Annotated in this window: 103 protein-coding genes and 1 tRNA gene (2 of these 104 cut by a window edge); 46 read left to right on the forward strand and 58 right to left on the reverse strand. The window is 62.8% G+C overall.

The window, feature by feature from the left end; all coding sequences use genetic code 11:
* Window positions 1-412: the end of a cation:proton antiporter gene (locus tag JL474_RS19805; protein ID WP_203143593.1), read on the forward strand. The gene continues 1,442 nt to the left of window position 1, outside the view; the window shows 412 of its 1,854 coding nt (coding positions 1,443-1,854); the start codon falls outside the window, past its left edge; it ends in the stop codon at window positions 410-412.
* A gap of 19 nt (window positions 413-431) precedes the next feature.
* Here JL474_RS19805 and JL474_RS19810 read toward each other — a convergent pair whose 3' ends face one another.
* The 5 genes from JL474_RS19810 to JL474_RS19830 all read right to left on the reverse strand — a co-directional run bounded on the left by JL474_RS19810 (window position 432) and on the right by JL474_RS19830 (window position 4,587).
* Window positions 432-1,385, reverse strand: a complete 954-nt coding sequence (locus JL474_RS19810) for an NADP-dependent oxidoreductase (protein ID WP_203143595.1) — start codon at window positions 1,383-1,385, stop codon at window positions 432-434.
* A 112-nt stretch (window positions 1,386-1,497) separates the two neighbouring features.
* Window positions 1,498-1,905: an acyl-CoA thioesterase gene (locus JL474_RS19815; protein ID WP_203143759.1), complete on the reverse strand. Its 408-nt coding sequence runs from the start codon at window positions 1,903-1,905 to the stop codon at window positions 1,498-1,500.
* A 47-nt stretch (window positions 1,906-1,952) separates the two neighbouring features.
* The gene (locus tag JL474_RS19820) at window positions 1,953-3,044 is read right to left on the reverse strand and encodes an SMP-30/gluconolactonase/LRE family protein (protein WP_203143597.1); all 1,092 of its coding nucleotides are present in this window, start codon (window positions 3,042-3,044) and stop codon (window positions 1,953-1,955) included.
* 66 nt (window positions 3,045-3,110) lie between these two features.
* Window positions 3,111-3,896, reverse strand: coding sequence for an alpha/beta fold hydrolase (locus JL474_RS19825; RefSeq protein ID WP_203143599.1), 786 nt, complete (start codon window positions 3,894-3,896; stop codon window positions 3,111-3,113).
* Between the two features lie 10 nt (window positions 3,897-3,906).
* A complete protein-coding gene (locus JL474_RS19830; protein ID WP_123636420.1) occupies window positions 3,907-4,587 on the reverse strand; it encodes a DUF1722 domain-containing protein in 681 nt (226 codons plus the stop codon).
* A 128-nt stretch (window positions 4,588-4,715) separates the two neighbouring features.
* Between JL474_RS19830 and JL474_RS19835 the strand changes: the two genes are divergently transcribed.
* Window positions 4,716-5,153: a hypothetical protein gene (locus JL474_RS19835; RefSeq protein WP_123636421.1), complete on the forward strand. Its 438-nt coding sequence runs from the start codon at window positions 4,716-4,718 to the stop codon at window positions 5,151-5,153.
* 13 nt (window positions 5,154-5,166) lie between these two features.
* On the opposite strand, the gene JL474_RS19840 is transcribed toward JL474_RS19835, so the two are convergent.
* From JL474_RS19840 to JL474_RS19865, 6 genes are read right to left on the reverse strand one after another with little or no spacing between them, the layout of a single operon-like run.
* The gene (locus tag JL474_RS19840) at window positions 5,167-5,595 is read right to left on the reverse strand and encodes a type IV pilin protein (RefSeq protein ID WP_203143761.1); all 429 of its coding nucleotides are present in this window, start codon (window positions 5,593-5,595) and stop codon (window positions 5,167-5,169) included.
* Window positions 5,592-8,951, reverse strand: a complete 3,360-nt coding sequence (locus JL474_RS19845; protein WP_203143602.1) for a pilus assembly protein — start codon at window positions 8,949-8,951, stop codon at window positions 5,592-5,594. The genes JL474_RS19840 and JL474_RS19845 overlap by 4 nt, the downstream gene beginning before the upstream one ends.
* Window positions 8,952-8,967: 16 nt before the next feature.
* Window positions 8,968-9,570 carry a pilus assembly PilX family protein gene (locus JL474_RS19850; RefSeq protein ID WP_203143603.1) on the reverse strand — a complete coding sequence of 201 codons (603 nt, stop codon included), beginning with the start codon at window positions 9,568-9,570 and terminating at the stop codon, window positions 8,968-8,970.
* Window positions 9,567-10,604 (reverse strand): prepilin-type N-terminal cleavage/methylation domain-containing protein, encoded by a 1,038-nt coding sequence (locus tag JL474_RS19855; protein ID WP_203143605.1) that lies wholly within the window; start codon window positions 10,602-10,604, stop codon window positions 9,567-9,569. The genes JL474_RS19850 and JL474_RS19855 overlap by 4 nt, the downstream gene beginning before the upstream one ends.
* Window positions 10,604-11,065, reverse strand: coding sequence for a type IV pilus modification protein PilV (pilV, locus tag JL474_RS19860; RefSeq protein ID WP_203143607.1), 462 nt, complete (start codon window positions 11,063-11,065; stop codon window positions 10,604-10,606). The genes JL474_RS19855 and pilV overlap by 1 nt, the downstream gene beginning before the upstream one ends.
* Complete coding sequence (locus JL474_RS19865) at window positions 11,062-11,556, reverse strand: GspH/FimT family protein (RefSeq protein WP_203143609.1); 495 nt, start codon at window positions 11,554-11,556, stop codon at window positions 11,062-11,064. The genes pilV and JL474_RS19865 overlap by 4 nt, the downstream gene beginning before the upstream one ends.
* Window positions 11,557-12,166: 610 nt before the next feature.
* Between JL474_RS19865 and JL474_RS19870 the strand changes: the two genes are divergently transcribed.
* From JL474_RS19870 to JL474_RS19885, 4 genes are all read left to right on the forward strand, one after another.
* Window positions 12,167-13,207: an AraC family transcriptional regulator gene (locus JL474_RS19870; protein ID WP_203143611.1), complete on the forward strand. Its 1,041-nt coding sequence runs from the start codon at window positions 12,167-12,169 to the stop codon at window positions 13,205-13,207.
* Between the two features lie 15 nt (window positions 13,208-13,222).
* The gene (gene cls / locus JL474_RS19875; RefSeq protein ID WP_203143613.1) at window positions 13,223-14,653 is read left to right on the forward strand and encodes a cardiolipin synthase; all 1,431 of its coding nucleotides are present in this window, start codon (window positions 13,223-13,225) and stop codon (window positions 14,651-14,653) included.
* A gap of 156 nt (window positions 14,654-14,809) precedes the next feature.
* The gene (locus JL474_RS19880) at window positions 14,810-15,496 is read left to right on the forward strand and encodes a GntR family transcriptional regulator (RefSeq protein ID WP_123636424.1); all 687 of its coding nucleotides are present in this window, start codon (window positions 14,810-14,812) and stop codon (window positions 15,494-15,496) included.
* Window positions 15,480-15,920, forward strand: coding sequence for a hypothetical protein (locus JL474_RS19885; RefSeq protein ID WP_203143615.1), 441 nt, complete (start codon window positions 15,480-15,482; stop codon window positions 15,918-15,920). The genes JL474_RS19880 and JL474_RS19885 overlap by 17 nt, the downstream gene beginning before the upstream one ends.
* On the opposite strand, the gene JL474_RS19890 is transcribed toward JL474_RS19885, so the two are convergent.
* Together JL474_RS19890 and JL474_RS19895 are read right to left on the reverse strand one after the other, a co-directional pair.
* A complete protein-coding gene (locus tag JL474_RS19890) occupies window positions 15,907-18,138 on the reverse strand; it encodes a patatin-like phospholipase family protein (protein ID WP_223808043.1) in 2,232 nt (743 codons plus the stop codon). The two genes, JL474_RS19885 and JL474_RS19890, sit on opposite strands and share 14 nt — an antisense overlap.
* A 102-nt stretch (window positions 18,139-18,240) precedes the next feature.
* Window positions 18,241-18,879 carry a hypothetical protein gene (locus JL474_RS19895; protein WP_203143617.1) on the reverse strand — a complete coding sequence of 213 codons (639 nt, stop codon included), beginning with the start codon at window positions 18,877-18,879 and terminating at the stop codon, window positions 18,241-18,243.
* Window positions 18,880-19,071: 192 nt separating this feature from the next.
* On the opposite strand from JL474_RS19895, the gene JL474_RS19900 reads away from it, so the two are divergent.
* Together JL474_RS19900 and JL474_RS19905 are read left to right on the forward strand one after the other, a co-directional pair.
* Window positions 19,072-19,839, forward strand: coding sequence for a hypothetical protein (locus tag JL474_RS19900; protein WP_123636427.1), 768 nt, complete (start codon window positions 19,072-19,074; stop codon window positions 19,837-19,839).
* 135 nt (window positions 19,840-19,974) lie between these two features.
* Window positions 19,975-20,367 carry a hypothetical protein gene (locus JL474_RS19905; RefSeq protein ID WP_236012396.1) on the forward strand — a complete coding sequence of 131 codons (393 nt, stop codon included), beginning with the start codon at window positions 19,975-19,977 and terminating at the stop codon, window positions 20,365-20,367.
* A 15-nt stretch (window positions 20,368-20,382) separates the two neighbouring features.
* Here the strand turns inward: JL474_RS19905 and JL474_RS19910 are convergent, their stop codons facing one another.
* Complete coding sequence (locus JL474_RS19910; protein ID WP_203143765.1) at window positions 20,383-23,583, reverse strand: transporter substrate-binding domain-containing protein; 3,201 nt, start codon at window positions 23,581-23,583, stop codon at window positions 20,383-20,385.
* 89 nt (window positions 23,584-23,672) lie between these two features.
* Between JL474_RS19910 and JL474_RS19915 the strand changes: the two genes are divergently transcribed.
* Complete coding sequence (locus JL474_RS19915; protein ID WP_123636428.1) at window positions 23,673-23,906, forward strand: DUF2789 domain-containing protein; 234 nt, start codon at window positions 23,673-23,675, stop codon at window positions 23,904-23,906.
* Window positions 23,907-23,930: 24 nt separating this feature from the next.
* Here the strand turns inward: JL474_RS19915 and JL474_RS19920 are convergent, their stop codons facing one another.
* The 7 genes from JL474_RS19920 to JL474_RS19950 all read right to left on the reverse strand — a co-directional run bounded on the left by JL474_RS19920 (window position 23,931) and on the right by JL474_RS19950 (window position 32,847).
* The gene (locus tag JL474_RS19920) at window positions 23,931-25,520 is read right to left on the reverse strand and encodes a sensor domain-containing diguanylate cyclase (protein WP_203143624.1); all 1,590 of its coding nucleotides are present in this window, start codon (window positions 25,518-25,520) and stop codon (window positions 23,931-23,933) included.
* 216 nt (window positions 25,521-25,736) lie between these two features.
* Entirely contained in the window at window positions 25,737-26,672 is a 936-nt protein-coding gene (xerC, locus tag JL474_RS19925; RefSeq protein WP_203143627.1) for a tyrosine recombinase XerC, read from the reverse strand.
* Between the two features lie 2 nt (window positions 26,673-26,674).
* On the reverse strand, window positions 26,675-27,427 hold the full coding sequence (locus tag JL474_RS19930) for a DUF484 family protein (RefSeq protein ID WP_123636430.1): 753 nt from the start codon (window positions 27,425-27,427) through the stop codon (window positions 26,675-26,677).
* 74 nt (window positions 27,428-27,501) lie between these two features.
* Window positions 27,502-28,428, reverse strand: a complete 927-nt coding sequence (gene dapF / locus JL474_RS19935) for a diaminopimelate epimerase (protein WP_203143629.1) — start codon at window positions 28,426-28,428, stop codon at window positions 27,502-27,504.
* Between the two features lie 4 nt (window positions 28,429-28,432).
* Window positions 28,433-29,683, reverse strand: coding sequence for a diaminopimelate decarboxylase (gene lysA / locus JL474_RS19940; RefSeq protein ID WP_123636432.1), 1,251 nt, complete (start codon window positions 29,681-29,683; stop codon window positions 28,433-28,435).
* Window positions 29,684-29,734: 51 nt separating this feature from the next.
* The gene (gene lptM, locus JL474_RS19945) at window positions 29,735-29,890 is read right to left on the reverse strand and encodes an LPS translocon maturation chaperone LptM (RefSeq protein ID WP_123636433.1); all 156 of its coding nucleotides are present in this window, start codon (window positions 29,888-29,890) and stop codon (window positions 29,735-29,737) included.
* A gap of 89 nt (window positions 29,891-29,979) precedes the next feature.
* Window positions 29,980-32,847, reverse strand: coding sequence for a class I adenylate cyclase (locus JL474_RS19950; protein ID WP_203143631.1), 2,868 nt, complete (start codon window positions 32,845-32,847; stop codon window positions 29,980-29,982).
* Between the two features lie 155 nt (window positions 32,848-33,002).
* Here JL474_RS19950 and JL474_RS19955 point away from each other — a divergent pair, with 155 nt between their 5' ends.
* The gene (locus tag JL474_RS19955; protein WP_203143633.1) at window positions 33,003-35,453 is read left to right on the forward strand and encodes an EAL domain-containing protein; all 2,451 of its coding nucleotides are present in this window, start codon (window positions 33,003-33,005) and stop codon (window positions 35,451-35,453) included.
* A gap of 25 nt (window positions 35,454-35,478) precedes the next feature.
* On the opposite strand, the gene argH is transcribed toward JL474_RS19955, so the two are convergent.
* Window positions 35,479-36,876 carry an argininosuccinate lyase gene (gene argH / locus JL474_RS19960; RefSeq protein WP_203143635.1) on the reverse strand — a complete coding sequence of 466 codons (1,398 nt, stop codon included), beginning with the start codon at window positions 36,874-36,876 and terminating at the stop codon, window positions 35,479-35,481.
* A gap of 160 nt (window positions 36,877-37,036) precedes the next feature.
* On the opposite strand from argH, the gene JL474_RS19965 reads away from it, so the two are divergent.
* The 6 genes from JL474_RS19965 (at window position 37,037) to JL474_RS19990 (ending at window position 43,112) form a co-directional block, all read left to right on the forward strand.
* Window positions 37,037-38,119 carry a sensor histidine kinase gene (locus tag JL474_RS19965; RefSeq protein WP_203143637.1) on the forward strand — a complete coding sequence of 361 codons (1,083 nt, stop codon included), beginning with the start codon at window positions 37,037-37,039 and terminating at the stop codon, window positions 38,117-38,119.
* Window positions 38,120-38,130: 11 nt separating this feature from the next.
* Window positions 38,131-38,874: a LytR/AlgR family response regulator transcription factor gene (locus JL474_RS19970; protein WP_123636437.1), complete on the forward strand. Its 744-nt coding sequence runs from the start codon at window positions 38,131-38,133 to the stop codon at window positions 38,872-38,874.
* Between the two features lie 113 nt (window positions 38,875-38,987).
* Window positions 38,988-39,929, forward strand: coding sequence for a hydroxymethylbilane synthase (gene hemC, locus JL474_RS19975; protein WP_123636438.1), 942 nt, complete (start codon window positions 38,988-38,990; stop codon window positions 39,927-39,929).
* Window positions 39,910-40,686, forward strand: coding sequence for a uroporphyrinogen-III synthase (locus tag JL474_RS19980; RefSeq protein WP_123636439.1), 777 nt, complete (start codon window positions 39,910-39,912; stop codon window positions 40,684-40,686). The genes hemC and JL474_RS19980 overlap by 20 nt, the downstream gene beginning before the upstream one ends.
* 51 nt (window positions 40,687-40,737) lie before the next feature.
* Window positions 40,738-41,880, forward strand: a complete 1,143-nt coding sequence (locus JL474_RS19985) for a uroporphyrinogen-III C-methyltransferase (RefSeq protein ID WP_203143639.1) — start codon at window positions 40,738-40,740, stop codon at window positions 41,878-41,880.
* The gene (locus tag JL474_RS19990; RefSeq protein ID WP_203143641.1) at window positions 41,877-43,112 is read left to right on the forward strand and encodes a heme biosynthesis HemY N-terminal domain-containing protein; all 1,236 of its coding nucleotides are present in this window, start codon (window positions 41,877-41,879) and stop codon (window positions 43,110-43,112) included. The genes JL474_RS19985 and JL474_RS19990 overlap by 4 nt, the downstream gene beginning before the upstream one ends.
* Window positions 43,113-43,564: 452 nt before the next feature.
* Here JL474_RS19990 and JL474_RS19995 read toward each other — a convergent pair whose 3' ends face one another.
* The 3 genes from JL474_RS19995 to rho all read right to left on the reverse strand — a co-directional run bounded on the left by JL474_RS19995 (window position 43,565) and on the right by rho (window position 47,412).
* Window positions 43,565-44,608, reverse strand: a complete 1,044-nt coding sequence (locus JL474_RS19995; protein ID WP_236012397.1) for a 2Fe-2S iron-sulfur cluster-binding protein — start codon at window positions 44,606-44,608, stop codon at window positions 43,565-43,567.
* On the reverse strand, window positions 44,565-46,043 hold the full coding sequence (ubiD, locus tag JL474_RS20000) for a 4-hydroxy-3-polyprenylbenzoate decarboxylase (protein WP_123636637.1): 1,479 nt from the start codon (window positions 46,041-46,043) through the stop codon (window positions 44,565-44,567). The genes JL474_RS19995 and ubiD overlap by 44 nt, the downstream gene beginning before the upstream one ends.
* 106 nt (window positions 46,044-46,149) lie before the next feature.
* On the reverse strand, window positions 46,150-47,412 hold the full coding sequence (rho, locus tag JL474_RS20005) for a transcription termination factor Rho (protein WP_123636636.1): 1,263 nt from the start codon (window positions 47,410-47,412) through the stop codon (window positions 46,150-46,152).
* 320 nt (window positions 47,413-47,732) lie between these two features.
* Between rho and moaB the strand changes: the two genes are divergently transcribed.
* Genes moaB through moaE form a run of 4 tightly spaced genes read left to right on the forward strand, consistent with a single transcriptional unit; the run spans window position 47,733 to window position 50,231 of the window.
* Window positions 47,733-48,308 carry a molybdenum cofactor biosynthesis protein B gene (moaB, locus tag JL474_RS20010; RefSeq protein ID WP_203143643.1) on the forward strand — a complete coding sequence of 192 codons (576 nt, stop codon included), beginning with the start codon at window positions 47,733-47,735 and terminating at the stop codon, window positions 48,306-48,308.
* Window positions 48,295-49,509, forward strand: a complete 1,215-nt coding sequence (locus JL474_RS20015) for a molybdopterin molybdotransferase MoeA (RefSeq protein ID WP_203143645.1) — start codon at window positions 48,295-48,297, stop codon at window positions 49,507-49,509. Before moaB ends, JL474_RS20015 begins: the two co-directional genes overlap by 14 nt.
* Window positions 49,510-49,511: 2 nt before the next feature.
* Window positions 49,512-49,769, forward strand: a complete 258-nt coding sequence (gene moaD / locus JL474_RS20020; RefSeq protein ID WP_203143647.1) for a molybdopterin converting factor subunit 1 — start codon at window positions 49,512-49,514, stop codon at window positions 49,767-49,769.
* Window positions 49,770-49,778: 9 nt separating this feature from the next.
* Window positions 49,779-50,231 carry a molybdopterin synthase catalytic subunit MoaE gene (gene moaE, locus JL474_RS20025; protein WP_123636632.1) on the forward strand — a complete coding sequence of 151 codons (453 nt, stop codon included), beginning with the start codon at window positions 49,779-49,781 and terminating at the stop codon, window positions 50,229-50,231.
* On the opposite strand, the gene mobA is transcribed toward moaE, so the two are convergent.
* Complete coding sequence (gene mobA / locus JL474_RS20030; protein WP_203143649.1) at window positions 50,228-50,827, reverse strand: molybdenum cofactor guanylyltransferase MobA; 600 nt, start codon at window positions 50,825-50,827, stop codon at window positions 50,228-50,230. The genes moaE and mobA overlap by 4 nt on opposite strands.
* Window positions 50,828-51,145: 318 nt before the next feature.
* A complete protein-coding gene (gene trxA, locus JL474_RS20035; protein ID WP_111493780.1) occupies window positions 51,146-51,472 on the reverse strand; it encodes a thioredoxin TrxA in 327 nt (108 codons plus the stop codon).
* Between the two features lie 278 nt (window positions 51,473-51,750).
* Between trxA and ppx the strand changes: the two genes are divergently transcribed.
* Complete coding sequence (gene ppx / locus JL474_RS20040; protein ID WP_328797850.1) at window positions 51,751-53,262, forward strand: exopolyphosphatase; 1,512 nt, start codon at window positions 51,751-51,753, stop codon at window positions 53,260-53,262.
* A 22-nt stretch (window positions 53,263-53,284) separates the two neighbouring features.
* On the opposite strand, the gene JL474_RS20045 is transcribed toward ppx, so the two are convergent.
* Window positions 53,285-55,216, reverse strand: a complete 1,932-nt coding sequence (locus tag JL474_RS20045) for an ATP-binding cassette domain-containing protein (protein WP_203143651.1) — start codon at window positions 55,214-55,216, stop codon at window positions 53,285-53,287.
* 84 nt (window positions 55,217-55,300) lie between these two features.
* Between JL474_RS20045 and JL474_RS20050 the strand changes: the two genes are divergently transcribed.
* From JL474_RS20050 to JL474_RS20060, 3 genes are all read left to right on the forward strand, one after another.
* Entirely contained in the window at window positions 55,301-55,837 is a 537-nt protein-coding gene (locus JL474_RS20050; protein WP_203143653.1) for a TIGR02444 family protein, read from the forward strand.
* Window positions 55,834-56,226 carry a DUF4124 domain-containing protein gene (locus JL474_RS20055; protein WP_317848736.1) on the forward strand — a complete coding sequence of 131 codons (393 nt, stop codon included), beginning with the start codon at window positions 55,834-55,836 and terminating at the stop codon, window positions 56,224-56,226. The genes JL474_RS20050 and JL474_RS20055 overlap by 4 nt, the downstream gene beginning before the upstream one ends.
* A 248-nt stretch (window positions 56,227-56,474) precedes the next feature.
* Complete coding sequence (locus tag JL474_RS20060; protein ID WP_203143655.1) at window positions 56,475-57,200, forward strand: FKBP-type peptidyl-prolyl cis-trans isomerase; 726 nt, start codon at window positions 56,475-56,477, stop codon at window positions 57,198-57,200.
* A 90-nt stretch (window positions 57,201-57,290) separates the two neighbouring features.
* On the opposite strand, the gene rsd is transcribed toward JL474_RS20060, so the two are convergent.
* Window positions 57,291-57,779, reverse strand: coding sequence for a sigma D regulator (gene rsd, locus JL474_RS20065; RefSeq protein ID WP_203143771.1), 489 nt, complete (start codon window positions 57,777-57,779; stop codon window positions 57,291-57,293).
* Between the two features lie 137 nt (window positions 57,780-57,916).
* A complete protein-coding gene (locus tag JL474_RS20070; protein WP_203143657.1) occupies window positions 57,917-58,423 on the reverse strand; it encodes a disulfide bond formation protein B in 507 nt (168 codons plus the stop codon).
* Between the two features lie 185 nt (window positions 58,424-58,608).
* Here JL474_RS20070 and JL474_RS20075 point away from each other — a divergent pair, with 185 nt between their 5' ends.
* Window positions 58,609-59,058, forward strand: coding sequence for a flagellar basal body-associated FliL family protein (locus JL474_RS20075; RefSeq protein WP_203143659.1), 450 nt, complete (start codon window positions 58,609-58,611; stop codon window positions 59,056-59,058).
* 39 nt (window positions 59,059-59,097) lie between these two features.
* Here the strand turns inward: JL474_RS20075 and rmf are convergent, their stop codons facing one another.
* The 4 genes from rmf to JL474_RS20095 form a co-directional block, all read right to left on the reverse strand.
* Complete coding sequence (gene rmf, locus JL474_RS20080; RefSeq protein WP_123636625.1) at window positions 59,098-59,304, reverse strand: ribosome modulation factor; 207 nt, start codon at window positions 59,302-59,304, stop codon at window positions 59,098-59,100.
* A 119-nt stretch (window positions 59,305-59,423) separates the two neighbouring features.
* Window positions 59,424-60,983, reverse strand: a complete 1,560-nt coding sequence (gshA, locus tag JL474_RS20085) for a glutamate--cysteine ligase (RefSeq protein WP_203143661.1) — start codon at window positions 60,981-60,983, stop codon at window positions 59,424-59,426.
* Window positions 60,984-61,036: 53 nt separating this feature from the next.
* Window positions 61,037-63,373 carry a Tex family protein gene (locus JL474_RS20090; RefSeq protein WP_203143663.1) on the reverse strand — a complete coding sequence of 779 codons (2,337 nt, stop codon included), beginning with the start codon at window positions 63,371-63,373 and terminating at the stop codon, window positions 61,037-61,039.
* 179 nt (window positions 63,374-63,552) lie between these two features.
* Entirely contained in the window at window positions 63,553-65,289 is a 1,737-nt protein-coding gene (locus JL474_RS20095; RefSeq protein ID WP_123636622.1) for a putative bifunctional diguanylate cyclase/phosphodiesterase, read from the reverse strand.
* A 393-nt stretch (window positions 65,290-65,682) separates the two neighbouring features.
* Between JL474_RS20095 and rep the strand changes: the two genes are divergently transcribed.
* Window positions 65,683-67,701, forward strand: coding sequence for a DNA helicase Rep (gene rep, locus JL474_RS20100; RefSeq protein WP_123636621.1), 2,019 nt, complete (start codon window positions 65,683-65,685; stop codon window positions 67,699-67,701).
* A 62-nt stretch (window positions 67,702-67,763) separates the two neighbouring features.
* On the opposite strand, the gene JL474_RS20105 is transcribed toward rep, so the two are convergent.
* Window positions 67,764-68,180, reverse strand: a complete 417-nt coding sequence (locus JL474_RS20105; RefSeq protein WP_203143773.1) for a c-type cytochrome — start codon at window positions 68,178-68,180, stop codon at window positions 67,764-67,766.
* Window positions 68,181-68,375: 195 nt separating this feature from the next.
* On the opposite strand from JL474_RS20105, the gene JL474_RS20110 reads away from it, so the two are divergent.
* Together JL474_RS20110 and JL474_RS20115 are read left to right on the forward strand one after the other, a co-directional pair.
* Window positions 68,376-68,702, forward strand: coding sequence for a hypothetical protein (locus JL474_RS20110; RefSeq protein ID WP_203143665.1), 327 nt, complete (start codon window positions 68,376-68,378; stop codon window positions 68,700-68,702).
* Between the two features lie 36 nt (window positions 68,703-68,738).
* The gene (locus JL474_RS20115) at window positions 68,739-69,839 is read left to right on the forward strand and encodes a phospholipase A (protein WP_203143667.1); all 1,101 of its coding nucleotides are present in this window, start codon (window positions 68,739-68,741) and stop codon (window positions 69,837-69,839) included.
* A 74-nt stretch (window positions 69,840-69,913) separates the two neighbouring features.
* Here JL474_RS20115 and JL474_RS20120 read toward each other — a convergent pair whose 3' ends face one another.
* The 4 genes from JL474_RS20120 to JL474_RS20135 form a co-directional block, all read right to left on the reverse strand.
* A complete protein-coding gene (locus JL474_RS20120) occupies window positions 69,914-71,278 on the reverse strand; it encodes a phosphohexomutase domain-containing protein (RefSeq protein WP_328797851.1) in 1,365 nt (454 codons plus the stop codon).
* A 47-nt stretch (window positions 71,279-71,325) separates the two neighbouring features.
* On the reverse strand, window positions 71,326-72,783 hold the full coding sequence (locus JL474_RS20125; protein ID WP_203143671.1) for a mannose-1-phosphate guanylyltransferase/mannose-6-phosphate isomerase: 1,458 nt from the start codon (window positions 72,781-72,783) through the stop codon (window positions 71,326-71,328).
* Window positions 72,784-73,213: 430 nt separating this feature from the next.
* A complete protein-coding gene (gene bfr / locus JL474_RS20130) occupies window positions 73,214-73,693 on the reverse strand; it encodes a bacterioferritin (protein WP_123636752.1) in 480 nt (159 codons plus the stop codon).
* A gap of 161 nt (window positions 73,694-73,854) precedes the next feature.
* A complete protein-coding gene (locus JL474_RS20135) occupies window positions 73,855-74,061 on the reverse strand; it encodes a bacterioferritin-associated ferredoxin (RefSeq protein ID WP_123636754.1) in 207 nt (68 codons plus the stop codon).
* Window positions 74,062-74,540: 479 nt separating this feature from the next.
* Between JL474_RS20135 and JL474_RS20140 the strand changes: the two genes are divergently transcribed.
* Window positions 74,541-74,617, forward strand: a tRNA-Arg gene (locus JL474_RS20140).
* A gap of 209 nt (window positions 74,618-74,826) precedes the next feature.
* On the opposite strand, the gene JL474_RS20145 is transcribed toward JL474_RS20140, so the two are convergent.
* Together JL474_RS20145 and JL474_RS20150 are read right to left on the reverse strand one after the other, a co-directional pair.
* Window positions 74,827-75,663, reverse strand: coding sequence for a DODA-type extradiol aromatic ring-opening family dioxygenase (locus JL474_RS20145; protein WP_203143674.1), 837 nt, complete (start codon window positions 75,661-75,663; stop codon window positions 74,827-74,829).
* A gap of 93 nt (window positions 75,664-75,756) precedes the next feature.
* Window positions 75,757-76,200, reverse strand: a complete 444-nt coding sequence (locus JL474_RS20150; RefSeq protein WP_203143676.1) for a DoxX family protein — start codon at window positions 76,198-76,200, stop codon at window positions 75,757-75,759.
* A gap of 162 nt (window positions 76,201-76,362) precedes the next feature.
* Here JL474_RS20150 and JL474_RS20155 point away from each other — a divergent pair, with 162 nt between their 5' ends.
* Window positions 76,363-77,268: a LysR family transcriptional regulator gene (locus JL474_RS20155; RefSeq protein WP_203143678.1), complete on the forward strand. Its 906-nt coding sequence runs from the start codon at window positions 76,363-76,365 to the stop codon at window positions 77,266-77,268.
* 376 nt (window positions 77,269-77,644) lie between these two features.
* Here JL474_RS20155 and JL474_RS20160 read toward each other — a convergent pair whose 3' ends face one another.
* The 8 genes from JL474_RS20160 to JL474_RS20195 form a co-directional block, all read right to left on the reverse strand.
* Window positions 77,645-78,871, reverse strand: coding sequence for an MFS transporter (locus tag JL474_RS20160; RefSeq protein WP_203143680.1), 1,227 nt, complete (start codon window positions 78,869-78,871; stop codon window positions 77,645-77,647).
* A gap of 418 nt (window positions 78,872-79,289) precedes the next feature.
* Window positions 79,290-80,072 (reverse strand): benzoate diol dehydrogenase BenD, encoded by a 783-nt coding sequence (gene benD, locus JL474_RS20165; RefSeq protein ID WP_203143682.1) that lies wholly within the window; start codon window positions 80,070-80,072, stop codon window positions 79,290-79,292.
* Window positions 80,069-81,106: a benzoate 1,2-dioxygenase electron transfer component BenC gene (benC, locus tag JL474_RS20170; RefSeq protein ID WP_203143683.1), complete on the reverse strand. Its 1,038-nt coding sequence runs from the start codon at window positions 81,104-81,106 to the stop codon at window positions 80,069-80,071. Before benC ends, benD begins: the two co-directional genes overlap by 4 nt.
* 39 nt (window positions 81,107-81,145) lie before the next feature.
* Window positions 81,146-81,637 (reverse strand): benzoate 1,2-dioxygenase small subunit, encoded by a 492-nt coding sequence (gene benB / locus JL474_RS20175; protein ID WP_203143685.1) that lies wholly within the window; start codon window positions 81,635-81,637, stop codon window positions 81,146-81,148.
* A complete protein-coding gene (locus tag JL474_RS20180) occupies window positions 81,634-83,025 on the reverse strand; it encodes a Rieske 2Fe-2S domain-containing protein (protein WP_203143687.1) in 1,392 nt (463 codons plus the stop codon). The genes benB and JL474_RS20180 overlap by 4 nt, the downstream gene beginning before the upstream one ends.
* A 118-nt stretch (window positions 83,026-83,143) precedes the next feature.
* Complete coding sequence (gene catA, locus JL474_RS20185) at window positions 83,144-84,085, reverse strand: catechol 1,2-dioxygenase (protein ID WP_203143689.1); 942 nt, start codon at window positions 84,083-84,085, stop codon at window positions 83,144-83,146.
* A 105-nt stretch (window positions 84,086-84,190) separates the two neighbouring features.
* Complete coding sequence (catC, locus tag JL474_RS20190; RefSeq protein WP_203143691.1) at window positions 84,191-84,481, reverse strand: muconolactone Delta-isomerase; 291 nt, start codon at window positions 84,479-84,481, stop codon at window positions 84,191-84,193.
* A 35-nt stretch (window positions 84,482-84,516) separates the two neighbouring features.
* Entirely contained in the window at window positions 84,517-85,635 is a 1,119-nt protein-coding gene (locus tag JL474_RS20195) for a muconate/chloromuconate family cycloisomerase (RefSeq protein WP_203143693.1), read from the reverse strand.
* 107 nt (window positions 85,636-85,742) lie between these two features.
* On the opposite strand from JL474_RS20195, the gene JL474_RS20200 reads away from it, so the two are divergent.
* Complete coding sequence (locus tag JL474_RS20200; RefSeq protein WP_203143695.1) at window positions 85,743-86,645, forward strand: LysR family transcriptional regulator; 903 nt, start codon at window positions 85,743-85,745, stop codon at window positions 86,643-86,645.
* A 10-nt stretch (window positions 86,646-86,655) separates the two neighbouring features.
* Here the strand turns inward: JL474_RS20200 and JL474_RS20205 are convergent, their stop codons facing one another.
* Entirely contained in the window at window positions 86,656-87,435 is a 780-nt protein-coding gene (locus JL474_RS20205; RefSeq protein WP_203143697.1) for an IclR family transcriptional regulator domain-containing protein, read from the reverse strand.
* 201 nt (window positions 87,436-87,636) lie between these two features.
* On the opposite strand from JL474_RS20205, the gene JL474_RS20210 reads away from it, so the two are divergent.
* The 5 genes from JL474_RS20210 to JL474_RS20230 all read left to right on the forward strand — a co-directional run bounded on the left by JL474_RS20210 (window position 87,637) and on the right by JL474_RS20230 (window position 92,203).
* Window positions 87,637-88,452 carry a CoA transferase subunit A gene (locus JL474_RS20210; RefSeq protein ID WP_131479512.1) on the forward strand — a complete coding sequence of 272 codons (816 nt, stop codon included), beginning with the start codon at window positions 87,637-87,639 and terminating at the stop codon, window positions 88,450-88,452.
* A gap of 7 nt (window positions 88,453-88,459) precedes the next feature.
* Complete coding sequence (locus JL474_RS20215) at window positions 88,460-89,230, forward strand: CoA-transferase subunit beta (protein ID WP_203143775.1); 771 nt, start codon at window positions 88,460-88,462, stop codon at window positions 89,228-89,230.
* 8 nt (window positions 89,231-89,238) lie between these two features.
* Complete coding sequence (gene pcaF, locus JL474_RS20220; protein WP_203143699.1) at window positions 89,239-90,444, forward strand: 3-oxoadipyl-CoA thiolase; 1,206 nt, start codon at window positions 89,239-89,241, stop codon at window positions 90,442-90,444.
* Window positions 90,445-90,459: 15 nt separating this feature from the next.
* On the forward strand, window positions 90,460-91,251 hold the full coding sequence (locus JL474_RS20225; RefSeq protein ID WP_203143700.1) for an alpha/beta fold hydrolase: 792 nt from the start codon (window positions 90,460-90,462) through the stop codon (window positions 91,249-91,251).
* Window positions 91,252-91,420: 169 nt separating this feature from the next.
* Window positions 91,421-92,203 carry a crotonase/enoyl-CoA hydratase family protein gene (locus JL474_RS20230; protein WP_203143702.1) on the forward strand — a complete coding sequence of 261 codons (783 nt, stop codon included), beginning with the start codon at window positions 91,421-91,423 and terminating at the stop codon, window positions 92,201-92,203.
* A gap of 8 nt (window positions 92,204-92,211) precedes the next feature.
* Here JL474_RS20230 and JL474_RS20235 read toward each other — a convergent pair whose 3' ends face one another.
* A complete protein-coding gene (locus JL474_RS20235; protein WP_203143704.1) occupies window positions 92,212-93,102 on the reverse strand; it encodes a LysR family transcriptional regulator in 891 nt (296 codons plus the stop codon).
* A 184-nt stretch (window positions 93,103-93,286) separates the two neighbouring features.
* On the opposite strand from JL474_RS20235, the gene JL474_RS20240 reads away from it, so the two are divergent.
* From JL474_RS20240 to JL474_RS20260, 5 genes are all read left to right on the forward strand, one after another.
* Entirely contained in the window at window positions 93,287-94,474 is a 1,188-nt protein-coding gene (locus JL474_RS20240; RefSeq protein WP_203143706.1) for an acyl-CoA dehydrogenase, read from the forward strand.
* 61 nt (window positions 94,475-94,535) lie between these two features.
* Window positions 94,536-95,786, forward strand: a complete 1,251-nt coding sequence (locus tag JL474_RS20245; RefSeq protein ID WP_203143708.1) for a CaiB/BaiF CoA transferase family protein — start codon at window positions 94,536-94,538, stop codon at window positions 95,784-95,786.
* Window positions 95,787-96,161: 375 nt separating this feature from the next.
* Complete coding sequence (locus tag JL474_RS20250; RefSeq protein WP_203143710.1) at window positions 96,162-97,478, forward strand: short-chain fatty acid transporter; 1,317 nt, start codon at window positions 96,162-96,164, stop codon at window positions 97,476-97,478.
* 223 nt (window positions 97,479-97,701) lie between these two features.
* Window positions 97,702-98,412, forward strand: a complete 711-nt coding sequence (locus tag JL474_RS21575) for a DUF2931 family protein (RefSeq protein ID WP_236012398.1) — start codon at window positions 97,702-97,704, stop codon at window positions 98,410-98,412.
* A gap of 378 nt (window positions 98,413-98,790) precedes the next feature.
* A complete protein-coding gene (locus JL474_RS20260) occupies window positions 98,791-100,452 on the forward strand; it encodes an OFA family MFS transporter (RefSeq protein WP_203143713.1) in 1,662 nt (553 codons plus the stop codon).
* Window positions 100,453-100,500: 48 nt separating this feature from the next.
* On the opposite strand, the gene JL474_RS20265 is transcribed toward JL474_RS20260, so the two are convergent.
* A complete protein-coding gene (locus tag JL474_RS20265) occupies window positions 100,501-101,580 on the reverse strand; it encodes a substrate-binding domain-containing protein (protein ID WP_203143715.1) in 1,080 nt (359 codons plus the stop codon).
* Between the two features lie 127 nt (window positions 101,581-101,707).
* On the opposite strand from JL474_RS20265, the gene JL474_RS20270 reads away from it, so the two are divergent.
* The 5 genes from JL474_RS20270 to JL474_RS20290 are packed head-to-tail and all read left to right on the forward strand — an operon-like array spanning window position 101,708 to window position 107,756.
* The gene (locus tag JL474_RS20270; protein ID WP_123636079.1) at window positions 101,708-102,214 is read left to right on the forward strand and encodes a formate dehydrogenase subunit gamma; all 507 of its coding nucleotides are present in this window, start codon (window positions 101,708-101,710) and stop codon (window positions 102,212-102,214) included.
* The gene (locus JL474_RS20275; protein ID WP_203143717.1) at window positions 102,214-103,758 is read left to right on the forward strand and encodes a formate dehydrogenase beta subunit; all 1,545 of its coding nucleotides are present in this window, start codon (window positions 102,214-102,216) and stop codon (window positions 103,756-103,758) included. The genes JL474_RS20270 and JL474_RS20275 overlap by 1 nt, the downstream gene beginning before the upstream one ends.
* 17 nt (window positions 103,759-103,775) lie before the next feature.
* Entirely contained in the window at window positions 103,776-106,664 is a 2,889-nt protein-coding gene (fdhF, locus tag JL474_RS20280) for a formate dehydrogenase subunit alpha (RefSeq protein ID WP_203143719.1), read from the forward strand.
* Window positions 106,651-107,520, forward strand: coding sequence for a formate dehydrogenase accessory sulfurtransferase FdhD (fdhD, locus tag JL474_RS20285; protein ID WP_236012399.1), 870 nt, complete (start codon window positions 106,651-106,653; stop codon window positions 107,518-107,520). Before fdhF ends, fdhD begins: the two co-directional genes overlap by 14 nt.
* On the forward strand, window positions 107,517-107,756 hold the full coding sequence (locus JL474_RS20290; RefSeq protein WP_203143723.1) for a formate dehydrogenase subunit delta: 240 nt from the start codon (window positions 107,517-107,519) through the stop codon (window positions 107,754-107,756). Before fdhD ends, JL474_RS20290 begins: the two co-directional genes overlap by 4 nt.
* A gap of 101 nt (window positions 107,757-107,857) precedes the next feature.
* On the opposite strand, the gene JL474_RS20295 is transcribed toward JL474_RS20290, so the two are convergent.
* The 6 genes from JL474_RS20295 to JL474_RS20320 all read right to left on the reverse strand — a co-directional run.
* Window positions 107,858-108,505, reverse strand: a complete 648-nt coding sequence (locus JL474_RS20295; RefSeq protein WP_236012400.1) for a condensin complex protein MksE — start codon at window positions 108,503-108,505, stop codon at window positions 107,858-107,860.
* A complete protein-coding gene (locus JL474_RS20300; RefSeq protein WP_203143725.1) occupies window positions 108,492-109,946 on the reverse strand; it encodes a hypothetical protein in 1,455 nt (484 codons plus the stop codon). The genes JL474_RS20295 and JL474_RS20300 overlap by 14 nt, the downstream gene beginning before the upstream one ends.
* Window positions 109,936-112,902, reverse strand: coding sequence for a coiled-coil domain-containing protein (locus JL474_RS20305; RefSeq protein WP_236012401.1), 2,967 nt, complete (start codon window positions 112,900-112,902; stop codon window positions 109,936-109,938). The genes JL474_RS20300 and JL474_RS20305 overlap by 11 nt, the downstream gene beginning before the upstream one ends.
* Window positions 112,892-113,689, reverse strand: coding sequence for a DUF2220 domain-containing protein (locus JL474_RS20310; protein ID WP_236012402.1), 798 nt, complete (start codon window positions 113,687-113,689; stop codon window positions 112,892-112,894). The genes JL474_RS20305 and JL474_RS20310 overlap by 11 nt, the downstream gene beginning before the upstream one ends.
* 72 nt (window positions 113,690-113,761) lie before the next feature.
* The gene (locus JL474_RS20315; protein ID WP_203143727.1) at window positions 113,762-114,583 is read right to left on the reverse strand and encodes a hypothetical protein; all 822 of its coding nucleotides are present in this window, start codon (window positions 114,581-114,583) and stop codon (window positions 113,762-113,764) included.
* 162 nt (window positions 114,584-114,745) lie between these two features.
* Window positions 114,746-115,343 carry the final stretch of a solute:sodium symporter family transporter gene (locus JL474_RS20320; RefSeq protein WP_203143729.1) on the reverse strand. The gene runs 998 nt beyond the window's last position, so 598 of the gene's 1,596 nt are visible here — the last part of the coding sequence; the start codon falls outside the window, past its right edge; it ends in the stop codon at window positions 114,746-114,748.

Here is a 115,343-nt window from a genome sequence, read left to right on the forward strand (position 1 = left end):
CTACCACTTCCTGGACTGGTTCGGTAACGGCAGTGTCTACAGCCTGTCGGAAGGCGACCAGGATCAGAAAGCACGCCACCAGACTGCCGAGAAGATCCAGCAGACCCGCGGCCTGTTCGGCGACGTCAGCTATGCCAAGCTGGCCAGCCTGGTGAGCAAGGGCTATACGGTGAAAACCACCCAGTTGAGCGATGCGTTCAGCTACGAGGACTTTCAGGCCCAGTACGAGAACCAGGCCCTGCTGCTGTTCGTGATCGACCCGCGTGAGCGAATCCAGGCCGTCACCTCACAGTCGAACCTGAAGCTGGACAAGGGGTGGATGCTCCTGAGCCTGGTGCCGCCGCAGCCACCCAAGGAGCGCAAGGAGAAGGACGCCGGCCCGGAACCGGTCGGCGCAACCGCAACGGCCTGACGAGGACAGCCGGGTCGTGTTAACGGGCCTGGCAGTCCAGCACCAACTTGCCCCTGACGTGCCCGGTCTCCAGCCGCCGGTGGGCATCGGCGGCACGGGCCAGCGGGAAGATCTCGTCCACGTGCAGGCGAACGTCACCGTCTTCAATCAGCTCGGCAATCTCCTCCAGGTGGAAGATATCAGGCCGCACGGTCATGCCATGGGCCTTGAGCCCCATGTTTTCGGCTTCGGTAATGATGCTGTCCGCCGTCACCGTCGGCACGGTGACGAGTACTCCATGGTCGGCCAGGCAATGCAGCGAGCGCTTGCCGGTATCGCCGCCCACCAGGTCGTAGATCAGGTCCAGACCGTAGCAGGCGTCGACAAAGTCGTCCCGGTTGTAGTCGATCACCTCGTCCGCCCCCAGTGTCGCCAGGAAATCGGCATTGCTGGCGGACGCCGTGGCGATCACGTGGGCGCCGCGGGCACGGGCAAACTGGATCGCCAGATGGCCGACACCGCCAGCGCCGGCGTGGATCAGCACCTTGTGATCCGGTTGTAACTGCCCCACTTCAAACAGCCCCTGCCAGGCGGTCAACGCCGCCAGTGGCAGGCCGCCGGCTTCGATCAGATCCATCTCTTCCGGCACGACGATCAACTCATCAGCCCGGGCCAGGGCGTATTCGGCATAACCACCGCCCCCGCCGGGAAAACCGATCATGCCCATCACGCGATCGCCGGCAGACAACGTATGCACGTCGTCCCCGACATCGGTGACGGTACCGGCCACATCATAGCCGGGCGTCCAGGGCAGATGATCCTGGATCTGCTGGGCGGCAAAACCCAGTCCCTTGCGGGTTTTCCAGTCGATGGGATTGAGGCCTGCACCGGCGACCCGGATACAGACCTCGCCGGCCGCCGGGACCGGATGCTCGGCCTCCACCAGCTTCAGTTCATCGGCTTCCCCGAAGCGCTCATAGACTATGCGACGCATACTGGTTTCTCCCATGCGGCGTTGGGAAACGCCGGACCCGCAGATTGCTGCGGGACGGCCGGTTTCCAGGCGGGCGGACACCTGCTTTTCAGCAAGCGTAGCAGAATCCGGTTTATTCGGTAGTCACCACGGCATGCCCGAGGATGTCGCCGTATTCCTTGGGCACCCGGGCCGGGCGCTGGGTCTTGAGATCCACACAGGCGTGGCTGGACTTGGCCCGCACCAGCGATTTGCCATCGGATTGGCGCACCAACTGGAAACGGCGCGCCGAGCGGAAGCGGCCGTCAAAATCGACCAGCCAGGTGCCCAGCAAGAGGTGATCGCCCTCGTTGGCAGCGGCCAGGTAATCGATTTCCGTGCGGGTGATGGCCATGGCGCGGCCCGTCGCCTCATGCCGTTCCCAGGTCATGCCCAGGCTTTCGATATGGGCCCAGCTCACGTCTTCGAGCCAGCGTACATAGACCACGTTGTTGGCATGGCCAAGACGATCGACGTCTTCAGGCTGGACCACGATGGGCATGATAAACGGGTCCGGGAGATCCCATTCGATAAGGTCGGGCACGTCACTCACGGCGATGTCTCCTTGTTCAGAGCCGGAATACTGCTGATGGGCAGCCGTCCGATGCGATCGTTGTGCAGGGTTCCGAAATACAGCATCCCCAGGTGCGGCTCCACCGAAGTGATCTCCTGCAGATGATGGCCAGTGGTGTCGTGCAGGCTGGCCAGCAGCTTGCCGTCGGCGTCAAATGCCATGACCAGGCCATATTCCTGCACCGGCGGCTGCAGGCTGTCGGGCAGCTTGGCTACCTGCTCCTTGATCCAGGGGTGCGGCTGCATCCAGTCCACCGTCGGATTCCGCGGCGTCGGCAGCGCGACCCAGAAGCGCCCCTGGCTGTCCGCTGCTACGCCGTCCGGGAAGCCCGGCAGATTATCGGCAAACACTTCGGCGGTGCCCGCCTTGCGGCCGGTCAGCCAGTATTTGAGGATGCGGTATTTCCAGGTTTCGTTAACTAACAGGAAACTACCGTCTTTGGCCACCGCCACGCCATTAGCAAAATGGAGGTTGCGCAACAGCACATCGGTCTTGCGGGTGGCCGGGTTATAGCGCAGCAGGCGCCCGTGGGGCTGCATCTCCAGCAAGTCCAGCCGGTATTCGGACTGGTCGAAGCGGGAACTGGCGTCGGTGAAGTAGATCATCCCGTCCGGCCCGATATCCACGTCGTCGGTGAACTTGAAGGGCAGCCCCTCCGCTTCCCTGGACAATGTACGAATCACCCCGTCCGGCGTGATCGAGAGCAGCCCCTTGTAAGCGTCCGCCACAATCAGGTTGCCGTTGCGGTCGAACGCCAGCCCCAGCGGACGCCCTCCGGTGCGGGCCCAGGCTTCCACGCGACCGTCCGGCCAGATCCGCACCACCTTGCCATCCTGGGTGCCGCCGTAGACGCGCCCGGTTTTGTCCACAGCCACGTCTTCCGGCCCGTAGACCTGGCCCTGGGCGATCAGTTCCGCCTGCTTCAGCAATTCATTGTGTGCGGTGCGGCCGGACAGTCCGGGAGACGGCGGCGGCGTCCAGGCCCGGCTATCGACCGGTGACGGCGTCAGCAGAAAGCCGCCGATCAGCAGGAACAGGACCACACAGATTGCATACACCCAGCGCATGAAAGCTCCTTGTTATTGGACTATCCGGCCTTTAAACCCTAGCAGACGCTGCGCCGGCGCTACCGATCAGTTGGGGTCAAACTCACCGTCCAGGAAGCGTCGGCACAGGTTGGCGAACAGATCCGGCTTTTCCGCATGCAGCCAGTGGCCGGTGCCGGGAATGATGCGCAGGGACGCTTTGGGGAAATACCGGTCGAACGCTTCACGTTGTCCCTCACCAATGTAGTCGGAGTCTCCGCCCTTGATGAACAGGGTCGGGCCATCGAAAGGCCCTTCGGCGGTCGGTCCGGCGGCGATGTCCTCGTAATGCGCCTGGATGGCGTCCAGGTTCAGACGCCAGGCAAACCCGCCATCCCCGTCACGCACCAGGTTTTTCAGCAGGAACTGCCGTACGGGCGTCACCGGCACATACTCCGCCAATGCTTTATCGGCCTGTCCGCGGGAAGTCACCCGGGCCAGGTCGAGACGGGTCAGACCTTCGATGATGTCGTCGTGGTGTGGCGGATAGGCCACCGGCGCGATGTCCGCCACGATCAGGCGGTCAACCCGGTCGGCGTGGGCCAGGGCCAGCTCCATCGCCGTTTTGCCGCCCATGGAATGCCCCAACACCGAAGCCTGTTCCAGATGGGCCTTGTCCATATAGCGCAGGACATCGTCGGCCATGGCCGGATACCCCATGGCATCGGTGTGCGGCGAGCGACCGTGGTTACGCAGGTCGAGGGCGTGAATCTGGCAGCTGTCCGTCAGGCGCTGTGACACGCCGCCGAGGTTTTCCAGGGATCCGAAAAGACCGTGCAGGACGATCAGGGGCTCGCCCTCACCCGTCACGCGGTGGTGCAAATCCAGGCTCAAGTCAGCCTCCTTATAGCCAGGCGCGGAGTTCACCCAGCGCCGTCGAATTGAGCAGGTAGGATACCTCATGTTGCAGGGCCAGTTGCTGCACGTCCGCGGCCAGGGCATCCAGGTCGTCCATCTGCGGACTCATGCTGGAATGGTCGGAAACGTAGCCCCACATGTGCTGCAGGGCGTTGCGGATACCGCCCTCCGGTGGCGCCACCCGGGACGCGTTGACCAGGGCCAGCCACAGGGTCTCGAGCGGTGCCGAGCGCGCGGCCACGCGTCGGCCGAAGCTTTCGTAGGCCTGCCGGTTGCGGGCCAGCAGGCTGTACTTGTAGGTGGCCCAGAGTTCGTGATCGTTGCGCGGCATGCGGATCCGGCCACGCTGGCCGGCTTCGGCCCGGGCCGTGATGTAGCGGATTTCCCCGGCCAGCGACGCGGCATCCAGCGGTGGCCAGATAATGGCCTCGCCGGTCACCGCCACCTGCCCGGGCACGGCCTGGCCGCGCAACGTCATCTCGCCCATCAACTGGTTCAGACGCAGGGTCAGGGCATCCTCGTGCCCCAACCAGTTTGCCGGCAGCCGATCACCGGCGCTGCGGCCGCGGTCGGTACTGACGAGCCCCACCAGCAGGCGCATCTGCGCCGCCAGCAAGTCGTCGTCGAGAAACCCGGCATCCAGATCGAACACCCTGTTTTTTTCCATTACCGCTCACCTTTGCGTCGCTGGATCCCGTCAGTTTGGCCGCTCCAGTCACAGAACGGAACGGCCAGAATGGACCATAATGCATTCAGGCCCGATGCCCTCACCGACAACCGGAGTACACCCAAGCTATGAGACGAATCAGTCCCCGCGACAGGCGCCGCTTTCGCCGGCTACCGGCAACGGAACTGAATCTGGCCTGGCGACCGCGCAAGCGCCTGCTTGCCCGCTATCGCCCTATTCAGGGCCACGATTTTACACGGGAAGGCGTCGCTGTCACCGCGGCAGCGGACACATTCAGGGAAGGCGATCAGGTCGAGTTGCTGATCGAGCTGGCTATGGCTGGCGAGAATCTGGTGGCCAGCCGTGTGTTCGCCGACGTGGTCAATGTGGCCTTGGAGGGAAACCAGGCCCGTGTCGGACTGGCTTTCGATGTCGCCGCCAGCCGTCGGTTCGGCGCCGCTGCGCTGCGTGCCCGGCTGGGCCGCATGGAAGGCATTCTGGAACGCAGCGAAAAACAGTGGCTACGCTCTCAGCCGCTGGACAGCATTACCGGGCTTGCGGGTTAATCGGTCGCGACGTTCACCAGCATTGATCCACATCCTCATCGGCCCCCTCAACGCCGGCTTCGGTCAGAGTCAGGGTGCCGCAATCGTCCTGGGTCTGTGCCCCCTGCGGATCGGCTTCCAGGGTGAAAGTCCGGCGCGCCAGTGAGTCCTTGGCAAAATCGAAGGCGTAGTAGCTGTCCAGGCCGCTTTCGGTCGTGCAATCAATATCCGGCAGGGTGTTGGCCGTGCCGCTGCTGTCCTGGTCATAACGCATCTGGGCGGAGCGGAAACGTTCCATGTACTGGGCATATTGCACCAGGCAGGACTCCGCCTGGATACGCCGCGACTTGATCACGTAACGCTGGTAACTGGGGATGGCAATCGCCGACAGGATGCCGTCGATCACCACGGTAATCAGCACCGACATCAACGTAAAGCCGGCCTGCTGGCGTCTGCTGTTCATTCCTCGATCACCTCTCCCCAGGATATGCGTTTGTTACCGGCGTCGCTGGAGCCGGAGTTGGCAACGGTGATGCTGTTGTCGGATGTGGATTCGTCCTGCCACTTCAGGGTGTCGTCGATCAGGGTCGGCGTACTGGGCGTGCTGTCGGTCGACAGCCCGGAGGCCACCTTGCCGTCGACCAGATCGTTCTCATCCACCGTGCCGTCACCGTTGATGTCGTAGTATGCCTCGTCCAGGGCCGCGCCGGTGTAAGGGTCGATCGACATGACGTAGCCGTCGCCGGCGGGGTTGCAGGCGTCCGCCGTGGGAATCAGCGTGGTGCCAATCAGCACGCCGTCGGCCAGGGTATTCTGCAACACCATGCGTTCGCCTTCGGCATCGCCGTCGATGGCCAGGTCCATGTACCAGCCGCGCTGTCCGTCCATATCGCCGTCGGTCGCGGTCGACACGTAACGCACGCTGTAGCTACCGGTGGTGCTCTCCGACTCGATGCTGCGTTCGGTCAGTTCGTCCCGGGACTCGATCAGCCCGTCCTCCGGTTTGATGCCGTACCAGCTCTGGATCAGCGCATTCTCGTCGTTACTGATGTCGTCGGTGGAGAGGTACTTGCCGGTCCCGAAAAATAGCCAGAGCTCTTCATCGTCGCTGTAGGCGCCGGTCATATCGGCGGTGATGGGCTGCGCGTTGCCGTTATCGTCCGTGGCCGTGTAGATCAGGGTGGGCGTGGCCGTGGTGTCGGTCAGGTCGAATTGCCAGACATTGCCCTGGAAATCACCGGCATAGGCCACGTCCGACAGGGCATTGGCGGTTTCGTCACTGTCCCAGACCAGGGGACCCGCCAAGCCGTTGGGAGCATCGGTGCTGCCGGTCTCGGTATCGATCGCACTCAGTTCGCCATCGGCGATGTTGATCAGCAGCAGTTGGGCGGTGGCATCGGCGCTGTTGTACCCATTGCCGGCCACGGCGGTCCAGTTGCCGTCTTCCAGTTTGGCGATGACCGGGGCGCCGAGGGAATAGCCCAGGGTGTCGTCGTCCACTTCCCACAACACGTCGTCGGCGTCGAAATTATCCGGATCGGTCACGTCCAGGCAGAACAGCGCCTTGCCGCCCCGCCCCAGGGAACCGATCAACACCGTGTGCCAGGCGTCGTTGATGTACACGTCCGCAGACACCAAAGTGCCGTCCATGAAGTATTGGTGGTTCTCGTTGTAGTCCGCATCACTAAGGTCACTGACGCCGTTGATCACCGCCGCATGCGGCATGTAGGCAAAGATTTCCTCGCCGGTGTCGGCGTTGAAGGCGTGTACCATGCCGTCGTTCGCGCCGATGTAGACCACTGGGGTGCGGTCAGCGTGATTCTGAGCAAACGTGACGTGGGAATCCGCTTCATCCCAACCGGTGGACTCATACTTGTCTTCATCCGGTGGCCCTACATACAGGGGCGACGAATGGACGATGTCCCCCAGCAGGGTATTGTCACGGGTGCGATAGGTGCCATTGTTGATCAGCTCGTTACTGGTATCTCCGCGCAGATACGCCAGCACATCGCTGTCGCCGATGGCGTCCTGCATGTCGCTGTCCAGATTGTCCCAGACCAGTTCCACGCCCTCCAGACCGTCCCCGGAATCCACCGCGGTATAGATTTGCCGTTCCGTTTCGTCGGGGATGGTGGCCGACCACGCTTTGGCGTCGGTGTTGCCGTCGTCGTCCAGGGTCCAGGCGGACAGGTAACCGCTCCAGTCACCGGATTTGTAGCTGGCCTTGTAGATCCGGGTGTCTTCGGTGAGCGTGGAGCTGTTGGTGGTCAGCGCAGTCCCCGAGCCGGTCCGGGACTGGATGGTGGCCAAAGCGGACTTCAGCCCTTCGGCGAATTCCGTCGGGTTCTGGGCCGAATAAAAGCCACCGCGGCTATTGACACTGGCGTGCAACAGATCGTCTATCTTACCCGCATTGGAATCGGTGGAGGTCCAGGAAATGCTGGCACCGGTATCGATGGCATCGAACGCCTCGTCCGGATCCACGTTGCCTTCCACGCCCAGACCAATGCCCAGCGTGACCATATGTTGCCAGAAGGCCGGGTCGTCATCGGAGGTGGGCACGTCGTTTTCCAGGGACGTCATCAGGTCGTACTTCCAGTAATACATCGCGATGTCGGCGAGGTTGTCTGTGGCCTGGAACAGGAACGGCGACACGGCGTCGTAGGTGTAGCTGTCGCCGTCGGAATTGGTATTGGTCGGGCCGTCACTGGCGTCGTTCTCGGCCGTGGCCGAGGCATTGGTGGCGGTATCGCCGTTCCAGTAGCCGTCGGTGGTCAGGATGGTGAAGTTCTGCCGACAGGACAGCGTGCCGCTGCTGGCGTCGTCCGGTTCGGAATAGTATGGCGCGCTGGTCATGTAGTACTCGCCCGCCGCTCCCAGTGCCCGGCGCAAGGGTGTGCCGTAGCTGTAGCCGGACGTTTGTCCGAAGAGCCAACTGTAGAAGGTGGCCTTGCTGGAGGCGAAAGTCTCGACACCGCTGCTGATGGTGCTGTCGTTGTTGATCCGGCCGTAGCCCAGGCGATAGTCGTCACCCATCTTCTGGAAGGCGATGCTGATCCCGGCCTTCACCGTCATCAGCCGGGTCCGGTAATAGCTGTACCAGTTGGCGACGTTCTGCATTTCGTCTTCGTCGTCGGTATCCACAAAGACCTGGTCGTAGCAGTCGTCGTCCGAGGTATCGCCGGAACAACCGCTGTTGCTCGCGTCATAGACGTAGTAAAAGAACGAGTAGGTGGTGGTATCACAAGAACCGTTACTGCCACCCGGACCGCCTCCTGGACCGCCTCCCGGACCGCCTCCCGAGGATGAGCAATTGGACTCGGAGTACCACTCATTCAGGTCGATCGTGGAATCGTCGGCGTCGGTGGACGTGGATGCGCTGGAACCGGAATCTTCGTAGGCGTAATAGCCGTCAATCAGGGCCGCCGAGAAATCGGCATCGCCGAGGCTGTTGCCGTCCGCGTCCACCGGCGCTGTGTAGGTGGAATCCGGGTTGTAGTAGAGCACGTTGTAGTCCGGCGACTGGCAGGCCGCCGACGCGCTGGAATTAAGCTGCCCCGTGCTCGGATTGACCACCTTGGAACTGTCGTTGTAGGCCGAGCTGCAGTTGGTGTCCTCAGGCATGGCGTCCTGCAGCATGGAGCCGGAGTCATCCAGAATGAACACGATATTGGGCGCAAGCGGATCGCTGACCAGCACCGGTTGGTCGTCGATGGTGATGTCATCAGCCAGGACGGGGCGACCGGCTCCCACGGCCAGCCCGAGCAAGGCCACCAGACACGTCCAGCGCCATCCATTTCGGAACCCTCGGTTTTCCATTGCTGCCTGCCCCCTGCTATAGCGTGCGCTTTACGTAGGCCTGCAGCACCACATAAGCCCGCCCTTCGGAATCGTCTGCTTGCGGATCTGAGCTGCGCGCGGTAATGCGATACACGTAGGCCGTGTCCGTGCCGCTGTTGGAATTGCCGTATTGATTGCTGGTAGCGTTGCGCGAGGCGCTCTCGCTGGACGTGTCGTCCGACACCGTCGCAACCCGGTCGATCACGTACTGCGGCGTCAAGGCCAGGTCGCTGAGTGCCGAAGTGTCGGTGACGGATACCCAGCCGGGCGTATCATCAGAGCGCCCGTTGTCGCCATCACCCAGGGTCTCCGCCGGCGTGGCTTCGCAGAAGCTGTCTTCGCAGTCATAAACCGCACCGTCATCGCCACTGGCGTCGTAGTCGAAATCGTCCACCACCGCCTGCCCTGCCCGCAAAGCTGTCTCGGCCGCCTGGAACGCCAGGTCCCGGTCGTAGAGGTTGCCGGACATGGTTTCTTCCTTACGGGTCATATGGCTGCCGGCCATACCGATGACCAGGATCACGGCCAGCAGGATCAGGGCGATCAATAGGGCCGCACCGGACTCCCGGCGGGCCATCGACGGAGCACGTCCGGTCATGGCAAACGGTTCCTGAGGGTGATCACATGGGTGTAGGTGCGGGCGATGTCTGCCGATTTGCCGCCGCTGCCAACGCCCACGTCAGTGCGGGCGAGTGTCAGCGTGAGCTTCACCGCCACGACGTCTGCCCAGTCGTTGTCATCGAGGGTATCGGCATCGCTGTAGGACGATTGGCCGTCGAGCAGGTACTGAAGGCCCAGCGCCTGCACCGAGTCCACCACCTCCTCCGCTTTCTCCTCGCCGCCGGACAGGGCCATGCGATACAGCGATCGCCCTTCCGGCGTGCTGCAATCGTCGTCACGGCCGTTACAGCCCACATACCAGGCGGTGGAATTAAATCGGGCGAGAAGGCTGTTCTCGTCGTAGGTGTGGGTGTTGCCGGTCCCGGAACAGGACACCGCAGCACCCAGGCCGATGGTGCAGTTGCCCGGCGTCTGGGAGCCGGTCGCGTGCAGCACGGTTGTGCCGGTGGTAGCGGGACCGGACATCTGGAAAATGCTGGCCTGATCGAAATCGCAGACCATCAGGATATCCCCCTGGTTAAAGGGGTGATCCGATGAATTCAAAGTGAAGGTTGCCGTATCCGGGTCGTGGGACACGATGCTGACCGTTTCGCTGCCGGTGCCGGTCACCCAGATAGCGTCGGTGCCGGAAACACGGTCTTCCGCCTCGGTGCCAAACGCAACGCCATCAAACGATTCATCGCCATCGTAACCGGCCAGGCCGTTGCCGAACGTGGCCCACCAGTCGTTGCCGGTGGCGGTCTCGCTGTTGTCGTCGCTGTTATTGAGGACGTTGGCGATGCTCAGATCATTGCCGCAGGGCACATCGCCGGCCCGCCGCACGTCCCGTGACATCAATTCGAAGGCAAACCGGGCGTTTTCCTGTATCCGCCCCATGGCCCGATTGGTCTCATAGATCCGCGAGTTCATCATGAACGCGCCGATCACCGTGCCGATGATGATCAGACCGATGACCAGGCTGATCATCAGCTCGATCAGGGAAAAGCCGGCCTGTGTTCGTCTTCCCCGCATCAGATGGCCCCCGTCAGGCTGACCGTGACGGCATCGGAGTCATCGGTGGCGTCGGTATCGTCCCAGCGAACGGTGACGCTGCAATTGCCGTCGCTGTCACAGCGGATACCACCGCAGGCGTCATCGCCCAGGAGGTCGTCGATCTCGTCGACCCAGTCCGCCAGGTCCGCCTTGACCAGACCGGTGACACCGGTGGGCACCGAGCAGCTTTCGCCCAGATCCACCAGGGTCATGTCGTAACCGGCATCCAGCGCCACGTCGCGGTTGGCGCGCATGCGATCCAGAATCGAGTGAGACAGCATCACCGCAGAACTGCGTTCCATGGCCACGGTGTTACTGCGCAGGGTTTCCAGATCCAGCTTGGCAACACCCAGCAGGCCAATGGTAACGACCAGCATGGCCACCAGCACTTCAATCAGGCTGGCACCGCGCTGGAAGCGAGAGGGAGTCAACGTTGTCATGGGCAGCCCCCCTCTTCCGTGTAGGCCTGACCGACCAGAGTGAAACTGACGCAACGCACATAGTCACCGGACACCACGTCAAAAGCGCCAGTGGCCGTCGCCTCTCCGGTGGGTGCGAAAACAACGCCGCTGATGCTGGCGCTCACGGTCATGTTATCGCCGGGGGAGGACCAGACCTGGACCACATCGTCGATCGTTCCGTCGCCGATGCCGACGATCCAGCCTCCGCTCCAGTCGGTTCCGACGGCACAGCCAGTGCCTGCACTGTCGGCGGGACACAGCGTAGTGCGTTCAAAGCCGTTCATGGCCGTGTCCCGGGCCAGCGCCACGGCGCTACTCAGGCCGAGAGTGGCGGCACGCCCGCGATTGCCCTCGAACAGCGCACTGAAGCTGGGCACGGCAATGGCCAGCAGAATCGCGGCCACGGCCAAGGCCACAAGAAGCTCTATCAGCGTAAAGCCTGGCCCGGCACTCCATTCTGAGCGTGGCATTCCCATGCGGTCCCCTTGCAACACAGTCGATGCAGGTCTGAGGTCAATGATCCATGAATCGTTGCGGGAAGCAGGCAGGACACAGTGGAAGCCCACCCGTCAGGCAGGGAGGTGACTCAGCAGGCGCGCCGAACGACAACAAGCTGCCAGACCGCGGTCTCTCGGCATTTCACCCGGACCCTGACGCAAAACGATTCGGTACAACCAGCATGGTGCCACCGGGCACTGTAAAGTTGTCTTCGGAGGGTGAAAAGATCAGGTAAAAGTACGCTCGGAAGGTCGCCTTAAGCGATATAAAACGCGTCAACTGGGGATAGCGATGACCGGACCCGGGCGGGTCGAAAGCAAAAAAAGGCCGCCCATTGGCGGCCGATGTGCGAAGGGATTAGCAATAGTAGATGCTGTTGAGATAGTTCTTGAGAGCCTCGCAGTTACGACGTTCCTGCTCGGTATGCGGAACAAAAATCTGCAGATCCATCCCAAACACCTCCTGACAATGTCAGTTACCCATGAATTCCGTTCCAGCTTAACGCCTCTTAACGCACTCGACGTTGACACCCTGACCCAACTGTTTGACATTTGGTAACACCCAACGACAAAAAAGAGACTCATGCCGACCCACCAAGCCCGATCCGACGTGACCCCGCAGGAGCCGCAGGTGACGGCCTCCACCGCCCTGGGCCTGGTGCATTACCTGGACACCCGGGACCTCCTTGAAGAGAACACCGTTACGTCCCTGCTCGGTCTGCCGCTCGCGGAACTGACGAACCCGGATCTGCGTCTGCCCGCCTGTCATCACTACCGTCTTTGGCAACATGCGGAACAGGTCACCGGAGACGCAGCCATCGGCCTGCATGCCGGCGAGGTGGTGGATCCCGACCGGATGGGCCTGGTCGGCCACGTCTTCTTCAACTGCGATACCCTGGGTGATGCCGTCATGCAGTACGTGCGACTGCATCGGCTGATCAACGAATCCGTACATCTCAAGCTGGAACAGACCGCCGATCTGGCAGTGCTGACCTGGGAGGCCGACCAGCCCGAGTTCTACTGCCGCCAGGACATGGATCGCACCCTGGCCGCCGTGGTGAGCCGGGCGCGTCACTTTATACATCCACAGCTGGACATTGCCTGGGTCCGGGTTGCCCATCCCGAACCGGCCTACGCGGACGAATACCGCCGCATCCTGGATTGCCCGATCCGCTTTGGCGAGTCGGCCATGGCGCTGGCCTTCAGCGCCCACTACCTGGACCGCCCGATTCCCCATCGCAATCCCTATGTGCATTCGGCCATGCTCAAGCAGGTCAACAGCCTGCTGGCCAGACTGCAGACCCGGCGCCGCTTCAGCCGCAAGGTGCGGCGACTGATATCCCGGCAGATGGCCAGCGAGCGCATCGATGCCGACTCCCTCGCCCAGCAACTGCACATGAGCCGCCAGACGCTCTACCGGCGCCTGAAAAAAGAGGGCATGAGCTTCCAGGAACTGGTCGAGCACGTGCGCAAGGACAAGGCCCTGCGTTACGTGGCCTCGGACCGCTACGCTCTGGGCGAGATCGCTTTTCTGTTAGGCTTCTCGGAACTGAGCGCTTTCAGCCGCGCCTTCAAACGCTGGACCGGCGAATCGCCCGCGCAGTATCGCGCCCGCCACCAATAAGGAGTTCTCCGGCGCATGTGGGATCCCACACTGCTCACGCTGTTACTGCTGGTCGTTTACGGCCTGGCGCTGTTTTGCGTCCTGCGTATCCTGCTCCACTACCGCACGGCCCAGGGCGCCATTGCCTGGATCATTGCCCTGCTGGCGTTTCCGTACCTGACCCTGCCGCTGTTCTTCCTGTTCGGGCGCAATCGCTTTGCAGGCTACATCAAAGCCAGACGTTCCGGTGACGAAGCCCTGAACCAACTGCTCAGCGTATTCAGTGAAGAGGATCAACTCACACGGATTCCCGACAGCGCCGACCCCAGTCCCGAGCTGCGGGTACTGACACGCCTCGTGGGCCAGCCGTTCACCCGTGGCAACCACTGTACCTTGCTCAAAGACGGCAAGGAAACCTTCGAGGCGCTGTTCGATGCCATGGAGAATGCCCGGCACTACATCCTGCTGGAGTTCTACATCGTCCGCTCGGACAAGGTCGGCCAGCGCATCAAGTCGATCCTCAAGCGCAAGCTGGACGAGGGCGTGAAGGTCTACTTCACCTACGACGACATCGGCAGCGTGTGGCTGCCCCGCAACTACCTGAAGGAGCTGACTCAGGCCGGCGCCCGGGTGGCCGCCTTTGGCGACGGCAACGTCCGCCGACGACGCTTCCAGATCAACTTCCGCAACCACCGCAAGCTGCTGGTGTGCGACGGTACCGTGGGCTTTGTTGGCGGCATCAACCTGGGGGACGAATACCTGGGCACCCTCACCGACCATCTGGCCTGGCGCGACACCCACTGCCGCATCGAAGGTCCCGCGGTGATGGGGCTGCAGCTGGCGTTCGTGGAAGACTGGTACTGGGCCGCCAACAACCTGCCCCGGCTCAACTGGTCGCTCCAGCCTTGCCCAGGCAGTGACCAGGAGGTGCTGGTGGTTCCCACGAGTCCGGCGGACCGATTTGATACGGGCACCCTGTTCTTCCTCAACTGCATCAACAACGCCCGCCAACGCATCTGGATCACCTCACCCTACTTCGTGCCGGACCTGCAGGTAGTCAACGCGCTGCAGCTGGCCGCCCTGCGCGGGGTGGACGTGCGTATCCTGATTCCGGAAAACCCCGATCACAAACTGGTGCGCCTGGCGGCCTATTCCTACCTGGTGCAATCCTCCAAGGCGGGCATCGGCATCTATCGCTACCAGCCCGGATTTATGCACCAGAAGGTGGTGCTGGTGGACGATCGATACGCGGCGGTGGGCACGGCCAATCTGGACAACCGATCCATGCGGCTGAACTTCGAGATCGGCGCGGTGGTCACGGACCGCGACTTCGTAGCGGACGTGCGTCAGATGCTGGAAGCCGACCTGCGCCAGTGCCGCCCGATGACGCCGGAGGACTACAGCCAACGCTCCATGGCGTTTCGTCTGGCTTGCCGGGCCGCACGACTGCTGGCGCCGGTTCTCTGAGATGTTGAAGCAAGGTTTCCTGAGCGCTTGCAGTTCTCAGGCAATGTGAGAGCATAGCGCCAAGCGCGTTGTGCCGTTACGGTGGCGCAAACGCCTGGTGCCCATGTTGGCGGGCGTCATTCCGACCGGTCGCCGCGAATTACCCGGAAGTCCTTCATGAAGCCATTCAAACCCCGTGAAACCCTGACCGAGCAGGTTGCCCAGCACATCGAGAACATGATCGCCTTTGGCCAGCTGCGATCCGGCGAGCGCATCTACGAAAGTGCCATGGCCAAGCAACTGGACGTCAGCCACGGGTCGGTCCGGGAGGGCCTCCTGCTGCTGGAGAAACGCCACCTGGTGCGCAACGTGCCGCGCCGGGGTGCGTTCGTCACAGAGCTGGATGCGTACTTCGTGCGCAGTCTGTATGAAGTGCTGGAGCTTTACCTGTGCCACACAGGGCGTAAACTGGCCCGCCAATGGCAACCCGAGGACATGGAGAAACTCGAGTCCCTCTATGCGCGCATGGACGAATGCTTTCAACGCAGTGACCTGCTGGGCTTCCTCGATCTGGGTATCGAGTACACCCAGGCATCGCTGGCCTACGCCGACAACTACTTCATCCTGGAGGCGATCAAGGATCTCTGGCCGTCGGCCAAGCGTTGCGCCTTCCTGGCTTTCCAGCACGCCAACCAGCAGGTGCTGCTCGATAACCTCGCTCACATGCGAGAATCCATCGATGCCATCAAGCAGCGGGATGAAGCGCGGCTTGAGCGTATCCTCCAGGATTATGCCGCACGCCAGTGCGAGGAAGTCATCTCCTACATCGAAAATACGCAGCCGCGGGATGATGTGGCCCGCTAATCACCGCCGCGCCAACCCCGGACTGCTGATCCTCCTGCTGCTGACCCTGGCCGGCTGCTCCAGCACCCCATCGCCGGAGCCGTCGCCACCGGCCCGGCCCGTCACCCCAACGCCGCCCCCGCAAGAATCCAGCGGACAGCCGGAAGCGTCGTCGCCATCGACGCCATCCGACCAGACCCAGCAGAAATCCGCCCCGACACCCGCGCTGTGCGCCTGGAGTAAAACCCGGGGCGTCGCGTCGCTGCTGGCTCGGGAGGAGGACATCGGCACCTGGCAGTTCTTTCCCGGCGACGATATCGTCCACCACAAGGTGCCGGACAAGGCGGACCAGGGCAGTGAGTACCGCGCCATCCTGGAACGGCCACTGAACGGTCCCTGCGACCAGGAACGCCTGATTCTGGTGGCGCCGGTTATAGTCCGATAAACAGGCTTTCCAGCGAATAGCCGACGGTCAGGAAGCCGGCCCAGTGGTCGTCATCCGCCCAGGCGGTGGAGATCTGGACCGGCCCCAGGAAGGTGTTGACCCCGGCAAACACCCCGTAGGAGTGGATCACGTCCGACCATTGGGCATCGCCGATGTCCTGCCAGCCGTTACCACCCTCGTAGCTGACGCCGGCAAAGAAGGGCACGATGGGACCGCCAAAGCGACGGTAGGTGTACAGGCTCAGCAGGGCCGCGTCCTGGCCGGTCACTTCGCCGCGGGCGTACGCCGACAGCCGGTGGAAGCCGCCGAGGGACACGTAGTTCTCCACCCCCGCCTCGCCTTTGGTGACGGCGCTGGCAAACAGTTGGCCGACGACGACCTGATCGCCCCACTCGCCGGCTTTGGCCGCCAGCATGGTGGTGCGGTCGAAATTACGGTCGGCCCCGATACCGGGACGCTCGAAGCGGCCATTCAGGCCGAAGAAGCCGCCGTTACTGGGCAGGAACGGGTCGTTGAGGGTGTCGAAGGTCAGCTGCAGGGTCCAGGCGCCCTGATTGACGCGGTCACTGAAGTCGTTGGTTTCCCCAAGCTCATCCTCTACCGAGGCCACACCACGACGATAGCCGGCCCGAACCTCGCCCTCGGCCCCCAGCTCCATGCCCATGCTGAGATCGAAAGAGCTCTCCTCCAGCTCGATTTTGCCGACGCGATCCCCGCTGTCGTCAAACACCGAGTAGCTGTCACGCTTGTACTGGCCGCCGACCAGCGCGAATCGGCGGTAGCCGTAGTCCAGCGGCTGGAACCATTCCGTTCGCACGTAGGGCTCGGTGCCCAATTGCACGCCGGTTTTCCACTCCGCGCCCAGGGAGTTCAGCTCGGTCATCTGGTAGGAACCGGCTACGTTGAATCGGGTCTCGTCCTGGAAATTGTCTTCATAGGACAGGCCAAAGCGCAGGTAATTCGGCCCCCAGCTTTTCTCCTGCACATCAATGACCAGAACGGCCCCTTCACCCGGATTGTCGCCCGGCTCCAAGGAATAGCTGACCGTCTCGTAATAACCCAGGCCATAGATGCGCCGCAGGTCATCCTCCAACTGATCCACATCCAGCGGCTGACCCGGCTCCTGACGGATCCGCGAGCGCAGGAATTCACGGGACAGCCGGGAATCGTCGTCGATGCGAATGCGGGCGATGCGTTCCGGCGTGAATCGCGCGGTTTGACGGCGTTTTTCGTAGGCGGCCCAGGTTGGCGCATCGACACTCAGGTGGTTCAGGCTGACGGCCTTGTTGCGGGTGGCGGTAGCGCCGATCTCGATGATCTGTGTGGCGTCGTAGAAGTCTGCCGATGTCATGCCTTCCAGATCGGGACGAATCAGCACGTCGCCGTCACCCATCCGGTCCAACTGGTCGTCCACGTTGCGACGGGTCATCAGGGTGGTGAGCTGGCCCACCACCGAAAAGGCGCCGGTCAGCTTTTCCGTATCCTGCAGGGCGTCGCTGATGTCCACGGCGATCACCACGTCCGCCCCCATGGACTGGGCCACGCTGATGGGCAGGTTGTTGGCAATGCCGCCATCGACCAGCAGTTTGCCGTCGATCTCGGTGGGTGCGTAGACGCCGGGAATGCTCATGCTGGCGCGGATGGACTGGGCCAGGGAGCCGTGACTGAGCACCACTTCCTTGCCGGTGCCCAGATCCGTGGCCACAGCACGGAAACGCAGGGGCAGGTCATCGAAATCCCGCACCAGGGCTGCCTTACGGGTCAGTTCGTTGAGGATGAAACCGAGGTTTTGTCCGGCCACCAGCCCGCGCCCGACGGTAAACCCCCGACTGCTCAGGCCGATGCCCGGATCGACCGGGTAGCGCCAGTCGTCGAATTTGCGTCGCACCGGCTTGTAGGCTCGCCCCGGACTGTCCTGAAAGCTGGAGACCCAATCCATCTCGATGAAGCGGTCTTCGATCTCATCCACGTCCATGCCCAGGGCGTACAGGGCCGCCACCGCAGAACCGGCGCTGGTGCCGACGACGATATCGACGGGCACATGCATTTCCTCCAGTGCCCTCAGCACGCCTACGTGGGCCATTCCCTTGGCGCCACCACCGCTGAGAACCAGAGCCACGACCGGCCGCTCCTCACCAGGCGCGTCGTCCGACAGCGCCTGGGCGCCTACGGAAAAGGCGCAGGCAGACAACAGCAAGGCAGTGATGATTCTCGACACGCGGGGAGCTCCCTACCCGGGCTTGAACAGTGGATCCGATCGGTGGCGTCCTGACCGGCAAACGTCTCATCCGGGACGCTGCCGGTTCAGATGCGGCGGGTATTATTGGCGATCCTTCTCGTCATCGGCCAGTGACAAATGGGAAATGTCGGGCACGACCGGCGGTATCTCCTCCCGTTGCTCCACCAGGGTGGAACCGGCCGGGGCGATCGTCCAGTCGTCCAGGTGCTCGAACATCGGCGCTTCCACTTCGCGGGTTTCGCTCAGACGATCGTGGGCCGGTGCGACCTGCAGGCTGGAATGGGCCAGGATGCTGTCCACTTTCTCGCCGGCCACATTGGGGCGGTCGCCGGGTTCCACCTTGACGCCGCCGCCCGTGTCATCGGCCGTCGCCGTCGGCGTGGGCGGCGGTTCGGAGGGTGCTGGAGTGGGCTTGGCGGGCGCCGGGGCCGGCCTGGATGACGCCTCTGGCGTCGGCCGGGCAGACCGGGGTGCTGGCTCAGGCGCTTCGCCTGCCGCACTCATCGGCTCCGCATAGGCCACCATGCCATGCTTGTGCAGGACCGCCACGTATTTCTCGGCCTGCTCCTGATCCAGCTTGTTGCGAATCACCACCCGCTTGCCGCTGAACATACGCTCGACCTGTTCCACCGAGGCCTTGAACAGGGCCCGGGCGTTGGCGCGAGCCGACTGCTGATCCGTACCGGGTGTACACTCGCCCTGGAATACCAACTGATACATGACTGCTCCTCCACTGAAATACATCGCCGCGGAAACGCCCCGCCCCGTGGTTTTCTACCATCCTAGCGCATCCGGCAGAACCGCCAAAGCTGCACCGACCTGCGGGCGAAAAGTCGTTCCCCTGCCTTCCGGATTCACGTAGCATTTGCCTCATTTTGGGGCATTGAGCCGTATCTTGCCGGGGAGTACCGCATGCTTCTGCTACTGATCAAAGTTGTCGTCACGCTGGTCACCGTCCTGGCGCTGGCCTGGCTCGCCGAGCGGGTGAGTACCCGGGTGGCCGGCGTTCTGGCCGGCTTCCCGCTGGGGACCGGCGTCGCACTGTTCTTCCTCGGGTTTGAGCAGGGGCCGGCCTACGCGGCGGACGCGGCACGAGGCACCCTGCTCGGCTTTATCGGTGCCCAGGCCCTGGCGCTTGCCTTCGCCGCCAGCGCCAGTCAGCACCGACTGAACACTTTGGCACTGTCGCTGCTGGCGTTCCTGGCGGTCGCCCTGCCACTGTCGCTGCTGGATCTGCCCCTGTGGGCGGCCCTGCCGATCAGCGTTCTCTCGACCATCGTCGCCCACCGGCTCATGCGCCACCTGGCGGACACCGCGATCACGCTGCGCCGGCCACCGGGCTGGGGCGTGCATATCCTGCGCGGCATCATATCCGGGTTGATTGTCGTGGGCGTGACATCGGCGGCGTACTGGGGCAGCACCACGCTGAGTGGCGTTCTTGCGGCCTTCCCCATTACCTTCTTCCCGCTGCTGGCGATTGTCTTCTGGCAGCATGGCCCTGCCCCGGCGCAGACGCTGGTCAAACACTACCCGGCGGGTATGGGCTCGCTGATTACCCACACCGTGGCTGTGGCGCTGCTGTACCCGCATCTGGGGATTGTCGTCGGCACACTGTGCGCCCTGGCGCTGGCCACCGTCTGGTCGGCCGGCTGGCTGGCGTGGCAAAAACGCCAGTCCTGACGGGCTCTGACGTGACGTTGCCATTGCAAACAATTGAAAAAATAGCGCGCCAGGACTAAGCAAACCCGCATCGGTTTGCCATAATGCACCGTAACATCGCTTAACATTCCGTTACATTGCAGACAGGGATCAGTGATGGCCACGCGCACCAACACCCACATGACGGCTCTTTCGAGGCTGCTGGCAGGAACAGGATTTCTGGCGGCCATGGCCCTGAGCGCCTCTGCACGTGCCGAAAACATCGACCTCCTGTTGAGCAGCCTGTTCCAGACCGACGGCCCCACGTACATCGGCGCCACCAGCGTCAACCGGGACGACATTCCCGACAGCGCCAACTACGCCAAGAAATACCTGATCGTTGACTTCCGCTTCCAGCAGCAACCGCCGGACAGCAGCCTGCAGGCGAGCATCCACACCATCTGCATGGCCATGATCCGCGACCATGACCTGATGCAGCGCCTGACACACCAGGGTTACGACATGGTGTCCGTGGCGTTCGACCGCCGGTCCCAATACGACTGCCTCTGATCCGCCCACCCGGGCCTAGGACGTCTGCGGGTCATCCGCCAGTAAATCCGGGAACGCCTCAAGCCGATCGTGGACGCTGTCCAGATCGAACGCGTCGACGTCGGCCAACAGGTCACGGCCGTATTCCACAATGTCCAGCGCGCCGTAGCGTTTGCCCCACTCGATGACCTGTTGGGCAAAGGAGGCCAACTGCTCCGGATCGCCACTGCCGCGCATGCCTTCCCAGTCGGAGGCGAACTGCGCCTGCAGGTCCCGGGACAGCCGACGACGCTGGTAGGGGTTGGTGACCGGGCGCAACACCACTTCTTCCCGATCGGCGCCGGCCTCCGCGTCGCCATCGACCGCCTCAAAGTCATGATCCAGGAAGCGGGCCAGCTCCTGCATCAACACGTAACGACTCACCGGCTTCTGCAGGAAACCGTCGAACCCGGCATCCTCGATGCGGCTGGCATCGCCGGGCATGACGGACGCGGTCAGGGCAATCACCGGAATGTGGGCCAGTGCCTCGTCTTCGTGCATGGTGCGGCGGCAGGTGAAGCCGTCCATCACCGGCATGCGGATATCCATCAGTACGGCGCCGGGCTGGCATTCCCGGGCCACACTCAGGGCCTGGCCACCATCTTCGGCCTCGATCACCTTGAGGCCGGCCGGCTCCAGCATGTCGCGCACCAGTTGCCGGTTGATGCGGTTGTCGTCGACCACCAGGACCACGTCGTCCCTGAAGACAAAGCCGGGATTGTCCTCGGATTGCGACTCCGGACCGGTGGTCGACGTCTCCACATCGTGCAGCACCACGCGGAAGCAGGAGCCTTCGTCCGGAACGCTGTGGACGCTCAATTCACCGCCCATCATGCGCACCAGCTTGCGACTGATCGCCAGACCCAGACCGGTGCCACCGTATTGGCGGTTGCTCTGGCCTTCCTGCTGTTCAAAGGCGTCGAATATCCGGGCCTGCTGGTCGTCGGGAATGCCGATACCGGTATCGCGTACTTCAATGACCAACTGGCAGTCTTCGCCGGCATCGTCGCTGTGGCAGCGTTCGGTGTGGGCGGTCAGGGTGATTTCGCCCTCGTGGGTGAACTTGATGGCGTTGCCCACCAGGTTGAACAACACCTGGCGCAGACGGGTCTCGTCCAGCACCATCGCCCGGGGCATGTCCTCCGACAGGGAGACAGTCAGCGTGAGGCCGCGGGCCTTGGCGCGCATTTCAAAGATCCGGCGCACGTCTTCCAGTAGCCGCTTCAGGTCCAGCGCGCCAAACTCCAGGCGCATCTTGCCCGCCTCGATGCGGGACAGGTCGAGGATGTCGTTGATCAGGGTCAGCAGACTGCGACTGCCGGCCTTGATGGACTCGATATAGCCCCGCTGACGGGTGTCGGTCACGCTACCTTCCAGCAATTCGCTGTAGCCCATGACCGCGTTCATCGGCGTGCGGATTTCATGGGACATGTTGGCCAGGAACTCACTCTTGGCCCGGTTGGCCGACTCCGCTTCCCGAGCCAGCTTCTCCGCCTCCAGCTTGGCGGCCCGCAGCTCATCCTCGCTGCGGCGCAGGGCGTCCTCGGAGCGGATCCGCTCGTCCACTTCCCGCGACAGTTTGCGGTTCCAGTACAGGAAGATCAGCACCACCACCACGGCAATGAGGACCACCCGGCGCACCACGGTGTAATCGATGTCCTGCTCGATATCCAGGTGGATCCAGCGGTTGTAGATCTTGTCGTATTCGTCCTTCTCGATGGCGCCCAGGCCCTTGTTGAGGATGCGCAGCAGTTCCGGCTCATCGCGTCTCACTGCCAGGCGCAGTTCGTACTGGTAGGGCGTAATGCTGGTGATGCGCAGGTTGGACAGGCCCAGGTGCGCGACGGTGTAACTGACCCCGGGTATGTGGGTGATCATCACATCCAGATCGCCGTTGGACAGGGCCAACAGCCCTTCTTCCAGGTTATCCACCGGATACAGGTTGAGCTCGGGATGGTTGATCAGCAGGTATTCATGGCTGGCCTGCTGGCGTACCACGCCCACTCGCTCGTCACGCAGTTCCCGCAGGTCGCCGATAAACCGGCCGTCGTCCCGGATGACCATGGCGATGGGCAGGCTCAGGTAGGCCCGGGTAAACAGGAACAGTTTCTCACGACGGGGCGTACGCGGCAGGGCCGGCAGGATGTCGATGTCACCGTTCTGCAGCATGCTCTCCGCCTTCGACCAGTCGTCGATCTGGCGGGTGGCGAAGCGGGTATCGAGGCTGTCGCCCAGCTTGCCAACCAGGTCCGGTACCAGGCCCGTGGCGCGGTCGTCCTCGGTAAACTCGAACGGCGGCCAGTCCTTGCGGAAGGCGACCCGCAGGTCCGGGTGCCGTTTGAGCCACGCCTGCTCGTCCGGGGTGATGGTCACTTCATTCTGATTGTCCACACCGGGCAACTCGAAGGACATCCACTTGCCCTGGATTGCCCGGCTCTCACTGCCGGTAATCGCTTCCACGCCGGCGTTCAGCACCCGCTGCAGCCGGGCGTTGTCGCCGGCAACAGCGAAGGCTACTTCGGCCGGCTGGCTGTTGAGAACGGTGACCAGGGAAATCTGGTCGATCAGGCCGGCGCGCAGATAGTCGGATATCACCGGCATGGGGGCAAAGAACGCGTCGGCGCGTCCATTGATGATGCTGTTCACCGCCTCACTGACCGACCGCACCGGAATCGGCCGGAACGACTGGATCGAATCCAGCAGCGTGTACTGGTGGCTGTCGCCGGCGATCAGCGCGACCCGCTTGCGCTCCAGATCGGACAGTCGCTGGACGGACGCGTCCTGGGCATTGGCAAACAGACCGTAGTTGAGGGTCATGACGCTTTCCGTGAAGCGCAGATCGGGCGCGCTGACTGCCGGCTGCACGGTGGTTACCAGGGCGTCCAGCTCACCGTTGCGCAAACGGGACTCCAACGTCATGGCCGCGCCCGGTACCAACTCGACCTTCACGCCCAGCTTGCTACCCACCAACCGGGCAAAGGCGGGATAGGTGCCCACCATGTCGCCATCGGTCGCCAGGTAGGCCAGCGGCTTGCGCTGACCGGCAATACCGATGCGCAACGTGTCCTGTTTTCCCAGCCAGGCCAGATCCTCGGCCCCGAGTACCGGTTGCGGCGAATCCATAAGCGGGTCGGCCTGGGCAAACGCCCCCAGCAACTGGCACAGTACAATCAGGAGAGCGGGCGCCAGGGTGCGCATCACTTGGATATCCTCGGGTGTTTGACTAGATTTAAACGGGAAGCCTGAACGTGGGCACGACGGCCACCGACGCAGAGGACTTTAGCATCATGGACACGAGTCAGCACACTCTGGAGACGCTGTTCGAGCAACTTGGCCTGCCGGCCGATCCGGGCAGTATCGAGGCTTTTATTGCCAAGCACGCTCCGCTCCCCCGGGAAACGGCTCTGGCCGATGCGCCATTCTGGAACTCCGCGCAATCGTCCTTCCTGCATGAAGGCATCGACGACGATTCCGACTGGGCGGAGGTCATCGACGAGCTGGACGCCCTCCTGCGCCACTGAACGGCGGGCAGATGCCGCGCCGGTTCAGGCCCGGGTGACCTGATTGCGCCCGGCATCCTTCGCCCGATAGAGCGCCTTGTCGGCCATATCGAACAATTCCTCGGGGGTTTCGGCCTGCTCGAAGGCCACCAGGCCGGCCGAAATGGTAATGCCGACCGGCTCGTCCTGGAAGTGGAAGGGCAGATCGGCAATGTGCTCGCGCAGGTCGTCAATCACCGTGTACGCTTTGTCCACCGGGGTTTCCGGCAACAGCAGGACAAACTCCTCCCCGCCGTACCGCGCCACGAAATCCGTTGTGCGGACACGATCGCACAGGACCTTGGCGACCAGCTGAATCACACGATCGCCGGCCTTGTGGCCAAATGAATCGTTAACGGTCTTGAAATGGTCGATGTCGAGAATCGCCAGCGACGCCGGATGCCGATAACGCTGCCAGCGCTCGAACTCGAACTGCAGCCGTTGCTGCCAGGCTTCCCGATTGGGTAGCTGGGTGAGCATGTCGGTCAGGGCCCGGGAGCGTTCCGCGCGCAACTGCTCCTGAACCTGCTCCGAATACGCTTCCATACCGGCCAGTTTTTCCTGCATGGCGGCCAGCTCATTCTCGAGAGCTTTCTCCCGGCGGCACTCGTCTTCGCGGTAAGCCTGGAACGATGACGACAGGGACTGGATGTTGCGGCTCACCGAGGCTTTGAGGTCGTCCAGACTGGTGGACGTCTCTACCGCCTGCCCCATATCCTCCAGCCGGCTGCTCACCGCCTGGTTCAGGCGATCAGACGCGTCGCGCTGATCCTGCCGCGCCTCCGCCTGCGCCTGGCAGTTGGCCTTGAGTGCAGCGAGGCGATCATCCAGGCGCCGCAGGAAGGCTTCGAATTCATTGCGGCTGCGGCTTACTGCCGCAATGACCAGATCAACGATCTCGTTGAGAGCATCCCGCAGCTCCGGCCACTCCATGCTCTGGTCGAGAAGCTGCTTGAGGTGCTGCGCACGGGCGTGAGCCGACGGTTCCAGGGCGACCTGCCGTAATACGTGCTCCAACAGTTCGCCCACCCGGCGGGCAATGTTCACCCGTGGATCGTCAGCGGGATCTTCACTGAGTGAGACCAGTGCGTTTTCGATAGGCCTCCCCGCCGGGCCCGGCATCGCGTCATGACGCTGGCGCGAGAAAAAGCGCCGCCAACCCCGATCCTCAGGCTGATCCAGCGTCTCGCGGTGGGATTCCAACAGGGTCGCCAGCTCCGTCAGCCAGGAGGCCATGCTTTCACTGTCCGGGCCCAGGTCGGCAATGCGTTTTTCCAGGGATCGAAACTGCTTGCGGACGGCACTCTCCGTCTGCTCCACCTGATCGAGAATGCGTTCAAGCGCCTGGTGCAGGTCCCGCTCGGAACGCGATCGCTTCTCGTCAAGCCGCTCCAGGGCCTGATCGAGCCGCGTCTGGACCTGACGCAGGATGCCCAGATCACAGGTCTCCCGGCGCAAGACATCCCGCAACTCGCCCAGCAGCTTGTCGATGGCGACGTCCTGCCCCGAGGCGAACAGACTGGTGCGCACCAGCAGGCGCTGTAGCGTGTATCGTTCTTCTTGCCAGTCCTTTTGGCCGGCCTCTTTTATGCTCATGATGACAGCCTTGCGATCGCGGCAGGTAACGAGTGCCGTTATTTGGGACGCTTGCCGCGGGCATCCCATACCCGAGTCCAGCTCGCGCGCCCTCAGGGGATCTCGGTTCAGCTCCGTGGGCCGGAGCGTATCAACGCCCCCTTAAAAAGTATTCATGTCCATATAGGGTAGACGTCCCTCACCCCGGCATCTACTCGATCAGGGATCGGATTTTATTCAGGATTCCGCCTCTTCACCACGACCGCGGCGACGCGCCCGTGGATGACTCCGGTCGTAGACCCGCGCCAGGTGCTGGTAATCCAGATGGGTGTAGACCTGGGTGGTGGCAATGTCGGCATGCCCCAGCAGCTCCTGCACCGCCCGCAGGTCGCCGCTCGACTCCAGCAGGTGGCTGGCGAACGAGTGCCGCAGCAGGTGCGGGTGCAAACGCTGATCCGCACCTTTCTGCATGCCCCAGCGGCTGAGCCGGGACTGCACGCTGCGGGCGCTGAGCCGACGGCCCTGGCGACTCAGGAACACCGCGGTCTCGCCCTCCGGGGCCAGGGCACCCCGAACATCCAGCCAGCGATCCATGGCCTGCCAGGCCTGCCGACCGACTGGCAGGATCCGGGTCTTGTTGCCCTTACCCAACACCCGCACTTCGCCGGCGCGCCGGTCCAGGCCGTCCAGATCCAGGCCGACCAGTTCCGCCAGTCGCAGGCCGGACGAGTAGATCAGTTCGAACATGGCCAGGTCGCGGATCTCCAGGGGGTCGTCTGCATCGGCATTCAACAGGTGATTCACCTGATCCACGTCCGCTACTTTGGGGAGCTTGCGACCCGCTTTCGGCGCCCGCACGTCCAGCGCCGGGTTGTCCGTGACTTCCCGTTCGCGCAGGAGAAATTCATAGAAACGACGGATGGCCGAGAGGTGACGGGCGATGCTACGGCCGCCCAGCCCTTCCCGGCTGAGTTCGGCGACGTGGCGTCTCAGACCGTGGATATCGAGACCGGACCAGCGCACCTCGCCCCAGGCGGCCAGATTGACCGCCAGACGCCGGATATCACGCTGGTAATTGTGGCAGGTGTGAACGGACTGTCGCCGCTCGGCGCGCAGATGCTCGATAAACCGTGACAGCGGCTCGTCAAGCGAATCTGGCAGGTCGTTGGTCATCGTTAGCGGGTTCCCACCACCTTGTCGGTATCGGTGATGGTTTGCTGCTGGCTGTGTCGAGCCATCAGCGGGGGCAGCAGGCGGCTCAGGGTGTCGCTGATGTAGGTCAGGAACAGCGAGCCCATGCTTTCATCAAAGTAGCCCACCTGCTGGCTGCCAATGGCGAACAGACCCAACAGGTCACCGTGGCGCAGCGGCACCAGGGCCACCGACGCAATCGGGTTGTCCCGCTGCGGGAACAGGAACGCACGCTGCTCCAGACGGAACTGGCCGCAGACCGCGCGCTGGCCTTCCAGAAGCGCTCCCAGCTGGCTTTGGGCGGCCTCTCGGGTGACCCGGATCAGGGCGCCTTCCGGCTCGGCGTCGGTGCCGGCATCGTCGAACAGGATCAGTGAGGCGGCATCCAGGCCGAAGTCGCCGCGGATGCTGTCGTCGATCACCGACGCCATCTCGATGAGCGAGCGGGCTTCGATGACCTGGGTCAGCAGGCGCTTACTTTTCTCGAACAACCGGTCGTTGTGACGGGCGATCTCGATCAGCTCCCCCAGTTCGTTGCGCAGCATGTCGCGCTGCTCACGGAACAGGTGGACCTGACGTTCCACCAGGGAGATGGCCCGACCACTGTCGTGCGGAAGCGTCAGACTGCGCAGTAACTCGTCCTGGTGAACGAAAAAATCGGGGTGGGCCTTCAGGTACGCCACGACGTCCTGCTCGGTCACTGGTGGGGCCGTTTTCGTCGCCGCCTGATCTGTCATCCCGGAAACCTCCTGTCACGACCGCCTCTTCAGGGACGGTTCTTTTTCTCGACACCCATGGGCGGGCGTCGGCGCTAGCCTTTCTTGTGCCGTTTACGCCCGGACGAGCGGCCCGAACGCCCACGACGGGGCGCATCGGTGGCCACCCGTACCTGGCCGTCATAGACCCGGGCGGTCGGCCCGTCCATCATAACAGGGGCCCCTTCGCCCTGCCATTCAAGGGACAACGGCCCGCCGCGCAACACCATGCGCACGTTTTCATCCAGCAGGCCCCGCATGCGGCCGGCGACCATGGCGGCGCAGGCACCGCTACCGCAGGCCAGGGTTTCACCGGAGCCGCGTTCGAACACCCGCAGCTTGGCGTTCTGCCGGTCGATCACCTGCAGGAATCCGATGTTGGCCTTCTTGGGGAACGCCGGGTGGGATTCCAGCAGCGGTCCCAGACGCTCTACCGGCGCGGTGTCCACGTTATCCACCAGCAGCACCGCGTGGGGGTTGCCCATGGAAACCACACTCAGTTCCAGCGTTTCGCCGTCCACGTCAAGGCGATAGGTGTCCGCCCGCTCGGCAGCCTCAAACGGCACCTTGGCCGGCTCCAGTTCCGGCACGCCCATGTTGACCAGCACCCAGCCGTCCTTGCCGGCCTTGAGCTCGATCACACCGCCGGCGGTCTGGACGCGGATGACCTTTTTGTTGGTCAGACGCTGATCGCGGACGAAGCGTGCAAAACAGCGGGCGCCGTTGCCGCACTGCTCCACTTCGGAGCCGTCGGCGTTGAAGATCCGGTAGCGGAAGTCCACGTCCGGCATGCCGGGCGGCTCCACCACCAGCAACTGGTCGAAGCCGATGCCGAAATGCCGGTCCGCCAGCTGGCTGATGACATCCGGGCGCAGGCGGAACGGCTGACTGATGGCATCCACCACCATGAAGTCGTTGCCCAGTCCATGCATCTTGGTAAACGGCAGGCTGGCGCCGCTGCTGCGGCGTCGGTTATCGCTCATCGCCCTACTCCGGCAGACAGGCTTCGAGTCGCATTTGATCCTCCAGGGTCTCGCGCTGGCGAATCACGTGCACCCGGTCGCCATCGACCATCAACTCCGGCGGCCGGTTACGGGAATTGTAGTTGGAACTCATCACGAAACCGTAGGCGCCCGCCGAACGCACCGCCAGCAGGTCGCCTGCAGCCAGGGCCAGACGACGCTCCTTGCCCAGGAAATCGCCGGTTTCGCAGACCGGACCAACCAGATCCCAGGCCTTTTCCTCGACGTCCTCGCGCGGCGTGACCGGCACAATCGCCTGCCAGGCACTGTACAGCGCCGGCCGGATCAGGTCGTTCATGGCCGCATCGATGATGGCGAAGTTGCGGTGGCCGGTACACTTAAGGAATTCGACCCGGGTCAGCAGGATGCCGGCATTGGCGGCGATCGAGCGCCCCGGTTCCAGGACGATTTCCAGCGTCCGGTCGCCCAGGCGCTTCTGGACTTCGGCCATGTACTCGCTGGGAGACGGCGGGGTTTCCTGATCGTAGGTGACGCCCAGACCGCCGCCCATATCGAGGTGGCGAATGTGGATGCCGTCTTCGGCCAGCTGGTCGATCAGCGCCAGCACCCGATCCAGGGCATCCATGAACGGCGCGACGGTGGTCAGCTGGGAACCGATGTGGCAGTCGACGCCCACCACATCCAGGTTCGACATGGCCGCAGCCTTGGCATAGATGCGGCGCGCCTCGGCGATATCGATGCCGAACTTGTTCTCTTTCAGGCCGGTGGAAATATACGGATGGGTACCGGCGTCCACGTCCGGATTCACCCGCAGCGAGACCGGGGCCTGCTTGCCCAGCTCACGGGCGACGTCGTTGAGACGGTCCAGCTCGGTTTCGGACTCGACGTTAAAGCAGCGCACGCCCACGTCCAGCGCTCGGCGCATTTCCGACGGCTGTTTGCCCACGCCGGAGAACACCACTTTATCCGGCTGGCCACCGGCCCGCAGGACCCGTTCCAGCTCGCCCACCGAGACAATATCGAAACCGGCACCCAGTCGCGCCAACACGTTCAGGACCGCCAGGTTGCTGTTGGCCTTGACCGCGTAACAGATCAGGTGATCTCGGCCGGCCAGGGATTCGTCATAGGCGCGAAAATGCCGCTCCAGCGTTGCGCGGGAATAGACGTAGGCCGGCGTGCCGAACTGTTCGGCGATCCGGGAGACAGGTACGTCCTCCGCGAAGAGGGTCCCGTCACGGTAATTGAAGTAATCCATGTCGTGTCCTGTAGAGAATGTCGGGAGACCGTTACACCGCCGGCAAGCCGGTTATTGCGCGTCCTTGTCGTCTTTCGACGGGGCCGGCGAGGCCGTCGTGTCCGCCGGTGCAGCCTGGGGATCCTGCGGCAGGTAGAGCGGGCCTTTCTGACCGCAACCGGACAAGAGCAGGATAAGGCTGGTGATGGCCAACAGACGCCTGGGCATGGTGTGATCGCTCCGCTTTAACTGATCGCGCCAGTATACCCACTGGGCTGCAGTGGTGCGAGGATCGTTGGCGCCCGGATCCCTGATGCTCAGATGCTTCCCTGCAGCCCGCGGTTCAGCTCCCGCTCCAGGGCAATCCGGTACGACAGGTACTGGCTGGTTTGCAGATCCTGCTGATAGGCCTGGGGATCCAGGTCATGGGGCAGGTTGAGATCGGTGATATACACCGGATAGGTCTCGCCGGACTGCCGACGCGACCGAACGTAATGCGCCACGGCCGGGATCAGCTGGTCGCCGTACTCCAGCACGCTGAACTCCTCGGCGCCGCAGAACAGATCGAAACGAACCGGGCTGTCGCCTTCCTGCTGCCCCACCGCCTGCAGCTCGAAGCCCTCCATCGGCAGGTCGTCGGTAACGCCCGGGCGGCGCTCGATGACCCACTGGCCGCGCCGCTGGATCAGTTCGGCGCAGGTGACATCCAACTCGCCACCGGCATCAACCAGCGTCCGGCGCAGCTGACGCCGCTCGGCAATGTTCATCAGAAAACGCAGGACGGGCGCCAGCAGGTGACGTCGGCCGGTAAAGCCCTGTTCCCAATAGCTCAGCGAGCCGTGCTCGTCGACGACCCAGACCCGGGCCCGCCGGTCGCGCACCTGGTAGAACACCTGGATGTTGTCCGGCTGACTGGCCTTACACACCAGATCCAGCGCCGGATCTTCCTCGATCGCATGGCGGTCGAGAACCACGGGCATATACATCGGCTGCGGTTTCTGCAGGTGCTCGAACAACGCCGCACGCGATTCCAGGGCGACGAAGCCAGGCTCACCATCGTGGAACTGCAGCACGAAGTAGCGCCGCTCGATTTCAATCACATAGCGCAGCGGGTGCGGGCCACGCTGGCCGGTAAAAAAGCTTTGCTGGACGTCCTGAAACAGGGTCTGCAGGCGCCGTTCAATGGAGCTGGCGTGGCCGGCATCATGACAACGTACGGTGATGACCGGCGGTTCGGCCGGCGCCACCACCCGGGCCGCCAGGATGTTCTTCAGGCACTGGATCAGCGTATCGCCCACTTCATAACGGTGAACGCTCACCTCGTGCCAGCTGTTGAGCATGACCTGATCCAGGGTTTGCACCAGGTTCTCGCGACCGCCACTGAATCCCAGCGAATCGTGGCGGCCACTCAGTTTGTGCAGCCCCTTCTCGGTCAGCGTGGCCTGCGGATCCACCGCCACGTTGACGAACAGCAGGATGCGTAACGGACGACTGTCCTCCAGCAGAGCCTCCCTTGAGGCCGCCACTTCCGGCACCGGCAGGTCAGTTTGCAGGTCCTCGATCATGCCTCGCAGGCCGCCCAGGCTCAGGTGACTGGACCCGCCGCGCAGGTTCAGTCGGGTCGTCCGGGTCAGCAGGCCGTTGCAGTGGCACCACACCAGCATCTCCACCAGACTGCCGGAACGGCGGATGACCGGCTGCCAGTAGGCATCGGCAGGATTCTCGAGATCCCGGTACAACAGCCAGCCGCCGACGCCCTCCGCATTGCCGTTCTGGGTCGACTGATGGTGGAACGACAGGTTTTCTTCCGCCAGGCTGGGGGCCAGGTTGGGATTGATCATTTCCACCTTGCCGGCCTTGCGCTGGAACGCCGCATAAAGTTTTCGCCCCAGCAGCCCCATATCCCGGGGCCGGATCGCCGCGCTGATGGCGTGGGTGCGCGCCAGACGCGACAGGAACCGATAGCTGTGGGTCAGCTCCGCGACAATCTGACGCCGCAGCACCTGCACGTCACCGGCTCGCCAGCGGTGCCGGTCGTCGAGCCGGCGCACCTGCCTGGCATCCCAACCCCAGTCGGCCACCATCTCCTGCAACAGCGCGGACTGCCAGCGGCGATCCACCCGCTCCAGCCGGGTCAGCGGTACGCCGGTTTTCAGGTACAGGCTCTGACGCACCAGCTCTAGCCGGTCCGGGGCCTGCATCCGCGTCAGCCAGTCCGCCAGCCGCTCATAGAGCATGACGTAGGGATCAAGCCGATCCGCGTCGGTGTAGCCGGCATACACCCGGGCCTTGAACGCCAGACACAGCGGGCCGGCCTCGCGATCGCGGGCATAGCATTCGATCAGCAGCAGTTTGAGCAATGACTTCCAGGGGGAATCGATGCCCTTGTACAACTGCCAGACCCCGGCGCCGAGGAACTCCGCCTCGGGGATCGCCGGCACGGGCCCGAAATCAAGATACTGGTCCGCCCGGATGAAACGGCATTCGATCAACTGATGCACGAGGGCGTCATAATCGGCCTCTTCCGACGCCGGAATCAGCCACCACAAGGGGAAGCAGCCGGCCAGGTGGATCCCGGTCCGGTAAAATTCGTCCAGTAACAGGAAGTGCTGGGCACTGCCGCAGTTCTCGCCGTTGACCTCGACCCGCTGGCGCCCTTCCCGGAACTCTCCGGCCGCAAAGACGAACACATGCAGTTCCAGGCCCAGGGAATCGGCCCAACGGGACACCGCCTCCGCCTTGGCCTCCAGGCGCCGGATACCCGCCTCACCCAGATCCGGCCGATGGCACAGCCACACGTCCAGGTCGCTGGCCACCGAATGGCCCAGCGTGCCCGGGCTGCCCATAACGTACAGCCCCTGGATGTCCGGCCGGCGCCGACCGGTGGAGCGCATGCGGAAGGTTCGGGCCAGGCGCTGTGCCGCTGCCAGTTCGTCGTCGTCCGGCTGGTAATGGGAGACGCCGTAGGGGCAGGCATGATCGAGGTAGCCGGGCAGCGAGGGATGATTCAGGTGGAAAATCAGCGGCAGCAGGTCAAGCACCACCTGCTGGCGTGTGGCCAGGGCCTCCCGGGCCCGCTGCCGGCGGACGCGGTTTACACCGAGGAATCGGTCGCAGAGCCGGCGCAGGGTCTTGCGGTCGATCCCGTCGGCAAAATCGAGCTGGATGGCATTGGCTGGTGTCACGCGCGTCAGGTATCCGGATTGTCAGGGCCGCACGTTCATTCTGTGGAACGTGTCTCAAACCGCCATTATCGATATGATGTGTGTCGGCTTTCAAACCACAATAACAAAACCCGTATCGGGTTGAACGTGACTCTTTCGAGTAACCGGACACGACCGTGAAGGAATTCCTCATCAGCCGCCATCGTCGCGACAGCGCCCCCGGCGCCGAACGACGCACGCTGGTCCGCGTCGACGACAACGGCATCATTACCTTTGCCGATGCCCAGGCCGATGCGGTGCTGGGCTATGATCCCCAGGAACTGGCCGGGCGCAAACTGGCCAGCCTGGCGGCAACGCGACAGGACGATCCGCTCGCCCCGGCTCACCATGAGCAGCTCGAGCGCGGCGATCCGATCCTTCTCACCCTGCGTCACCGAGACGGTTTTTTCTTCACCGCCCGCTTTTCCATCCGGGTGGACGTCGCCGACGTGGACCAGCCGGCCACCGCCGCCATCACGCCGCGCGGCCAGGAGCCCCTGGACCCACGACTGTTGCAGATGACCGAAGCCTCCGGCCAGCTGGGCCTCTGGCAGCTGGATACCCGCAGCAACCGCATGACCTGGTCCGACGGTCTCTACCGATTGTTCGACCTGCGCCCGGGCAGTGATATTTCGCCCGAGCACGCCCTGTTCTATTTCCAGGAACACCAGCAACGGGTGCGCGCCCTGTTCCGGCGCTGTGTGCGCTCAGGCGCCTCGTTCACCCGCGACTTGCACATATTGACCGACAAACAACGGTTACGCCCGGTACGCCTCAGCGGGCGGGCGCTCAAGACCGGCGACAAGATCACCGCCGTCGCCGGCACCCTCGTCGATCTGTCGGAACGCCTCAATCAGCGGGAAGCCCGCCGCGAAGTGGAGCAACTGCTGCAGGGCCTATTGGCCGCCAGCGACGACCTGATCCTGGCGGTCGATCCCAATCTCCACGTGCTGGCGCTCAACCAACCCATGGCCAGCCAGTTCGAGAGCACTTTTGGCCGGCGCCCCCGGATTGGCGACAACCTTTGCCAACTGCTGCAGGACTACCCCAACGAGCGACGCCTGAACCAGCGCCTGTGGGAAAAGGCGCTGGAGCGGGACCATTTCACCGTGGAGATGCCGCTGGCCCAGCAGGAACAGGAACTGCCGGTCTACGAATTTCGCTTCCAGCGACTGCGGGACGCCCAGGGGCACACGCTGGGTGCGGTCCACGTGGGGCGCGACATCAGTTACCGTCTGCGCACCCGGGACAACCTCAACTACCTGAGCCAGCACGATCCCATGACCGGGCTGCTCAACCGTCGTGAACTGCTGCGCCGCCTGCAACGGGCCATCGACCAGACCGCTGGTGACAGCCCGGGGCACGCGCTGTTGTTCCTGGACCTGGATCACGTCACCCGCTTCAACGATGCCGCCGGCGCCGGGGCCTGCGACCGGTACCTGCGCGAGTTGGCCGGTATGCTCGGCACCCGCATCCGCCATCGGGATGCGCTGGCCCGGGTCTCGGCCGACAAGTTTGCGCTAATCCTGGACCGCTGCGCCGAACCGGAAGCGCGCAAAGTGGCCCGTAATCTCTGCGATCACATCGGCGAGTTCGTCTTCGAGTGGCAGGGCCAGCCCCTGCAAACCACCGCCAGCGGCGGCCTGGTGCCGTTCGCCCGCGGCCAGGCGCCGACCCGCGCCGAAGAACTGCTGACCCTGGCGGCGGATTTGTGCCAGACCGCCAAGAATGCCGGGCGCAACCGCATCCACGTGCACCGCGACCACGGCGCCAACATGCTGGAAAGCGAGGCCCAGAAGCTGCTGGCACGGCTGCAGGCGTGCGTCCGCGAAGACCGGATCGCGCTGATGTACCAGTCACTGCGACCGGTCACCAGCGCCACCTGGGGTGAGCATGTGGAGATACTCGCCCGGCTGGAATACGGCGACGGCGACCAGGGATTCTGGCTGCCCAACGATTTCCTGCCGGTGGCGGAACGCTTCGACCTGGCCCGGGACATCGACCGCCGGGTAATCCGCAAGACCCTGTCCTGGCTACGCCAGCATGCCCTGCTGGAACCGCGTTTGAAGTTGTGCAGCTTCAACCTGTCACTGGCCAGCGTACTGGATGAGGAGTTCCCCGCCTTTATCGCCGAACAGGTGCGAACGTCCAACTTCCCGGCCGAGCGCTTCTGTTTCGAGATTCGGGAGAGCGACGCCACCGGCTACCCGGACGAGGCGTCCGTGTTCTGCGATGCGATCCATGACGTGGGATGCCGGGTGGCCCTGGACGGCGCCGGGGCGTCGGTGGAGAGTTACGCGCTGGCCGCGCGCCTGCCGGTGGACGTGATCAAGCTCGACCGCAGCCTGATGAAAGATCTGGGCGACGACCCGGTCCAGCAGGTGATGGTGGAAGCGCTGCACCGGATTGCGGAAACCGCGGGCAAGATCACCGTCGCCACCTTCATCGAGAGCGACGAAACCCTGCGCCAGGTGCGCCGGCTGGGCATTCACTTCGGGCAGGGTTTCCGCATTACGGCGCCGCGCCCGATTCAGGATCTGGCCCCGGCTGCCGTCGATCTCGGCGTAGGGCGGATCGGGACGACCTGATCCAGGCCGCCCCTCGAACACGTCGTTACCCGGCCATGGCCTGGCGCGCCCGGGCTACGGCCGCGCGCACCTGCGTCGGCGCGGTGCCGCCGAGGTGATCACGGGCCTGGACGGAGCCTTCCAGCGTCAACACGTCAAACACGTCCTCGCCGATGACATCGGAAAAGCGCGACAGCTCGTCCAGGGTCATGTCGGACAGGTCGCGTTCTTCGGCCACGCCAAACGCCACGGCCTTGCCGACGATCTCGTGCGCATCCCGGAACGCCACGCCTTTCTTGACCAGGTAATCCGCCAGATCCGTAGCCGTGGAGAAACCGCGCTTGGCCGCAATACGCATGTTCTCAGCCTTGGCTTCGATCGCCGGTACCATGTCGGCGTAGGCCTTGAGGCAGCCCTTGACCGTGTCGACCATGTCGAACAGCGGTTCCTTGTCTTCCTGATTGTCCTTGTTGTAGGCCAGCGGCTGACCTTTCATCAGGGTCAGCAGGCTGATCAGGTGGCCGTTGACCCGACCGGTTTTGCCGCGCACCAGTTCCGGCACGTCCGGATTCTTCTTCTGCGGCATGATGGACGACCCGGTGCAGAAACGGTCCGGCAGGTCGATGAAATCGAACTGGGCGGAGGTCCACAGCACCAGCTCCTCACTGAAGCGGGACAGGTGTGTCATCAACAGGGCGGCGAAACTGCCAAACTCGATGGCGAAATCCCGGTCGCTGACCGAATCCAGGGAGTTCTCGGTGGGTCGATCGAAGCCCAGCAGTTCGGCGGTGTAGGCGCGGTCGATCGGATAGGTGGTGCCGGCCAGGGCGGCCGCACCCAACGGCATGATATTGACCCGCTTGCGGCAGTCCAGCAGCCGCTCGGTGTCCCGGGCCAGCATTTCATACCAGGCCAGCAGGTGATGACCGAAAGTGACCGGCTGGGCGGTCTGCAAGTGGGTGAAGCCGGGCATGATGGTGTCGGCCTCGCGCTCGGCCAGATCCAGGAGACCCGTGCGCAGGCGCACCAGTTCCTCGCGGATCACGTCAATCTCGTCGCGCAGGTACAGGCGGATGTCGGTGGCCACCTGGTCGTTGCGACTACGACCGGTGTGGAGCTTCTTGCCGGTGATGCCGATGCGGTCCGTCAGCGCCTTCTCGACGTTCATATGCACGTCTTCCAGGCTGACCGACCAATGGAACGTGCCGGACTCGATGTCCGCCTTGACCGCCTGCAGACCTTCGATGATCTGATCGCGCTCGTCGTCCGTCAGCACCCCGACCTTGGCCAGCATGGTGGCGTGGGCAATTGAGCCAGTAATATCATGGTGATATAAGCGCTGATCAAACCCGACGGAAGCGGTAAACCGCTCGACAAAAGCATCGGTCGGCTCGCTGAAGCGGCCACCCCAGGGTTTCTCGGAAGACGTGTTCTGGTCGGTCATGGGCTATCTTTCCTGCTGACTGGATTTGCGGCGCCATCTCGCGCATCGGGCGGGATTGTACCATTCCCGGGCGCGCCTCTGTATAAAGAGGCCACCCGGGTTCGAACAAACCACATGGCCACTTGCGTCCCGCGCTCAGGCCTCAATCACAGGACACCGAATGCCACCGGCCCCACCTAAAAACCACAACGACGGCGAACTGGCCGGCAACGACTTTTTCGTCCCGGATCTGTGTCGGGTTCGCGCCGTGTTTTTGCTGGTCATGACCAGCGAACTGATCGTCCTGCTCATGTCGATCCTGCACGCCACCCACGGCTGGATCGACTGGCATTATTTCGGCCTGGTCTCGCTGTTCGTCCAGTGGACCGTGCTGACCAGCAGCGCCCTGATCTGCAGCCTGCGTCGCTGGCTGCAGCATTTTCGCACGCCGCAGGTGGTGCTGATCATTTCCGCCGTGGTCCTGCTGGACGTGGCTGCCTTTACCTTCGCCGCCGACGGCATCCTCAGCGCCGAAACCCTGCCGCTGCCCAGCCACATGCTGGGGCGCAACCTGCTGGCGGCGCTGATCATCACGCTGATGGTGCTGCGCTATTTCTATCTCCAGAATCAGTGGCAGCAGCAGAAACAGGCGGAGATGCAATCCCGGATGGCGGCGCTGCAGGCCCGGATCCACCCGCATTTTCTGTTCAACAGCATGAACACCATCGCCAGCCTCATCGCCACCCGTCCGACCCAGGCCGAGGACGCGGTACTGGATCTCTCCGAACTCTTCCGGGCCAGCCTGCGTACCCAGGACCGGCTGATCCCGTTGGGCGAAGAGCTGACCCTGTCGCGGCGCTACCTGGCCATCGAAGGCCTGCGTCTGGGAGAGCGCCTGACCGTGGACTGGGATCTGGACGACGAACTGGCCCGACAGGCCATACCGCCACTGACCCTCCAGCCGCTGGTGGAAAATGCGATCTATCACGGCATCCAGCCGCGCCCCGAAGGCGGCACGGTGCGTATCCACACCTATCGCAAGCGGCATTCGGTCTATATTGAGGTGCAGAATCCGGAACGGCCGAGCGATTCCGATCAGGCCCGTCACCGGGGCAACCAGGTGGCCCTGGCCAACATTCGCGCCCGACTGGATGCCCTGTTCGACGAGCAGGCCGTACTCAAGCACAGCGTGCACGACGGCCGCTACACGGTGACCTTGCGGTTGCCGTGGCGTACCATCAGCAACGAACCGCAACCGGGCTGAAGGAACCCCGCATGGCACAACGCATTCTGATCGCCGACGACGAGCCCCTGGCCAGGGAGCGGCTGCAACGTCTGGTCAACGACCTGCCGGAGTACGAAGTCTGCGCCGAAGCCTCGGACGGCGACGATGTGCTGCGCCAGATCGCCAGCGCCGCGCCCGACATCATCCTGCTGGACATCCGCATGCCCGGCCTCGACGGTCTGGCGGTGGCTGAAAAGATCAACGCCCTGACCAACCCGCCGGCGATCATCTTCTGCACCGCTTACGACCAGTACGCCATCAACGCCTTCGAGGTGCAGGCGGTGGCCTATCTGCTCAAACCGGTACGTCGCGAAAACCTGGGTGACGCCCTCGCCCGCGCCGGCCGGGTCAACCGGGTCCAACTGCAGGCGCTGCAAGCCGCCAACGAGTCCGATCCCGGGCAACTCGCGGTGCGCACCCATCGCGGCACCGAACTCATTGATATCGCCAGCATCCGCTTCTGCGAGGCGGACCAGAAGTGCGTCACCATCCACCACGGCCAGGGCGAAACGGTCACCGATTACACCCTAAAGGAGCTGGAACACAGCTACCCGGACACCCTGTTGCGCGTCCATCGCCACACCCTGGTGGGTCGGCGCCACATCGCCGCCATGACCCGCTCCCCGGAGGGTCAGTACCTGATCCGCCTCAAGAACCACGAGGCGCGCCTGCAGGTGAGCCGGCGGCATGCCAGCTCGGTACGGGAGGCCCTGCACCGGCAGGAGCGTTCATAGAGCGGATGCAACGCCCCTGATACGACCATGGAAGGAAGCGCAAGCCCGCGACTTTTGGCGCCATTCACGTTAGGCTAGGGCCTTCCACAGACCGGATATCCGATTGTATTTCCATGACAGAACGTACCCTGCGCATTGCAACCCGTAACAGCGCCCTCGCCCTCTGGCAGGCGGAATTCATCAAGGCCGAGCTGGAGCGCCTGCACCCCCACGTCAAGGTGGAACTGCTGGGCATCAAGACCCAGGGGGACAAGATCCTCGACGTGCCGCTGGCCAAGATCGGCGGCAAGGCACTGTTCGTCAAGGAACTGGAAGAAGCCATGCTGGATGGCCGCGCCGACCTGGCGGTCCATTCCATGAAAGATGTGCCCATGGAATTCCCCGAAGGCCTGGGGCTGGTCGCCATCTGCGAGCGTGGTGACCCCACGGATGCGTTTGTCAGCAATCACTTTGAGAACGTCGATGCCCTGCCCCAGGGCGCCATCGTCGGCACCTCCAGCATGCGCCGGGAAGCCCAGCTGCGGGCTTATCGCCCTGACCTGGAAATCCGCACCCTGCGCGGCAATGTCAACACCCGACTGGCCAAGCTGGACGCCGGTGACTACGACGCCATCGTGCTGGCCAGCTCCGGCCTCAAGCGCCTCGGCTTCGACGAGCGCATCCGCTACTGCATTCCCGACACCATTTCCCTGCCGGCGGTCGGCCAGGGTGCCCTCGGCATCGAGTGCCGGCTGGACGACCAGGAGCTGGTGGATCTGCTGCGCCCGTTGAACCATATCGATTCAGCCGATCGGGTCCACGCCGAGCGGGCCCTGAACAAGCGCCTGGAAGGCGGCTGCCAGGTGCCCATAGCCGCCTACGCGCTGCTGGAAGATCAGGACACCGTCTGGCTGCGGGGCCTGGTGTCGTCGGTCAACGGTCAGGAAGTCTACCGGGTGGAAGGCCGCGCGCCGCGCGATCAAGGCGAGCGCCTGGGCCGTGAACTGGCCGAGGATCTGCTGCGGATGGGCGCCGACCGGATTCTGGCGGAGATCTATGGCTACAAGGTCGAATGATCGCCCGCTGACCGGCCGACGCATCCTCATCTGCCGGCCGCAACCGGACGCAGATCGGCTGGCCGAACGCCTGCAGGCCGAGGGCGCGCAGACCCACTGCCTGCCGCTGCTGGAGCGCCGGCCGCTGCCGGAGAGCCCGGAGCGTCGCACCCGGTTCCAGGAGCTGGATCTCTATCAACATGTCATTGCAGTCAGCCCCGGTGCCGCGCGCCTGTTCGTGGAGCAGGCCGAGGACTGGTGGCCGCAGTGGCCAGTGGGTCTACACTGGTATGGAGTGGGAAGCGGCACAGCCGAGGTGCTGGAACAGGCCGGACTGACGGTCACCATTCCACCGCACGGTTTCACCAGCGAACACCTGCTGGCCCTCGACACGCTGCGCCAGCCCACCGGCGAGCGCATCCTGATCGCCAAGGGTCGCGGCGGCCGGGAGCTGCTGGGCCAGACCCTGGCCGAACGGGGCGCACGGGTCGACAACCTGGAGCTTTACGAACGGGTCTGCCCCGACTATGAAGCGGCCACCATCACGTCGGCGCTCAACGATTTTGATCCGGATGCCGTCATTGTGCTGTCCGGGGAAACATTGAACAATCTCATCGCGCTGGGTGAGAATACAGACAACGCCCTCAAGCGCCGCACACTGCTGGTCCCGGTGGACCGCGTGGCACAAACGGCACGGGAACGGGGTTTTGAGCGTGTGTTTATTCCGGAACAGCTGACGCCCGAAGGCCTGATTGAATGCCTCGGACACCTGGACTGAAGGCAGCCGCCCCGGAGCCAGTGGACTACCCATAATCGAGTAAGGACGCCTGTGACTGACTCTACGACTAACCTGCCGGCCCCGGTCAATTCGACCCCACAGCAACCCCGCCGCCTCTGGCCGCTCTGGCTGATTGCCGTGATTGCACTGATCGCCGTCATCGGACTGGGCCTATGGAGCTGGCACCTGTGGCAGCAGCAACAGGCCTTGCAGCAATCCCTGAACTACCTGGACGCCACCACCCAGCGCCTGGACCGGGATTACAGCCAGTCCGGCGGCCAGCTGCGCGAGCGCATCCAGTCGCTGCAGGGCGATGTGACGGATCAGGCCAAACTGATCAGTGACATGCGCCGGCAGATCGACCACAACGCCCGCACCTTGCTGGAAGCCGGCAATCGCACCCGCACCGACTGGCTCCTGGCCGAAGCAGAATACCTGCTGCGCATTGCCAACCAGCGCCTGCAGGTGGAAAAGGACTACCGCGGCGCGCTGTCTGCCCTCAAGGCGGCGGATGACGTGCTGGAAAAAACCGACGATCCCGGCAGCTACCCGGTCCGCAAACAGGTGGCCCAGGAAATCCTCTCCCTCAAGAGCGTAGCGGGCGTCGACAAGACCGGCCTCTATCTCCAATTGGAGGCGGCCATCGATTCCATCGGCAAGCTGAACGACAGCGCCCTGGCCATGGACGCCAGCGCCGACTACACCCAGACGATGTCGCAAGATCCCGACAAGACCGACGAGCGCGGCGCTCTTGCCAAAGGTTGGGCCCATATCAAGGGTACTCTGAGCGAAGCCATCGCCATCCGCCGCCTGGACGAGCCGGTCAAGCCCCTGCTGTCGCCGGACCAGAGCGCCTACGTACGCCTGAACATGCGCCTGATGCTGGAAGAGGCCCAGCTCGCCGTCCTGCGGGGCAACCAGACGCTCTACAACCAGGCCCTGAAGAAGGCCACCGATTGGCTGAACACCTGGTACGACGGCAGCCACAGCAAGGTGGTCGGGCTGCGTGACACGCTGGGCGAACTGTCGGGCAAGGACATCAACCCGGAACTGCCGGACATCAGCCAGTCCCTGACACTGCTCAAGGCCCGTCTGGAAGGGCGCCTGAACGCCACCAGCGGCGAGACCAAGCCGGCCGACAACGAGAAATCCGACAGCGCCCCGACCGGGGATAAGGCGGGCGACGCGTCATGAGGAAAGTCTTCATCCTGCTGCTGGCCGCGCTGCTGATCGGCGCGTTGCTCAGCCTCGGCCTGCAATACGACAGCGGCTATATCCGCATCAGCCTGGGCAACTACCTGATCGAGACCAATTTCTGGATTGGCGTGCTGCTGATCCTGGTGATCACGCTCATTATCCAGATGATCCTGGTCACCGCCCGCCGCCTGCGCAGCGGCTCCGGCCTGGTCAGCACCTGGCTCAACCAGAGTGCCGAACGCCGCGCCCGGCGTCGGACCACGCAAGGGCTCCTGGCTCTGGCCGAAGGCAACTGGCCGCGCGGTCGCAAACTGCTGGAGGCCTCGGCCGGCAAGGCGGACACGCCGCTGATCAACTATCTGGCCGCCGCCCAGTGTGCCTTTGAATGCGACGATCACGACGCCGTCGATGATTTGCTGCGTAAGGCCTTCGAGAGCACGCCGGGCTCGGATCTCGCCGTCGGCATCACCCAGGCCCAGCTGCAGATTGCCGGCCAGCGTTACGAACAGGCTCTGGCCACGCTGATCCGGCTGCGCAAGCAGGCGCCACACCACCCATTCGTCCTGAAACTGCTGCGTACGGTGTATGAGGCCCTGGAAGACTGGAAGGAGCTGTCCGCGCTGATTCCGGAGCTGCGCAAACGGGATCTGGCCGACGCGGAAGAATTGCAAACCCTGGAGCGCAAGGCCTGGCACAACCTGTTGCACCGGGCGGCCGATGACATTCGCCGTCAAAGCCCGGGGTCACGCGACCTGAGCCCGTTGATCCAGCTCTGGGACGAGCTGCCCGGCTCCATGCGCCGCGACGAGTTCACGATCCACGAGTATGCCCGCAACCTTGCCCTGCTGGGCGACGAGGCCCAGGCGGAAACCCTGCTGCGCAAGGTCTTGCGCAATCACTGGAGCGACGAACTGGTCAACCTGTATGGCCGCATCGAAGGCGAAAAGCCGGACGAGCAACTGCTGGCCGCCGAACGCTGGCTCCAGGACCGCCCGAACAACCCGGAATTGCTGCTGGCGCTGGGTCGCCTGAGCCTGCGTAACGAGCTGTGGGGGAAAGCGCGGGAATACTTCGAGACCAGCCTGCGTCTGAAGCGCAACACCGAGACCATCGCCGAACTGGCCCGTCTGAATGCCCATATGGGGCATGAGGAAGAGAGCAACCAGATGCTGCTGCAAAGCATGCTGAAGGACAGCGGTCTGCCCAACCTGCCGATGCCCAAGGCGTAAAGAGAGCCAGAGCGACTCGAGCGTGTAGCCGATGCTTTAGAGGGTGTTGCAAAAGCTTTCGGGTAAAAGCCTCTCTCCCCTGGTGGGGTGCAGGCGGAAACAGCGAAGCATCGCTTCGCCCGCCGGAACGCCCACAGCCTCTGGATGTGGGCCGGGGCGCGGAGCGGAGGTTTGGAGAGAGGGGGGGCGAGGCGAAAGCCTCGCCGGACGTAATCGCCTGCTATAGAAGGGCGCCTGGCGGCGCCTCCCCCTCTCCCCGGCCCTCTCCCTCGAGGGGAGAGGGAGTGTACGACGCAACTTTTGGAATACTGGGGCTTTTGCAACACCCTGCCGGCTGCAGGCCGGCCCCGGATTTCGCGAGGTCCATAAACAACAAAGGAGCCTTGCGGCTCCTCCGAAGCTGAAGCGTCGGCTACATTAAAGCGCCGAGCTTTGCGTACTTTCTCCGAACATTAGCTCCGCGGCGCGTACTCCAGCACGTCCGAATAGAATGCCGATTCCGGCAGCCCCGCTTCCAGCAGCGCGTCCATCAGCGTGTAGACCATCGGCGGCGACCCGCTGGCCATAACCTCGACTTCCGGCCACTCGTAGCCACCAGCCAGAACCGCACGGACCAGCTGGTCGTGATGACCGCTCCAGTCGTTGTCGGCGTCGTCACCCACCACCGGGAAGAAGGCAAAGCCCGGCCACTCCTCGTGCCACTGCCAGGCCAGGGAGCGCAGGTACATGTCCTCGTGCCGGCGTACCCCCCAGTACAGGAAGACCGGTTGCTTGCAGTCGGTCTCGCGCAGGTAATCCACGATGCTCTTCATCTGGGCGAAGCCCGTACCGGCGGCGATCAGAATCAGCGGTTTGGTAGGCACCTGGGCCAGGCAGGCCTTGCCGTGCGGCAGCTCCAGAGTCACCTGACCCGGATCACGAAACGCCTCCATCACCTTCAGGGCCGTGGCCCAATCCGTGCCGGCCTGCACGTGCAGCTCGATCGAAGAGGCCGTCGGACTGCTGGCGATGGAAAAATAGGACGGCTCGGCGCCCGGCAGACGCACCGACAGGTACTGGCCGGCGTGGAAATCAAGCTCACGGCGACGCGGCAGATCCAGGGTCACCCGATACACATCGTGACTCAGCGGGGTGATATCCCGGACGTTCGCCTGCACCTGTTGGGGCGTATTGGAACCTGCAGCCATAACCTCCTCAATCTCCAGTTCAACCGGTCCGCCGCGCGGCTGGCATCGACACAGCATGACGTTGGCGGACGGGTGTTCGTCTTGGCGGGTCCGGGTATTGAAGACCCGTCCCGATAGTAACCGGGCTTCGCAAAGTTCGCAGACCCCATTGCGACAGGACCAGCGAACGGCCACACCCGCCCGGCGGGCTGCCGTCAGCAGATCGTCCCCGGGTGAGGCGGTAAATTCCAGACCGGCCGGCACAATCCGGACCTGCGTCGGCGGTTCAGCGTTCCGGGGCATCAATTCCCAGTTCGGACCAGATGGCATCGACCCGCTCCTTCACGGCCGGATCCATGGCGATGGGGCGGCCCCACTCCCGGTCGGTCTCGCCCGGCCACTTGGTGGTGGCATCCAGCCCCATCTTGGAGCCCAGCCCGGCCACCGGCGAGGCGAAATCCAGATAATCGATGGGCGTATTCTCGACCATCGTGGTGTCCCGCACCGGATCCATTCGCGTGGTGATGGCCCAGATGACATCGTTCCAGTCGCGCGCGTTCACATCGTCGTCCGTAACGATCACGAACTTGGTGTACATGAACTGCCGCAGGAAGGACCATACGCCCATCATCACACGTTTGGCATGGCCGGCATACTGCTTGCGCATGGTCACCACTGCCATGCGGTAGGAACAGCCCTCCGGCGGCAGGTAGAAGTCGACGATTTCCGGAAACTGCTTCTGCAGGATCGGCACGAAGACCTCGTTCAGCGCCAGACCAAGGATCGCGGGCTCATCCGGCGGGCGTCCGGTGTAGGTGCTGTGATAAATCGGATTCTTGCGGTGGGTGACCCGCTCCACGGTGAACACCGGGAAGGTCTCCACCTCGTTGTAATACCCGGTGTGATCACCGAACGGCCCTTCCGGCGCGGTATCGTCGGGATAGATAAACCCTTCCAGTACGATCTCCGCACTGGCCGGGATCTGCAGCTCCGATAAACCGGCCTTGACCAGTTCGGTCCGGCTGCCCCGCAGCAAACCGGCAAAGGCGTATTCGGACAAACTGTCCGGCACCGGTGTGACCGCCCCCAGTATCGTGGCGGGATCCGCGCCCAGCGCGACGGCCACCGGGAAGGGTTCGCCCGGATGCGCTTTCTGCCACTCCTGGAAATCCAGAGCGCCACCGCGGTGACTCAGCCAGCGCATGATCAGGCGGTTCCGACCAATCAGCTGCTGCCGGTAGATGCCCAGATTCTGGCGCTCCTTGTGCGGCCCGCGGGTAATCACCAGCGGCCAGGTCACCAGGGGCCCGGCATCCCCGGGCCAGCAATGCTGGATCGGGATCTTATACAGATCGACGTCGTCCTTTTCGATGATGACGTCCTGGCACGGCGCCGAGCGACGGACCTTCGGCCCCATCTGCATCACCTGCCTGAAGATCGGCAGCTTTTCCCAGGCGTCCTTGAATCCCTTGGGGGGATCCGGCTCCTTGAGGAAGGCCAGCAGTTTGCCCACTTCCCGCAGACTTTCCACATCCTCCTGCCCCATGCCGAGCGCCACCCGCCGAGGTGTGCCGAACAGATTGCCCAACACGGGCATGTCATACCCCTTGGGGTTCTCGAACAGCAGCGCCGGGCCACCGGCACGCAGGGTGCGGTCGCAGATTTCGGTCATTTCCAGGTAGGGGTCGACTTCCGTCTTGATTCGCTTGAGCTCGCCCAGCTTTTCCAGCTGGTCGATAAAATCACGCAGATCGTCGTATTTCATGCGGCAGTCCTGGCCTGTTGATCACCGGGGAAGGCAGTCGGGGAATTGGGTTCGCAGAATGGACAGCGCCCCTGTCGCTCGGTGAACGGCAGGGGCGCGGGCGCGATCAGCGCTTCTTCATGGACTGGAAGAATTCATCGTTGGTCTTGGTATCGCGCAGCTTGTCCAGCAGGAACTCCAGGGCGGCGGTGTCGTCGTCCATGGAGTGCAGCAGCTTGCGCAGGATCCAGATCCGCTGGATGTCCGCTTCGCTCATCAGCAGATCTTCCCGGCGCGTGCCGGAGCTGCGGATGTTGATGGCCGGATACGTCCGCCGTTCGGCAATCTTGCGGTCCAGATGGACCTCCATGTTGCCGGTGCCCTTGAATTCCTCGTAGATGACCTCGTCCATCTTGGAGCCGGTGTTGACCAGCGCGGTCGCCAGGATGGTCAGGCTGCCGCCTTCCTCGACGTTACGCGCGGCACCGAAGAAACGCTTGGGCTTCTCCAGGGCGTGGGCGTCGACACCACCGGTGAGGACTTTACCCGAGGACGGGATCACGGTGTTGTAGGCACGGGCCAGACGGGTGATGGAATCCAGCAGGATCACCACGTCTTTCTTGTGCTCGACCAGCCGCTTGGCCTTTTCGATCACCATTTCCGCAACCTGAACGTGACGGGCCGGCGGCTCGTCGAAGGTCGAGGCGATGACCTCGCCGCGGACGGTCCGCTGCATCTCGGTCACTTCCTCCGGCCGTTCGTCAATCAGCAGCACCATCACGTGGCACTCCGGATTATTGCGGGTGATCGACTGGGCGATGCCCTGCATCAGCAGCGTCTTACCCGCTTTCGGCGGCGACACGATCAGGCCACGCTGGCCTTTACCGATGGGCGCCACCAGGTCGAGAACCCGGGAGGACAGATCCTCGGTACTGCCGTTACCGGCTTCGAGCGTCAGGCGCTCATCCGGGAACAGCGGCGTCAGGTTTTCGAACAGGATCTTGTTACGGGCATTGTCCGGCTTGTCGAAGTTGATCTCGTTGACCTTGAGCAGAGCGAAATAACGCTCGCCGTCCTTCGGGGGACGAATCTTGCCGGCAATGGTATCGCCTGTACGCAGGTTGAAACGGCGGATCTGGCTCGGTGACACGTAAATGTCGTCCGGTCCCGCCAGGTAAGACGCGTCGGCGGAACGCAGGAAGCCAAAGCCGTCCTGGAGGATCTCCAGCACGCCGTCCCCGTAGATGTCCTCGCCACTTTTGGCGTGCTTCTTCAGAATTGAGAAGATGACATCCTGCTTGCGAGAACGGGCCAGATTATCGAGTCCCATTTCCTGGGCAATATCCAGCAGCTCGGGAACGGGTTTCTGCTTGAGTTCGGTAAGGTTCATATTTTGTTTGTGACGAATTGGAATGGAATATCAATCAGGTTTGCGAAGACAGGGGGTAGCCCCTGGACGTAACGTGATGCTTTTAAATATTGGGACAGAAACCGTGAGGCGGGCGCCAATACGGCTTTTTCAAATGGAAGCGTGTAAACGTGCCGGCCATTATAGCAACAAGTTTGGCCATTACCACCCCTTCCAAAATTGCGGTGACAACAGGATACTGGTTGGCACGTCCTTACGATATAGCGCGTTTTTCAACCCGTAGCAAGCCAACCGTTGATTTTCGGTCTATTCAGGCCCCCGGAATTGGAAAAATTTGACCCATGGCAAAGTCCGACACCTTCGTACCACTGAACGTCGCCATCCTGACGGTTTCCGACAGCCGCGGCCCCGCAGAAGACACGTCCGGCCAGTACCTGACCGACCAGGCCAACGCCGCTGGCCACCGGGTCCTCGAGCGCCGCCTGCTTCCGGACGACATCTACCTGATCCGCGCCCTGATTGCCCGCTGGATCGCAGACAACCGCATCCAGGTCGTCATGATCACCGGCGGCACCGGTTTCCATGAGCGCGACAGCACGCCGGAAGCGGTCAAGCCGCTGTTCGACAAGGAAATCGATGGCTTCGGCGAAGAATTCCGCCGCCTGTCGGCCGACGACATCGGCTCCTCCACCATCCAGTCCAGAGCCCTTGGCGGGCTGTCCAACAACACGGTGGTGTTCTGCCTGCCCGGTTCGACGGGTGCCTGCACCCTGGGCTGGGACAAGATCCTGAAGGAACAGCTGGACAGCCGCCACCGCCCCTGCAATTTCTCGGCGCTGGTCAACCGCAAGTCGGAGAAGCCGGTGTATCGCCTGGACGAGCGCCTCGACACGGGAAGCGACCATGCGTCCCACTGACGGCCTCACCTCGCTCGACGACGCCCTGGCCCAACTGCTGCCTCAGGCGAATACCGTCGCAGGCACGGAAACATTACCATTACGTCACGCGCTGGGGCGGATCCTGGCAACCGGTCAAAATGTGCCTGCCGACGTGCCGCCCGCCGACAATAGCGCAGTGGATGGCTACGCTGTCCGCATCGCAGACCTCACGGACCAGCCGTTGCCGGTCAGCCAGCGCATTCCCGCCGGCGTTGCCCCGGAACCCCTGACGCCCGGCAGTGCCGCCCGCATTTTTACGGGGGCCTCGGTTCCCGAAGGCGCTGACGCGGTCCTGATGCAGGAAAACGTCCTCGTCGACGACACCGGACTGCACACCTCGCAACAGCCGGAGTCCGGCCAGAATATCCGCCCCCGGGGCCAGGATCTCAAGGCCGGCGCCGTTGCCCTCAGTGCCGGCACTCGCCTGCGGCCGCAGGAGTTGGGTTTGCTGGCCTCCCTGGGCATTGCGGAAGTGCCGGTGCGCCGTCCGGTTCGGGTCGCCATCCTGACCACCGGTGACGAACTGGTCCCGCCCGGCGAACCGCTGCCACCGGGCAAGATCTACAACACCAATCGCTTCACCCTGGACGCCCTGCTCCAGCAGATGCACTGCGAGGTGATCGACCTGGGCGATGTGGCGGACACCCGCGAGGCGACACTGAGCGCCCTGGAACGGGCCGGGCGCGAAGCGGACCTGATCCTGTCGAGCGGCGGCGTCTCCGTCGGCGAAGAAGACCATGTCCGCGCCGCGATGGAATCCCTGGGCGATGTGGCCCTGTGGCGCCTGGCACTCAAACCCGGTAAACCGCTGGCCTTCGGCCACGTGGGCGACACGCCGATGCTGGGACTGCCGGGCAATCCGGCGGCGGTGCTGGTGACGTTCCTGATCGTCGCCGCACCGTTCATACGGCGCCTGCAGGGCGCTGCCGACTTAAAGCCCGCCTTTCCGCAACTGCCGGCTGATTTCACCGTGGAACGCGCCTCGCCCCGGCGCGAATTTGTCCGGGCCCGGCGCGTGCTGCAGGATGGCCAGGCGTGGATCGAAGCCTACCCAAACCAGAGCTCGGGCATGTTAAGCTCGGCCTGTTGGGCCGAAGGTCTGGCGGTCGTGCCGGAAGAGCGTACGATCAAACGGGGCGACCCGCTGACCTTCCTGCCATTCACCGATCTGCTGGGCTGACCATGAGCGATACCGTGACCGTTAAATTCTTCGCCCGCCTGCGCGAGACCCTGCAGACGGATGAACTGGAACTGCCGATCAGCACTCAGGGTACGGTGTCCGACGTGATCGAGAGCCTCGCCAGCCGCGGCGCCCCCTGGGATGTCCTGCAAGGCGACCAGCCGGTCATGATCGCCGTCAACCAGACCATGGCCCGCCCGACGCAGCCCCTGTCACCGGGCGATGAAGTGGCCCTGTTCCCGCCCGTGACCGGCGGTTAGGACCGATTCATGATTCGCATCCAGACCGAAGACTTCGATATTGGTGAGCAGACCCGGGCGCTTGGCGGCACCGGCGATACCGGCGCGATAGCCACCTTCACCGGGCTGGTCCGGACCCGAGGCGATCGCCAGGACGTTCGCGCCCTGTTCCTGGAGCATTACCCGGGCATGACCGAGTCGGTGATCGAGGATCTGGTCACCCAGGCCCGCGAGCGCTGGTCCATCCAGGCGGTGCGGGTGATTCACCGGGTTGGCGAACTCGCCCTGGGCGAGCAGATCGTCTTCGTCGGTGTGGCCAGCGCCCATCGGGGGGATGCATTCGCAGCCTGCGAATTTCTGATGGATGCCCTGAAAACCTCCGCCCCGTTCTGGAAGAAGGAAATCACGGTGGACGGGGAGTCCCACTGGGTGGAGCAGAAAGCCAGCGACCGGGACAAGGCCAAAAACTGGCAACAGGATTAGGGCGCCTCCCAATCTTCCGGCGCATTCAGGTTACGGAATACCGTCGATGCCACAGGCAGATCCAGATACCTCGGATCCTGCGCCCCGGCAAACGCCATCACTTTACGCCCACCCTGCTCAAGATCCCGTTGTAACGCATCGACCAGACGCACCGGATAGTACCCGTGAAGTGGGTGTAAGCGATCGCCCACTCGCGCCAGCACCATGCGTTGCGGGTCCTGCCGGACCGCCCCGGCCAGTTCGCCCATGATATCCGCGGAGACCGCCGGCGTATCGCAGGGCATCACCAGCACACCGACAAAGCCCAGGTCCCGCGCACAACGCAATCCCGACAACAAGCCGGCCAGCGGCCCCGCATCATCGAACTCGGGAGCATCGCTCACGACCTTGTCAGCCCATGACCGGTAGTCGGAGAGACGACGATTGGCGCTGATCAGCAACGTGTCACAATGAGGGCGCAAGGCCTCCGCTGCGGTCGCAACCAGGGGACGCCCCCGCCAGTCGGCCAGACCTTTTTCCACGCCACCCAGACGCCGGGCACGGCCGCCGGCAAGGATCAGTCCGCACAGGGTTATTTGAGTATCCGTGTCGGGCATTGCCCCAGGACTCCACGCCAATGAATAATGCCGCCCACCATGACTCATGCTCTCCGCGACTTCCGCAAAGCTCGGATCGAAGCCGATGGATGCCATCGCTGTAGCAGAGGACAGGATGCCCTCGTCGCATAGGCGGCCAGGGACGACCCTCCGGGGCGACGGAAGCGATGACATCCACTGGCTTCAGGCTCCGGGTTTCAGCCGGCCTGTTGGGCTTCCTTCGTCAGCCCAACCTACCTTTGCCGCCCACAAAAAAGCCACCTCCTGGCAGTCAGGAGATGGCTTTTCCGTCGGCTGGTATGCCCGATCGTCGACAGATCAGAGATTGCTGTCGAGGAACGCCGCCAGCTGGGACTTGGACAGGGCACCGACCTTGGTCGCGTCCACGTTGCCGTTCTTGAACAGCATCAGCGTCGGGATGCCGCGGATGTTGAACTTCGGCGGCGTCTGCTCGTTCTCGTCGATGTTGAGCTTGCAGATCTTCAGCTTACCGTCGTATTCCTCGGCGATCTCTTCCAGTACCGGTGCAATCATTTTGCACGGACCACACCACTCGGCCCAATAGTCCACCAGGACCGGGGTGTCGGCTTTCAGGACGTCTTCTTCAAAGGAAGCGTCGGTGACGTTTACGATATTTCCGCTCATTACTGTTTCCTGCTGTTGGCAGCACCCGGCAGGCGCACTGCTCCAAACATTTAAGGCCCGTCATCCGACCGGCCCTGTCGAAATCTACCGACTCAACTTTACGCGAAAGTTCCCTCAGACGGAAAGTCCCTGCACTCCGGCAGGCACTGGCTTCCTGACCCTGGACTTGGATCCGCTACTGACAGGTTGGCGGGGTTTGTCTTATAGTTACCCGCAGTGTCGGTTCACCATAAAGAGCCTCACACAATATACGGCCTGGCAAGAGGATTTCAAGACACGTGACGGCCCCCAACCCCGCCACCGAGCCAGAGCTGCTGGCAGCCATCGACATGGGCTCCAACAGCTTCCATATGGTGATTGCCCGCCTGATCCACGGTGAGATTCGCACCGTCGAGAAAATGGGTGAAAAGGTCCAGCTCGGCGCTGGCCTCGACGCCGACAACAACCTGACCGAAGACGCCCAGCAACGCGCACTGGACTGCCTGAGCCGCTTCGCGCAGCGCCTGCAGGGCATGCCGCCGTCCGCGGTCCAGATCGTCGGCACCAACGCCCTTCGGGTTGCCCGTAATACCAATCGATTCATGGAGCGGGCCGAAGCGGTGCTGGGCTTTCCGGTGGAAATCATCGCCGGCCGCGAGGAGGCCCGCCTGATCTACCTGGGCGTCTCCCACACCCTCGCGGACGATACCGGTCGCCGCCTGGTCATCGACATCGGCGGAGGCAGCACCGAGTTCATCATCGGCGAGCGCTTCGAAGCCCAGGCCCTGGAAAGCCTGCACATGGGCTGCGTGTCGTTTCGCAATCGCTACTTCCCGGACGGCAAGATCCCGCGCAAGCAAATGGACAGGGCGGTAACCCACGCCTCCCAGGAGCTGCTCAACATTCGCCACCGCTTCCGCCACCTGGGCTGGCAGAGCGCGGTGGGCTCCTCGGGTTCGATCAAGGCGATTTCATCGGTGCTGGCCAACCTCAAGTTGACCAACGGCACCATCACCCTGGACGCGCTGCGCGAACTGCGCCAGCGCCTGGTGGATATGGGCAACGTCGAGCGGCTGTCAGACCTCGGCGTCCGCGCGGACCGGCAAAGCATCTTTCCCGCAGGCCTGGCAATACTGCTGGCCGCCTTTGAGTCACTGGAGATCGAATCCATGACCTACACCGATGGCGCCCTGCGCGAGGGCCTGCTCTACGACATTGTCGGCCGCATCCAGCATGAGGATGTGCGCGAGCGCACCACCCAGGCGCTGCAAGGCCGATACGACATCGATACGTCGCATGCTGCGGCGGTGGAGGAAACGGCGATCGCCGCCTACCGGCAAGTCGCCGAAGCCTGGCAGATCAACACCGAGTTCGACGAGGACCTGCTGCGCTGGGCCTGCCGCCTGCACGAAATCGGCCTGACCATCTCCCACAGCCAGTACCACAAGCATGGCGCCTATCTGCTGCGCTATTCGGATCTCTCCGGTTTCTCCCAGCAGGGTCAACAGAATCTGGCCACCCTGGTGCGAGGCCATCGGCGCAAGTTTTCCAATGCCGTGTTCGAGGGGTGTGACGAGGACGATGTACCGCGGCTGCAGCGTTTGTGCATCCTGTTGCGGCTGGCCAACCTGATCCAGCACCCACGCAACATGGAACAACCCGCGGGTTTCAAGGTCGAGATCACCAGCCCCAGCGAACTGACTGTGAGCTTCGCCGAGGGCTGGCTGGAAGAGCGGCCGCTGACCCGGGCCGACCTGGAAAACGAAAAGGACTACCTGGCTCGCCAGAAGTTCACACTGAACGTGGTCTAACAGGGCGGCAGAACCGCCCCGGTCAGGACAGCTCGCCTTCCAGGCTCTCCAGCGTCTCGGACACGTCCAGCCACTCCATCTCGACCGATTCCAGATCGCCTTTGGCCTGGGCCTGCTGGCCCAGGGCCACCTTGAGCTCTTCCTTGCGCGCCGCCTCGTAGAGCCCGGCGTCTCCCAGCGTGTCTTCCAGCGCCGCCAATTGCTTCTGCAGTTCCGCCATCCGGGCTTCCAGCTGCTGCTGGCGCTTGCGGTAGGGACTCATCTTCTGACGCAACGCCGCCTCCGCCCGCTTACGCGCTTTGCGGTCGTCGGCGTTCTCGCCGACTTCCGGACGGGCCGGTTCGCTCTCTGACGCGTCACGCCTTGGCGCCCGGCTGTCGTCGGTCCGTCGATCTGCCAGCCAGCGTTCGTAGTCGTCCAGATCGCCCTCATACTCCCGAACGACACCCTCATTGACCATGAGGAATTCGTCCACTGTGTTGCGCAGCAGGTGGCGGTCGTGGGAAACGATCACAACCGCGCCGTCGAACTGCTGCAGCGCCATGGTCAGGGCCTGGCGCATTTCCAGGTCCAGGTGGTTGGTCGGCTCATCAAGCAACAGGAGATTGGGCTTGGCCCAGGCAATCAGGGACAGCGCCACCCGAGCCTTTTCGCCCCCCGAGAAATTGCGGATGCGATCCAGCGCGTCGTCGCCGTGGAATCCGAAACCACCCAGGAAGTTGCGGATCGCCTGTTCGGACGCCTTGGGCGCAGCCCGCTGCAGGTGCAGGAACGGACTGGCGTCCAGGTCCAGCGACTCCAGCTGATGCTGGGCAAAGTAGCCAACAGAAAGATGTTCACCGGTGGTGCGTTCGCCGGCAAGCAGGGCATCACCGCCCAGCAACGCATTGATCAGGGTCGACTTGCCGGCACCGTTCGGCCCCAACAGCCCCAGGCGCGTGCCCGGCAACAGCGTCAGGTTGACGTTGTTCAGAATCACCGTGTCGCCATGGCCGGCCTGACCGTTACGGATAGACAGCAGCGGGCTGCTGATCTTGTCCGCCGTTGGGAAACGGAACTCGAACGGCGAATCCACATGCGCCGGCGCGATCCGCTCCATGCGCTCCAGCGCTTTTATCCGGCTCTGCGCCTGGCGGGCCTTGGTGGCCTTGGCCTTGAAACGGGTGATGAACTGCTCGATCTCGGCAATACGGGCCTGCTGACGCTCGTAGCCGGCCTGCTGCTGGGCCAGGCGTTCACTGCGCTGGGTCTCGAAATCGGTGTAATTGCCGGTATAGGTCACCAGCGCGCGCTGATCGAAATGCAGCACGTGGGTCGCCACCCGATCCATAAAATCCCGGTCGTGGGAAATAAACAGCAAGGTGCCCGGATAGCGGCGCAACCAGTTTTCCAGCCAGAAGCAGGCGTCCAGATCCAGGTGGTTGGTGGGCTCATCCAGCAGCAGCAGATCGGACGGCCGCATCAGGGCCTGGGCCAGGTTCAGGCGAATCCGCCACCCCCCGGAAAACGCCGTGACCGGCCGGTCCGCATCCGCATCGGCAAAACCCAGGCCGCGCAGCAGCGTTTCCGCTCGACGTGACGCCGACCAGGCTTCATGCAGATCCAGCTCACCGTGGATGCGGGCCTGGGCCAGTTCATCGCCATCGGTTTCGGCGACCGCCAAGGCCCGCTCCAGGCGACGCAGCTCGATGTCGCCATCCAGCACGAAATCCCGCGCGCTGCGATCGGTGGCATCCACCTCCTGAGCCATATGGGCCAGCCGACAGCCGCCGGGCAGGTCGACGTCACCGGCTTCGGGCGCCAGCTCGCCAAGGATCAGACTGAACAGGCTCGACTTGCCCGCGCCATTGGCCCCGACGATCGCCACCCGCTGTCCGGGCTGGATCGTGGCCGAGGTCCGTTCTAGCAGCCATTGGCCGCCCCGTTGTAAACTGAGATTCGATAGTGTCAGCATGCGCGCATTCTATCAGAGCTGTTGGCCGGGCGGCTGCAGTGAAACATGCGTATCGCATCGGGCCACTCCCGCATCGGAGCTTTCATGGAACCGCCATCGGATTTAACGCTGGACAATCCCCTATGGCGCACGGCGCTGCAACTCTGGTCCAATAAAGAGGTGGCCCAGGCCAGTCTCGCCCTGCAAGCGCAAGGGTGTTCGGTCTCCCGCCTGTTAACAGCGACGTGGTTGGCAATCGAGGGCCAAACGTGGGATGGTGAGGAGCCGGACAGCATCCGGCAATGGCGAGAGCACTGTACCGAACGCCTCAGGACACTCCGCCAGTCGCTGAACAAAACCTTTCCAACCAAAGCATTACGGGAATCCATCCAGGGCGCTGAATTGCAGGCGGAACAAATCGAGCTGGCATGGATCTACACCCTCAGGCTTCAGGACCGTCACAATATGTCATCAAATTCGGTCTATAATGAAGGCCTGTTAATCCGTAACCTTCGCGCTGCGGCCCCGGAAGGGGACCACTCAACCTTACTCGAAGCTGGCATGAACCGACTGATTGAGGCATTGCGGGACGCGATTCCCGCGGCGCACGCGACAACGACACAAGGGAGCCAATCCCGATGATGATGCGCCGCTGGGCCTTCCGACTGGCGTTTCCCGCGCTCGGCCTGCTGATCGTCCTGATGTTCGTCGGCATCAAGGAGCCGACGCCCAAGACCACCAGCACGACCACCGAACCGGTGCCGGCGTTTGAAGGCGTGGTGCCCAATCCGGTACCGGATACCGGGCCCGACATCGTCTTCAAATGGCAGGACACCGACGGCAGCTGGCACTACGCCGACAAGCCACCCTCCGACGGCAACTGGAACGCCCTGGCAGTGGATCCGGCCGGCAGCCGCCTGAACGCACAGCCGGAAGTGATGGCGGAACCCGACTGGCAATCCCCCTATTCGGCCCCTTATTCCCTCAGCGCCGAAGGCATTCGTCGTTCGCAAAATGCCGCGACGCCCTGACGTCGTCTTTGCACACGTCAATTTTGGGACGTCGTCCCAACTTCCTTACCCATCAGTCATTGGCACAGTGTCGCCAAACGCGTTACCTTTGCCCTTCCATTAAAGGGAACCGCCGGGCCAGCTGACGAGGCCGGCCCCTCGGGGTTCTTCGACAAACACACCGGGAGTCACCCGTAACTTGGCTTCCTGAACGGACGTCTTACGCCCGTCAGGCCGGTTCGGTCTCTCCTCGAAGCTAAGGAAACTCCATGAAAAAATCCCTGATTTCGCTTGCCCTGGCCGGCACGGTGGCCGCGACGGCCTTCACCGCCATGAACGCCTCGGCCGAGTCCGCCCTGGACACGCAGGACCAGAAGGTCAGCTACGGCATGGGGCTGGTGCTGGGCGAGCGCATGAAGCACGACCTGCCGGATCTGCAGATGGATCAATTCCTGGAGGGGATCAAGGACGGTCACGAAGGCGGTGACGCAGCCCGGATGAGCCGCGATGAAATCCAGGCGGCGCTGCAGGAATACCAGAAGAAGATGCAGCAGCAACAGATGGCCAAGGTTCAGGAAATGGCCAAGAAAAACAAGGCCGAGGGCGAGGCGTTCCTGGAGAAGAACGGCAAGCGTGACGAGGTGACCACCACCGATTCCGGCCTGCAGTACGAAGTGCTTGAGGAAGGCGACGGCCCGAAACCCAAGGCGTCCGACACCGTGAAGGTCCACTACACCGGCGAGCTGATCAACGGCGACGTGTTCGACAGCTCACGGGAGCGCGGCAAGCCGGTCACGTTCCAGCTGAACCAGGTGATTCCGGGCTGGACCGAAGGCCTGCAGCTGATGGAAGAAGGCGGCCACTACAAGTTCTACATTCCGTCTGACCTGGCCTACGGCCCGGGCGGCAACCGCTCCATCGGTCCCAACGAGACCCTGATCTTCGATGTGGAACTGCTGAAGGTGAACCCGAAGGACGGTGAAGACGGCGAATAATCCGTCTGCCTGAAACGCAAAGAGCCGGCTTAAAGCCGGCTCTTTTGCTTTAGGGCCCGAAACAAAAAGGGCGCCCCTAAAGGTGTCATGTCACGCTGAGGAAGGCGAAATCATCTTGTCGGCGTGGACGTTGTGCAGATGCTCGATCAGGAAATCCTCCAGCTCGAAGCGGGTTTCCAGCTGCTCGCCCAGATGGGACAGAGGCTCCATCAGCGCCTCCAGTTCCTCCGCAGTCATGGCGTCGCCGCTCAGGCGATCGTTAAAGGACAGCGCCACCTCAGTGATCTCTTCCAGCTTGGGATAGACCTTGGCCACCAACTCCATGCCGCCGTCGTCGAATTCCTTGGCTTCCTGAATCAGCTGTTCGTACACCTCGAAATGACCGGCCGACACGTAGTCCACCAGCACATCACAAAGCGCCACAAAGCGTGCCCGTACGGCCCCGGTATCCGAAAATTCAGTGGTTCCGCTCACGTCGCAGAACTTGACGATCAGATCCTGTCGTTCGCGCAGCCAGCGATCAATCAAATCGCTGACACCACCCCATCGCTCCCTGGCACTCTGAACGTTCTCCAGCATGGACTCCCCCTGGTTCTGTTCCGTCAAGGCCGACTCGCTTAAGGTCCGGCCAGCCTCCGTTATCGTTATGCTAAGGACGTTACCCTAACCCCAGCGAGCCGGGCAAGCGTTTCATTGAGTCGCTGCACGACATCGGCTCAGTAAGCGGCCGCCTTGGGGCGAAACGCGCCGAACAGGATAGCCAGACCCAGCAGGGCCAGCGCCACGAAGAAGATCGCCGTCCAGCCCGGGATACTCAGCCCCAGGAAGCGCCAGACCACTTCGGCGCAGTCGCCGGTACCGCGCATGGCGATACTCAGGACCTCACGCAGCGGCATGACCTCAAGCAGATAGTCTACAGATGGTCCGCAGGCCGGAACCTGCTCTTCGGGGAGACTTTGCAGCCAGAGCTGACGGGCCGCCAGCGCCGTGCCCAGGATGGAGAAAAACGCCAGCACCAGTCCATAGAGGCGCCCGCCCCAGCCCTTGGGACCATGCAAGGCCGCCAACAGCGCTACCGCGCCAACGGCCATCAGTGCCATACGCTGCAGCCAGCAGAGCGGACAGGGCTCAAGCAGCATGACGTATTCCATGTAGAACGCGGTGGCGAGCAAGGCAGCGCACACCAGGAAAATCAGAAGAAAAACGAGACGTCGACCGGGCATGGCGTCCTCTTCACGGGCTGGGTTGGGGCGCACCCGGCTGGGCTGATCTCCATCGGCCTGCTATTCTGGGCGCACACGATTTGGGGTGTCACGGTAACGGAACCGGTTCATCGACCGGCATTTTCTGCCGGGGTTCCCGACCGTCAGATGCGATACAACAGGATTACAAGGAGAACTGCAAGCCCATGACATTCCGTCGCCTCGTTTTCGCCATTGGCCTCGCCCTGATGTGCCTCGCCAGCGTTTCCGTCCAGGCAGCCGATGAGGAGGCACCCGACGAGGCTACGACGGAAGAGCAGGCCGCTCCGGCGCCGTCGATCTATGTGGCCATGGATCCGCCGTTCATTACCAATGTTGGGCAATCCACCGGCCGGCTCAGCTATGTGAAGGCCGAGGTCACGCTTCGTGTGGCGTCGAAAGAAGCGGAAACGGCGGTCAAGGACCACGAACCGCGGCTACGCCACGAGATGGTCATGCTGCTGGCTCAGGAAAAACTGGAAGAACTGTCGAAGCCGGAAGGTCAGGAGGCCCTGCGACAGAAGGCGCTGGAGGTGTTCAACAAGGTTCTGGAAGAGGAACAGACCGGCGCCGAGATCATGGATGTGCTGTTCACATCCTTTGTGGTGCAGCGCTAGCGCTTGCGATTTAACCCGACTGGAACGGCGCCCCGGCGGTCAGGCGATCCGGTCGCTGGCACCGGGTTGCTCTTGCTGGAGGGCGTCGTTGCCGTCCTCCCAACCAGCCTCCCAGGCCGCAATCACCACTTCGCCCCGATAGGGACAGCGCTCACGGGGCATGCCCATCACCGAAGCCATATAGCCCTGGCGATACGCCTTGTTGAGCGATTCCACATCCCAGCCAAGCTTGATGTCCCTGGCCATGACAGCCCTCCCCTGCGCCTGTTCGCAACCTGTAACAAAAATTAACAGGCGCTTGAGCGTGAAACAAGCGCCTGTTCAGGTTTTGTGCGGCAGGTCCGCCGGGGCGACGCCGAGTGTGATCAATCCTTCAGATAGGCGTTGAGGTATTCCTCAAATGTCACCCGGTCGCTGGCTTCCAGCTCCTTCTGCGCGGCGATGGAATCGGTGGCCATTTTCTCGTAGGCGGACCGGGTTGCGTCATCCAGCCCTTCTTCACGCAGCTGCGCCTGATGGGCGCGGGACTGATCCAGCATCCAGGCCAGATGCCCCTGGCTGTGGCTTTCCATCGCCGCCAGAACCCGGTCGGATCGGGTCTTGCCCGGCTCGGTCAACACTGCCCGCTGGGCAGCCAGCGCGTTCTGATAGGTCTTTTCGCCGCCGTTGAAGGTGTCCAGACGTTCCGCCAGGCCCTGCAGACGATCCAGCAGGGTCAGCGCAGCGTCGCGAACCGGTGTCAGGCTGCCCTCGAAACAGATCTGCAGATCGGCCTGGCGCCCCTTGCCCACGACATCCTTGTAGCTGCCATCGAGGCGGGCGCATTCATCGTCACCGATCACCTCGCTGTCGCTGAGCAGGCAGTCCAGCAGGAACAGGTCGAGAAAATCGATCTGAGTCGCGCCGATGCCCAGCGGCTCGAACGGGTCCAGATCGAGGCAGCGCACTTCGACGTATTCCACCCCGCGGCTACGCAGCGCCTGGATCGGCTTTTCGCCGCGCTGGGTGGTGCGTTTGGGCCGCACAGCGCTGTAGTACTCGTTCTCGATCTGCAGCACGTTGGTGTTGATCTGGATGAACTCGCCGTCGGCGTTGCGCATCCCGATCTTCTCGTAGGGCGGCCAGGGCGTGTGGATCGCCCGGTACAGTGTGTCCGTATAGGTGCGCAGTTCGTTGAAACAGATGTCCAGCGAGGCCTGGGCGTTGTTGTGGTAGCCCAGGTCGCCCATGCGAAGGGAGGTCGCACTCTCGCCCACCCAGGTGTCGTCGCTGAAACGCTTGAGATGGTGGGACACACCGTCCACGAAGCTGGCATCCAGCGCCGGTGACGCCCCGAACAGCAGCATCAGCAACCAGCTGCGCCGGCGGAAATTGCGGATCAGCCAGAAGTACTGGTCCGATTTGAAATCCTGCAGGCTACGCTCGTCGCCCAGCAGCGACTGCCAGCGGGGCCAGAAACTCTCCGGCAGGGAGAAGTTGTAATGGACGCCGGCGATGCTCTGCATCATCCGGCCGTAGCGCACATCCAGCCCGCGGCGATAGACGTGTCGCAACTGACCGCTGTTGGAGGAGCCGTACACCGCGATGGGGATGCTGGCGTCGCCGTCCAGCCGACAGGGCATGCTGCCGGACCAGAGCACCTCATCGCCCAGGTTGGCCTGCACGAAACGGTGGGTTTCGGACAGCGAGGCCAGCAGGGACTCGGTACTGTCACACACCGGCGTGATCAGCTCCAGCAGGGATTCAGAGTAGTCCGTGGTGATCCGGTCATGGGTAAGCGTGGAGCCCAACGCTTCCGGATGCGGTGTCTGGGCGATAAACCCGTTCTGGTCTACCCGCAGCCCTTCTTTCTCCAGGCCTTTGCGGAAGCCGTGCCAGTCCTGCGCCGAGAACTGCTGGAATAGCCCCTTGCGGGATTCGCCCATGGTCTGACTCCTTGGGTCCGCGGGGCCCGCGCCGGCGAACCCCGTATATAAGTTTAGCGGCCTTTCTTGCCGGCCGAGGCGAACGCCTGAGCCAACGCTCCAGCCATGGCGCCCTGAGGCGCCTTGCCGCTGTCTTTCTGACCGCGATTGCGGGACGGGGCCCGGTCGCTTTGACCGCCGCCTTTACGCCCGCCGCGTGACGCATTGTTCTCACCCGGTTGGTCATCCATACGCATGGACAGGCCAATCCGCTTACGAGGCACGTCCACTTCCATGACCTTGACCTTGACGATATCGCCGGCTTTCACCACCTCACGCGGGTCCTTGACGAACTGGTGAGACAGGGCCGAGATGTGCACCAGGCCATCCTGGTGGACGCCGATATCGACGAAGGCGCCGAAGTTGGTCACGTTGGTGACACTGCCTTCCAGCACCATGCCGGGTTCGAGATCCTTCAGGGTTTCCACCCCTTCCTCAAAACTGGCAAACCGGAATTCAGGTCTGGGGTCGCGTCCCGGTTTTTCAAGTTCGGCGATGATGTCCTGGATCGTGGGCAGACCGAATTTGTCGTTCACATAGCGTTTGGGATCGACGCTGCGCAGAAAGTGGCTGTCGCCGATAATCTGGTCAACGGACTTGCCGCTGTCCTTGGCGATCGCCTCCACCACGCCATAGGCTTCCGGATGCACGGAGGAGCGATCCAGCGGGTTGTCGCCACCGGCGATCTTGAGGAAGCCGGCCGCCTGCTCGTAGGTTTTCGCGCCCAGGCGGGACACGTCCAGCAGCTGCTTGCGGTTGCGGAACACCCCGTTCTGGTTGCGGAAATCGATGATGTTCTGGGCGGTGATCTGGTTCAGACCGGCGACCCGGGCCAGCAACGGTACCGACGCGGTATTCAGGTCGACACCCACGCCGTTTACACAGTCTTCCACCACGGCGTCCAGGCTGCGCGCCAGCTGCACCTGGGACACGTCGTGCTGGTACTGCCCCACACCGATGGACTTGGGCTCGATCTTGACCAGCTCCGCCAGCGGATCCTGCAGACGACGGGCGATGGATACGGCACCCCGGATGGTGACGTCCAGATCCGGCAGTTCGCGGGCGGCAAATTCAGACGCGGAGTAAATGGACGCGCCGGACTCGTTGACCACGATGCGCGCCAGGTTGAGATCCGGATAGCGCTTGATCAGCTCGGCGGCCAGCTTCTCGGTCTCCCGGGAGGCGGTGCCGTTACCGATCGCGATCAGCTCGATCTTGTGCTCGCGACACCAATTGGCCAGCTGTTCGATGGACTGGTCCCATTTGTTCTGTGGCGCGTGGGGGAAGATGGCGCCATAGCCGGACACCTGACCGGTACCGTCGATGATGGCGACTTTCACACCGGTCCGCAGGCCGGGGTCGAGGCCCAGAGTCGGGCGCGGGCCCGCCGGGGCCAGCAGCAGGAGATCCTTCAGGTTGGCCGCGAAGACCTGGATGGCCTCGGCTTCGGCGGCTTCGCGCACCTGCGCCACCAGCTCGGTTTCCAGGTGGGTGGACAGCTTGACCCGCCAGGTCCAGCGCACCACTTCCGCCAGCCAGCGGTCAGCGGCGCGGCCCTGGTCGCGGATTTTCCAGTGCCCGGCAATTTTCTGTTCGCAGGGCGACACGCGGCTGCGATCGTCCTCGTCGTCACCCACCACGATGCTGTAATTGAGGATACCTTCGTTGCGACCGCGCAGGATCGCCAGCGCCCGATGGGACGGCACCTTCTTCAGCGGCTCACTGTGCTCGAAATAGTCACGGAACTTGGCGCCCTCGTTTTCCTTGCCGGGCACCACGGTGACCTTGAGCGTGCCGTCCTGCCACAGGAAATCACGCAGGTGACCGAGCAGTTCCGCATCCTCGGCGAAGCGCTCCATCAGGATGTACTTGGCACCGTCCAGTGCGGCCTTGGCATCCTCGACGCCCGCTTCGGCGTTGAGATACTCGGCGGCCAGCGTGTCCGGATCCTGGGTCGGATCCTCATAGAGCGCATCCGCCAGCGGCTCCAGCCCCGCCTCCTTGGCGATCTGGGCCTTGGTGCGGCGCTTGGGTTTATAAGGCAGATAGAGGTCTTCGAGGCGGTTCTTGGTGTCCGCCGTCTCGATCGCTTCACGCAGTTCGTCGGTCAGTTTGCCCTGCTCTTCGATACTGGCCAGGATGGTACCGCGACGGTCTTCCAGTTCACGCAGGTAACGCAGGCGCTCCTCGAGCGTGCGCAGCTGGGTGTCATCCAGCGAGCCGGTCACCTCTTTCCGGTAACGGGCAATAAACGGCACCGTGGCGCCTTCGTCGAGCAGGCCAACCGTGGCGCTGACCTGTTGTTGCCGGACACCCAGTTCGTCGGCGATCCGCTGGAAAATACTGTTCATGCCACCTCACTTGCATTGCACATAGACGGATGTGGGTCGAAAGACCTCCGGAGGAAAGGCGCGCATTATAGCGCCATGGCGGGGTCTTCGGCGATCCCCGGCGAACCCGGGGCCATTTGGGCAAGCGGGCGCGTCGGTATCAACAATCCACAGGATGATGCAGTGAAAGGTACAGAGGCCTACTGGCCCAGACAAGCGAGGCTGTTACGCTCTTCGAGGAAGACCAGCAGGTCGGCCCAGGGCATGGGGCGGGCATAATAGTAGCCCTGCACTTCGTCGCAGTGCTGCTGGCGCAGGAAGTCCAGCTGGCCTTCGGTCTCGACGCCTTCAGCCACCACACTCATCTGCAGACTGTGGGCCAGACTGATGATGGCGCGGATGATGTGCTCGGCGTCGCCGCTCTGCCCCAGGCGCTGGACAAACGACTTGTCGATCTTGACCAGGGAAATGGGCAAGTGCTGGAGGTTGGACAGCGATGAGAACCCGGTGCCGAAATCGTCCAGCGCGAAGCTGATGCCCAACTGATTCAGTTCGCGCAGGCAGCGCTGGGCGTAGTCCGGATCGTGCATCATCGCACTTTCCGTCAGCTCCAGTTCCAGCAGGCTGGTATCGATACTGGCGTTGTAGATGATGCGGAAGATGGTTTCGGTCATCTTGCGGTCGTGGAACTGACGGAACGACAGGTTCACGGCAAACACCAGGCCCGGGTAACCCAGACCGTTGGCTTCCCGCAGTCGTTCGCAGGCCTGTTCCAGCACCCAGTAGCCGATGGGCACGATCAATCCGCTGCGTTCTGCGGCGGGAATGAATTCGTCCGGTCCGACCAACCCCCGATCGGGGTGATTCCATCGCAGCAGGCATTCCACGCCCCGCACTTCCTCCGTGACGAGATCGATGCGCGGCTGGTAATACAATTCCAGCTGCTTGCCCCGCAGCGCGTTGCGCAGGTCGGCCTCCAGGGTCAGTTGACGCCCGACCGTCAGGTGCAGCTGCTGGTTGTAGAAGCGGTAACTGGTGCCGGCGTCGCGCTTGGCCTCAAACATCGCACGGTTGGCCTGGCGCAAGAGCATTTCCGGCGTATTGCCGGCTTCCGGGTAGGTGGCAATACCGACGCTCGCGGTCAGCACCACACTCTTACCCTCCACCACCACCGGCTCATTCAGGGAAGCCACGAGCTTGCGGATCACCTGGGTGACGTCGAGGGAGTTTTCGACCCGTTCAATAATGATCGCGAATTCATCGCCGCCAATCCGCATCAGCGAATCCACCCGGCGCAGTTTCTGGCGCAGACGCTCCGCCAGCTTGAGGATCAACTGATCCCCGGCCTGGTAACCGAGGCTGTCGTTGACGGAACGGAATTCGTCCAGGTTGATGTGCAGCAGCGCCAGCCGCTGGTTATGCCGCTCGGCCCGCAGGATAGCCTGCTGCAGCCGGTCGAAGAACAGGTCCCGGTTGATAAAGCCGCTGGCGACTTCCCGGCCCAACTCGGTGCGGGTACTGGCGGTGGCGCGGTGGCGGAACAGCGCGCACAGCAGGGCGCGGCCCAGGTTCCAGCAGTCGAGATGGCCCTTGCACAGGTAGTCGATCGCGCCATTGACCCGGGCCGGAGGCAGGCCGATGGCCTCGGGTTCGGCGCCGAGGGCAATCACGGGTTTTTCATCGCCGGCGACGGCGAGGTACTGAAGGAACGCGGTCTGGGAGGTGACGAACATGATGCTGTCCCACAGCACCACGTCGAACTGGGTGTGACTGATCAGGTCTTCACAATCGGCCAGATCGGGACACCAGGTCAGTTCGACCTTCAGCTCCGGATTCTGTTTCAACAGATGGACGTACCACAGGTAGTCCTGCAGCTCCGGCGTCAAAATCAGTAATCGGACAGCCGTGGCATTCCACGCATCATCCACATCATTCATTGGTGGCGGCCAACTCCCTTTTATCCGGTGCCATGCAATCGATTGGCAGGTACGGCATCCTACCGGCATCACACCTCAGATGCCGGTATACGTTCCGCGCACCAGGTCCGACAATCCAGCATCTCATTGACTAAGCCCTTTCCATAGGGGGCATGGGAAAGCATAGACGAACCGCCCGCTGACTGCAGCGTCATTTTCGTTCTATGCCAACACCCGTTGGTGACGGCCCTGCGCGCCGGTATGCGTTTCGTTACCGAATGGAGTAAACCCCGGCCGCCACCTGATGTAGAATAACCCGCTCGATCCGGCCATTCGGCCCGGCTTTCAAAGCGCCTTGCCCTGATCGCACTGACAAGTGCCCAAGGGTAAACGATTTTTTCAGGCAGGACACCCGTGTCGCAGCTCAATCCCCGTCAACGAGAAGCGGTTCGCTATGTCGATGGCCCCATGCTGGTCCTGGCCGGGGCCGGCAGCGGCAAGACCAGCGTGATCACCCGCAAGATGGCCTACCTGATCGAACAGGTGGGCATTCCGGGCCGTCATATCGCCGCCCTCACCTTTACCAACAAGGCCGCGCGGGAGATGAAAGAGCGGGTCACCCGCCTGGTGGATCGCAAGCTGACCCGGGGCCTGACCGTGTCCACCTTCCACAACCTCGGCCTGAATATGATCAAGGAGGAGCACGCCCACCTGGGCTATCACCCGGGCTTCTCCATTTTTGACGCCGAGGATGCCAAGGCCCTGTTGCAGGACCTGATGCTGCGCGAAGCCAGCGCCGACGCCGGCGATGAGCTCAACGACATCCAGATGACCATCTCCAACTGGAAGAACGCCATGTGGGCGCCGGGCCACGCCCTGAGCCGCGCGGCGGACGAACGGGAACAGCGCATCGCCCTGATCTACCAGCGCTACCAGGAGTACCTGAAAGCCTACAACGCGGTGGACTTCGACGACCTGATCCTGCTGCCGGTGCAGCTGTTCAAGACCAACCCGGAGGTGCTGGACAAGTGGCGGCGCAAGATCCGCTACATGCTGGTGGACGAGTACCAGGACACCAACCTGTGTCAGTACGAACTGGTCAAGCTGCTGGTGGCCGAACGGGCCGCCTTCACCGTGGTTGGCGACGACGACCAGTCCATCTACGCCTGGCGCGGCGCCCGGCCGGAGAACCTCGCCACCCTGAAGGACGATTTCCCGAGCCTCAAGATCGTCAAACTGGAGCAGAACTACCGCTCCACGTCGCGCATCCTGCGCTGCGCCAACACGGTCATTGCCAACAACCCGCACGTGTTCGAGAAGGCCCTGTGGAGTGACCATGCCATCGGCGACGAAATCCGCATCATCCGCTGCCGCAGCGAGGATGCCGAGGCCGAGCGGATCGCCACCGAGATCCTCGACCAGAAGCTGAAGAAAGGCATCGAATTCCGGGATTTCGCCGTGCTGTATCGGGGCAACCACCAATCGCGGCTGCTGGAGATGAAGCTGCAGGCCTACCAGATTCCCTACCGGATCTCCGGCGGCCAGTCGTTCTTCTCCCGCAACGAGATCAAGGACGCCATGGCGTACCTGCGGCTGATGATCAACCCGGACGACGACGCGGCGTTCCTGCGGGTGGTAAACGTGCCCCGACGCGAGATCGGCCCCACCACGCTGGAGCAACTGGGCAACTATTCCCGGGGGCGCCAGATCAGCATGTTCAAGGCCCTGCACAATCTGGGGGCCGAAGAGCATGTGTCCGAGCGGGGCCTGGACAAGTTGCGCCGCTTCGCCCACTGGACCGATCGCACCAGCCAGCGCCTGTTCCAGGAGGAGCCGATCCCGGTCATCAAGCAGCTGTTCACGGATATCGAGTACGAAGAGTGGCTGCACCAGCACGCCGGCACGCCCAAGCAGGCCGAGCGGCGCATGGAGAACATCTGGTACCTGGTGGATTCCATCCAGCGCATGCTGGACAACGACAAGGGGACGGCGGACGAAATTGGCATCGAAGACGCCATCAGTCGCCTGATCCTGCGGGACATGATGGAGCAGCGCGAGGAAGAGGACGACAGCGACAAGGTCCAGTTGCTGACGCTGCACGCGTCCAAGGGTCTGGAATTCCCCCACGTCTTCATCATGGGCCTGGAGGAGGAAATCCTGCCCCACCGCTCCAGCATCGAGGAAGACAACATCGAGGAGGAGCGCCGGCTGATGTACGTGGGCATCACCCGCGCCCGGCAAACCTTGGCACTGACCTACGCGGCCCAGCGCAAGCAGTACGGCGAGAAGATCGAGACCATTCCCAGCCGCTTCCTGGATGAATTACCGGAAGACGACGTGCTCTGGGAAGGTCTGGGGGATACCGACGCCGCGGCCAACCAGCGTAAGGGGAAGGCCACCCTCAGCGCCTTGCTCGGCGACCTGGGCGCCTGAAGTCGGCGTGCAATACGCCGGGCGAATACCCGGCGCCCCGGGGAGACTCAGGCCATTGAAGCCTACTTGGCCGCCTCGACCATGTGCTCGACCGCTGCCTTGATTTCCTCGTCGGGGCAATTGGCACAGCCCCCTTTTGGCGGCATGGCATTGAAGCCGTTGATGGCGTGATTCACCAGGGTATCGAGCCCTTTGTCGATGCGCGGCGACCAGGCACCGGCGTCCCCGAACTTGGGCGCGCCCATCACCCCGGCACCGTGGCAGGCGGCACACACGTTGGTGTAGACCTCCTCGCCCGAACGCGGGCCCGACGAAGCGGAGGCCGGCGCAGCGGACGTCACCACATCGCCACAGTCCTGACCATCCACGCAGACCTCACCAATCGGCTGGATACGTGCCTTGATCTCGTCTTCCACGGCCGCATTCGCCGGACCGCCGCCGAGGCCCATCACCAGCAGGATCGCCGCCAGCACTCTCATCCTTTTCACAGTGAGTCCCCCACCTGATTCTTATTTATCGTATGGTTCCGGATTATAGCTGCCGGGTCCGACCAAACAAGCCAACCACTCCCTGCAAGCGTAGCCGCTTCCCGCAAATCCTTAAAATTCAGTTAATCACCTGACCTGACGCGGGCGTAATGGGTATCATGTGCAGCAACTGTACAGGAGTTCTCCATGCCCAAGCATTACCCCAAGGCGCATCCGTGGCGCCGCCCGCTGATCGCCATCGAATTTTCGGCACTGGCTGTCCTGCTGGGATCCATGCTCCTGATGGGCCGCCTGGCCGGTCCCGATGGCCAGGTGGATCCGCTCTGGCTGCTGGTCCCGGCGCTGTCGAGCCTGGCGGTCTTCCTCAGCTTTATCGGACTGATGTACCTGCGCTGGGTCGCCAACGTCGAAGAAACCGCCGCCGTTAAACACAAGATCGTTTTCGGCTTACTGACCGTAACGCTGTTGGGCGTGTGGGCGTATGCCATCGCGCGCACCTGGCTCAGCCTCTGATCTCTCACAGGACAACGGACAAGGACGGAACCCGCTATGCGACGACTTCCAGCGCTTTGCCTGGCCCTGACCGCCCCTCTGGCGGCCGCCCAGGATGCTGTACCCGATTACACCGGGTTTGCCTCGGACGATTGCGCCCTGATCGAAAACGGCGTGCAGCGGCTGGCGTGCTACGACGCCATCACGGACCCGGAAAAGGCGCGGGAACGGGCCAGCGAAGAGCGTATCGACCGGGCCAACGAGGTGACGGAGAATCTCCAGTTCGACACCGGCAGCGAGACTGCGTCCGATGAAAAAGGCGTCGATGCCCAAAAAGGCGACACGGCGGATTCGCTGGTCGATCGCTACTTCGCCACTGAACAGGCGCTGTTCTCGTTCTCGGGCAGTTTTGTGACCCACCGGCCAACGTACATCCTGCCGTACACCTACATGCACCATCCCAACCAGCACCCGCACAGCCCGACCTACGGCACGACCGACTACGACAAGCCGCTGAACTACGACGAAGCCAAGTACCAGATCAGCTTCAAGGTGCCGCTGCTGACAGGGATGTTCGATAAACGCCTGACCCTGTGGTTTGGCTACACCCAGCTGTCGTTCTGGCAGGTCTATAACAACGACGCCTCCAAGCCCTTCCGCGAGACCAACTACGAGCCGGAAATCTTCGCCCGTTACGCCACCCAGTGGGACGTCGGCCCCGGCCGACTGGAAGCCGTCACGCTGGGCCTAAACCACCAGTCCAACGGCCAGTCCGAACCCCAGTCCCGCAGCTGGAACCGGGTCATGGGCAGCGTGGCCTACACCTGGGACCGCTGGCTGTTCTTCGTACAGCCGTGGTACCGGATTCCCGAGAAAACCTCGGAAGACGACAACCCGGACATCGACAAGTACCTGGGCTACGGCGATTACTGGGCGGTTTACAAGATCGACAACGACCGCACCCTGTCGCTCAAGCTGCGCAACAATTTCCGCACCAGCGACAACAAGACGTCCATCCAGCTGGGCTACAGCTTCCCCGTGGGCGAAACCATCAAGGGCTTCATCCAGTACTACAACGGCTATGGTGAGAGCTTGATCGACTACAACGAGCGCATCCAGCGGATCGGTGTCGGCATCATGCTGAACGACTGGCTGTGACGCGCGGCGCACACCCTCACCACAAAAAAAGCCCCGCGGTTGCGGGGCTTTGTCATATCAGGTTCCGGTAGAGATCAGGCCACGTTCGCAGCGTTGAGCTCTTCCATTTCCTTGAGCAGCTGCTCGGTCCTGGCTTCCATCAGCGCCTTGTCGCCGCGGGATTCCACGTTCAGACGCACGACGGGCTCGGTGTTGGACATGCGCAGGTTGAAGCGCCAGTCCTTGAACGCCACGCTCAGACCGTCCACATGACTCACCGACTCCGCATCGGCGCTGTACTTCTCTTCGATGGCCTTGATCACCGCCGCCGGGTTATCGATGGTGCGGTTGATCTCACCGCTGGCCGGATAGGCGTCGATTCGCTCATCGATCAGTGACGACAGCGTCTGCCCGGATTGGCTGATGCGCTCGGCCAGCAGCAGCCAGGGGATCATGCCGCTGTCGCAGTAGGCAAAGTCACGGAAATAGTGGTGCGCACTCATCTCGCCGCCATAGATGGCGTCCTCGGCGCGCATGCGTTCCTTGATGAAGGCGTGACCGGTCTTGCTCTCGACCGCCCGGCCGCCGGCCTTTTCCACCAGATCCTGGGTGTTCCATACCAGGCGCGGATCGTGGATCACGGCACCCCCGCCCTGCTTGTGCAGGAATTGGTCCGCCAGCAGGCCAACGATGTAATAGCCCTCGATAAAGCGGCCGTTCTCATCCCAGAAGAAACAGCGGTCGTAGTCACCGTCCCACGCAATGCCCATATCCGCCTGGTTGGCCTTGACCGCCTGCTCGGTCACCGCGCGATTCTCGGTCAGGATCGGGTTGGGCACGCCGTTGGGGAAGCTTCCGTCCGGTTCGTTCTGCAGCTTGATGAAGCTGAACGGCAGACGCTTCTCGAGCTTGTCGATCACTCGGCCGGCACCACCGTTACCAGCGTTGACGGTAATCGCCAGGGGCTTGAGGCTGGCCCCATCAACGTAGCCCAGCAGGTGCTCGATGTAATCGTCTTCCGCGGCCAGCTTGTGGTAAGTACCGCGCTGACCGGCGTCCTCGAACGGTTCGTCCAGGCGGTCGTGAATGTCACGCAGGCCGGTGTCGTTGCTGATCGGTTTGGAGTCTTCCCGTACCAGCTTCATCCCGTTGTAGTCCTTCGGGTTGTGGCTGGCGGTGACCATGATGCCGCCGTCCATCTTGTAATGGCTGGTGGCGAAGTAAACCTGCTCGGTCCCGCACAGGCCGATGTCGTAGACGTCTGCCCCGGCGGCCATCAGGCCTTTGCTGAGCGCCTCGGCCATTTCCGGGCTGGACAGGCGGATGTCGTAGCCGACGATCACTTTCTTCGCGCCGGTCACGGCCACGTAGGCGCGTCCAATGCGCTCGGCCAGTTCCGGATTGAGTTGGTCGGGAATACGGCCCCGGATGTCATAGGCCTTGAAGCATGAATAAGCCATCAATATCTCCTTTGACTGGCATCGTTAAATCGCTGTGACGGCGCCCTTCAGATCGACTCTGAGGACGCCGGAGTGGCCGTCTCGTCACCCGCTGCTGCGGTGCGGCCGTAGTTGTCCTGCAGGCGCTCGATATCGTCCTCACCGAGATAGGCGCCGGATTGTACCTCAATCAGTTCGAGCGGTATCTTGCCCGGGTTCGCGAGCCGGTGAACGGCCCCGATCGGGATATAGGTGGACTCGTTTTCGGTCATCAGGAAGGTGTCGTCGTCCCGGGTCACCTCCGCCGTACCGCTCACCACGATCCAGTGCTCGGCCCGATGATGGTGCTTCTGCAGCGACAGCTGCTCACCCGGTTTCACCGAGATCCGTTTCACCTGGAACCGGTGACCACCATCGACGCTGTCGTAGCTGCCCCAGGGCCGGTAGACCTCACGATGGGCATCCACTTCGGGGCGCTTTTCCGCCCGCAGCTTTTCCACCATCGCCTTCACTTCCTGCACCCGGTGGCGCCGGGCGACCAGTAATGCGTCCCGGGTATCGATCACCACCAGATCGTTCACGCCCAGCATGGCCACCAGGCGATCCTTCGAATGCACCAGACAGCCCTGCGACTGCTCCAGGCAGGCCTCGCCGACCACCACATTCTGCTGGTCGTCCTGGACCTGAGACTCCCAGTAAGCCGCCCAGGAACCCAGATCGCGCCAGCCGGCGTCCATCGGAACCACCACGGCGCTGTCCGTCTTTTCCAGGACCGCCCGATCCACCGAGTCATCCGGGCAGTGCTCGAAGATCTCGGACGGGATCCGGGAAAACTCCAGGTCCTGCCAGACGTGACGAAACGCCAGCTGACAGGTGTCGTAGATGTCGGGACTGTGCTTTTTCAGCTCATCGAGATAGCGGTCGGCGCGGAACATCACCATACCGCTGTTCCAGAAATGGCCGCCGTTGGCCAGCAGGCTCTCGGCGGTAGCGTGATCCGGCTTCTCGGTGAAATGGCTGACGCGAAAAACGCCCTCGCCCACCGCCTTGTCCGGCTCGGCACCGATGTAGCCGTAGTCGGTCTCCGGCCCCGTCGGTAGCACGCCGAACAGCACCAGCGAGCCGGCCTGCGCCGCCGTTTCGCCGCGCGCCAGGGCGGCCCGGAAGGCCTGCTCATCGCTCACGTGGTGATCCGCCGGCAGCACCAGCATGATCGCCTCCGGATCCGAAGCCGCCACCTGCAACGCCGCCATGGCGATCGCCGGCGCGGTATTGCGGCCAAACGGCTCCAGCAGGATGGCCGACGGCTCGCAGCCAATGGCGGAAAGCTGCTCACTGAGGATGAAACGATGCTGGTTACCCGCCACGATCAGCGGCGCCGAAACGCCATCCGAGGGCAGGCGGGACAACGTTTTCTGCAACAGGCTCTGCTCACCCGCCAACTGCAGAAACTGCTTGGGGTATGCTTCACGGGACAGCGGCCACAGGCGTGAACCGGTGCCACCGGATAGAATCACAGGAATCATGTGGGTAGCCCTCCCTGAACGACCTCGCCTCCTGACTGCCGCGAGGATGGTCATACTGCCAATGGCATGTGACAGCCCGATGCCATCAGTGCGACATGGGTTTGGCGGGCGACGCGTATTCGGCGCCCCACCAGCCCCTCATCACGAAACGATTCAATATCCGTGCCTCCAGCCCGCCCAAACGGCCTGCTGGCGACAACGCCCATCGATAATACATAGGAATTCAACGGTCTGACCGAACATTAAAAAGAGATAAAGACCGGGCAATGCCGGCACGGCGGCTTTTGGGGAAAGCGGGGAGAGCACAAAGGCTGGGCAGTGGCCCTAAAAGTGGCCGGGAATCAGGGGATCGTTCGGGGAATCGAAACAGCGGGGAAAGCACAAGGTGACCGCCAAGGGGGCGGCACCTTGTAATCAACCGGACGGCTGATCAGCCATCGGCGTGGGCACTTTGCAGCTGGATGTAGTTCTGCACACCCATCTTGTCGATCATGTCCAGCTGGGTTTCCAGCCAGTCGATGTGCTCTTCTTCACTGTCCAGGATCGACCGGAACAGCGCACGGCTGGTGTAATCCTTGATGTCCTCACAGTAGCCGATGGCTTCCTTGAGGTCCTTGTGGGCGATCTGCTCAAGCTTCAGGTCGCACTCGATCATTTCCTTGACGTCTTCGCCGATCAGCAGCTTGTTGAGATCCTGCAGATTGGGCAGTCCCTCGAGGAACAGGATGCGCTCGATCAGTTGATCGGCGTGCTTCATCTCGTCGATGGATTCCTCGTACTCCTTCGCCGCCAGGTGGGTGATCCCCCAATCCTTGTACATCCGCGAATGGAGAAAGTACTGGTTGATCGCCGTCAGCTCATTGGCGAGAACCTTGTTGAGGTACTGGATGACCTTCTTATCACCCTTCATGACTGCGAACTCCTTTCCTGATGCGTGGAATCAACAGGATAGACGGAAACGGCGCAATAAAAAATCGCAGCGGATAATGATTCGCAGTGTTAGCGGAGAGTCAGACGCAGACAGCGCCCTTCAATGGCGAGAAACGCGGAGAACTGCCTGAGAAAGCATCCTCAGGCAGGTTGGGCCAGCATTGCGGCCAGATTCATATAATCTTCGGACTGACACTCACGCAGAATTTCACGAGCCGTTGCCGCACAGCGCCCACATTGACGCCCGACACCCATTTCCTTGCCCAACTGCCGCATGGAACGACATCCATCCTCGGCCGCCTTGCGAATCTGACGGTCGGTCACCCCATGACAAAGACATACGTACATATAGGCGATACTCATAGGCACTGTTAATGTTGTTGATAATTATTGTTATTAGCGAATGAAAATTCAACCCCTTTGCCTGATTTTTGTGTAACGGATAACCAGTAGGGTGTTTCCGGTGCATTCCGCCTCACGGGGCTGGACAGACTGGCGACTCACACGTAAGATTGCGCACTCGAAATCGGCGCCTCGCGCTGTTTTTCATTCCGCCCGTAGCTTTTATGCTGGGAGCGAAGCGAGCAGTGCAGCTGGGTCGTGCGCAGTACGACCAGTCAATGCGTTTCTCGAGTTCAAAAAGTTTACCGCCCATAGCTCAGCTGGGCGGAAGCGGATAACGTGGAAGCGAAGCTTTCGCCCGCTGGAGCGGCCGCCGCGATGCAACGCGGCGGACTGGACCCGAAAGGGGAGCGTGACACGCTCTATCCAGTACACCGCAAACTGAGCCGGACTCTTCATCTTTCGGAGTCTGAACAAGTTGATAACCGCCCGTAGCTCAGCTGGATAGAGCGTTGCCCTCCGGAGGCAAAGGTCATAGGTTCGAATCCTATCGGGCGGGCCATATTCCACAAAAAAGCCCGCCTAGCGCGGGCTTTTTTGTGGAACGGTGGTTTGCGGGATGGCCGATGAAGAACCTACGGTTCGACAAACGGCGCCAGCCGTTTGGGCGTCGGAGCCCTGCGACGACGGGGCGAAGCCCCGAGCAACGCGCCTGACGCGTTGCGAGTCCATCCTATCCCCTCAGGCACATCCTCGTTACGCTCTGTCTGCTCATCGACCTGCAGCCAATGATTCACTTCCTGCCCCAACCCGCCAATAATACATCCCCGACATCTTCCCAATAATCCGCGCCGACATATGCGCATCACTCGCCTTACCGGCCAGTCCATAGCACACATGTAACGGCAACAGATGCTCTTCCCGGGGATGACAGAACCGGGCATACGGCGCCTGATCCCAGTGCACCAGCCGTTCCGTGCGCTGCGACTCCGACATGGAAGGATCACCGCAGGTCTCTTCCAGCCACGCTTCAAATGCCCGGTTGCGGGCGCCGTCCTCGGAAGACACCGTGGAATAGAAGGCCCGCATGTTGTGGAACGAGAACCCCGAGCCGATCACCAGCAGATTGTCATAGTCCAGAGCCTGCAGGGCACGACCGATCGCCAGATGGGTTTCCGGGTCCAGGGTGTTCACCAGGGACAACTGCACGCAGGGAATGTCGGCCTCCGGATACATCAGCTTGAGCGGCACGAACAGGCCATGATCAAAGCCCCGCTCGTGGTCCAGCCGGGCCGGCAGTCCTGCCGCGTCCAGCGCCGCGCCAACCTGTTGGGCCAGAGCCGGCTCCCCCGGACACGGGTACTGAATCTCATAGGACTCCGGCGGGAAACCATAGTAGTCGTAGATGAGCTTTGGAGAGGCGCCCGCCGTAATGGTCGGCACGGCCGCCTCCCAGTGCGCACTGATCACCAGAATGGCCGACGGCTTCTTCAGCTTGCCGGCGATATCCGTCAGCGTGTCCACCATCTCACGGTGGCCGGGATCCCCAAGCAACGGCATCGGGCCGCCGCCATGGGAAATAAACAGCACATCGGTATCGGTACTCATCGTTGTCTCCCTCCACGCCCATTTTAGATACGTCATCAGAGCCGGCACAGGACTCTGCGCCAGCTCTCAATCCAGCCCGAATCCCCGAAGGCCTCAGGCTGCCTTGTGGATCAGGTTATCCAGCGCCAGTCGGCCACCGCCCTGAATGGTCAGCGCCACAGTGACAGCGAACAGGGCCAGGGCGTATTCGTAGCCGTTGTTCGACATGAACAGGCCGTTGCCAATGTGGACGGAGAAGATCGCCACCAGCATAGTGAACGCCGTCACGAATGCCGCAGGACGCGTCAGCAGGCCCAGGAACAGGGCCAGACCGCCGAAGAATTCAGCACTGCCGGACATCAGAGCCATCAAGTAACCCGGCTCCAGGCCGATGCTCGCCATCCACTGACCAGTGCCTTCCAGGCCATAGCCACCAAACCAGCCGAACAGTTTCTGGGCGCCGTGCGCTGCCAGGGTCAGGCCAACCGGCACCCGCAGAATCAGAGCGGCAAAACCGGCGTTGGAGCGAAACAGAGCGTTTGAGATTGCGTTGTTCATGATAGACACCTCGAATGATTCTTTGATCGATGAATCCCGAGGCCCTCGCCCCAGGTGATGAACGCACTTTACTATCACCAAAAAGCGAAACTAAGATGGCATTCATTGCTTTATTATCAATGAAGCATTGATTATCAACACAGCACACATGGGAGCCCGACCATGGATCGCATCGAAGCCATGCGCGCGTTTGTACATGTCGTTCAGGAAGGGTCCTTCACCCGCGCGGCGGAACGGTTGGATACGTCGCCGCAGCTGGTCAGCAAGTACGTCTCCCAGCTCGAGCAGCACCTGGGCCTGCGCCTGCTCAACCGAACCACCCGGCGGATCCACCTGACCGAAGCAGGCACTCGCTATTACCAGGGCGCCCAACAGGTCCTCACCGACATCGACGACATGGAGAGCCAGCTTGGGGAACTACACACCGAGGCACAGGGCATCTTGCGCATCAGCGCGCCGGTGTCGTTCGCCATGCACCACCTCCCGCCCCTGCTGAACGCCTTCCAGAAGGCGCATCCGGCGGTCAAGATCGACCTCCAGCTGAATGACCGGAAGGTGGACATCGTCGAGGAAGGATTCGACGTCGCCCTGCGGATCGGCCACCTGAAAAGCTCATCGCTGATCGCCAAACGCATCGCGCCGGTCCGGCTGGTGCTGTGCGCCTCACCGGACTACCTCGAACAACACGGCCACCCGGAGCGTCCGGAAGACCTCATCCATCACCAGTACCTGCACTACAGCTACATGGATATGGAATCGATCCAGCCCATACAGAAATCCCTGTTGAGCATCAGCGGCGACAACCGGGGGATCGTGAGCAACAACGGTGACGTACTGACCGCCACCGCGATCGAGGGTGCGGGCATTGTCCTGCAGCCGACGTTCATAGCCGGTGCCGCTATCAAGGAGGGCAAGCTAAGGGTGATCCTGCCGGAATACGAACCAGAGCCGTTGGGACTTTACGCGGTCTATGCGCACCGGCAGCTACTGGCCAGCAAGGTGCGCAGCTTTATCGACTTTATTGATGGGTTCTTTGGGGAGCCGCCTTATTGGGATCGGTTTGAGTGAGCCGTTTGTGCGGGTAACTGTACGATGAAGGCATCCCGGCCAGCCGGTGCCATCAGCCGGCATATTTTGGGGGGAGGACCGCCAAAGTGTTGCCTTCGATGCTCGGAATCAGCGATTGCAATTTTTGCAACAACTGCAATGTTTGCTCGCCAGCGCAATGATATCCACAAAAGATACGGTGAGAGAACACTGGCTTGCCAGGCTCACCTGATCCAGTTTGAGCCCGGCCACCTCCACCACGCAAACCTGCCCTGCTTTTTGATAGACCACCAATAACCGTCTTTCACGCCATCATTTCATTTGAGGCACAAATAGTTCTGAAACACTTTTCGGAATATCCGTAGATTTGGCCACCAATTGGGTTTACTAGACAAGACTATTGTCCGACCGCGTTCTGCGAAAACGCCCCGGACCGAACCACCCACGTCATGTACAACACCAACAACACCCCACCCATCACCGCAAACGCCACGGTAAAATTGGTCAGGTCCGCCAGAAAGCCGATCAGCATCGGCCCCAGCACCTGGGCGCCACGATTGCCCATCAGGCGGGTGGCCATGGACGAGGAACGCTGTTCGGGCAGGACGCTCTCGGACAGGATGACCATGGACAGCGGCTGGGAGATGCCGCCGGCGATGCCGATGACGACGGCCAGGACGACCAGCAGTGCGTAGTGGTCGCCCACCAGGCCGGTCACGGTGAGGGAGCCGGTAATCAGGACGATGGCGATCAGGATGGCCCGGTTGCGGCCGCCGCACAGGTCAATGATACGGGACATCACCACCCGCACCGCCATGGAGGAAATGGCGCGAATGCTCAGCAACAGGCCGATGGAACTGGCCGCCAGCGAGAGGGATTCCAGGTACACCGGCATGAACGTCGAGTGGATGCTGAGCACGAACAGCGCGGTGACGGTAAGCATGATCGACGTCTGCATGCCGGTATTGCGGCGCAGCAACTGCCACTGTTCGCGATAACTGCCGTTGGCGCGCTTCGATCGCCCCCCTTTCCGGATATCCCGGGAAAAAAACAGCGCACCGATGGCGGACAGCAGCGGGATCAGCCCAATGGCCGCCAGGGAGACATTCACGGAGAAGTGGTCGATCAGGAACCCGGAGGTGATCGGCCCGAGCAGCTGCCCGCCCGACAGGCAGGTGGTGTACCAGCCAAAGTACTGTTCCAGTCGTTTGCCACTGGCAAGGCCGGACACGACGGTCTGGGCCGAGATGATCAGCACCATGTTGGCCAGCCCGACGATCACCTGGGTGACAAACAGGCTCGCCACCGACGGCAGCAACAGCGTCACCCAGGGCCCGACAGCCATACCCAGCGCGCCGGCGATGATCATTTTCTGGCAGCCGATTCGGGCCACCAGACCGCCCATGGGAATCGCCAGCAGCATGGGCAGCACATAGGGTGCCGAGATGATGACACCCACCAGCGACGGCCCCACGCCCAGCTCGATCGCCTTGAACGGCACCGCCAGCAGCAACATGGTGTTGGCGAGGATGGCCGCCGTCAGGCAAAGGCTCACCACCACCAGGTTTCTCAGGGCGTCCTTTTCTTCAGGCGTTTCAGAAGTTTGGGCGTCTTCCGTCGTCATTGATCGCGGGATCCTTGAACCGGGTGCTGACACGCCAAGGTCGGTAGAACACTACCGGTTAGCGCGTTAACTTGCAGCCCCCATTCTAAGGATCAGACCCTTTGCTGTATCTACGTATTTAGGCGAACACTACCCAAACAAACGTTGTCATAGCCTCCATTTATTTACGCCGCACGACGGCCACCGCCATTCAGCACCAGATAACACCCATACCCGATCACCACCCCCCAGAGCATCGACGATAGACGACACGGACAAGTCATTCAGCCGCTTGGGCATACACGGTTATCCGTTTTCGGAATGGGAAAAAGGGCTCCAAGCCGGTGACCGATTTCGGAGCCAGGAAGGGGATCGGTTTAAATATAAAGCATGTTTTCTCGCCTTGTTGTTATGTCTTGGCATCACCGAGCGTTCGTTCTTAACCCTGGTCACCTCCGGCCACTGGCAGGACGGTCCCGGTGATGTAGCTCGCCTCGTCCGAGGCCAGGAACAGGATGGCCGAGGCCTGCTCGTCCAGGGTGCCGTAGCGGTGCATCAGGCTGGCGTCGAGGGTCTGGTCGATGTGCGCCTGGAACCAGGCCTTTTCCTGCTCGGTTTTCGCTTCCGGCGTGCCGCGGGAAATCCGGCGCGGCGGTGCTTCGGTGCCACCCGGTGCGGTGGCCACCACCCGGATACCGGCATCGGCATACTCAAACGCCAGCGACGCGGTGATGGCATTCACGCCGCCCTTGGCCGCCGAATACGGAATCCGGTGGATGCCCCGGGTCGCGGCGGAGGAGACGTTCACGATGACCCCGCCCTGCTGGTCCACCATCGTCGGCAACACCGCCCGGCAGCACCAGAGCGTCGGCATGAGTGAGCGGGTGATCTCGGCACTGATTTCCGCGTCGGTAAACTCGTTGAAGGGCTTGAAGTTGATGGCCCCGCCCACGTTGTTCACCAGTACATCGATCCGACCGAAATGGGACAGGGCCTTGTCGACCACGCCGTTGGCGCCGTCCCAGACTTCCAGGTCGGCCTGCAGGGCAATGGCGTCACCGCCCTTTTCCACCAGCTCGGCGGCCAGTTCGTGGACCAGATCGGAGCGGTCTACCAGCGCCAGGCGGCCGCCTTCCTCCGCGGCGCGCTCGGCCACCCGCCGCCCGATACCCTGGGCGGCGCCGGTGATCAGCAGCACCTTGTCGGCAAATCGCGGGTTCATGCCACCTTCTCCTTGACCGCGTCCGTCGCCAGGCTGGGCGTGAACTTCTCGTAGTGGAACGCGTTGGGCGTGATGCCCTGCTCGCGGAAGTAGGTGCGCACGGCGTCCACCATCGGCGGCGGCCCGCACAGGTACACGTCCACGTCGCCGTCATTCATGGGCGCGTCGTCCATGTGGTTGGTGACGTAGCCCTTGTTCGGATGGTCGCTGTCGTCGCTGGAAATCACGGTCTTGAAGGTGAAATTCTCCAGCGCTTCGGCGAACTGTTCCAGCGCCTCGACACAGACCAGGTCCTCGTCGTTGCTGACGCCATAGACCAGATGGACCGGCTGGCTGTTGCAGCCGTTGGCCTTCATGTGCTCCAGCTTCGACAGGATCGGCGCCAGTCCGGTGCCGCCCGCCAGCATCAGGATCGGGCGCTCGATCGGACGCAGGTAGAAGCTGCCCATCGGGCCGGTCAGGGTCAGCTTGTCGCCGGCCCGGGCCTTGCCCACCAGGTAGGTGCTCATCAGCCCGCCCGGCACGTTGCGGATCAGGAAACTGAGGTCCCGGCTGCCCGGCTGGGAACTGAAGGAGTAGGCGCGCGTCTCCTCGGAGCCCGGCACCTGGATGTTCACGTACTGCCCCGGCAGGAAGGCGATGTCGTCGCCCGCCGTAATCTTGAGTTCGATGGCGGTGGCGGAGATCAGGTTCACCTCGGCCACAGTGCCTTCGACGGTGGCGTTGCCGGTCTTACACAGGGTGGAGGCCGCCGGCACTTCCACCACGCAGTCGCTGGAGGGCACCATCTGGCAGGTCAGGACCATGCCCTGCTCGGCTTCGTCGTCGGTCAGTGCGTCGTCGATGTATTCATCGCCCAGATCGTACTGGCCCTGACGGCAGGTGCCCTTGCAGGTGCCGCAGACCCCGTCGGAGCAGTCCATCGGCAGGTTGATCTGCGCACGGTAGGCGGCGTCCAGCACGGTCTCCCCCTCGTTGCAGGAAACGAACCGGGTGACGCCGTCTTCGAAATTGAGTGCGATGTTGTAACTCATGATGTTGCCCTCCCCATCCATCAGCGCTGGTCCGCCACCTCAAAGGTGGTAGACGTCCAGCACCTGATGGATGCAATCGTTGATCAGAACAATGCGCTTCTCACGGATCAGCGGCTGCTCGCCGGTGATGTCCAGGGTGTAGAAGGATGTTCCGTAGTATTCGGCGGATTGCTTGTAGCGATAGGCCTTGGTCAGCCAGTTGAAGCGCAGCGTCACCTCGTTGTCGTCCTGGGACAGGATCTCCAGGTTGCTGGTGAAGTGCGTGGTGCGCGGCTCCGGCAGGGAGCTGGCGCCCGAACGCTCGGTCTTCAGCCGGTAGACCCGGTCTTCCAGGCCATCCTTGTTGGGGTAATAGATCAGTGAGATCTCGGTCTGCGGATCCTCGGTCAGCTCGTCGTCGTCATCCCAGGCCGGCATCCAGTAGGTGACGTCCGGGTGATAGCACTCAAGCCACTTGTCCCACTCGCGATCGTCCAGGAAGCGGGCTTCGCGGATGATGAACTGTTCGATGTCGTGATAGCTCAGGCTCATGCCGCACCCTCCTTTTCTTCACGTTCCGATTCAGTCGTCGGGATAAAGCGCACCTTTTCGGCAGCAATCGCCCGGGCCATCTCGTCCTGCCAGTGCTGGTGATGGTTGACGTAGAGGCCTTCGTCTTCCGGCTTGGCGCCGCTCATGATCGGTTTCATGTCGATCTGGTTGGCGTGCTCGTCGGGGCCGTCGATCCAGTGCGCTGCGCCGCGGCTCATGTCGTTCCAGCGCATGCCCCGGGCTTCGTAGCCGCTCTGGCAGCCGCGGAACTCTTCCAGGTCATCGGGCGTGCCCATGCCGGACACGTTGAAGAAGTCCTCATACTGACGGATGCGCTTGGCCCGCAGCTCGGCCGGCTCGTTCTTCGGCGCGAAGGCATAGATGGTGATCTCGGTCTTGTTGACGTCGATCGGCCGCGCGACCCGGATCTGGGTGGAGAACTGGTCCATCAGGTACACGTTCGGGTACAGGCACAGGTTCTTGGTGGTTCGCACGATGGAATCCGCGCGGGCCTCGCCGTAGGTCTTTTGCAGGCGCTCCAGCTGGCTGAAGATGGGCCGTACTTCCGGGTTCAACAGGCGGGTCCACAGCATCATGTGGCCGTTCTCGAAGGAATAAAAACCGCCCTCGGCCGACCAGCTCTTGGCGTCCACCGCCTCGGTGCCGCCCTTCTCGTAGTTGCGCTGGCCCATGGTGGACAGGTAGTTCCAGTGCACGGTGCTGACGTGGTAGCCGTCGGCGCCGTTCTCGGCGGTCAGCTTCCAGTTGCCCTCGTAGGTGTAGGTGGAGTTGCCGCGCAGGACCTCCAGACCGTCCTCGGACTGGTCGACGATGTTGTCGATGATCTTCGTGGTTTCACCCAAGTACTCATCCAGCGGGACGACATCCGCGTTCAGACTGCCGAACAGGAAGCCGCGATAGTTCTCGAACTTCGGCATCTGCTTCAGGTCGTGGGAACCCTCGGTGTTGAACTGCGCCGGGTAACCGCCCTTCTTCTGATCCTTGGCCTTGAGCAGCTTGCCGTCGTTGCGGAAGGTCCAGCCGTGGAACGGGCAGGTGAAGGACGTCTTGTTGCCCCGCTTCTTGCGGCACAGCGTGGCGCCGCGGTGGGAACAGGTGTTGAGAATCGCCTTCAGCTCGCCGTCTTTCGTCCGGGTGATGATCACCGGCTGACGACCCACGGTGACGGTGAAGTAATCGCCGGGCTCTGGAATCTGGCTCTCGTGCGCCAGGTAGACCCAGTTGCCCTCGAAGACGTACTTCATTTCCAGTTCGAACAGCTCCCGATCGGTAAAGATAGCCCGGTCGCACTGGTAGCGGCCGGTGTCCGGATCGGCGACGACCGCGTTGTTGACGGTCTTTGCGAGTTGGTCGAGTTTTGTTGTCATGTCCTCTCTCCTTTTCGCCTTTTTTCGGCGTGAGAGTCCCCGGCCAGCCCTGTCTGGGACAGGCCGGATCACTAAAGCACGGAAGCGTTGGAATTAAGCCGGGCGCTCAGTCCTCAGCTCAGGCGGATTCACCTTCCAGCGCGCGCTGGCGGGGGTGGCGTTCCTGCTGGTCGGTGGCCTCCGTCGACAGCAGCTGCACGTCGAACACCAGCTTGTTGAACGGGCCGTTCAGCCCGTACTGCTCGGCCTCGGCAGGATCGTCGATGCGATGGGCCTCAACGACCAGGTCGTCACGCGTGGCGAAGGCAAAATCGTCGTAGGTGTATTCATCGCCGGCCAGGTTGATCTGCGTCGTGAGGTGGCGGTAACCCGGTGCGGAGATGAAGTAGTGGATGTGCGCCGGTCGACGACCGTGTCGGCCAAGCAGGTTCAGCAGCGTCTGGGTCGACCCTTCCGGCGGACAGCCGTAACCGGACGGAATAATGGTGCGGGCGGTGTAGCGGCCATCGGCATCGGTGCGGATACGACGACGCAGGTTGTATTCGCTCTGCGACGGGTCGAAGTAGGAATAGCCGCCCTTGCTGTCGGCGTGCCAGATATCCACCATCGCGTTGGCAATCGGCTGGTCATTCTCGTCCGTCACCCGACCGGTGATGATGGCGGTTTCGGCATCCGTGTCCGTGCCGTCGTCCATCCGCGCAAAGCCGTCACTGATTGGCGCGCCGGCGACGTACAGCGGACCTTCGATCGTGCGCGGAGTCCCTCCGGTGAGGCCGGCCTCGGCATCCTCAGCGTCCATGCGGATATCCAGGTAATGATCCATGCCCAGACCCGGCGCCAGCAACGGGGCTTCGCCATTCTGACCCAAGCTATTGATGTAGTAGACCGCGCTCCAGAATTCCTCGGGCGTCACGTCGAAGTCTTCGACAATCTGAAAGATGTCGTGCATCAGGCGATGGACGATTTGCTTCACGCGCTCGTTGCCGCCGTCATTATCCAGGCCAGCAACCTTCTTGAGCAGCGCCTGGACTTCTGGGGTATGCATCGTTTTGACAGTCATTGCGTATTCCTCCGGTGTTGGTCTTGTTCTTGTCACTCTCATCAGAAAGCAGTGGTTATGGATGGCAACCGATTCCGCGGCCGCCGTGATCTGTCATTCCCTGGCTTATCGGTCGTCCTCGTGAATGGACGACGGGTGCCGGCACAGCGGCGCCACCGAGATGTCCATGTAGGGGAACAGCGGCAGGCTGCTCACCAGGTCGTGCAATTCCGCGTTATCCGCCACGTCGAAGATGCTGACGTTGGCGTAGGTGCCGCTGACCCGCCACAGGTGACGCCACTTGCCCTGCTGCTGCAGCTCCTGGGCATAGGCTTTTTCCCGCGCCTTGATGTCGGCGGCGACTTCGGCCGGCATGTCCGCCGGCAGATTGACCTTCATTTCAACTTTGAACAGCATGGAAACTCCTTGCGTAACGGGGTTCAGACCGCCGCTCACTTACGGCGGTAGTGCTCAAGCTTGTCTTCGTCGATGGCGATGCCCAGGCCCGGGCCGTCCGGCAGCTCGACCCCGTTATCGCGGTAGTTCAGCGGCGTAACGACAATGTCGTCCTTCATCAGCAGCGGGCCGAACATTTCTGTGCCCCAGTGCAGCGTTTCCAGAGTCGACCAGGCGTGCAGCGACGCCGCGGTGCCGATCGTGCCCTCCAGCATGGTGCCGCCATAAAGACCAATACCCGCCGCCGAAGCGACCGCCGCCAACTCCAGTACCCGCGCCGGACCGCCGGACTTGGCAATCTTCAGGGCATAGGCGCCGCCGAATCCGGCCGCCGCCAGGTTGAAGCCGTCCGTCGCATCGGCCACCGCCTCATCCGCCAGGATGGGGAGATGGAACTTGTCGGACAGACGCACCAGCGAATCGAAATGTTTCATCGGCGTGGGCTGCTCGACCAGATCGATCCCCGCGGCCTGCAGTTCGGCCATGCCTTTGGCGGCTGTGGCTTCGTCCCAGGCCTGGTTGACGTCCACCCGGACACTGGCGCTGTCGCCCACTGCCTCCTTGATGGCCGCCACATGGCGCACGTCGTCCATCAGCGGACGGGATCCGATCTTGAGTTTGAAGTCGCAGTGGCGCTTGGCCTCGATCAGGTTCATGGCCTCATCGATGTCCTTGCCGGTATCGCCACTGGCCAGGGTCCAGAGCACCGGCATGTGCGTGTGCACGGCGCCGCCCAGCAGTTCGGCAAGCGGCCGCTGCAGACGTTTGCCCTGCAGGTCCAGTAACGCCGTTTCGATCGCCGACTTGGCCAGGGTGTTGCCACGGATGACACGTCCCAGCCTTACCTTTAAGGTATTAATATTGTCCGCCGGTTGATTTATGAGCAGCGGCGCCACGTAGTGATCAATGGTCAGTTTGACGCTTTCCGGACTTTCCGGACCGTAAGCCAGGCCGCCGATGGTGGTCGCCTCGCCCAGGCCTTCGATGCCATCGGAATCCGTCACGCGAACGATGACCATGGTCTGAACCCCCATGGTTGTCATCGATAGCTTGTGGGGACGAATGGTCGGGATGTCGACCAGGATGGCTTCGATGGATTGAATGGTGGCGCTCATGGGGTCTCCGGATCGCGAACTGTTTAGCCGTGTTCAGTTCACGGTACGAAGTTTCACGGACTCGCACCAATATTGATTAAATAGCGAGCAATACCCTGGAGGTATGGATGGAGTTGAGACATCTGAGGTACTTCTGCGTGGTTGCCGAAGAGCTCAACCTGACCCGCGCAGCGGAGCGGCTGTTTATCGCCCAGCCGCCGCTGACCCGTCAGGTCAAACAACTGGAGGAGGAAATCGGTGCGGTGCTGTTCAACCGCAAACCGAGGGGGCTGGAGCTGACGGAAGCCGGCCAGTACTTTCTGGACCAGGCGCGCCAGATCCTCGACAAGGTCGACGCCACCGTCGCGGACACGCGGCGCATCAGTCAGCACGGCAAAACCGTCTTTGCGATCGGCTTTGTGCCCTCCATCTTCTACGGCCAGTTGCCGCTGATGGTGCGCCGGCTGCGCAGGAACAAGAACCTGGAAATCGTGCTGCACGAGCTGAAGACCCGAGAGCAAATCGATGCCCTCAAGAGCGGCAAAATCGATCTGGGGTTCGGTCGCCTGCGGATCGACGACCCGGACGTGGAGCAGGAACTGCTGTTCAACGAGCCGATGATCGCCGCCTTACCCGCCTCACATCCGCTAGCGAAGAAGATGCCGTCCATGAAGGAGTTGGCGGACATTCCGCTAATCACGTTTCCGTCCGGGCCGGGCCCCAACTTCGCGGATATTACCCAGGGTCTTTTCCACCGGCGCGGTTTGAGGGTGAACGTGATTCAACAGGTGAACGACGTGCAGACGGCGCTATCGCTGGTCGCTTCGGATATGGGTTTTACGCTGGTGCCGGAACAGGTCCGCCGGCTGGGCCGGGAAGGCGTGGAATACGTGCCGCTGGATGACGACAGCATCACCAGCCCCGTTCTCGCCTCGCGGCGCAAGGGCGAGGACCCCAACGCGGTCATGCGCCTGGCGAACACCATTCTCCACGAACTGGTCGAGAACCGCCTGACCGGGCGCTATCCATAAGCCTGTTCGGTTAACGGGTGGTTTCGCGCACCCGTTCGGCCACCTGCTGCAGGCGGGGCAGATAGCTGTTGGTCAGCGTGTCCATGTCCACCCGGGCGGCGTTGGTACTGATGTTGATGGCGCCCAACAATTCTCCATCGCCGGCAAAAACGGGCACGGCGGCCGAACGCAGCCCCAGGTCCAGCTCCTGATCCACGATGCAGTAGCCCTGCTCCCGGCCTTGGAGAATGGCTTTTCTCAGGCCATCCACCGAATCGACCGAGGCCGGCGTGTGGCGATGCACCTCGACCTGGGCCAGGAACTGCTCCAGCTCGTCATCCGGCAACTGCGCCAGTAGGATCCGCCCCATGGACGTATAGGCCGCCGGCAGACGCGTACCCACTGACAGACTGATCGCCATTAGCCGGTGTCGGGCCGCCGAACGCACCACATAAACCACATCCTGACCGTCCAGCACGGCCAGCGACGATGACTCCCCGAGATCAGCCGTAATGTCCTCCAGGTACTGCTGGATGACGGCCCGATAGCGGTTCGACGCCTGATAGGCATAGCCCAGCTGCAACACCCGCGGCGTCAGCTCGAAGTAGCGACCGTTGCGCCGCACGTAGCCCAGGGCGTGCAGGGTCAGCAGGAACCGGCGCGCCTTGGCCCGATCCATATCCGCACGCGCGGCCACTTCACTGAGGGTCATGCGCTGATGCTCGGCGTCGAACGACTGCAGTACGGTGAGCCCAGAGGCCAGGGCCCCGACGTAATCCCGATCGCCCGGCTTCAGTGTCTTGTCTTCCATTCCTGCTCCTGTTGGGGTGCCGCCACACGGTGGTCTGCGACCGAATGGTAGCAGCTTGTTCGTTCTGCGAACACTCGTTCTCAAAGCGGTTGTTCAAACTTTGCACTTGACGAAAGTAAATCCTTCACGTCATTATGTTCGCATATTAAACTTATATTCGTATTGCGAACAAACAACACCAAGTGCCAGAGGAGAATTGCCATGGCCGAATTTCTCTCTCTTAAAGAGGCGGTCAGCCGCCACATCAACGATGGCGATACCGTCGCCATGGAAGGGTTTACCCACCTGATTCCCTTTGCTGCGGGACACGAGATCATCCGCCAGGAGAAGCGTGACCTGACGCTGATCCGCATGACGCCGGACCTGGTATACGACCAGATGATCGGCGCCGGCTGCGCGAAGAAGCTGATTTTCTCATGGGGCGGCAACCCGGGTGTCGGCTCCCTGCACCGCCTGCGGGACGCCGTCGAACGCGGCTGGCCGAACCAGCTCGAAATCCTCGAACACAGCCACGCCGCCATGGCCTGTGCCTATGAAGCCGGCGCTGCGGGCCTGCCGTTGGCCGTCCTGCGCGGCTATATCGGCAGCGACCTGCCCAAGGTCAACGACCAGATCAAGTTCATCGAGTGCCCGTTTACCGGTGAGAAACTGGCGGCCGTCCCGTCCGTGCGCCCGGACGTGTCCGTGATTCACGCCCAGCGCGCCGACCGTAAAGGCAACGTCCTGGTGGAAGGCATCATCGGCATCCAGAAGGAGGCCGTACTGGCCGCCAAGCGCAGCATTGTGACCGTCGAGGAAGTGGTGGATGACCTGGGCGCGTCCGTGAACGCCTGCGTGCTGCCGTCCTGGGCGATCACGGCCATTGCCGAAGCGCCGAAAGGGGCCAAGCCGTCCTACGCGCTGGGCTACTACGACCGCGATAACGCCTTCTATAAGGAATGGGACGGAATCGCCCGCGACCGCGACGCCTTCCAGGCGTGGCTGAACGAGAATGTCTTCGAGAACGGAGGTGCCTGAGATGAGCCTGGAATTCACTTCGTCTGAAATGATGAGCGTGACCGCTGCGCGGGCGCTGAACAACGACATGACCTGCTTCGTCGGGATTGGTCTGCCCAGCGAGGCCGCCAACCTGGCGCGCCTGACCCACGCACCGGACGTCACCCTGATCTACGAATCCGGCACGCTGCAAACCAAGCCGGAGGTACTGCCGCTGTCCATCGGTGACGGCGAATTGTGCGAATCCGCCTTGACCACCGTGTCCGTACCGGAGATGTTCCGCTACTGGCTGCAGGGCGGCAAAGTCAGCGTCGGCTTCCTCGGCACCGCCCAGATCGACCGCTACGCCAACATCAACACCACCCTGATCGGCGACTACCGCGAACCGAAGGTCCGCCTGCCCGGCGGTGGCGGTGCCCCGGAAATCGGCACCAATGCCCATGAAGTGTTCATCACCGTGAAGCACTCCAAGCGCACCTTCGTGAAGGATGTGGACTTCATCACCACCGTCGGCTTTGGCCGGGACGGCAAGGCGCGGGACAATGTGCCCAACATTGGTCGCGGCCCGACCGTGGTGATCACGGACCTGTGCATTCTCAAGCCGGATCCGGAGACCAAGGAACTGGTGGTCACTTCCCTGCACCCGGGCGTCACCCGTGAGCAGGTGATCGAGGCCACCGGCTGGGAGATCCGCTTTGCCGACCAGGTGGACACCACGCCGGAGCCGTCTGCGAAGGAACTCGAGGTGCTGCGCGATCTCAAGGCCCGCACCAACGCCCACCATGCCGGCCAACAGTGAGGTGAATCATGACTGACGTCTATCTCTGCCATCCCCGCCGTTCGGCCGTCGGCCGTTTCGGTGGCACCCTCGCCAGCGTGCGTCCCGACGACCTGGCGGCTCACATTTTCAAGGCCGTCCTGGCCGAAGCGCCGGAGCTGGATCCGGCCGCCATCGATGAAGTCATTATGGGCTGCGCCAACCAGGCCGGTGAAGACAACCGCAACGTCGCGCGCATGTCCGCCCTGCTGGCGGGCCTGCCCACGTCCGTGCCCGGCACCACCCTGAACCGCCTGTGCGGCTCGGGCATGGACGCCGTCGGCACCGCATTCCGCGCCATCCGCGCCGGCGAGATGGACCTGGTCCTGGCCGGCGGTGTGGAATCCATGTCCCGCGCGCCCTATGTGCTGGGCAAGGCGGACAGCGCCTTTGCCCGTGGCCAGACCATCGAGGACACCACCATCGGCTGGCGTTTCGTGAACCCGCTGATGAAGCAGCAGTATGGCATCGATTCCATGCCGGAAACCGCTGAGAACGTGGCGGAACAATACAACGTCTCCCGCGAGGATCAGGATCTGTTTGCCGTTCGCTCCCAGGAGAAAGCGGAAGCCGCCCGGGAAGCCGGTCGCCTGGCCGAGGAAATCGTGCCGGTCAGCATCCCGCGCCGCAAGCAGGAGCCGCTGGTTTTCGACACCGACGAGCATCCCCGCGCCGGCACCACCGTGGAAAAGCTGGCGAGGCTGCCCACACCGTTCCGTGAGAATGGCTCGGTGACCGCCGGTAACGCCTCCGGCGTGAACGACGGCGCCGCGGCCATGCTGGTGGCCAGCGAGGCGGCTGTGAAGGCCCACGGCCTCAAGCCGATGGCCCGCATCCTGGGCATGGCCACCGCCGGTGTGGAACCGCTCGTGATGGGCATCGGCCCGGTCCCGGCGACCCGGAAGTTGCTCAAGCGCCTGGGCATGACCGTCGACCAGCTCGACGTGATCGAACTGAACGAGGCGTTCGCGGCCCAGGGTCTGGCGGTCCTGCGTGAACTGGGCATCGCCGATGACGACGCCCGCGTGAATCCGAACGGCGGCGCCATCGCACTGGGCCATCCGCTGGGCATGTCCGGCGCGCGCATCCTGCAATCCGCCGCCCACGAACTGCAGCGCAGCGGTGGCCGCTACGCCCTGTGCACCATGTGCGTCGGCGTCGGCCAGGGCATCGCCACGCTGATCGAACGGGTCTGATCGACAGGAGGAACCATGGCCTTTCTGGAACACGATGGACGGACGATTCACTACCGGTTGCTTGGGGCAGCTGATAAGCCGCTACTAGTGCTGGCCCACCCGCTGGGCATGACCCAGGCGGTCTGGGACGACCTGTTGCCCGGCCTATTACCGCGCTTCCGGGTACTGACCTGGGACCTGCCGGGCCATGGCGGCAGCGCTGCCGCGAGCCCGGAATGTGATGCCATCATGCCCGAGGATCTGGCACAGGAAACGCTCGCCCTGGTGGGCGCCGCCGACGCGGAACCGTTTCATTTCGTGGGAACGTCCATCGGCGGCGTTATCGGCCAGCAGTTGCTGAGTCGCTACCCGGAAGTGTTGCTGTCCGTGATGCTGACCAATACCGGCCCGGTTATCGGCACGCCCGATGCCTGGAAAACCCGCGCATCGGATGTCCGCAGCAAAGGGCTGCCGGCAATGGCCGAGGGCATCGTCCCGCGCTGGTTCGGCCCGCTGGCCGCGGCCGAACAGCCGGCCCTGCTGGATGGCTGGAAAGTCCTGATGGGCCGGGGCGACGCGCACAGCTATGCCCTGCTGTGCGACATGCTTGGCCAGGCCGATTTCCGCGGTGCCTTTGGGGATCGCGACGTGCCGGTCACCCTGGTGGGCGGCAGTGACGACATGGCCACGCCGCCTGCGGCGCTGGAAGCCCTGGCCGACGCCATCGGCGGTCCGGCCCCGCAAATCCTCGACCGGGTTGGCCACGTGCCGTCCGTCGAAAGCCCGCAGCAACTGTTGTCATTGATTGAGCAACACCTTTCTTCCTGATTGTGCCCCTGGCCCGTCGACACCTCGACGGGCCCTTTTTTTGTTTCCCTGTCCGCCCGCCATTCGCACCCCTGATTCCCCGGTGACTTTTCGCTAGACTCAGCATGCAATGGTCTTGGCGCTCACGGCGCCGAACTCGCCCGCCAATAATAAAAAGGACACTCACGCCATGCCCTCATCCGCCGTCACGATCGAAGAAAACGGCCCGGTCTGCACCATCATCCTGAATCGGCCCGGGAAAAAGAACGCGGTCGACCGTCCCACCGCCGATGCCCTGCGTGAGGCTTTCACCTATTTCGAGGCAAGTGATGCGCTGCGGGTTGCCGTGCTTTGGGGCGATGGCGGGACTTTCTGCGCGGGTGCCGATCTTTCCGCAATGGGCGATCCCGCGACCCGCAACGAGATCGAGCCGGAAGGTACTGGACCAGGGCCGATGGGACCAACGCGCATGAATTTGAGCAAGCCGGTGATTGCCGCGGTCTCAGGGCACGCGGTAGCCGGCGGGCTGGAACTGGCCCTGATGTGCGACATGCGGGTGGCGGAGGAATCCGCGGTGTTCGGCGTGTTCTGCCGTCGCTGGGGCGTGCCGCTGATCGACGGCGGGACAGTGCGCTTGCCGCGACTGATCGGCCAGTCCCGTGCGCTCGACATAATCCTGACCGGTCGCCCTGTCGGCGCGGATGAAGCGCTGCAAATGGGATTGGCCAACCGCGTCGTGCCGGACGGCGACAGCCGGCAGGCGGCGGAGCAACTGGCCGCCGACATCGCCCAATTCCCGCAGCGCTGCCTGCAGGCGGATCGGGCGTCCGCCTACGCGCAATGGGATCTCACGCTGGAGGAAGCGCTGAAACAGGAAGGGGTCGGGGGCTACCCGGTGGTGTTCGAGGAAGCGATCAAGGGCGCCGACCGGTTTGCCAAAGGGGCCGGCCGGCACGGGCGGTTCGACGACTGACCCGGGGATTACTCGGGCTCGCCCTCACTCAACACCCAGTCCCGGAACAGGCGGACGGCCTCGTTATCGCGACGATGATCCGGCAGCACGAAATGGTAACCGCCCTGACTCTGGAAGCTGTGGGACACCGGTACAATCAGCTGCCCGGCCTCCAGCTCCCGCTCAATCAGGAAGGGCGGAATGAGCGCGATGCCCATGCCATGGGCAGCCGCTTCCGCCAGCATCGTGAACAGCTCATAGCGCTGCCCGGACATATCCCGCTCGACCCGCATGTCCAGTGACCGGAACCAGTGCCGCCAGGCATAGGGTCGCGTGGTCTGCTGCAATAGCGGGTAGTCGAGGATCTCCTCGTAGGTGAGTTCGGTTCTGGGTCCGATCAGGTCCGGACTGCACACCGGCACCGGCCGCTCCCGCATGAACACGGTGGTCTCGGTACCCGACCACTCACCGTCCCCGAAGTAGATCGCCGCATCGAACGGCGTATCCGAGAACAGGAAGGGCCGCGTCTTGTTGGTCATGTTGACCGTAATGTTCGGGTGCAGCGCCTTGAAACGGCGTAACCGGGGAATCAGCCAGCGGGTGCCGAAGGTGGGCACCACTGCCAGCTCCAACGCGTTTTCCGTGCCATGATTCCCCATAACGGACAGGGTATCGCGCTCGATCTCATTGAGGCGCTGTGCGACCAGACGATGGTAGTTGTGGCCCGCCTCGGTGAGCCGAACTCCCTGCCGGCCGCGCCGGAACAACTTGACGCCCAGGAACTCCTCGAGCGAGGCAATCTGGCGGCAGATGGCACTCTGGGTCAGCGACAGCTCCTCGGCCGCTTCCGTAAAGCTGACGTGGCGCGCCGCGGCTTCGAAGCCCATCAGGACGGTGGTACTGGGGACCTTGCGACGCATGGCGCTCTCCGGATAGGGTCAGGGCAGCAATTTTATGAAGTGAGTTTTATGCACAACGAAATGAAATATTATCGTTTGAGCCCGACGTTGTCGATTCACTAGTATGGCCACACATCAATAATATCGCGCGCTCCCGCATCACAAGAGATACCGCCAACTACACGACATGTGAGGTAAACGAACAATGAGCAGCCCCAACGCTGAATTTGACTGGTTGAGCCCCCTCCTGCTGGACAGCCAGCTTGAGGAAGAGGAACGCATGGTGCGGGATACCGCCCACAACTATGCGCAGGACAAACTGGCCCCGCGCGTCCTGGAAGCATTCCGCCACGAAAAAACCGATCCGGCGATTTTCCGTGAAATGGGCGAACTGGGCCTGTTGGGCGCCACCATTCCCGAAGAGTACGGCGGCGCTGGCCTCAACTACGTGTCCTACGGCTTGATCGCACGGGAAGTGGAACGGGTCGATTCAGGCTACCGCTCCATGATGAGCGTGCAGTCGTCCCTGGTGATGGTGCCGATCAACGAATTCGGTTCCGAAGAGCAGAAGCAGAAGTACCTGCCCAAGCTGGCCAGCGGCGAATGGATCGGCTGCTTCGGCCTGACCGAGCCGAACCACGGCTCCGACCCCGGCAGCATGGAAACCCGCGCCAGGAAAGTGGACGGCGGCTACAAGCTGAGCGGCAGCAAGATCTGGATCACCAACAGCCCGATCGCCGACGTGTTCGTGGTCTGGGGCAAGACCGAAGACGGCAAGATCCGCGGCTTTATCCTGGAAAAAGGCATGAAAGGCCTGAGCGCGCCGGCCATCCACGGCAAGGTCAGCCTGCGCGCCTCCATCACCGGCGAGATCGTGATGGATGAAGTGTTCGTGCCGGAAGAGAACATGTTCCCGGAAGTGACCGGCCTGCGCGGCCCGTTCACCTGCCTGAACTCCGCTCGCTACGGCATCGCCTGGGGCGCCCTGGGCGCCGCTGAATTCTGCTGGACCGCCGCACGTCAGTACGTGCTGGACCGCAAACAGTTTGGTCGCCCCCTGGCCGCCAACCAGCTGATCCAGAAGAAGCTGGCCGACATGCAGACGGAAATCACCCTCGGCCTGCAGGGCTGCCTGCGCCTGGGTCGTATGAAGGACGATCACACGGCCGCCGTGGAAATCACCTCGCTGATGAAGCGCAACTCTTGCGGCAAGGCGCTGGATATCGCCCGCACCGCCCGCGACATGCTGGGTGGCAACGGGGTCTCCGACGAGTACGGCGTGATCCGCCACATGGTGAACCTGGAAGCGGTCAACACCTACGAAGGCACGCACGACGTCCACGCCCTGATCCTGGGCCGCGCCCAGACCGGCATCCAGGCGTTTACCGGCTAAACCGTCCCTGCCCGCGCCCTACGGCGCGGGCTATTCCTTGACGCGTCACCAGGGAACCACCATGTCTGCACCCTCGTCTTCAGGCCCGCTGAGCCACCTGACCGTCCTCGACCTGAGCCGCATCCTGGCCGGCCCCTGGACCACGCAGATCCTGGCCGATCTCGGCGCCCGGGTGATCAAGGTGGAAAGCCCGGCCGGTGACGATACCCGTCGCTGGGGCCCACCGTTCCTCACCCGCGAAACGGACGACGGCCAGACCGAAAACGCCGACGCCGCCTACTTCACCTGCTGCAACCGCAACAAGGAGTCGGTCTGCGTCGATTTCTCCAAACCGGAGGGCGCCGAACTGATCCGCACGCTGGCCAAGTCCGCGGATATTCTGGTGGAGAACTTCAAGGTGGGCGGCCTGAAGAAGTACGGCCTCGATTACGACAGCCTGCGAGCCATCAACCCGCGACTGGTCTACTGCTCCATCACCGGCTTCGGCCAGACAGGCCCCTACGCCAACCGCGCCGGGTACGATTTCCTGATCCAGGGCATGGGCGGACTCATGAGCATGACCGGCCTGCCCGAGACCGACGACCAGCCGGCGCAACCGGTCAAAACCGGCGTCGCCATCGTCGACGAGTTCACCGGCATGTACGCCGCCACCTCCATCCTCGCCGCCATCGCCAGTCGCGACCAGACCGGCGAAGGCCAGCACATCGACTGCTCGCTATTGGACTGCCAGGTCGCCATGCTCGCCAACCAGGGCGCCAACTGGCTGGTGGGAAAGCGCACACCGAAACCGATGGGCAACAACCACCCCAACCTGGTGCCCTATCGCGCCTACCCGGTGAAGGACGGCCACGTCATCATCGCCTGCGGGAACGACCGTCAGTTCCGCTCGCTGTGTCAGGCTCTCAGCCTCGACACTCTCGCCGATGATGCCCGTTACGCCACGAACGCCGCCCGGGTGGAGCATCGGGACATCCTGGAACCCGTCCTGGAGGCCCGACTGGCGGCCTTCACCCGGGACCAGATCATCGCCCGGCTCGAACAGGAAGCCGTCCCCTGCGGCCCCATCAACACCGTGCCGGAAGTGTTCGACGATCCACAGGTGAAAGCCCGCGAGATGGTCGTCCCGCTCACCCGGGCCGATGGCGCGACCATTCAGACAGTGGCTTTTCCCGCGAAATTCAGCACCACGCCGGCGCGCTACCATGCGGCACCGCCAGAACTGGGCGCCAACACACAAGCTTTGCTTCGTGACGATCTTCAGCTCGACGATCCGGCGATCGAAGCCCTCCGGCAGTCTGGCGTGGTGGCCTGAACCGTCACCCGCTGCCACTCAGCACTTCAACGACGCCCCTCCATTTGCAATACCTACCCCATTCGCGTCCCTCGAGGAATGCGACAAGCCTCCGTACGTAAGACCACGACCAAAATATAGGCACCTACTCTTGACGCTCCTCAGTGCATCGGCGATCATGTTCGTATAATTAACTTATGTTCGCATTACGAACTCAAATAAAAAGATAAGCATGGATGCCAGGCCCGCACGGGCCCCAATAGCCGATCCTCCCTAACCGAAAGAGAGACGCCTGACGGCGCCAGGGAACCTCTTTGGCCAGGGAGTTGGTCCTCCAAAAGCTGACGGCGCTGATGCCCCGTCAACTCGCGAAACCAAACCGAGAACTCAATAACCATGCAAGCCGTGACCAACTTCTCCGTCCGTATCGTGCAACGCTATCTGCCGAGCGCCTTTGTGCTGGCGATCCTGCTGACCGCCATCGTCTTCCTGCTGGGCGTCACCCTCACCGACCACTCCCCCATGGACATGGCCAACTACTGGGGCGGTGGCTTCTCGAAGCTGTTCAAGTTCGGAATGCAGATGACCCTGGTGCTGCTGACCGGCTACGTGCTGGCGCTGACGCCGATGGTGCAGACCCTGCTGACCGGCATGACCAAACACGCCAGCACCCCCAAACAGGCCATGGTGCTGACGATCGTCGTCAGCTTTGTCTGCTATTACCTGAACTGGGGCTTCGGCATGGTGACCGGCGCCATTCTGGCCCGCGAAATGGGCGCCCGCATCAAGGGGCTGCACTTCCCGCTGATCGTGGCCGCAGCTTACGGCGGCGAGCTGGTGCGCGGTCCGTCGTCGTCCATCCCGCTGGTCATTGCCACACCCGGGCACTTCATGGAAGACAGCATCGGCATCGTGCCGGTCACGGAAACCCTGTACTCATCGTGGAATATTGCGCTGACGCTGGCCCTGCTGGTCTTGCTCATCATCTTCTTCTTGCTGCAAAAACAGCCGGAGAAAATCGTGACGCTGCGTGTCGGCGACGAACGCCAAGACGAAGAAGTGCTCGACAAGGCGTCCATGAGCCCGTCCGACCGGCTGGAAAACAGCCGCTGGCCGACGCTGCTCCTGGGACTGATCGCCGCGGCCTTCCTGGTCGGGCAAGTGATCGACAAGGGGTTCAACATCAACCTGAACACCATCATCGTGATCTTCCTGGCGCTGGGACTGCTCCTGCACAAGAGCCCGGCGGCTTACCTGCACGCGGCTGAAAAGGCGGTCAACGCGGCTCGCGGCATCATCGTGCAGTTCCCGCTCTACGCCGGGATCGCGGGCATGATGACCAGCGCAGGACTGGTGACCCAATTCAGTGAAGCGATCATTTCCGTCGCTACACCCACCAGCTTTCCGCTGTTGACGTTCCTGTCCGCCGGTATCGTCAACTTCTTCATTCCATCCGGTGGTGGCCAGTGGGCCATCCAGGGCCCGATCATGATGCAAGCGGCCGCCGCCATCGGTGCCGACCCGGCCCAGACCATCATGGCCTTTGCCTGGGGCGATGGCTGGACCAACCAGATCCAGCCCTTCTGGGCGCTGCCGCTGCTGGGCGTCGCTGGCCTGTCTGCCCGGGACATCATGGGCTACCTGTTGATCTGGCTGGTGATCGCGGGTGTGGCGATTTCCGGTACGTTCGTCGCGTTGTCCGTATTCGGCTGATCTTCTGCCCCTCCTTCCCGGCCAGGCAATCCACCTGGCCGGCTTTTTCCCTCCTGAACTTGCAGTCGCCCCGGCAACCGACCGGGATCATGCCCTGCATTTGCACCTTCCCCGGGCCTTTATTACCGTGCCGTGACGCCTGACGGACCATGGAACCGGTCGACAGGACAGGCTCGCCCTCGCGCAACGGATTTGCGCAGATTCAATACCCAAGGGAATGGATATGCAGATCAAACACCCCCGGGATCTCACGCTTCGGGATCTCCTCCGTATTGAATCACCCGAATTCGCCCCGAGCAGTCTCCCGCTCAACACGGCAATCGCCAGCCCCAGTCTCAGCGAAGCACTCAATCTCGCCGATGATTTTACTGGCAGCCCCTACCGGTCAAGACCACGAGCGCATGGATCGTCTCAGGACAACGTTGCGGGATTGACCTTCCGCGAATCGCAACCGTACTGTTCATGTCAATGCGCCGGAGAACGCATGAAACATTTCGTTTTCCTCGCGGCCTTGGCTGCCACCACTTTGTCAATTCAAGGCTGCTCAAGCCTGGAAGCCAACGACAAGCACTGGTCCTATTCCGTGGCTGCGCCGGAACACTGCCGGGTGAGGGTTGAGCATCTGGAGTTCGAGAAATCAGGAGAAAGACACTGGCGCATGCCAGTTGGGGGCGTCGAATGCTGCTGGAAAGGTGATAACGGGCCGATCGGCCCTGGCGGATCAATGCGCCCTTTCCCAAATTACATTGGCATTCAGTGGTTCTGCTTTGCAGATCAAAAATATTACCAGCGGCTGGTAATCTCCATACACCCGCCCAATCATCACCATAGATTTCTCCATCGTCAGCCGTCGTTTCACGGCCGACCTCCTCGCCAGACGGCGCTCCGTCTGGCGATTTCACCTTTTATCCAATCGCTCCCAATATATGCATAAAAAATCATAAGACTTTTGGCTAGTTGCAGGCCTAACCACTTTTAACTGCAATCCATCATTGGTGATTACATGTTCACGACCTGTAACACCTATGAAATACCATGCATATAAAACAACAACAATGAGAGCCGCTATGAGAGGAATCATCGCGCGCCAGGGTTGTCGGACAGGGGATCTCGGCTTACCACCATCCCTCACAACCGCCCTGCTTGATCTCACCAAGGCTGTGCACGCTGTAGGTATTCGACCCTCGCCTCTCGATTTCATCAGGCGATATCGCCGAAGGCTGACCAGCGAACGGTAACGATCCCAATGGACCCCAACCTCGCCACGGCAAGCGCTGTGACGCATAAGCAATAAAAAGAGAGAGGATTGTATATGGACGGCATTACTGAAGACGGCGCGCTCGCGTCGAACGGCCGGGGCTCGGCCGGCTTCTTCTCCCGTGAACGGACCATCGCCGGTCCGCAATTCAACCGATGGCTGGTGCCAACTGCCGCGCTGGCGATCCACCTGTGTATCGGGATGGCCTATGGCTTCTCGGTGTTCTGGCTGCCGATGACCAACATCGTCTCCAACGCTGATCCGGCGATGTGCTCGAACCTGAGCTTCTTCCAGGCACTGACCACCACCTCCTGTAACTGGACGGTGCCGCAGGTCACCCACATCTTCGAAACCTTTATCGCCATGCTCGGTGTCTCCGCAGCCCTCTGGGGCGGATGGCTTGAGCATGCGGGTCCGCGCAAAGCGGGTTGCATCGCGGCACTGTGCTGGGGTGGCGGTCTGATCGTCGGCGGCATCGGTGTGATGGTGCACCAGCTGTGGTTGGTCTACCTGGGTTGCGGCATCCTCGGCGGTATCGGCCAGGGGCTGGGTTACATCACTCCGGTTTCGACCTTGATCAAATGGTTCCCGGACCGTCGCGGCATGGCCACCGGCTTTGCCATCATGGGCTACGGTGGTGGCGCAATGATCGGCGCGCCGCTGGCCGTCCTGCTGATGGGCCACTTCACCGGCTCCGGTGGTACCGGCGTTGCCATGACCCTGGTGGTGATGGGTGCGATCTACATCGTGGTGATGGCCTCCGGCGCGATCGGCTTCCGCGTGCCACCCAACGGCTGGAAGCCTGAAGGCTGGACACCACCGAAGGAAGCGCACGGCAGCGGCATGATTACCCGTCGCCACGTGCATCTCGACACGGCCTGGAAAACCCGCCAGTTCTGGCTGATCTGGGGTGTGCTGTTCCTGAACGTAACCGCCGGCATTGCGGTGATCTCCATGGCCAGCCCGATGCTGCAGGATGTATTCGGCGGGGAGCTGGTCGGCATCGATAACGGCGGCGCAGCGCTGACAGCCGCGCAATCAGCGGCGGTGGCGGCAGCGGCCGCGGGCCTGGTCGGCCTGATCAGTCTGTTCAACAGTGTCGGCCGCCTGTTCTGGGCCTCACTGTCCGACAAGATCGGCCGCAAGAACACCTACTACACCTTCTTCATCCTCGGGATGATCGTCTACTGCCTGCTGCCCACCTGGGGCCATCTGGGCATGCCGCTGATGTTCGTCATCTCCATCTGCATCATCCTCAGTATGTATGGCGGTGGCTTCGCCACAGTGCCGGCGTACCTGGCGGATATCTTCGGGACGCAGATGGTGGGTGCGATCCACGGTCGCCTGCTGACGGCCTGGTCCGCGGCCGGGATTGTCGGTCCGCTGGTGATTGCGGCGCTGCGCGAAGCCCAGCTTAATGCCGGCCTTGAACCCAGCCAGGTGTACGACCGCACGCTGTACATCATGGCCGGCCTCCTGTTCGCGGGCCTGATCTGCAACCTGCTGGTCAAACCGGTGAAGGAAGAGCACCACATGACCGACGAGGAAGTGGAGAAGGAGCGCTCCCTGCAGCACGACGACAGCATCTCGGCCAACGCAGAGACGGCGGCGCGAGGCAGCTTCGGCATCGGCGGCGTTCTGGCCTGGCTCGGGGTGGGCGTACCCTTCCTGATCGGTCTGTACATCGCGCTGGCCAAGGCGGCTGCCCTGTTCTGACGTGAGACTTGGGTGAGTTTTCCGGGCGTCGTTACGGCGCCCGGAGATTCAGGCGCGATCGCTTTCCAGCAACTGCGCGAAGGTACAGATCTCGCCACAACGATCCGGAGCATAGCCGGCCAGCTTATCGATCTCGGCCAGGAACGGTTCCGAACTCATCAACGCGAGCAGCTGCTGCATATTCTCCTGCTGCAGTCGCTCTTCGGGACAGATCAGCAGGTAGTGTTCGGTGGAGAGATGGATAAAGTCGAGGCCGAACTGGGCCGCAGCCGCCTCCACCCCGAAACCGACATCCGCCATGCCGGCGGCCACATAGGCCGCCACAGCCGTGTGGGTGAACTCTTCCCGCTCGGCGCCGTTGATCTGGCTTTCGGTAATGCCCTGCTCGGCCAACAGCATGTTGAAGAGGATACGGGTACCGGAATGTTCATCGCGATTGATAAAGCGGATGTCCGGGCGCGTGAGGTCAGCAAGACCGGTCACGTCTTTCCGGGTGTCGCTGCGAATGATGAGCCCCTGCTCCCGGGTGACAAACCGGATGATCCGCAGGCTCTTCAGGTCGAGCTGATCCCGGTAGGCCCGCATCACCTGATCCGCCAGCCGCGAGCAGGATGGAAAATGGAAACTGGCGATGTCGCAGTCCCCGCGACCCAGCGCATTCAGCGCCTCGGCCGGATTGCAGTACTGCAGGTCCAGCTCCACCTGATCGGCAAAGTCGGGCAGCAGCGCCACCGCATAACCATGACTGGCGTGCAGCCTGAGAATCGGATGCGCACCGGCCAGCAACTGCTGCAGCTGGTTGTTCAATTCCGACGCCATGCTGTCCATTTGCGGCCCCAGTCGCGCCTTCACACGCTGCTCGGACCAGAGCAGTTTCTCGCCCAACGGCGAGAGTTTCGTGCCCTGCCCCTTGCGCATATTGACCAACGGGAGCCCGAAGAAATCGGCACCGCGGTTGAGCAGGTTCCAGGCGTGACGGTAGGAAATCCGGGCCTCCTCGGCCGCCAGGGTGAGTTTACCGGAGTCCCTCAGGCTCTTGAGCAGCCGGAACAGGACCGGGTCGAAAAGCTCGCCGTCGTCGCTGCGAAACACCCAGGCCGGCGAGATACTCAGCTTTTTTCTATGCATTGTTATTCATATTTATGGGGCGATAGGGGAGTGCTATTTTGGCCCCATAACGTCTCAAAAGCCAAAACAATTAAGAACGATCGTTCCTATAAAAGCGATCCACTAACAACCTGATGAGATAACTGCCATGCCACACGCCGGTCCCCAACCCGTACAGGACTGGACGCCCGAGCTGATCCAGCAGGCGGTCGACGCGCATAAAGACATGCCCGGCGCCATGTTGCCGATCCTCCACGCGATCCAGGACCGCTTCGGTTATATTCCGGAAGCAGCCGTCCCGATCATTGCCGAATCCCTGCGTCACACCCGCGCGGAAGTACACGGCATCATCAGCTTCTACCACCACTTCCGGACCCAGCCCTCCGGGAGCCATGTCGTCCAGGTTTGCCGGGCCGAAGCCTGCCAGGCCGTTGGCGCCCGCCAACTGGAGGCGCACGTCAAGGAGCGCCTGGGCGTCGACTACCACCACACCAGCCGCGACAACGAATTCACGCTGGAGCCGGTGTACTGCCTCGGCAATTGTGCCTGCGGCCCGTCCATCCGGGTGGATGACGACATCCACGGCCGCATGGACGCCGACAAGTTTGACCGACTGGTGGACAACCTGACCACGACCGCCGTGGAGGTAAAGTGATGACTGTGACCGTCTATGTGCCTTGCGACACGACGGCCCTGGCCCTGGGTGCCAACGCCGTGGCCGACGCGCTGCAGCAGGCCGCCAAAGCCAAAGGCGTCGATATCAATCTCGTGCGCAACGGGTCCCGCGGCCTGTTCTGGCTGGAGCCACTGGTCGAGGTGGAGACATCCGAGGGCCGCGTTGCCTATGGCCCTGTGGAAGCGTCAGACGTGAGTGGTCTTGTCGAAGCCGGCTTGTTCGAGGGCAAGGCGGAACATCCGCTGGCCCACGGCCTGACCGACGAGATTCCATACCTTAAGAAACAGCAGCGTCTGACCTTCTCCCGGATTGGCGTGACCGACCCGCTGTCCATCGAGGACTACCGCGCCCATCACGGCTTCGCCGGCCTGGAAAACGCCCTCAACATGGACGGCCAGGCGATCGTCGATGCCGTGAAAGACTCGGGCCTGCGCGGTCGCGGCGGCGCCGCCTTCCCCACCGGCATCAAATGGCAGACCGTACACGACGAGCCGGAAGGCCAGAAGTACATCGTCTGCAATGCGGACGAAGGCGACTCCGGCACCTTCGCCGACCGGCTGGTGATGGAATGCGACCCGTACATGCTGATCGAGGGCATGACCATCGCCGGGCTCGCCGTCGGCGCCAGTCAGGGCTACGTCTACCTGCGCTCGGAATACCCGGTGGCGCATCGCATATTCAACGAAGCCCTGGACCGGGCCTACAGGGCCGGTTATCTGGGCCGGAACATCCGCGGCAGCGGCAAACACTTCGACCTGGAAGTCCGTCTCGGCGCCGGTGCCTACATCTGCGGTGAGGAAACCTCCCTGCTGGACAGCCTGGAAGGCAAACGGGGCATGGTGCGCGCCAAGCCACCGCTGCCCGCCATCAAAGGCCTGTTTGGCCGACCGACCGTGGTTAACAACGTCCTGTCCCTGGCAGCCGTGCCCAACATCCTCGATCAGGGCGCACAGGCCTACGCCGATTACGGCATGGGCAAATCCCGCGGCACGCTCCCCATGCAACTGGCTGGCAACGTTAAACGCGGCGGCCTGGTGGAGCTGGCGTTCGGCATCACCCTGCGGGAACTGATGGACGACTTCGGTGGCGGCACCCTGAGTGGCCGTTCGCTCAAAGCCGTGCAGGTCGGCGGACCGCTCGGCGCCTACCTGCCGGAAAGCCAGTGGGATACGCCCATCGATTACGAAGCCTTCGCCGAGTTCGGCGGTGTGGTCGGCCACGGCGGCGTGGTGATGTTCGATGACACTGTGGACATGGGCGAACAGGCCCGCTTCGCCATGGAATTCTGCAGCGTCGAATCCTGCGGCAAGTGCACCCCCTGCCGGATTGGCGCGGTGCGCGGCGTCGAAGTCATCGACCGCATCCGCGCCGGCGAAAATGCAGACGCCAACCTCACGCTGCTGACCGACCTCTGCGAAACCATGGTGGACGGCTCGCTCTGCGCCATGGGCGGAATGACACCCTTCCCGGTGCAGAGTGTGATGAAACATTTCCCGAATGACCTGACCCGGCAGAAAGCCTGACGGAGGGGAGACACCTCATGCTGAACTATTTCGACCCCAGCCAATACCGCATCGATCCCGACCGGGATTACGGCACTCCGGCCCAGCTCTCCGAAAAGGCCGTGGCCCTGACCATCGACGGCGTCGAGATCAGCGTGCCGGAAGGCACCTCCGTGATGCGAGCAGCCGCCCTCGCCGGCATCACCGTGCCCAAACTCTGCGCCTCGGACAACCTGGAGGCCTTCGGCTCCTGCCGGCTTTGCGCGGTGGAAATCGAAGGCAAGCGCGGCTATCCCGCGTCCTGCACCACACCGGTAGCCGAGGGCATGGAAGTCCATACCCAGACCGGCAAGCTCGCCAAGCTGCGGCGCAACATTATGGAGCTGTATATCTCCGATCACCCGCTGGACTGCCTGACCTGCCCTGCCAACGGCGATTGCGAGCTGCAGGACATGGCCGGGGCCGTCGGCCTTCGGGACGTACGCTACGGGTTTGACGGTGCGAACCACCTGGACGCGGAAACCGACGCCTCCAACCCCTACTTCAGCTTCGATCCCAGCAAGTGCATCGTCTGCTCCCGCTGCGTGCGGGCCTGCGAGGAAGTCCAGGGCACCTTCGCCCTCACCATCGACGGCCGCGGTTTTGACTCCAAGGTGGCCGCCAGCCAGGACGAAGACTTCATGGATTCCGAGTGCGTGTCCTGCGGCGCCTGCGTGCAGGCCTGCCCGACCTCGACGCTGATGGAAAAGAGTGTGATCGAGGAAGGTGTGCCGGAGCACAGCGTCGTCACCACCTGCGCTTACTGCGGCGTGGGCTGCTCGTTCAAGGCGGAAATGAAAGGCGACCAGCTGGTGCGCATGGTGCCCTACAAGGGCGGCGACGCGAACCACGGCCACTCCTGCGTGAAAGGCCGCTTTGCCTTCGGCTACGCCACCCACAAGGATCGCATCACCGAACCGATGATCCGCGATTCCATCGACCAGCCCTGGCGCACCGTCTCCTGGGAAGAAGCCATCGCCTTCTCCGCCAAACGTCTTAAAGACATCCAGGCCCAGTATGGCCGGGAAAGCATCGGCGGCATCACCTCCTCCCGCTGCACCAATGAAGAAACCTACCTGGTGCAGAAGCTGGTGCGCGCGGGCTTCGGCAACAACAACACCGACACCTGCGCCCGGGTCTGCCATTCCCCGACCGGCTATGGTCTGAAGACCACCATCGGCGAATCCGCCGGCACCCAGACTTTTGACTCCGTGATGAAGGCCGACACCATCCTGGTCATCGGCGCCAACCCGACCGATGCCCACCCGGTGTTCGCCTCGCAGATGCGCCGCCGCCTGCGCCAGGGTGCCACCCTGATCGTCGCCGACCCGCGTCGGATCGACCTGCTGAAGACGCCCCATGGCAGCACCAGCATGCACCTGCCGCTGCGGCCCGGAACCAACGTGGCGCTGATCAACTCATTGGCCCATGTGGTCGTCACTGAAGGGCTGGAAGACACGGATTTCATCAACAAACGCTGTGAAGGCGACGCGTACAAAGCTTGGCGCGACTTCATCAGCGAGGAACGAAACTCTCCTGAAGCACTGGAAGCGGAGACGGGTGTCCCCGCCGAACAGGTTCGCAAGGCGGCCCGCGCTTACGCCAACGCCGGTAACGGCGCCATCTACTACGGCCTGGGTGTGACCGAACACAGCCAGGGCTCCACCATGGTGATGGGCATTGCCAACCTCGCCATGGCCACCGGCAACCTCGGCCGTGAAGGCGTGGGCGTGAACCCGCTGCGGGGCCAGAACAACGTGCAGGGCTCCTGCGACATGGGCTCCTTCCCGCACGAGCTGCCGGGCTACCAGCATGTGGGCGATCCCGCCGTGCGCGAGCGCTTCGAAAACCTGTGGCACGTGAAGATCGACGACGAGCCGGGCCTGCGCATTCCCAACATGTTCGACGCCGCCATCGCCGGCCACTTCAAGGCGCTGTACGTGCAGGGCGAGGACATCGCGCAATCGGATCCCAACACTCAGCACGTGGAGCAGGCGCTGACGTCCCTGGACTGCCTGATCGTGCAGGACATCTTCCTGAACGAGACCGCCAAGTACGCCCACGTCCTGTTGCCGGGCTCCACCTTCCTGGAGAAGAACGGCACCTTCACCAACGCCGAACGCCGCATCAACCGGGTGCGCAAGGTGATGGCGCCAGTGGCCGGCAAGGAAGACTGGGAGGTCACCCAGGATCTGGCCAACGCCCTGGGCTACCCGATGAACTACAGCCACCCGTCCGAAATCATGGACGAGATCGCCCAGCTCACGCCGACCTTTACCGGGGTCAGCTACGCGAAGCTGGACGAACTGGGCAGCATCCAGTGGCCGTGTAACGCCGAACACCCGGACGGCACGCCCACCATGCACGAGCTGGACTTCCCCATCGGCAAGGGGCATTTCGCGATCACCGAATACGTCGCCACGCCGGAACGCAGCACCCGGCGCTATCCGCTGCTGCTGACTACCGGCCGGATTCTCAGCCAATATAACGTCGGCGCCCAGACCCGGCGGACCGAGAACAGCCGCTGGCACGAAGAGGACGTGCTGGAAATCCATCCCAGCGATGCGGAATTGCGGGGCATCAGCGACGGCGACTGGCTGGGCGTGAGCAGTCGGGTCGGCCAGACCGTGCTACGCTGCCGTATCAGCGATCGCATGCAGCCCGGAGTGGTTTACACCACGTTCCACCATCCAGGCAGCGGTGCCAACGTGATCACCACCGACAGCTCCGACTGGGCGACCAACTGCCCGGAATACAAGGTCACAGCGGTGCAGGTGGAAAAAGTGTCGCAGCCGTCGGAATGGCAGAAGCATTTCCAGTCCTTTGACGAGAAGCAACACGAATATCTCGAAAAATCGAAAGATGAGTCCAACTTTGCCCTTAAATGACGGAGAAGACCCGGCCACACCACCGGACGGCCTCTCGCCCCTGTTCCGGACCCGCGTCGACGAACGCGGGACGGAACACAGCGGGGAAGCCGAGGACGTTGTGGCCGAGGAAATGCCGGTGGCGATGGTCTACAACGGCATTTCCCACGCCGTGATGATGGCGACGCCGGTGGACCTGGAGGACTTTGCGACCGGTTTCAGCCTGACCGAATCCATCCTGGACCGTCCGGATGAACTCTACGACATCGAGGTGCATTTCAGTCCGGCGGGAGCGACAGTCGAGATGACCATCGCCAGCGAACGGATGTTTGCCCTGAAAGCCCAGCGTCGCAACATGACCGGCCGGACCGGTTGCGGGCTGTGCGGCACCGAATCACTGGAGCACGCCATCCGGGACATCCCGAATGTGGGGGCTCACCCGGCCATCACCGACGAGGCCGTGCAGAAAGCGGTACGCGAGCTGAAACAGCACCAGCCCCTGCAGGCCCAAACCGGTGCCACCCACGCCGCCGCCTGGTGCGATGTGGACGGCTCGATTCTCGCCGTGCGCGAGGACGTGGGCCGGCACAACGCGCTCGACAAACTGGTGGGCTACTGGCTGCGGCAGGGTCGTGATTTCCGGAGCGGGTTCGCTCTGGTGTCCAGCCGGGGCAGTTTCGAGATGGTTCAGAAAAGCGCCATGGTCGGCATCGGCTGCCTGGTCGCGGTTTCAGCGCCGACCGGCCTGGCGATCCGCGAGGCGCGCAAGGCCAACCTGACCCTGATCGGTTTCGCCCGACCGGGTCGACACGTGATTTACCACAGCGGAGAAACGTCGGCCCAACCGGCCGGCGCCATGCAGGAGAATAAAACGTGAATAACGAACTGCATCACCTGATCGAGATGATCAACCAGATCAGCGACAACAACCTGCATCACGGTGAGGCCGAGCACGCCGCGGACATGGTCGCCACCCACCTGAAGAAGTTCTGGGCCCGCAGCATGAAGGATCAGATCATCGCCTACGCCGAGAGCGACGGCAGCGAGCTCAACGCCGTGTCAAAACTGGCGGTGGAAGAACTCAAGGCGTGGCGTCAGGCCAAGGCGAGTTAAAATCCTCTGGTTGCCTGGTCCTTATTTTATTTTTTCAGTGAAATTATAATAACGGGCAGCGTTGAATTAACTTCGCGACGGCCAAGTATCAATACTCTGTACTATCTGGCCGTCTCTTCCCTGGCTTCGTACTCCTGCACCAACTGCTGCAAAAAGTGCATCCCCGCGGAACTCAGGAAGTAGCGCTTGGGTCCGGTCCTGAACAGGAGCTGGCGCTTGCCCAGGTAATCCAGCGCTTCGCCAATGCCTTTCTCGAAGCGGGCCGCGCGAAGGATGTCGCGGTATTCCTCATCCGCTTCCAGCGCATCCACGTCTTCGTCCCGCAGGCCGGCATCCGGCCGGCCCAGGTACTCCAGATCCCGACCTGACCGCGCAAAATAACGCCCGATCAACAGCAGGCACACCTGAACGCGGAAGGCGTTTTCGTCGTGCTCCTCGCTGTCCTCGTCGGTGTTCTCGCGCAGGTAGAAGAACGCACCGTTTTCGTTGAAGACCAACTCGCTGCCCAGATGCTCGTAGAACACCCGAAAATGGGACAGGTTGTTGTACAGCAGGTTGTAGAGCGGGTTGGCTTCCAGTTCCGCGCGGTTGGCGTTGTAAACGTCCCGCACGATGACCTTGCCGGCGGCCAGTTCGCGGAACAACGCCGCGCTCTGTGCCGGGGCAATGTGATCGAAGCCGTTTGTCGAAGCGGTCGGTTCCGCCGGCCTCGCGGTGTCGACGGACAGAGCGTGTTCAGGATCCGGCATGGTTCGCTGCTTCCTGTTCGGTGATTGAATTCGGGCGCGGCTCCAGGCGGCGCCGGCGATAGACGAAGACATCGGCAATGTCGTCGGTCCGGGCGTCCGCTTCCAGGGTCTGGAAACGGTTGGTGGTGACCACCCGGAAACCCTCCGGATGCTTGTGGTTCAGGCGGTTGACCGCCGCCAGCAGATCCGGGAACCGATACCCTTCCACGACGCCGTCCAGGCGGCCGTGCAGCTCGCGCACCAGATCGCCGGTGGGCCGCAGTTGCAGGGTTTCCAGCCACTGGTACAAGGTCTGGATGCGCTCGGCGTCGACTTTCGGATCCTTGCCGGCCGCACCCGTCTTGCCCAGATCGGGCACCTGTGCCTTGCGCCCCAGGTCCGCCAGCCGCAGATCCAGCTCGGAGAACAGCAGTTGGTAGTAGCTGGACGATTGTCCGAATGCATACTGCTTCGGCCGGCTCTGGGCCTTGAGCCCCACCAGGAAACCGGTGGTGCGGGAGAAGTCGCTGCCATCCAGCCACTTCTTCTTGAGATTAAGGGTTTCGGTCTCTTCCTTCAGCTCACGCAACTGACCGAAGAAATGCTCCATGGCGTTGTACTGGATCATGCTGCGGCGGGTCTTGCGCAGGAAGTGATCCACCTCGGCCGCCAGGCTCTGGATGGGCTTGTGCAGCGCGTTGAGACTCAGGGATGAGCGGAACATCTGGTCGGCGATGTCCTGCTGTCGGTTCTGCTCCAGCAGCCGGATGATGCCTTCCAGCGTGGCGAACAGGTTGGCGCCGTCGGGCAGGCGCGTGTCCGGATTGAGGAACACCAGCGTCGGCTGGATATGCCGCTCGTACAGGGTGGCGATGCGTTCCAGCAAATCCTGGCGGAAGGCGGTGAACTGCTCCGGCTCGCGGCTGGCATCGCCGGACATGTCCGCCAGGTCGGCGCTCAGGGTCTGCATGCGCAGGATGTTCTGGCGCAGCAGGCCGATCAGCAGGCTGACCCGTTCGTTCAGGTCGTCGCGCAGTTCGGTGAAATCCGGGTCGGCGTCGTTGAAGGTGCTCCGGGTCAGCCGGTCGTGGATGTCCCGCAGGGTGACCAGATGGCCCCGCAGGCGGGCGTCGGTCAGTTCCTGGTAGAGCGAGGCGTTGCAGGCCCGGATCAGGTTGAGCAGCGCTTCCTGGAACACCAGCCGGCGCTCGCCTTCGGCCTTGACGATGTCGATCACCAGCCCGGTACGGAACAGGTTGTCGGTACTGAACCCGGTGCGGATGCGCTCCTGCTCCGTACGCTTGAGATCGCGCACGTAGTCGAGCACGTCCATGGCCAGTTCGCTCTCGCGCACGTAGCGCACCGATTCCCGGTCCATGCGCTCGATCACCCGGAACAGGACCCGCGGGTGTTCGAACAGCAGCCGCGTGGTGTCGAGGGTGCTGAAGCGCTTACTGCTCATGGCTCACATCCAGCAGGTGATGCTGCGTCTGGTCGAACCATTCGGCGAGCCCTTCCCGGTCACTGAAGCCTTCCGGGCCGCCCCAGAACACCAGGTTGCGACTGGCGCTGTAGGGGCGGTCGGTGCGCATCTGCCCCACTTCCAGATGACGGCCGACCTGGAAAATCAGCTCCGGACTGGCGCTGTGGGTGGCCGCCGAAAACAGGTTGAAACCTTGGTGCTGCAAGCGCTCCAACAGGGCCGGCACCTGACTGACGTCGACGCTGGCCAGCTCGTCCAGCACCATCGGGAACGAAAGGCTGATCTGCGGATACAGCACCCGCCGCAGCAGGCGGTGGACCAACTCCAGGTTGATCAGGGCCGTGGTCGAGGTGGACTGGCCCTTGGTGTCCAGCGAGGTGGCCGACTGCTTGCGGGTGCGATAAGAGACGCCGGTGACCACCTTGTCCATGGTCAGGCGGTTGCCGCTCTTCTGATCCCCGAAGAATTCCGCAACGAACACCCGCAGGCGGTCGTAGAAGGCGTCGGACTGGAGCTTGCCCGAGGCGTACGGGTCGATCGCGGCCGATTCCTCCACCAGATTGTGGAACTTGGGATCGGTGTGGATATCCACGCGGATCTCCACCAGATCGTTGATGGTGACGCCTTCCAGCTCCCGGTTGAGGGCCGTCTCGAAACGCCGGATGTGCTCGCTGTTGGCTTTCAGGGCCTGGCGGTAGCTCGCCACCGTCTCGTTGTGGGAATCGATCTGCTCGCGCAGGACCCGGCCGCTCTCGGCCAGCCCGTTAAACAGATCCGACAGCGACTTGAAGGTATCGCGGATCGTCTGCCAGCTGGGGCTGTCGCTTTCCAGCGCGCCCTCGCGGTCCTCGCCAATCCCCTTGTTGACCAGCCGGCGCAGGCTTTCCAGGATGCTGAAGCGCAGGCGCTCCATCTCCTCCAGACCGCTGCGGAGGTCGTCCTGGCGCGCGACGGTCAGCGCGTCGGCCGCCAGCGGCTCGTCCGCTTCCACGGATTGCAGCGATGGGAACCGGCGCTGATCGGCGGTCACGTTGTTCTGCAGGTGGAGCAGTTCGGTCTGGCGTTCCTGGGCGCGCTTGGCGGCGGTCTGGGCCTTGTCCAGCTTGGCGCCGACGGCTTCCACGCGCTCCCGCTCAATGGCCATTTTCTCTTCCAGTTCGGCCAGCGCGCGATTGGCCTCATCGATGGCCTGCCCGGCGTCCTCGATGTTGGTGGCGGCGCTGGGCAGGCGCTTGAGGATGTCCAGATCCTTGCGGGTGGCGGCGATGTCCTTCTCCGCCTGCTGGATGCGCTGCGCGCGATCCGGACCACCGCTGGCATTGTCGTCCAGTTCCGCCAATTGGCGGCGGGCGGCGTTGAGCTCGCCGTCCAGCTTGCGGCGCTGGGCCGGGAAGTCGTCCGCCTGCGCGGCCCTGGCCGGCAAGGCGGTATCGAACCAGTCATAGCCCTGCTCGGTCTTCTCGAACAGTGCAGCCATCCGGCTCAGGGTGGCTTTGGTCTCGTCATCCAGCGCCTGCCCCGGGCTGGCCGACACCAGACGCGGGTTCACCGCCCGCAGCGGAGCCACTACGTCATCGTCCAACTGGTTCTGGAGCTGCCACTGGGCGCGCTGCTCGCGCTCGGTCACCGACGTCAGGTCCGCTTCCAGCTTCTCGATGTTCTTGTTCAACTGGATCTTGCGCTGTTCCGCCTGGGCCGCGCTGTTCAGCGCGTTGAGCTGGGCCTGGCTGTCCTCCAGCGCCTCGTCCAGGGCGGCCTGGATTTCCTCGGAGGACATATCGCCATAGCGCGACACCAGGATCTCGCCATCGCTCTGGGTCTTCTCGGCTTTGGTCAGGACCGACTTCTGCGCCTTGATCTCCCCTTCCAGCCGGTTCTGATCCGTCTTCAGGGTATTGAGCTGTTTCTGGGACTGCTTGAGCGTGCCCTGCAGGTCATCCCGCTCGCGATCCGCGTCCTGCCGTTGTTGGCCGATGTCTTTCAGGGCCTGGGCCAGCCCGTCGCGGAACGCGGCAAAGTCATGCTGGGTGCGGGTCAGGGTCTGGTATCGCTCGAACGCCGCCTGCAGCTTGTCGAACTGCGGGCGGGCGGATTCGATCCGGGCCAGGTGTTCCTGCCGGCGTTTGAGCTGGTCGTGGCGCTCGAGAAACTGGTCAATATCCAGCTCGAAGGCGTCGTCGGCGAATTTCTTGTCCGCCTCGATGATGCTGGCCACCGCGTGGGCCATGGCCTTGTCGTCGGCCTTCATCTCGAACAGCAGCAGGATCAGCGTGCGCAGGGACTGGATCTTGCGCTCGTCGGGATCCGCCAGGGGCAGCACGGAGTAGCGTACCGCGTCCGGGGACATCAGGTCGGAACTGTAGAGCATCGACTTGAGCTTGCCGGGATCGCTGGTCACCACCGTCTCCCGGGACAGCTTCTTCAGCGCCTCGGTGACCTTGCCTACGGACAGCCCGGACACCGCCTCACCGATGCCATCGGCGTCATCTTCGGCGCAGTGCCAGAACAGGCCGCGCAGCTGGTCGTAGGCCACCGGCACGAAGATCCGGCCGTAGCTGAGCTGGCTGCTGTGCTCCCGGTAAAGGACCTGGCAATGAGTGCCGGACGGGCTTTCCACTTCCATGATCAGGAAGCTGGACTGGCTGGGGAAGTAGTGCTGGTAGCTTTCCTCGTTGGTGTAGAAGCTGCCCGCGCTGGCGTTGCGAAAGGCAAACTTGTTCTTGCTGTTGCGGAAGTTGCTCTCCGGCAGCAGGAACAGCCGCAGCGAGTTCAGCAGGCTCGACTTGCCGAGGTTGCCGCTGCCGAGCAGCAGGGCGTGCTGGTTCAGGGGAATCTCGACGTAACAGAAGCCCGCCGAATCCACCAGCACCAGGCGGCGAATCCCGAAGCGGAAATAGGCCTGCGCTTCGCTTTGGGGCATCCCCTCAGTGCTCATCCAGAATGATCTCCTGTTCCATAAATTTCCGGGTCTCGCTGAACAGCGAGGCCAGCCCGGCAAAGCCCAACGTCGACGCCCGGTTGATGGCGTCCATGAGTCGCTGCGGTGTCTGCGGTGTTTTCTGAAAACCGTCTCGATAAGGCGCCCAGTCCGGCGGCTGCAGGAACCGCATCCGATCGCCCAGCCGTGCCTGCAACGCCTGAAACATTTTCAGGCCGCCCAGATCGTAATCGAACGCGCAGTGGATGCGCTCGTAGCCGGCCAGCCAGTCGGTCACCGGCTCACGCAGCACGCGATGGCCGCCGCCCAGGATGACGTCACAGGTGGCCAGCGACAGCGTCTCACCCAGGCAGGTGCCGGCGAACGCCAACATCTGGCGGTATTGGGCGAAGTTATCCTCGTTTTCGATCACCAGCGCCGTCGATTTGGGCGTAAAACCGATGTGGCTGGCGCCAGCAGTCAGACACGCCACATCCGGCCGCGGATCCGCAAGGGCGTCATGGTAAACCAGAACGAAGGCGGTTGCCGTCACCCTGCGGTGGGAATCCCCCTGCAGGGCGGCGTCGCGACGGGATGACGGCGCCTGGGCCAAACGCTCCAGCTCCGTCATCACGGCCTCATCCCGACAGGTCACCCGCCAGCGCTGCTGCGACACCCGGTCCAGCTCAAAACAATCGCGGTGCCGGGCGACCAGATCCGGCGGCAACTGTTTGAGGAACGCAGAATAGTTGATCGGCTTGCCCTCACGTATTGCCGCGAGGTATTTCGCCAGGGCCAGACTCATGCCGGTGACTCACATCCAAAAGAGAACGGCCCAGAATACGAAATCGGCCGGGCCGACACCAATGCCGGACACTCAGTCGCGGACGTACACCCAGTTCGTCGCCACATTGTCGCACACGATCACCCGGGCACCGGAGGGGGCGCAGTTTTTCAGACTCTTCGGCAGCTCGTCCGGCGGTTTGCGGTTCACTCCAAGCGTGCGCTTGTCCTGCTTGAGGTAGTCGAACGTCTCGTCCATCCGCTGGGCAAAGTCGATGCCCTTCGCCTCGTGACGTCGGAAGCTGTTGTAGAAGCGCGTGAAACTCATGGTGGTGCCGCCCAACCCGATCTCCAGCATCTTGGCGATGTAGCGGTCGTAGGCGTCGGAGAGGTAGGCGCGAACCGCCGTTTCGTCCGACAGGTCTCCGCGATAGGCACTCAAACCCAGGCGATTATCGTCATCCAGCACGCCGGCACGGAGGGCCGAATTCGCCTGATTGGTTGCCAGTTCGTATCGGGCCGACGGACAGCGAATAACCGCCCCACTCAGCCGGCAACCATCGAATGCCGAGTCGACAGCCGGTGGAGGCGTCGGTTCGATTTCGGGGTCGGGTTCTGGGCGTTCTGAAGTGACCGGAGGGGCAGGTTTTGCCGGTTGAGATGTCGCCGCCTCGGCTTCGGGCACCGACAACCCCAGCCGGGCCGCCGGTCGCTTGAGCAACAGGGCCTGAACCTGAGGGGAGTTGCGGCGGAAGTCCTCGAAAGTGGGTAACGTCGACCCGCCGCCTTTGGCCTGAATATCGCAATACAGCTGTTCATACGCTGTCGCGGGATCTTTCGGGCAAGCGCCGTAAACCAGGGGGCTGATCAGCAGCAGCGCAAACAGGAACGGGCGAAAAGTCAGTCGGCGTTTCATCGGTTGTCGTCGTGTGAAGTCCGGCATCGACACTAAAGCAAAGCGCGAGGATCTGCCAACACCGTAGGACGCGCCCTCACAAAAAAGGCGCCAACCGGTCAATCAGTTGCCCGATCGACCCGTCGGCGCCTGTTTCAGGGCGCGTCATTCAACGCCGCTGTATCAACCGGCAAACGCCGCATAGATGGCAATCACCAGAATCACCAGCACGATGCCCGCCGGAATCGCGCCGCCCCAGGGCGTCAGGTCGACCTGGCCGCTGTCCTGCTGCACCCAGGCGGTGGCCCGCGGGGCGATCTTGCCGATCAGTAGCATACCGACTACCAACAGCACGAAGACCAGCGCAACGAAGTGGAAGTCGTTGATCGCGTCGAGGATGCCGGTGAACGGCGGCACGAAGTAGACCAGACCAATGATCGCGCAGCCGCCGATCAGGGCGATCTTGGCGGCAATCGAGGGCACCCGCTTGCTCAGCAGGCCGACCAGCACCACGGACAGGATCGGGATGAAGTACATGGCGTTCATCTTCTGCAGGTAGCCGAACAGGCTTTCCTGACCCGCCAGCATCGGGGCGATCAGCATGGCGGCGATGGCCATGACCCAGCCGAAGATCTTACCGGCGTTGACCACCTGCTCGTCAGTGGCGTCCTTGTTGATGACGCCCTTGTACAGGTCAAGACTGAACAGCGTGGTGGTACTGTTCAGCGCCGAGTTGAACGAGGACAGGATCGCACCCACCATCACCGCGGCGAAGAAGCCG

The organism is Marinobacter mangrovi, from assembly GCF_016798325.1.
GTDB lineage: Bacteria > Pseudomonadota > Gammaproteobacteria > Pseudomonadales > Oleiphilaceae > Marinobacter_A > Marinobacter_A mangrovi.

Coding starts and splice junctions, on each gene's coding strand:
- JL474_RS20015 (WP_203143645.1), top strand. CDS start 48,295: ATGCGTCCCACTGACGGCCTCACCTCGCTCGACGACGCCCTGGCCCAA.
- JL474_RS20200 (WP_203143695.1), top strand. CDS start 85,743: ATGGAGTTGAGACATCTGAGGTACTTCTGCGTGGTTGCCGAAGAGCTC.
- JL474_RS20070 (WP_203143657.1), bottom strand. CDS start 58,423: ATGCCCGGTCGACGTCTCGTTTTTCTTCTGATTTTCCTGGTGTGCGCT.
- JL474_RS20205 (WP_203143697.1), bottom strand. CDS start 87,435: ATGGAAGACAAGACACTGAAGCCGGGCGATCGGGATTACGTCGGGGCC.
- rsd (WP_203143771.1), bottom strand. CDS start 57,779: ATGCTGGAGAACGTTCAGAGTGCCAGGGAGCGATGGGGTGGTGTCAGC.
- JL474_RS19885 (WP_203143615.1), top strand. CDS start 15,480: ATGATGTGGCCCGCTAATCACCGCCGCGCCAACCCCGGACTGCTGATC.
- JL474_RS19980 (WP_123636439.1), top strand. CDS start 39,910: ATGGCTACAAGGTCGAATGATCGCCCGCTGACCGGCCGACGCATCCTC.
- JL474_RS19830 (WP_123636420.1), bottom strand. CDS start 4,587: ATGGAAAAAAACAGGGTGTTCGATCTGGATGCCGGGTTTCTCGACGAC.
- JL474_RS19920 (WP_203143624.1), bottom strand. CDS start 25,520: ATGAGCATAAAAGAGGCCGGCCAAAAGGACTGGCAAGAAGAACGATAC.
- JL474_RS20150 (WP_203143676.1), bottom strand. CDS start 76,200: ATGAACAACGCAATCTCAAACGCTCTGTTTCGCTCCAACGCCGGTTTT.
- JL474_RS20055 (WP_317848736.1), top strand. CDS start 55,834: ATGATGATGCGCCGCTGGGCCTTCCGACTGGCGTTTCCCGCGCTCGGC.
- JL474_RS20315 (WP_203143727.1), bottom strand. CDS start 114,583: ATGAAACGCCGACTGACTTTTCGCCCGTTCCTGTTTGCGCTGCTGCTG.
- JL474_RS20250 (WP_203143710.1), top strand. CDS start 96,162: ATGCAAGCCGTGACCAACTTCTCCGTCCGTATCGTGCAACGCTATCTG.
- moaB (WP_203143643.1), top strand. CDS start 47,733: ATGGCAAAGTCCGACACCTTCGTACCACTGAACGTCGCCATCCTGACG.
- JL474_RS20235 (WP_203143704.1), bottom strand. CDS start 93,102: ATGCGTCGCAAGGTCCCCAGTACCACCGTCCTGATGGGCTTCGAAGCC.
- JL474_RS19880 (WP_123636424.1), top strand. CDS start 14,810: ATGAAGCCATTCAAACCCCGTGAAACCCTGACCGAGCAGGTTGCCCAG.
- lptM (WP_123636433.1), bottom strand. CDS start 29,890: ATGCCCAGGCGTCTGTTGGCCATCACCAGCCTTATCCTGCTCTTGTCC.
- JL474_RS19930 (WP_123636430.1), bottom strand. CDS start 27,427: ATGACAGATCAGGCGGCGACGAAAACGGCCCCACCAGTGACCGAGCAG.
- JL474_RS19990 (WP_203143641.1), top strand. CDS start 41,877: ATGAGGAAAGTCTTCATCCTGCTGCTGGCCGCGCTGCTGATCGGCGCG.
- JL474_RS19870 (WP_203143611.1), top strand. CDS start 12,167: ATGCCGACCCACCAAGCCCGATCCGACGTGACCCCGCAGGAGCCGCAG.
- JL474_RS20045 (WP_203143651.1), bottom strand. CDS start 55,216: ATGCTGACACTATCGAATCTCAGTTTACAACGGGGCGGCCAATGGCTG.
- lysA (WP_123636432.1), bottom strand. CDS start 29,683: ATGGATTACTTCAATTACCGTGACGGGACCCTCTTCGCGGAGGACGTA.
- moaD (WP_203143647.1), top strand. CDS start 49,512: ATGAGCGATACCGTGACCGTTAAATTCTTCGCCCGCCTGCGCGAGACC.
- JL474_RS19840 (WP_203143761.1), bottom strand. CDS start 5,595: ATGAACAGCAGACGCCAGCAGGCCGGCTTTACGTTGATGTCGGTGCTG.
- JL474_RS19910 (WP_203143765.1), bottom strand. CDS start 23,583: ATGCGCACCCTGGCGCCCGCTCTCCTGATTGTACTGTGCCAGTTGCTG.
- catA (WP_203143689.1), bottom strand. CDS start 84,085: ATGACTGTCAAAACGATGCATACCCCAGAAGTCCAGGCGCTGCTCAAG.
- JL474_RS20180 (WP_203143687.1), bottom strand. CDS start 83,025: ATGACAACAAAACTCGACCAACTCGCAAAGACCGTCAACAACGCGGTC.
- JL474_RS20210 (WP_131479512.1), top strand. CDS start 87,637: ATGGCCGAATTTCTCTCTCTTAAAGAGGCGGTCAGCCGCCACATCAAC.
- bfr (WP_123636752.1), bottom strand. CDS start 73,693: ATGAAGGGTGATAAGAAGGTCATCCAGTACCTCAACAAGGTTCTCGCC.
- JL474_RS20120 (WP_328797851.1), bottom strand. CDS start 71,278: ATGGCTTATTCATGCTTCAAGGCCTATGACATCCGGGGCCGTATTCCC.
- benD (WP_203143682.1), bottom strand. CDS start 80,072: ATGAACCCGCGATTTGCCGACAAGGTGCTGCTGATCACCGGCGCCGCC.
- mobA (WP_203143649.1), bottom strand. CDS start 50,827: ATGCCCGACACGGATACTCAAATAACCCTGTGCGGACTGATCCTTGCC.
- JL474_RS20300 (WP_203143725.1), bottom strand. CDS start 109,946: ATGAGCAGTAAGCGCTTCAGCACCCTCGACACCACGCGGCTGCTGTTC.
- pcaF (WP_203143699.1), top strand. CDS start 89,239: ATGACTGACGTCTATCTCTGCCATCCCCGCCGTTCGGCCGTCGGCCGT.
- JL474_RS20155 (WP_203143678.1), top strand. CDS start 76,363: ATGGATCGCATCGAAGCCATGCGCGCGTTTGTACATGTCGTTCAGGAA.
- JL474_RS19895 (WP_203143617.1), bottom strand. CDS start 18,879: ATGTATCAGTTGGTATTCCAGGGCGAGTGTACACCCGGTACGGATCAG.
- JL474_RS20240 (WP_203143706.1), top strand. CDS start 93,287: ATGAGCAGCCCCAACGCTGAATTTGACTGGTTGAGCCCCCTCCTGCTG.
- JL474_RS19900 (WP_123636427.1), top strand. CDS start 19,072: ATGCTTCTGCTACTGATCAAAGTTGTCGTCACGCTGGTCACCGTCCTG.
- JL474_RS20260 (WP_203143713.1), top strand. CDS start 98,791: ATGGACGGCATTACTGAAGACGGCGCGCTCGCGTCGAACGGCCGGGGC.
- gshA (WP_203143661.1), bottom strand. CDS start 60,983: ATGGGCGAATCCCGCAAGGGGCTATTCCAGCAGTTCTCGGCGCAGGAC.
- JL474_RS20275 (WP_203143717.1), top strand. CDS start 102,214: ATGACTGTGACCGTCTATGTGCCTTGCGACACGACGGCCCTGGCCCTG.
- JL474_RS20310 (WP_236012402.1), bottom strand. CDS start 113,689: ATGAGTCTGGCCCTGGCGAAATACCTCGCGGCAATACGTGAGGGCAAG.
- JL474_RS19970 (WP_123636437.1), top strand. CDS start 38,131: ATGGCACAACGCATTCTGATCGCCGACGACGAGCCCCTGGCCAGGGAG.
- pilV (WP_203143607.1), bottom strand. CDS start 11,065: ATGACAACGTTGACTCCCTCTCGCTTCCAGCGCGGTGCCAGCCTGATT.
- JL474_RS20145 (WP_203143674.1), bottom strand. CDS start 75,663: ATGAGTACCGATACCGATGTGCTGTTTATTTCCCATGGCGGCGGCCCG.
- JL474_RS19820 (WP_203143597.1), bottom strand. CDS start 3,044: ATGCGCTGGGTGTATGCAATCTGTGTGGTCCTGTTCCTGCTGATCGGC.
- JL474_RS20135 (WP_123636754.1), bottom strand. CDS start 74,061: ATGTACGTATGTCTTTGTCATGGGGTGACCGACCGTCAGATTCGCAAG.
- argH (WP_203143635.1), bottom strand. CDS start 36,876: ATGACCGACCAGAACACGTCTTCCGAGAAACCCTGGGGTGGCCGCTTC.
- JL474_RS20095 (WP_123636622.1), bottom strand. CDS start 65,289: ATGAATGATGTGGATGATGCGTGGAATGCCACGGCTGTCCGATTACTG.
- benC (WP_203143683.1), bottom strand. CDS start 81,106: ATGAGTTACAACATCGCACTCAATTTCGAAGACGGCGTCACCCGGTTC.
- moaE (WP_123636632.1), top strand. CDS start 49,779: ATGATTCGCATCCAGACCGAAGACTTCGATATTGGTGAGCAGACCCGG.
- JL474_RS19850 (WP_203143603.1), bottom strand. CDS start 9,570: ATGACCGGACGTGCTCCGTCGATGGCCCGCCGGGAGTCCGGTGCGGCC.
- JL474_RS19995 (WP_236012397.1), bottom strand. CDS start 44,608: ATGCCATCTGGTCCGAACTGGGAATTGATGCCCCGGAACGCTGAACCG.
- JL474_RS21575 (WP_236012398.1), top strand. CDS start 97,702: ATGCAGATCAAACACCCCCGGGATCTCACGCTTCGGGATCTCCTCCGT.
- JL474_RS20075 (WP_203143659.1), top strand. CDS start 58,609: ATGACATTCCGTCGCCTCGTTTTCGCCATTGGCCTCGCCCTGATGTGC.
- JL474_RS20160 (WP_203143680.1), bottom strand. CDS start 78,871: ATGACGACGGAAGACGCCCAAACTTCTGAAACGCCTGAAGAAAAGGAC.
- JL474_RS20305 (WP_236012401.1), bottom strand. CDS start 112,902: ATGAGCACTGAGGGGATGCCCCAAAGCGAAGCGCAGGCCTATTTCCGC.
- JL474_RS20110 (WP_203143665.1), top strand. CDS start 68,376: ATGCCCAAGCATTACCCCAAGGCGCATCCGTGGCGCCGCCCGCTGATC.
- JL474_RS20125 (WP_203143671.1), bottom strand. CDS start 72,783: ATGATTCCTGTGATTCTATCCGGTGGCACCGGTTCACGCCTGTGGCCG.
- xerC (WP_203143627.1), bottom strand. CDS start 26,672: ATGACCAACGACCTGCCAGATTCGCTTGACGAGCCGCTGTCACGGTTT.
- JL474_RS20195 (WP_203143693.1), bottom strand. CDS start 85,635: ATGAGCGCCACCATTCAATCCATCGAAGCCATCCTGGTCGACATCCCG.
- hemC (WP_123636438.1), top strand. CDS start 38,988: ATGACAGAACGTACCCTGCGCATTGCAACCCGTAACAGCGCCCTCGCC.
- cls (WP_203143613.1), top strand. CDS start 13,223: ATGTGGGATCCCACACTGCTCACGCTGTTACTGCTGGTCGTTTACGGC.
- catC (WP_203143691.1), bottom strand. CDS start 84,481: ATGCTGTTCAAAGTTGAAATGAAGGTCAATCTGCCGGCGGACATGCCG.
- JL474_RS20270 (WP_123636079.1), top strand. CDS start 101,708: ATGCCACACGCCGGTCCCCAACCCGTACAGGACTGGACGCCCGAGCTG.
- benB (WP_203143685.1), bottom strand. CDS start 81,637: ATGAGCCTGAGCTATCACGACATCGAACAGTTCATCATCCGCGAAGCC.
- JL474_RS20090 (WP_203143663.1), bottom strand. CDS start 63,373: ATGAACAGTATTTTCCAGCGGATCGCCGACGAACTGGGTGTCCGGCAA.
- JL474_RS20245 (WP_203143708.1), top strand. CDS start 94,536: ATGTCTGCACCCTCGTCTTCAGGCCCGCTGAGCCACCTGACCGTCCTC.
- rmf (WP_123636625.1), bottom strand. CDS start 59,304: ATGGCCAGGGACATCAAGCTTGGCTGGGATGTGGAATCGCTCAACAAG.
- JL474_RS19865 (WP_203143609.1), bottom strand. CDS start 11,556: ATGCCACGCTCAGAATGGAGTGCCGGGCCAGGCTTTACGCTGATAGAG.
- JL474_RS20265 (WP_203143715.1), bottom strand. CDS start 101,580: ATGCATAGAAAAAAGCTGAGTATCTCGCCGGCCTGGGTGTTTCGCAGC.
- ubiD (WP_123636637.1), bottom strand. CDS start 46,043: ATGAAATACGACGATCTGCGTGATTTTATCGACCAGCTGGAAAAGCTG.
- trxA (WP_111493780.1), bottom strand. CDS start 51,472: ATGAGCGGAAATATCGTAAACGTCACCGACGCTTCCTTTGAAGAAGAC.
- JL474_RS20295 (WP_236012400.1), bottom strand. CDS start 108,505: ATGCCGGATCCTGAACACGCTCTGTCCGTCGACACCGCGAGGCCGGCG.
- JL474_RS20060 (WP_203143655.1), top strand. CDS start 56,475: ATGAAAAAATCCCTGATTTCGCTTGCCCTGGCCGGCACGGTGGCCGCG.
- JL474_RS20225 (WP_203143700.1), top strand. CDS start 90,460: ATGGCCTTTCTGGAACACGATGGACGGACGATTCACTACCGGTTGCTT.
- JL474_RS19855 (WP_203143605.1), bottom strand. CDS start 10,604: ATGCGGGGAAGACGAACACAGGCCGGCTTTTCCCTGATCGAGCTGATG.
- JL474_RS20115 (WP_203143667.1), top strand. CDS start 68,739: ATGCGACGACTTCCAGCGCTTTGCCTGGCCCTGACCGCCCCTCTGGCG.
- JL474_RS20105 (WP_203143773.1), bottom strand. CDS start 68,180: ATGAGAGTGCTGGCGGCGATCCTGCTGGTGATGGGCCTCGGCGGCGGT.
- JL474_RS19845 (WP_203143602.1), bottom strand. CDS start 8,951: ATGGAAAACCGAGGGTTCCGAAATGGATGGCGCTGGACGTGTCTGGTG.
- JL474_RS20230 (WP_203143702.1), top strand. CDS start 91,421: ATGCCCTCATCCGCCGTCACGATCGAAGAAAACGGCCCGGTCTGCACC.
- JL474_RS19815 (WP_203143759.1), bottom strand. CDS start 1,905: ATGCCCATCGTGGTCCAGCCTGAAGACGTCGATCGTCTTGGCCATGCC.
- JL474_RS20050 (WP_203143653.1), top strand. CDS start 55,301: ATGGAACCGCCATCGGATTTAACGCTGGACAATCCCCTATGGCGCACG.
- JL474_RS19810 (WP_203143595.1), bottom strand. CDS start 1,385: ATGCGTCGCATAGTCTATGAGCGCTTCGGGGAAGCCGATGAACTGAAG.
- JL474_RS19915 (WP_123636428.1), top strand. CDS start 23,673: ATGGACACGAGTCAGCACACTCTGGAGACGCTGTTCGAGCAACTTGGC.
- rho (WP_123636636.1), bottom strand. CDS start 47,412: ATGAACCTTACCGAACTCAAGCAGAAACCCGTTCCCGAGCTGCTGGAT.
- fdhF (WP_203143719.1), top strand. CDS start 103,776: ATGCTGAACTATTTCGACCCCAGCCAATACCGCATCGATCCCGACCGG.
- JL474_RS19905 (WP_236012396.1), top strand. CDS start 19,975: ATGGCCACGCGCACCAACACCCACATGACGGCTCTTTCGAGGCTGCTG.
- dapF (WP_203143629.1), bottom strand. CDS start 28,428: ATGAGCGATAACCGACGCCGCAGCAGCGGCGCCAGCCTGCCGTTTACC.
- JL474_RS19965 (WP_203143637.1), top strand. CDS start 37,037: ATGCCACCGGCCCCACCTAAAAACCACAACGACGGCGAACTGGCCGGC.
- JL474_RS19835 (WP_123636421.1), top strand. CDS start 4,716: ATGAGACGAATCAGTCCCCGCGACAGGCGCCGCTTTCGCCGGCTACCG.